The sequence below is a fragment of the Paenibacillus sp. J5 genome (assembly GCF_054955055.1).
In genome coordinates, this window is record NZ_JBUEDD010000002.1 from 461,149 (window position 1) to 576,491 (window position 115,343).

General features: G+C 54.3%; 100 protein-coding genes and 1 pseudogene (2 of these 101 only partly in view). 30 read left to right on the forward strand and 71 right to left on the reverse strand.

Annotation, left to right across the window (positions count from 1 at the left end; genetic code table 11):
• The 4 genes in view from ACY1JZ_RS04560 to rfbH are tightly spaced (at most 18 nt apart) and all read right to left on the reverse strand, a layout consistent with a single transcriptional unit that may run on beyond the window.
• Window positions 1-1,068, reverse strand: the 5' portion of a protein-coding gene (locus ACY1JZ_RS04560) for a thiamine pyrophosphate-binding protein (protein WP_462628248.1). It extends 711 nt beyond the left edge of the window; the window shows 1,068 of its 1,779 coding nt (coding positions 1-1,068); the start codon lies at window positions 1,066-1,068; its stop codon lies off the left edge, out of view.
• Window positions 1,069-1,082: 14 nt separating this feature from the next.
• A complete protein-coding gene (gene rfbG / locus ACY1JZ_RS04565; protein ID WP_462628249.1) occupies window positions 1,083-2,177 on the reverse strand; it encodes a CDP-glucose 4,6-dehydratase in 1,095 nt (364 codons plus the stop codon).
• A gap of 18 nt (window positions 2,178-2,195) precedes the next feature.
• Complete coding sequence (gene rfbF / locus ACY1JZ_RS04570) at window positions 2,196-2,963, reverse strand: glucose-1-phosphate cytidylyltransferase (protein ID WP_462628250.1); 768 nt, start codon at window positions 2,961-2,963, stop codon at window positions 2,196-2,198.
• Complete coding sequence (gene rfbH / locus ACY1JZ_RS04575) at window positions 2,960-4,285, reverse strand: lipopolysaccharide biosynthesis protein RfbH (protein WP_462628252.1); 1,326 nt, start codon at window positions 4,283-4,285, stop codon at window positions 2,960-2,962. The genes rfbF and rfbH overlap by 4 nt, the downstream gene beginning before the upstream one ends.
• A gap of 144 nt (window positions 4,286-4,429) precedes the next feature.
• Between rfbH and ACY1JZ_RS04580 the strand changes: the two genes are divergently transcribed.
• Complete coding sequence (locus ACY1JZ_RS04580; RefSeq protein ID WP_462628253.1) at window positions 4,430-5,908, forward strand: glycosyltransferase; 1,479 nt, start codon at window positions 4,430-4,432, stop codon at window positions 5,906-5,908.
• A 75-nt stretch (window positions 5,909-5,983) separates the two neighbouring features.
• Here the strand turns inward: ACY1JZ_RS04580 and ACY1JZ_RS04585 are convergent, their stop codons facing one another.
• From ACY1JZ_RS04585 to ACY1JZ_RS04610, 6 genes are all read right to left on the reverse strand, one after another.
• A complete protein-coding gene (locus tag ACY1JZ_RS04585) occupies window positions 5,984-6,523 on the reverse strand; it encodes a hypothetical protein (protein ID WP_462628254.1) in 540 nt (179 codons plus the stop codon).
• Window positions 6,524-6,563: 40 nt separating this feature from the next.
• A complete protein-coding gene (locus ACY1JZ_RS04590; RefSeq protein ID WP_462628255.1) occupies window positions 6,564-7,004 on the reverse strand; it encodes an alpha-helical endospore appendage domain-containing protein in 441 nt (146 codons plus the stop codon).
• 24 nt (window positions 7,005-7,028) lie between these two features.
• Window positions 7,029-7,340 (reverse strand): alpha-helical endospore appendage domain-containing protein, encoded by a 312-nt coding sequence (locus ACY1JZ_RS04595; RefSeq protein ID WP_462628256.1) that lies wholly within the window; start codon window positions 7,338-7,340, stop codon window positions 7,029-7,031.
• A gap of 198 nt (window positions 7,341-7,538) precedes the next feature.
• Complete coding sequence (locus ACY1JZ_RS04600; RefSeq protein ID WP_270170783.1) at window positions 7,539-7,853, reverse strand: alpha-helical endospore appendage domain-containing protein; 315 nt, start codon at window positions 7,851-7,853, stop codon at window positions 7,539-7,541.
• A gap of 509 nt (window positions 7,854-8,362) precedes the next feature.
• Window positions 8,363-11,092, reverse strand: a complete 2,730-nt coding sequence (locus ACY1JZ_RS04605) for a BclA C-terminal domain-containing protein (protein WP_462628257.1) — start codon at window positions 11,090-11,092, stop codon at window positions 8,363-8,365.
• Between the two features lie 191 nt (window positions 11,093-11,283).
• Window positions 11,284-12,465, reverse strand: coding sequence for a glycosyltransferase family 2 protein (locus ACY1JZ_RS04610; protein ID WP_462628258.1), 1,182 nt, complete (start codon window positions 12,463-12,465; stop codon window positions 11,284-11,286).
• 117 nt (window positions 12,466-12,582) lie between these two features.
• Here ACY1JZ_RS04610 and ACY1JZ_RS04615 point away from each other — a divergent pair, with 117 nt between their 5' ends.
• A complete protein-coding gene (locus ACY1JZ_RS04615) occupies window positions 12,583-13,419 on the forward strand; it encodes an aldo/keto reductase (RefSeq protein WP_462628259.1) in 837 nt (278 codons plus the stop codon).
• Window positions 13,420-13,550: 131 nt separating this feature from the next.
• Window positions 13,551-14,102 carry a GNAT family N-acetyltransferase gene (locus ACY1JZ_RS04620; RefSeq protein ID WP_462628260.1) on the forward strand — a complete coding sequence of 184 codons (552 nt, stop codon included), beginning with the start codon at window positions 13,551-13,553 and terminating at the stop codon, window positions 14,100-14,102.
• A gap of 153 nt (window positions 14,103-14,255) precedes the next feature.
• Here ACY1JZ_RS04620 and ACY1JZ_RS04625 read toward each other — a convergent pair whose 3' ends face one another.
• The gene (locus ACY1JZ_RS04625; protein ID WP_462628261.1) at window positions 14,256-14,813 is read right to left on the reverse strand and encodes a delta-aminolevulinic acid dehydratase; all 558 of its coding nucleotides are present in this window, start codon (window positions 14,811-14,813) and stop codon (window positions 14,256-14,258) included.
• A 59-nt stretch (window positions 14,814-14,872) separates the two neighbouring features.
• Complete coding sequence (locus ACY1JZ_RS04630; protein ID WP_462628262.1) at window positions 14,873-15,796, reverse strand: DMT family transporter; 924 nt, start codon at window positions 15,794-15,796, stop codon at window positions 14,873-14,875.
• Window positions 15,797-15,951: 155 nt separating this feature from the next.
• Here ACY1JZ_RS04630 and ACY1JZ_RS04635 point away from each other — a divergent pair, with 155 nt between their 5' ends.
• Window positions 15,952-17,292, forward strand: coding sequence for an aminotransferase-like domain-containing protein (locus ACY1JZ_RS04635; protein ID WP_462628263.1), 1,341 nt, complete (start codon window positions 15,952-15,954; stop codon window positions 17,290-17,292).
• Here ACY1JZ_RS04635 and ACY1JZ_RS04640 read toward each other — a convergent pair.
• The 9 genes from ACY1JZ_RS04640 to ACY1JZ_RS04680 all read right to left on the reverse strand — a co-directional run bounded on the left by ACY1JZ_RS04640 (window position 17,282) and on the right by ACY1JZ_RS04680 (window position 26,154).
• A complete protein-coding gene (locus tag ACY1JZ_RS04640; RefSeq protein ID WP_462628264.1) occupies window positions 17,282-18,157 on the reverse strand; it encodes an STM4011 family radical SAM protein in 876 nt (291 codons plus the stop codon). The genes ACY1JZ_RS04635 and ACY1JZ_RS04640 overlap by 11 nt on opposite strands.
• The gene (locus ACY1JZ_RS04645; RefSeq protein ID WP_462628265.1) at window positions 18,154-19,503 is read right to left on the reverse strand and encodes an STM4012 family radical SAM protein; all 1,350 of its coding nucleotides are present in this window, start codon (window positions 19,501-19,503) and stop codon (window positions 18,154-18,156) included. The genes ACY1JZ_RS04640 and ACY1JZ_RS04645 overlap by 4 nt, the downstream gene beginning before the upstream one ends.
• Before the next feature lie 27 nt (window positions 19,504-19,530).
• Window positions 19,531-20,316 (reverse strand): STM4013/SEN3800 family hydrolase, encoded by a 786-nt coding sequence (locus ACY1JZ_RS04650; RefSeq protein ID WP_462628266.1) that lies wholly within the window; start codon window positions 20,314-20,316, stop codon window positions 19,531-19,533.
• A gap of 13 nt (window positions 20,317-20,329) precedes the next feature.
• Window positions 20,330-21,637, reverse strand: coding sequence for an STM4014 family protein (locus ACY1JZ_RS04655; RefSeq protein WP_462628267.1), 1,308 nt, complete (start codon window positions 21,635-21,637; stop codon window positions 20,330-20,332).
• Window positions 21,637-22,482 carry an STM4015 family protein gene (locus ACY1JZ_RS04660; RefSeq protein ID WP_462628268.1) on the reverse strand — a complete coding sequence of 282 codons (846 nt, stop codon included), beginning with the start codon at window positions 22,480-22,482 and terminating at the stop codon, window positions 21,637-21,639. The genes ACY1JZ_RS04655 and ACY1JZ_RS04660 overlap by 1 nt, the downstream gene beginning before the upstream one ends.
• A gap of 274 nt (window positions 22,483-22,756) precedes the next feature.
• Window positions 22,757-23,395, reverse strand: a complete 639-nt coding sequence (locus ACY1JZ_RS04665; RefSeq protein WP_462628269.1) for a hypothetical protein — start codon at window positions 23,393-23,395, stop codon at window positions 22,757-22,759.
• 223 nt (window positions 23,396-23,618) lie between these two features.
• Window positions 23,619-24,749 (reverse strand): saccharopine dehydrogenase family protein, encoded by a 1,131-nt coding sequence (locus tag ACY1JZ_RS04670; RefSeq protein WP_462628270.1) that lies wholly within the window; start codon window positions 24,747-24,749, stop codon window positions 23,619-23,621.
• A 176-nt stretch (window positions 24,750-24,925) separates the two neighbouring features.
• On the reverse strand, window positions 24,926-25,420 hold the full coding sequence (locus ACY1JZ_RS04675) for a MarR family winged helix-turn-helix transcriptional regulator (protein WP_462628271.1): 495 nt from the start codon (window positions 25,418-25,420) through the stop codon (window positions 24,926-24,928).
• A 377-nt stretch (window positions 25,421-25,797) separates the two neighbouring features.
• Window positions 25,798-26,154, reverse strand: a complete 357-nt coding sequence (locus tag ACY1JZ_RS04680; RefSeq protein ID WP_270170764.1) for a c-type cytochrome — start codon at window positions 26,152-26,154, stop codon at window positions 25,798-25,800.
• A 322-nt stretch (window positions 26,155-26,476) separates the two neighbouring features.
• Here ACY1JZ_RS04680 and ACY1JZ_RS04685 point away from each other — a divergent pair, with 322 nt between their 5' ends.
• The gene (locus tag ACY1JZ_RS04685; RefSeq protein ID WP_270170763.1) at window positions 26,477-26,836 is read left to right on the forward strand and encodes a c-type cytochrome; all 360 of its coding nucleotides are present in this window, start codon (window positions 26,477-26,479) and stop codon (window positions 26,834-26,836) included.
• A gap of 73 nt (window positions 26,837-26,909) precedes the next feature.
• On the opposite strand, the gene ACY1JZ_RS04690 is transcribed toward ACY1JZ_RS04685, so the two are convergent.
• Window positions 26,910-27,251 carry an MGMT family protein gene (locus ACY1JZ_RS04690; protein WP_462628272.1) on the reverse strand — a complete coding sequence of 114 codons (342 nt, stop codon included), beginning with the start codon at window positions 27,249-27,251 and terminating at the stop codon, window positions 26,910-26,912.
• A gap of 239 nt (window positions 27,252-27,490) precedes the next feature.
• Between ACY1JZ_RS04690 and ACY1JZ_RS04695 the strand changes: the two genes are divergently transcribed.
• Window positions 27,491-28,543, forward strand: coding sequence for an LLM class flavin-dependent oxidoreductase (locus tag ACY1JZ_RS04695; RefSeq protein ID WP_462628273.1), 1,053 nt, complete (start codon window positions 27,491-27,493; stop codon window positions 28,541-28,543).
• Window positions 28,544-28,947: 404 nt separating this feature from the next.
• On the forward strand, window positions 28,948-30,381 hold the full coding sequence (locus tag ACY1JZ_RS04700) for a DHA2 family efflux MFS transporter permease subunit (protein ID WP_462628377.1): 1,434 nt from the start codon (window positions 28,948-28,950) through the stop codon (window positions 30,379-30,381).
• Between the two features lie 126 nt (window positions 30,382-30,507).
• Here ACY1JZ_RS04700 and ACY1JZ_RS04705 read toward each other — a convergent pair whose 3' ends face one another.
• The 4 genes from ACY1JZ_RS04705 to ACY1JZ_RS04720 form a co-directional block, all read right to left on the reverse strand.
• Complete coding sequence (locus ACY1JZ_RS04705; RefSeq protein WP_462628274.1) at window positions 30,508-31,290, reverse strand: putative bifunctional diguanylate cyclase/phosphodiesterase; 783 nt, start codon at window positions 31,288-31,290, stop codon at window positions 30,508-30,510.
• Window positions 31,291-31,343: 53 nt separating this feature from the next.
• Window positions 31,344-31,631 carry a sporulation histidine kinase inhibitor Sda gene (locus tag ACY1JZ_RS04710; RefSeq protein ID WP_462628275.1) on the reverse strand — a complete coding sequence of 96 codons (288 nt, stop codon included), beginning with the start codon at window positions 31,629-31,631 and terminating at the stop codon, window positions 31,344-31,346.
• Between the two features lie 19 nt (window positions 31,632-31,650).
• Window positions 31,651-31,854 (reverse strand): hypothetical protein, encoded by a 204-nt coding sequence (locus ACY1JZ_RS04715; RefSeq protein WP_462628276.1) that lies wholly within the window; start codon window positions 31,852-31,854, stop codon window positions 31,651-31,653.
• A 109-nt stretch (window positions 31,855-31,963) separates the two neighbouring features.
• Window positions 31,964-32,329, reverse strand: coding sequence for a response regulator (locus ACY1JZ_RS04720; protein WP_462628278.1), 366 nt, complete (start codon window positions 32,327-32,329; stop codon window positions 31,964-31,966).
• Between the two features lie 413 nt (window positions 32,330-32,742).
• Here ACY1JZ_RS04720 and ACY1JZ_RS04725 point away from each other — a divergent pair, with 413 nt between their 5' ends.
• On the forward strand, window positions 32,743-33,138 hold the full coding sequence (locus ACY1JZ_RS04725; RefSeq protein ID WP_270170756.1) for a helix-turn-helix domain-containing protein: 396 nt from the start codon (window positions 32,743-32,745) through the stop codon (window positions 33,136-33,138).
• Window positions 33,139-33,575: 437 nt separating this feature from the next.
• On the opposite strand, the gene ACY1JZ_RS04730 is transcribed toward ACY1JZ_RS04725, so the two are convergent.
• From ACY1JZ_RS04730 to ACY1JZ_RS04760, 7 genes are all read right to left on the reverse strand, one after another.
• Window positions 33,576-35,078, reverse strand: coding sequence for an alpha-glucosidase/alpha-galactosidase (locus ACY1JZ_RS04730; RefSeq protein ID WP_462628279.1), 1,503 nt, complete (start codon window positions 35,076-35,078; stop codon window positions 33,576-33,578).
• A gap of 95 nt (window positions 35,079-35,173) precedes the next feature.
• Window positions 35,174-36,079 (reverse strand): AraC family transcriptional regulator, encoded by a 906-nt coding sequence (locus tag ACY1JZ_RS04735; protein WP_462628280.1) that lies wholly within the window; start codon window positions 36,077-36,079, stop codon window positions 35,174-35,176.
• Between the two features lie 67 nt (window positions 36,080-36,146).
• Complete coding sequence (locus ACY1JZ_RS04740) at window positions 36,147-36,461, reverse strand: DMT family transporter (RefSeq protein WP_270170751.1); 315 nt, start codon at window positions 36,459-36,461, stop codon at window positions 36,147-36,149.
• Complete coding sequence (locus ACY1JZ_RS04745) at window positions 36,458-36,823, reverse strand: DMT family transporter (RefSeq protein ID WP_462628281.1); 366 nt, start codon at window positions 36,821-36,823, stop codon at window positions 36,458-36,460. Before ACY1JZ_RS04745 ends, ACY1JZ_RS04740 begins: the two co-directional genes overlap by 4 nt.
• Window positions 36,824-36,882: 59 nt before the next feature.
• On the reverse strand, window positions 36,883-37,476 hold the full coding sequence (locus tag ACY1JZ_RS04750; RefSeq protein ID WP_462628283.1) for a TetR/AcrR family transcriptional regulator: 594 nt from the start codon (window positions 37,474-37,476) through the stop codon (window positions 36,883-36,885).
• A 214-nt stretch (window positions 37,477-37,690) separates the two neighbouring features.
• On the reverse strand, window positions 37,691-38,620 hold the full coding sequence (locus tag ACY1JZ_RS04755; RefSeq protein ID WP_462628284.1) for a hypothetical protein: 930 nt from the start codon (window positions 38,618-38,620) through the stop codon (window positions 37,691-37,693).
• Window positions 38,621-38,820: 200 nt separating this feature from the next.
• On the reverse strand, window positions 38,821-41,091 hold the full coding sequence (locus ACY1JZ_RS04760) for a glycoside hydrolase family 3 C-terminal domain-containing protein (protein WP_462628285.1): 2,271 nt from the start codon (window positions 41,089-41,091) through the stop codon (window positions 38,821-38,823).
• 207 nt (window positions 41,092-41,298) lie between these two features.
• Between ACY1JZ_RS04760 and ACY1JZ_RS04765 the strand changes: the two genes are divergently transcribed.
• Together ACY1JZ_RS04765 and ACY1JZ_RS04770 are read left to right on the forward strand one after the other, a co-directional pair.
• A complete protein-coding gene (locus ACY1JZ_RS04765) occupies window positions 41,299-42,582 on the forward strand; it encodes a helix-turn-helix domain-containing protein (RefSeq protein ID WP_462628286.1) in 1,284 nt (427 codons plus the stop codon).
• A 302-nt stretch (window positions 42,583-42,884) separates the two neighbouring features.
• Complete coding sequence (locus ACY1JZ_RS04770; RefSeq protein ID WP_462628287.1) at window positions 42,885-44,144, forward strand: MFS transporter; 1,260 nt, start codon at window positions 42,885-42,887, stop codon at window positions 44,142-44,144.
• A 91-nt stretch (window positions 44,145-44,235) separates the two neighbouring features.
• Here the strand turns inward: ACY1JZ_RS04770 and ACY1JZ_RS04775 are convergent, their stop codons facing one another.
• From ACY1JZ_RS04775 to ACY1JZ_RS04820, 10 genes are all read right to left on the reverse strand, one after another.
• Window positions 44,236-45,999 (reverse strand): sensor histidine kinase, encoded by a 1,764-nt coding sequence (locus tag ACY1JZ_RS04775; protein ID WP_462628288.1) that lies wholly within the window; start codon window positions 45,997-45,999, stop codon window positions 44,236-44,238.
• Window positions 45,996-47,579 carry a response regulator gene (locus ACY1JZ_RS04780; protein WP_462628289.1) on the reverse strand — a complete coding sequence of 528 codons (1,584 nt, stop codon included), beginning with the start codon at window positions 47,577-47,579 and terminating at the stop codon, window positions 45,996-45,998. Before ACY1JZ_RS04780 ends, ACY1JZ_RS04775 begins: the two co-directional genes overlap by 4 nt.
• Before the next feature lie 47 nt (window positions 47,580-47,626).
• A complete protein-coding gene (locus ACY1JZ_RS04785) occupies window positions 47,627-48,430 on the reverse strand; it encodes a carbohydrate ABC transporter permease (RefSeq protein WP_462628290.1) in 804 nt (267 codons plus the stop codon).
• A complete protein-coding gene (locus tag ACY1JZ_RS04790; protein ID WP_462628291.1) occupies window positions 48,427-49,299 on the reverse strand; it encodes a carbohydrate ABC transporter permease in 873 nt (290 codons plus the stop codon). Before ACY1JZ_RS04790 ends, ACY1JZ_RS04785 begins: the two co-directional genes overlap by 4 nt.
• 85 nt (window positions 49,300-49,384) lie before the next feature.
• Entirely contained in the window at window positions 49,385-50,674 is a 1,290-nt protein-coding gene (locus tag ACY1JZ_RS04795) for an ABC transporter substrate-binding protein (protein ID WP_270170730.1), read from the reverse strand.
• Between the two features lie 115 nt (window positions 50,675-50,789).
• The gene (locus tag ACY1JZ_RS04800) at window positions 50,790-52,982 is read right to left on the reverse strand and encodes a hypothetical protein (RefSeq protein ID WP_462628292.1); all 2,193 of its coding nucleotides are present in this window, start codon (window positions 52,980-52,982) and stop codon (window positions 50,790-50,792) included.
• Window positions 52,983-53,307: 325 nt separating this feature from the next.
• Window positions 53,308-53,991, reverse strand: coding sequence for an HAD family hydrolase (locus ACY1JZ_RS04805; protein WP_462628293.1), 684 nt, complete (start codon window positions 53,989-53,991; stop codon window positions 53,308-53,310).
• 194 nt (window positions 53,992-54,185) lie between these two features.
• Window positions 54,186-55,022, reverse strand: a complete 837-nt coding sequence (locus tag ACY1JZ_RS04810; protein ID WP_270170725.1) for a YitT family protein — start codon at window positions 55,020-55,022, stop codon at window positions 54,186-54,188.
• Between the two features lie 232 nt (window positions 55,023-55,254).
• Window positions 55,255-56,739, reverse strand: coding sequence for a methyl-accepting chemotaxis protein (locus ACY1JZ_RS04815; RefSeq protein ID WP_462628294.1), 1,485 nt, complete (start codon window positions 56,737-56,739; stop codon window positions 55,255-55,257).
• A 69-nt stretch (window positions 56,740-56,808) separates the two neighbouring features.
• On the reverse strand, window positions 56,809-57,348 hold the full coding sequence (locus tag ACY1JZ_RS04820) for a GNAT family N-acetyltransferase (RefSeq protein WP_270170721.1): 540 nt from the start codon (window positions 57,346-57,348) through the stop codon (window positions 56,809-56,811).
• 475 nt (window positions 57,349-57,823) lie between these two features.
• Between ACY1JZ_RS04820 and ACY1JZ_RS04825 the strand changes: the two genes are divergently transcribed.
• The 4 genes from ACY1JZ_RS04825 to ACY1JZ_RS04840 all read left to right on the forward strand — a co-directional run bounded on the left by ACY1JZ_RS04825 (window position 57,824) and on the right by ACY1JZ_RS04840 (window position 62,139).
• Entirely contained in the window at window positions 57,824-58,813 is a 990-nt protein-coding gene (locus ACY1JZ_RS04825; protein WP_462628295.1) for a Gfo/Idh/MocA family protein, read from the forward strand.
• Between the two features lie 99 nt (window positions 58,814-58,912).
• Window positions 58,913-59,863 (forward strand): helix-turn-helix domain-containing protein, encoded by a 951-nt coding sequence (locus ACY1JZ_RS04830; RefSeq protein ID WP_462628296.1) that lies wholly within the window; start codon window positions 58,913-58,915, stop codon window positions 59,861-59,863.
• Entirely contained in the window at window positions 59,856-60,935 is a 1,080-nt protein-coding gene (locus ACY1JZ_RS04835) for a Gfo/Idh/MocA family protein (protein ID WP_462628297.1), read from the forward strand. The genes ACY1JZ_RS04830 and ACY1JZ_RS04835 overlap by 8 nt, the downstream gene beginning before the upstream one ends.
• Window positions 60,936-61,053: 118 nt before the next feature.
• Entirely contained in the window at window positions 61,054-62,139 is a 1,086-nt protein-coding gene (locus tag ACY1JZ_RS04840) for a Gfo/Idh/MocA family protein (RefSeq protein WP_270170713.1), read from the forward strand.
• A gap of 301 nt (window positions 62,140-62,440) precedes the next feature.
• Here ACY1JZ_RS04840 and thrS read toward each other — a convergent pair whose 3' ends face one another.
• The 3 genes from thrS to ACY1JZ_RS04855 form a co-directional block, all read right to left on the reverse strand.
• Entirely contained in the window at window positions 62,441-64,375 is a 1,935-nt protein-coding gene (gene thrS / locus ACY1JZ_RS04845) for a threonine--tRNA ligase (protein ID WP_462628298.1), read from the reverse strand.
• Window positions 64,376-64,826: 451 nt separating this feature from the next.
• The gene (locus ACY1JZ_RS04850) at window positions 64,827-66,245 is read right to left on the reverse strand and encodes an MFS transporter (protein WP_462628299.1); all 1,419 of its coding nucleotides are present in this window, start codon (window positions 66,243-66,245) and stop codon (window positions 64,827-64,829) included.
• Between the two features lie 481 nt (window positions 66,246-66,726).
• Window positions 66,727-67,506 carry an ABC transporter ATP-binding protein gene (locus ACY1JZ_RS04855; RefSeq protein ID WP_462628300.1) on the reverse strand — a complete coding sequence of 260 codons (780 nt, stop codon included), beginning with the start codon at window positions 67,504-67,506 and terminating at the stop codon, window positions 66,727-66,729.
• A gap of 295 nt (window positions 67,507-67,801) precedes the next feature.
• Here ACY1JZ_RS04855 and ACY1JZ_RS04860 point away from each other — a divergent pair, with 295 nt between their 5' ends.
• From ACY1JZ_RS04860 to hflX, 6 genes are all read left to right on the forward strand, one after another.
• Window positions 67,802-68,521: an AzlC family ABC transporter permease gene (locus ACY1JZ_RS04860; RefSeq protein WP_462628378.1), complete on the forward strand. Its 720-nt coding sequence runs from the start codon at window positions 67,802-67,804 to the stop codon at window positions 68,519-68,521.
• The gene (locus tag ACY1JZ_RS04865; RefSeq protein WP_270170705.1) at window positions 68,518-68,853 is read left to right on the forward strand and encodes an AzlD domain-containing protein; all 336 of its coding nucleotides are present in this window, start codon (window positions 68,518-68,520) and stop codon (window positions 68,851-68,853) included. Before ACY1JZ_RS04860 ends, ACY1JZ_RS04865 begins: the two co-directional genes overlap by 4 nt.
• Window positions 68,854-69,142: 289 nt before the next feature.
• A complete protein-coding gene (locus ACY1JZ_RS04870; RefSeq protein WP_462628301.1) occupies window positions 69,143-69,541 on the forward strand; it encodes a hypothetical protein in 399 nt (132 codons plus the stop codon).
• Window positions 69,541-70,533: an FAD:protein FMN transferase gene (locus ACY1JZ_RS04875; protein WP_462628302.1), complete on the forward strand. Its 993-nt coding sequence runs from the start codon at window positions 69,541-69,543 to the stop codon at window positions 70,531-70,533. The genes ACY1JZ_RS04870 and ACY1JZ_RS04875 overlap by 1 nt, the downstream gene beginning before the upstream one ends.
• A gap of 52 nt (window positions 70,534-70,585) precedes the next feature.
• Window positions 70,586-71,179: a ferric reductase-like transmembrane domain-containing protein gene (locus ACY1JZ_RS04880; RefSeq protein ID WP_270170700.1), complete on the forward strand. Its 594-nt coding sequence runs from the start codon at window positions 70,586-70,588 to the stop codon at window positions 71,177-71,179.
• 578 nt (window positions 71,180-71,757) lie between these two features.
• Window positions 71,758-73,023, forward strand: coding sequence for a GTPase HflX (gene hflX, locus ACY1JZ_RS04885; protein ID WP_270170698.1), 1,266 nt, complete (start codon window positions 71,758-71,760; stop codon window positions 73,021-73,023).
• 91 nt (window positions 73,024-73,114) lie between these two features.
• Here hflX and ACY1JZ_RS04890 read toward each other — a convergent pair.
• Window positions 73,115-74,551: pseudogene (locus tag ACY1JZ_RS04890) on the reverse strand (four-carbon acid sugar kinase family protein); the annotation flags it as partial.
• A 242-nt stretch (window positions 74,552-74,793) separates the two neighbouring features.
• Here ACY1JZ_RS04890 and ACY1JZ_RS04895 point away from each other — a divergent pair.
• The gene (locus tag ACY1JZ_RS04895) at window positions 74,794-75,429 is read left to right on the forward strand and encodes a GntR family transcriptional regulator (protein ID WP_270170696.1); all 636 of its coding nucleotides are present in this window, start codon (window positions 74,794-74,796) and stop codon (window positions 75,427-75,429) included.
• A gap of 240 nt (window positions 75,430-75,669) precedes the next feature.
• On the opposite strand, the gene ACY1JZ_RS04900 is transcribed toward ACY1JZ_RS04895, so the two are convergent.
• Together ACY1JZ_RS04900 and mobA are read right to left on the reverse strand one after the other, a co-directional pair.
• The gene (locus ACY1JZ_RS04900) at window positions 75,670-75,924 is read right to left on the reverse strand and encodes a DUF2164 domain-containing protein (protein WP_462628303.1); all 255 of its coding nucleotides are present in this window, start codon (window positions 75,922-75,924) and stop codon (window positions 75,670-75,672) included.
• Window positions 75,925-76,714: 790 nt separating this feature from the next.
• Window positions 76,715-77,314: a molybdenum cofactor guanylyltransferase gene (gene mobA, locus ACY1JZ_RS04905; RefSeq protein WP_462628304.1), complete on the reverse strand. Its 600-nt coding sequence runs from the start codon at window positions 77,312-77,314 to the stop codon at window positions 76,715-76,717.
• 166 nt (window positions 77,315-77,480) lie between these two features.
• Here mobA and ACY1JZ_RS04910 point away from each other — a divergent pair, with 166 nt between their 5' ends.
• Window positions 77,481-78,203, forward strand: a complete 723-nt coding sequence (locus ACY1JZ_RS04910) for a Crp/Fnr family transcriptional regulator (RefSeq protein WP_462628305.1) — start codon at window positions 77,481-77,483, stop codon at window positions 78,201-78,203.
• A 104-nt stretch (window positions 78,204-78,307) separates the two neighbouring features.
• Here ACY1JZ_RS04910 and ACY1JZ_RS04915 read toward each other — a convergent pair whose 3' ends face one another.
• Window positions 78,308-78,850, reverse strand: a complete 543-nt coding sequence (locus ACY1JZ_RS04915; RefSeq protein WP_462628306.1) for a DoxX family protein — start codon at window positions 78,848-78,850, stop codon at window positions 78,308-78,310.
• Between the two features lie 174 nt (window positions 78,851-79,024).
• Here ACY1JZ_RS04915 and ACY1JZ_RS04920 point away from each other — a divergent pair, with 174 nt between their 5' ends.
• Window positions 79,025-79,711 carry a hypothetical protein gene (locus tag ACY1JZ_RS04920; RefSeq protein WP_462628307.1) on the forward strand — a complete coding sequence of 229 codons (687 nt, stop codon included), beginning with the start codon at window positions 79,025-79,027 and terminating at the stop codon, window positions 79,709-79,711.
• Window positions 79,704-81,410: a GMC family oxidoreductase N-terminal domain-containing protein gene (locus ACY1JZ_RS04925; protein WP_270170687.1), complete on the forward strand. Its 1,707-nt coding sequence runs from the start codon at window positions 79,704-79,706 to the stop codon at window positions 81,408-81,410. Before ACY1JZ_RS04920 ends, ACY1JZ_RS04925 begins: the two co-directional genes overlap by 8 nt.
• A 136-nt stretch (window positions 81,411-81,546) precedes the next feature.
• Here the strand turns inward: ACY1JZ_RS04925 and ACY1JZ_RS04930 are convergent, their stop codons facing one another.
• The 8 genes from ACY1JZ_RS04930 to ACY1JZ_RS04965 form a co-directional block, all read right to left on the reverse strand.
• Entirely contained in the window at window positions 81,547-82,521 is a 975-nt protein-coding gene (locus ACY1JZ_RS04930; RefSeq protein ID WP_462628308.1) for a sigma-70 family RNA polymerase sigma factor, read from the reverse strand.
• 32 nt (window positions 82,522-82,553) lie between these two features.
• Window positions 82,554-83,000, reverse strand: coding sequence for a carboxymuconolactone decarboxylase family protein (locus ACY1JZ_RS04935; protein ID WP_462628309.1), 447 nt, complete (start codon window positions 82,998-83,000; stop codon window positions 82,554-82,556).
• 72 nt (window positions 83,001-83,072) lie between these two features.
• A complete protein-coding gene (locus ACY1JZ_RS04940; protein ID WP_462628310.1) occupies window positions 83,073-83,825 on the reverse strand; it encodes an SMI1/KNR4 family protein in 753 nt (250 codons plus the stop codon).
• Window positions 83,826-83,861: 36 nt separating this feature from the next.
• Window positions 83,862-85,313, reverse strand: a complete 1,452-nt coding sequence (locus ACY1JZ_RS04945; RefSeq protein WP_462628311.1) for a nicotinate phosphoribosyltransferase — start codon at window positions 85,311-85,313, stop codon at window positions 83,862-83,864.
• A gap of 138 nt (window positions 85,314-85,451) precedes the next feature.
• Entirely contained in the window at window positions 85,452-86,003 is a 552-nt protein-coding gene (locus ACY1JZ_RS04950) for a cysteine hydrolase family protein (protein ID WP_270170681.1), read from the reverse strand.
• A 135-nt stretch (window positions 86,004-86,138) separates the two neighbouring features.
• On the reverse strand, window positions 86,139-86,903 hold the full coding sequence (locus ACY1JZ_RS04955; protein ID WP_442954906.1) for an NUDIX hydrolase: 765 nt from the start codon (window positions 86,901-86,903) through the stop codon (window positions 86,139-86,141).
• 104 nt (window positions 86,904-87,007) lie between these two features.
• On the reverse strand, window positions 87,008-89,092 hold the full coding sequence (locus tag ACY1JZ_RS04960) for a class I SAM-dependent methyltransferase (RefSeq protein ID WP_462628312.1): 2,085 nt from the start codon (window positions 89,090-89,092) through the stop codon (window positions 87,008-87,010).
• Between the two features lie 271 nt (window positions 89,093-89,363).
• On the reverse strand, window positions 89,364-90,203 hold the full coding sequence (locus ACY1JZ_RS04965; RefSeq protein ID WP_462628313.1) for a GNAT family N-acetyltransferase: 840 nt from the start codon (window positions 90,201-90,203) through the stop codon (window positions 89,364-89,366).
• Window positions 90,204-90,558: 355 nt separating this feature from the next.
• Here ACY1JZ_RS04965 and ACY1JZ_RS04970 point away from each other — a divergent pair, with 355 nt between their 5' ends.
• The 3 genes from ACY1JZ_RS04970 (at window position 90,559) to ACY1JZ_RS04980 (ending at window position 92,611) form a co-directional block, all read left to right on the forward strand.
• The gene (locus tag ACY1JZ_RS04970; protein WP_270170674.1) at window positions 90,559-91,188 is read left to right on the forward strand and encodes a LysE family translocator; all 630 of its coding nucleotides are present in this window, start codon (window positions 90,559-90,561) and stop codon (window positions 91,186-91,188) included.
• A gap of 80 nt (window positions 91,189-91,268) precedes the next feature.
• The gene (locus ACY1JZ_RS04975) at window positions 91,269-92,255 is read left to right on the forward strand and encodes a Gfo/Idh/MocA family protein (RefSeq protein ID WP_462628314.1); all 987 of its coding nucleotides are present in this window, start codon (window positions 91,269-91,271) and stop codon (window positions 92,253-92,255) included.
• 53 nt (window positions 92,256-92,308) lie between these two features.
• Window positions 92,309-92,611, forward strand: coding sequence for a hypothetical protein (locus ACY1JZ_RS04980; RefSeq protein ID WP_270170671.1), 303 nt, complete (start codon window positions 92,309-92,311; stop codon window positions 92,609-92,611).
• A gap of 124 nt (window positions 92,612-92,735) precedes the next feature.
• Here the strand turns inward: ACY1JZ_RS04980 and ACY1JZ_RS04985 are convergent, their stop codons facing one another.
• The 7 genes from ACY1JZ_RS04985 to ACY1JZ_RS05015 all read right to left on the reverse strand — a co-directional run bounded on the left by ACY1JZ_RS04985 (window position 92,736) and on the right by ACY1JZ_RS05015 (window position 101,525).
• Window positions 92,736-93,344, reverse strand: coding sequence for an RNA polymerase sigma factor (locus tag ACY1JZ_RS04985; protein ID WP_270170669.1), 609 nt, complete (start codon window positions 93,342-93,344; stop codon window positions 92,736-92,738).
• 37 nt (window positions 93,345-93,381) lie between these two features.
• A complete protein-coding gene (locus ACY1JZ_RS04990; RefSeq protein ID WP_270170668.1) occupies window positions 93,382-94,581 on the reverse strand; it encodes an efflux RND transporter periplasmic adaptor subunit in 1,200 nt (399 codons plus the stop codon).
• Between the two features lie 76 nt (window positions 94,582-94,657).
• The gene (locus ACY1JZ_RS04995) at window positions 94,658-97,780 is read right to left on the reverse strand and encodes an efflux RND transporter permease subunit (RefSeq protein WP_462628315.1); all 3,123 of its coding nucleotides are present in this window, start codon (window positions 97,778-97,780) and stop codon (window positions 94,658-94,660) included.
• Between the two features lie 128 nt (window positions 97,781-97,908).
• Complete coding sequence (locus tag ACY1JZ_RS05000; protein WP_462628316.1) at window positions 97,909-99,264, reverse strand: sensor histidine kinase; 1,356 nt, start codon at window positions 99,262-99,264, stop codon at window positions 97,909-97,911.
• On the reverse strand, window positions 99,261-99,938 hold the full coding sequence (locus ACY1JZ_RS05005; protein ID WP_270170664.1) for a response regulator transcription factor: 678 nt from the start codon (window positions 99,936-99,938) through the stop codon (window positions 99,261-99,263). The genes ACY1JZ_RS05000 and ACY1JZ_RS05005 overlap by 4 nt, the downstream gene beginning before the upstream one ends.
• A 67-nt stretch (window positions 99,939-100,005) precedes the next feature.
• Window positions 100,006-100,422, reverse strand: a complete 417-nt coding sequence (locus ACY1JZ_RS05010) for an acyl-CoA thioesterase (protein ID WP_270170663.1) — start codon at window positions 100,420-100,422, stop codon at window positions 100,006-100,008.
• A gap of 221 nt (window positions 100,423-100,643) precedes the next feature.
• Window positions 100,644-101,525: a LysR family transcriptional regulator gene (locus ACY1JZ_RS05015; RefSeq protein ID WP_462628317.1), complete on the reverse strand. Its 882-nt coding sequence runs from the start codon at window positions 101,523-101,525 to the stop codon at window positions 100,644-100,646.
• 114 nt (window positions 101,526-101,639) lie between these two features.
• Here ACY1JZ_RS05015 and ACY1JZ_RS05020 point away from each other — a divergent pair, with 114 nt between their 5' ends.
• A complete protein-coding gene (locus ACY1JZ_RS05020) occupies window positions 101,640-102,029 on the forward strand; it encodes a tautomerase family protein (RefSeq protein ID WP_462628318.1) in 390 nt (129 codons plus the stop codon).
• A gap of 23 nt (window positions 102,030-102,052) precedes the next feature.
• Window positions 102,053-102,382 carry a carboxymuconolactone decarboxylase family protein gene (locus ACY1JZ_RS05025; RefSeq protein WP_462628319.1) on the forward strand — a complete coding sequence of 110 codons (330 nt, stop codon included), beginning with the start codon at window positions 102,053-102,055 and terminating at the stop codon, window positions 102,380-102,382.
• A 175-nt stretch (window positions 102,383-102,557) separates the two neighbouring features.
• Here ACY1JZ_RS05025 and glpK read toward each other — a convergent pair whose 3' ends face one another.
• The 6 genes from glpK to ACY1JZ_RS05055 all read right to left on the reverse strand — a co-directional run bounded on the left by glpK (window position 102,558) and on the right by ACY1JZ_RS05055 (window position 114,596).
• Window positions 102,558-104,048: a glycerol kinase GlpK gene (glpK, locus tag ACY1JZ_RS05030; RefSeq protein ID WP_462628320.1), complete on the reverse strand. Its 1,491-nt coding sequence runs from the start codon at window positions 104,046-104,048 to the stop codon at window positions 102,558-102,560.
• Between the two features lie 12 nt (window positions 104,049-104,060).
• Window positions 104,061-104,996, reverse strand: a complete 936-nt coding sequence (locus ACY1JZ_RS05035) for a transketolase family protein (RefSeq protein ID WP_270170654.1) — start codon at window positions 104,994-104,996, stop codon at window positions 104,061-104,063.
• Window positions 104,997-105,842, reverse strand: coding sequence for a transketolase (locus ACY1JZ_RS05040; RefSeq protein WP_462628321.1), 846 nt, complete (start codon window positions 105,840-105,842; stop codon window positions 104,997-104,999).
• A 32-nt stretch (window positions 105,843-105,874) separates the two neighbouring features.
• Window positions 105,875-107,308: an L-fucose/L-arabinose isomerase family protein gene (locus tag ACY1JZ_RS05045; protein WP_462628322.1), complete on the reverse strand. Its 1,434-nt coding sequence runs from the start codon at window positions 107,306-107,308 to the stop codon at window positions 105,875-105,877.
• A gap of 409 nt (window positions 107,309-107,717) precedes the next feature.
• A complete protein-coding gene (locus ACY1JZ_RS05050; protein WP_270170648.1) occupies window positions 107,718-107,915 on the reverse strand; it encodes a carbon storage regulator in 198 nt (65 codons plus the stop codon).
• A 234-nt stretch (window positions 107,916-108,149) separates the two neighbouring features.
• Window positions 108,150-114,596: an immunoglobulin-like domain-containing protein gene (locus ACY1JZ_RS05055; RefSeq protein ID WP_462628323.1), complete on the reverse strand. Its 6,447-nt coding sequence runs from the start codon at window positions 114,594-114,596 to the stop codon at window positions 108,150-108,152.
• Window positions 114,597-115,236: 640 nt separating this feature from the next.
• On the opposite strand from ACY1JZ_RS05055, the gene ACY1JZ_RS05060 reads away from it, so the two are divergent.
• On the forward strand, window positions 115,237-115,343 hold the 5' end (the start) of the coding sequence (locus tag ACY1JZ_RS05060) for an RICIN domain-containing protein (protein WP_462628324.1). Its footprint extends 1,594 nt past the window's final position; 107 of the gene's 1,701 nt are visible here — the first part of the coding sequence; its start codon is at window positions 115,237-115,239; its stop codon lies beyond the right edge, outside the window.

A 115,343-nucleotide genomic window follows, 5' to 3' on the forward strand; every position in this document is an offset into this window, starting at 1 on the left:
CATCGCCCGCCAGCCGCTGAAGTCTGGCAGTTGCGTCCTCTGCAGCGACTTGACCAGCCTGCACAGGAAGCTCTTTACATCCGCATGCAGCGCCTTATCGACCCGTACCTTCTCATTCAGCTCCGCCTTGTCAATATCGACATGCACCTTGAGCGCTCCGCGGGCAAAGGTAGACGGCCTTGTGCCCGTCTGACGGGTATCGAGGCGCGAGCCGAGCACCAACAGCAGATCGCAATTGGCCGCTGCCAGATTGCTATAGCGATTGCCGTAAGCGCCGATCAGCCCGGCGCTTGCCGGGTGGACGCCAGGCAGCGCATCCAGCCCGAGCAGCGAATGCACGACGGGAATTCCCGTCAGCTCAACCAGCTCCCGCAGTTCAGCAGATGCCCCAGAGGCGCGAACGCCGCCACCAGCCAGTATGAGCGGCCTTTGCGCCTTCTCCAGCATGGCCGTAACCGCCTGAATATCACGGCTGGTTACGGGCGGCGGCTCAGCCAGGAGCTGACGGTGCTCCTCACTGCCGAAGAAGGACGGCAATTGTTGCGGGTCAATGTCGGCACGCTGCACATTCATCGGCAGATCGAGCAGCACCGGACCGGGACGGCCATGCCGTGCGAGAAAGACGGCTTTTTCCAGACCATACCGGATACGCTCGGGCTCGCAGATCATTTCGGCATACTTGACGATCGGCCGCACGATGCTAACAATATCTGTCTCCTGAAATCCGATCTGTCGAACCGGACGATCTCCCTTGTACTCATACGTATTGACCTGACCGGTAACGAACAGGCAAGGCACGGAGTCGAAGTAGCAGCTTCCGATTCCCGTTATCAGATTGAGCGCCCCCGGTCCACTGGTGGCCATCGCTACGCCTAGACGTCCATTTACACGGGCATACCCTTCCGCCGCGAACGCAGCAGACTGCTCATGGTGAACCGAGACGCACTCGATGTCTTGTCGATCATAGGTTGAGTCCAGCAAGTGTGCGATGGCTCCGCCGATCATCTCGAACACATGAGCCACCCCTTGCTCCGCGATACAATCCATCACATAGTCAGACAGCTTCATCTCTCTCCCCCTAGCTAGCGCATGGCCGAGGCAGCCATATAGGTGCGAATCTGTTCCAGACAGAGCTCCTCGGCGGCCTCGCCCGCGATCTGTCTTTGGTACCAGCTTACGGCATGTGCCAAGGCCTGCTCCACGCTCCAGCGAGGCCGCCACCCTAATCTGCGCCGCGCCTTCGAGCTGTCCAGCTTCAGATCAGCCGCTTCATGCGGCTGCGCCTGTCTGTCCAGTTCATAATAAGAGCGATTCCCCCACAGCTCGCCCGCTCTCTGAGTCATCCATTCGACCGAGCGGACACTGTGCTCATCTGGCCCGAAGTTCCATGCTTCTGCCAGCGCGGCACCTTGCTCTGCCAGTTGCTGCGCCAGCAGCAGATAGCCGGACAACGGCTCCAGCACATGCTGCCACGGCCGGGTAGCCTGCGGGTGGCGAATCGCCAGCTTGCCATTGCCGCTCAATGCGCGAATACAGTCGGGCAGCAGACGATCCTCTGCGTAATCCCCGCCGCCGATTACATTGCCTGCGCGCGCTGTGGCGATTCCGACCCGATGGCGGTCATGCAGTGACGGATGAAAGTAACTGCTGCGATACGCTGCCGTTACCAGCTCCGCACATGCCTTGCTGCTCGAATACGGATCGTAGCCGCCGAGCGGCTCATTTTCCCGGTAGCCCCATTCCCATTCGCGGTTGTCGTAGCATTTGTCTGACGTCACATTCACTACAGCCCGAATCGGAGCCCCTGCCAAGCTCGCCTCGCGCACCGCCTCCAGCAGCCAGACCGTGCCCATCACATTCACCTCGTAAGTGGCTGTCGGCTCCTTATAGGAGCGCCTGACCAACGGCTGCGCCGCCATATGAATGACGACCTCTGGCGCACAATCAGCTACCAGCGCCTGTACTGCTTGGCGATCCCGAATGTCGCCGATGACAGAGCGCATCCACCCCTCCGGGCGGCACTGCCCATACAGGCTGGCCGCCCCTTCCGGCTCCAGGGCATAGCCCGTAATATCGGCGCCAAGCGTGCGCAGCCAGAGGCAGAGCCACATTCCCTTGAAGCCGGTGTGCCCGGTCACCAGCACGCGCCTGCCCTGCCAATATGATAGATGCTTCATCCCCTCACCTCTACTCTCCTACCTCCATGGTGCTGCGCCGCCAGACCATAGCTGCTCCAGATAGTTTTTATCCCGCAGCGTATCCATCGGCTGCCAAAATCCGGTATGCTTATAGGCAGACAACTGCCGTTCATCGGCTAGCCTTCGGAGCGGCTGCTCCTCCCATACGGTGCGGTCCCCCTCGATATAATCCAGCACCTTAGGCTCCAGCACGAAGAAGCCGCCATTCACCCAGCCCCCGTCCCCACGCGGCTTCTCGATAAATCCCTTGACCCCGGAATCTGCTCCCAGTTGCAGTGCCCCGAACCGACCGCCAGGCTGCACCGCCGTTACGGTCGCCAGCTTGCCCTGCTCCTGATGAAACTGAACCAGCTTCGCGATATTTACATCAGCCAATCCATCTCCGTAGGTCATCAAGAACGGCTCTTGTCCGATATAGCTCCCGATTCGCTTCAGTCGTCCGCCGGTTAACGTGTCCCGTCCTGTCTCGACGAGCGTCACCTTCCACGGCTCCAGATATTGATTATGAACAACCGTCTTGTTGCGGTTGCCAAAATCGAAGGTCACATCCGTCCCGTGAAGATAATAGTGCGCAAAATATTCCTTGATGACATGACCTTTGTACCCCAGACATACGATGAATTCTTGGAAGCCATGCTTCGAAAAAATATTCATAATATGCCAGAGGATCGGCTTATCCCCGATCTCAATCATCGGCTTCGGCTTCAGCACCGTCTCCTCGCTAATTCGTGTGCCGTAGCCTCCCGCCAGCAGGACAACCTTCATGATGCCCCACCCCCTCCAAGCAGCTTGTGAAGCACCTGAGCCACATAGTCTAGCATCGGCTCCGTTAAGCCGGGGTAGATGCCAACCCAGAATGTCCGGTTCATAATCGCATCCGTATGAGTCAGCGGGCCAGCGACGCGATGCTTCACCTGCGCGTAGGCTGGCTGACGCAGCAGATTGCCTGCGAACAGCAGCCGTGTCCCGATGCCGTGCGCCTCCAGCGCCTGTACCAGCTCGTTGCGACTATGCGGCGCATTCTCCCGCACCGTGATCGGGAAGCCGAACCAGCTCGGCTCACTGCCCGGTGTTGCTTCAGGGAGCACCAACAGATGCTGAAGCGGCTGGAGCGCCTCCTTCAAATATCGGAAGTTTTCCTGGCGGCGCTTCACGAATTGCGGGAGCTTCGCCAGTTGAGCCACTCCGATGGCTGCTTGCATGTCGGTGATCTTGAGATTATATCCGATATGGCTATACGTATATTTATGGTCGTAACCGCACGGAAGCGTGCCCAGCTCCCAATCAAATCGGCGACCGCATGTATTATCCTTGCCTGGCTTGCACCAGCAATCTCTGCCCCAGTCCCGGAACGATTCGGTAATCTTGCGCAGCTTGGCATTCGAGGTCAGCACTGCGCCTCCTTCCCCCATCGTGATATGATGAGCCGGATAGAAGCTGACCGTCGCCAGATCGCCGAAGGAGCCTACAGCCTGCCCATCATAACGCGCACCAACTGCATCGCATGTATCCTCGATGAGCCACAGCCCATACTGATCAGCAACCTGCTTCACCGCTCTCAGATCAAATGGATTGCCCAGCGTATGCGCGACCATAATCGCCTTGGTCTTGCTGCTGATTGCAGCCTCCAGCTTCGAAGCATCAATATTGTAAGTTGACATATTGACATCGACAAAGACCGGAACCATCCCATGCTGGATGATTGGATTGACCGTGGTCGGAAAGCCTGCCGCAGCGGTGATGACTTCATCACCCGGCTTGAGGCATCGTTCTCCAAGCTGTGGAGAGGTCAGTGCCGAGAAAGCCAGCAGATTGGCGCTGGAGCCTGAATTCGTCAACAGAGCATAGCGGGTATCCATGTAACGGGCAAACTCCCGCTCGAAGCGGCGGGCATATCGTCCCTCGGTTAGCCAGAAATCTAGCGAGGAATCAACGAGTGCAGTCAATTCCTCCTCGTCAAACACTTTGCCGCTTACCGGTATATAGTCCACTCCCGGCTCGAACTCCTTGTGTCTCCAGCGGCTCTTGTAATAGACTGCAGCAAGCTGCAATATCTGCTCCCGCAGTTCCTGCTCCTTCATCGTCATGTATGGCAGTGCCTCCCAGATGTCCGACATTGCTTCGTTGTATGCACAAGCAAATGCTTATACCAAAGCATGTTAAATCTGCTTCTCTCATACTATATGTAATCAAGAGAAAATAGTTTACTGTTATTGCTAAGGAGGGTGTAAATGTCATTTATCAGCGCAGAGCTGGCCGCCAGATTCCAGCATTTTGGGGAGAACACCTTCGTCCAGCAAGGCGGAGAATTCGTCTACCCGCCAGAGATCGCCATCGGCAGCCATGTCTTCATACGTGCACACTATTGGTTCAATATTGTAACGCCTGGCACTGGACGCGGACCCAAGATTATGATCGGGGATGGCTGTCAGTGTAATCTGGGACTTATCATCTCTGCTGTCAACCGGGTAGAACTAAAAGCCAATGTGCTCATCGGGCCGAATGTCTATATCTCCGACACAGATCATCACTATCAATCTGTCGGCATTCCGGTTCATTCCCAGGGCATCACCTCCCATAGCCAGAGCGTGGAGATTGGTGAAGGCGCCTGGATCGGCGCCAATGCCGTCATCGTCGGCGATGTTCGCATCGGCAGAGGCAGCGTCATATCCGCGAATAGCGTCGTCACACGCTCTGTGCCAGAATATTGTGTAGTCGGCGGCTCGCCAGCCAGCATATTGAAGGTCTATGACACCCACAGCGGGAAATGGGTGCGTACCCGCTCGCAGCGACAAGCACTGCTGCTACTGGAGAAACGCAAGGAGCAGCCGCTCATGTCCATCTGCATCCCCACCTATAACCGCGAGGGAGATCTACGCCGCTGCCTGAATGCCATCTATGACCAGATCGGGGATACGGAACTGATCGAGGTCGTCGTCAGCGATAATGCCTCTACGGATGGGACATCTGAGATTCTCAAGCACTTCGCTGCACGCTATAGCAATTTTCGTCATGTCCGCAATGAAGTGAACGTCGGTGCAGACGCCAATATTATGAGCGTGGTAGCCAAGGGACGCGGAACCTTCATCAAAATTCAAGGCGACGATGATTTCTTCTTGCCAGGAACCGTGCTGCCGCTCTTGAATGTGCTGTATCAGCATCGCGACTGTGCAGTCATTCATATCGACTTGATTCATCCTAACGGGGAGGTGGTGGTAGGAAATGGAATGGACGATTATCTTGCCCGCACCTCCATCTACTCCTCATTTATTTCCTCTACCATCTTGCGCCGCAAGGAGTGGGAGCAGCTCGAGGAGAAGAGCCTGTTCCTGTCCTCCTCCTTCAATCAAATCTATTGGCAATATGCGATACTGGAGCAGCACCCGCAATTTTGCATCGTTCATCGCCCCATCTTTGCTTACGCAGGGAATGACACCGCAAGCTACAACTTTGGTCAGGTATTCATCGATGGGTACCAGCGCATCCTGCACCATTTCGTCGGCAAGGGGCTTGCACCAGAATCTGTGCGGGAGGATAAGCGCATAGCCTTCTACAATTTCATCCTCCCCTGGTATAGCCGCTTTGCTGCAAACGGCTCGCCCAAGCTGGAGCAATTCGAGGAGTTCTTCACCCTGCACTACCAGGATGAAGCCTACTACGAGGAAGCCATGATGCAGCTCAGAGCTGCACGCCAGGACGGGGGGCAATAGCCCTGAAGACGGACGTACCCGGCCTATCAGACTGCTGGATGCAGCTTGATGGGCCGGGCACCTTACAAGATGAATTCAGTTAACAGGTCTATGCTCATTCCCCAATTTCTTATGTCCAATCCTCACATTCGCCCTTACAAAGAATATCGGTGCATGGATATTAGCCAGTTGCTGGGGAAGGCTGCCAGCATTGGGTTCTGCTGTGGGCTCCATTATCGTTCGGTTTCGCGCTCCCCTCTCCTCCTGAGCAGAGGCCAACTCTGCTTGCATGTAGTCGGCTTGCCGCATCAATGCACGCAAATGATGGACGAGCTGCTTCACACTTCGGCGCTGCGGCGGCTGAACTGTCAGTTGCGTCTCCAACTGACGAAGCAGCAGGTTCACCTCCTTGCTTAGTTCGGACGGGGGCTGTTCTCCTTGGCTTGCGCTCCCCACTTCGGACGATTGTACTAGCTCCTGCATCGCTTGTCTGGAGTTAGCTCGTCCATGCAGTTGCACCAGCGCGCCTACCATGCTGGCAATCTGCAGCTCAATTAGCATCGCCTCATGGCCTGACAAGTGCTCCAGCCGAATCATCATCCTGTGACATAACTGGAGCACAGATCGTGTAAGCATGTGGATTGAACGTCCCTTTACAGAACTTGTCTGATCCCTGCTACCCCCACTCATCTTCATTCCACTCCCAAGGCTCTGCGAAGGATTCCAACTCATTCATCTGCTCTGCATCCAGCACATCTGCATCTGGCCGTTCTTGCTGTTCCTCCGTCTCCTCTGCAATCATCCCGTTTTGCTGGGCGAGCGCTGTATGGAGCTGCATGTGAAGCATAGTGTCCAGTTTTTTCATCAGCATCCATTCTGCCATAACCACTGTATCCATAAATTGAATGACCGACTGGTTGAATTTGATAATCGCTGTAAGATTAAGCCCCTTCTCATGCTGGATGTTTTCTTGGGAAAAAGCCAGAATGTGCTCTGCCTCCGTGTTCAGCAGTCTGGAAAGTGCCTTATCTTCGGAAGCAATGGATTCGATCAGATGAGTTACTGCATCATGAATGGTAGGTGTGGTTTGAGAGGAAATACGTTCATTCGTCTTCATCGTGATCCTCCTTACTTCCAGTCTTTATTCGCAGTAATCTTCGAGGTATTCCAGCCGCTCCTCCAGCCGGATAACATCCTCTAGCTTAAAATGCAGCAGTATCTGGTTTTTAACTACATTTCGCAGCATGCGATCCACACTGTCATTAATCCTGAGCGCATCATCGAGACTGAACTCATGCTCCTGGATAAAGCGCTGCAGCTTCTCTGCCTCTGCATTGATAATATGAGATAATCCGATCTCCTCCAAAGCAATGGAAGTGAGCAGAAGATTGATAACCTCAGGGCGCTTCAGCACAATTTCAGGCGTAATATCCGGCACGTTCGGCATGCTCATCCTTCGCAACTTCCTCTCTTATCTGAAAATGAAGGCTGCACTCTTCTCTGAGAGCTTGGGCAAAACAACTTACAAACATATATATGTAATTTCTATTCATTACATGTCCCAAGAATAGCCGCTCACAAAAAAGAGTACGATCCAGGAACTGAATCAGAAAACTCAGATCGTGGAAGTACCCTTAGTGACTCGACCTAACTATGCTCTAGGAACAATAGGTATATGAGCCAGAACAGAATCCAGCTTCTGTTGAAGCAAAATTTCTTTGCGAACCACTTCCTGCAACGTTCGTCTGACACTCTCATCAACCGTTAGCAGGTTGGATAGTGTTGCTGGAGGAGTGAGGCCTCTTCCCAGAGTACCGACGACGTATTGTATCTTCTCTGCCTCTGCATTGATAATATGGGCGAGAGCCAGCTCCTCTAAGGCAATGGATGCCAGCAACAGCGCCATGCTTTGATTGACAGTTACCGATATGCTCGGCGTAATATTGGGAATAGATGCTTGGGACAAGCTCCTCACCTCTCTATCTCGTTATGCAACATGTATATGTATAACTGCTCATCCTTAACTCTGGCACATCAATAATTTCTAGCCCCATTTAATCGAACGGCTTGTCCGCTCGAAAAATCTGGAAGGATGAGCATTCGAGCCGCCTGGTGAACAGACAGCTCGCGGCTGAGCTTCTAGGGCGAGTCTGAAAAGTCTGAACGGATCAGACCTATCCGAATTTTCGTTTCAAGCAAGGCGTTTTTTTCGAAGGCGTACCGGGGGTACGTCAAGAAAAGGCAACGCAGCATGGGGCGAACAGGCGGTGAGAGATACCCTTGAACGAGTTTTCAAACACGACCTATTAATATTCCCCCCTGTACTAGCATATCCTGCAACGTCACACGTTGATTCACAGCCAAAAATGGCCCCTGATTCAGGATTCAGGAGGCCATTTTCTTTTTTGCAAGCTTATAATAGCTCTATGCAAAGTATCTATCCAGTCACTATTTCTTTTCGATTTCTTAGAATGGTTAGCTTAGTCGAATGACAGACATATTTGTTGGAGCAGTAGAAGCAAGCGTTGCCGCAGCTATCACTCCGAATAATTGAAGCTGAACTGTAGCATTTGCGGTGGGCACATTAACAATAAAATTACAATTAAAAGCTGTTAAACTTATAGCTGGTGAAATAACGGATTGCGGCACCACTGTACCATTCACTACTACTTGGGAACTGACTAATAGAGCAGCATTTAGATTAATGGAATAAGAAATAAAATAATTACCTGGATTGGTCAATGTAATAGTCGTTGATGCCCCATTGAATGCGGTCCCTGCACCCACAACCTGGTTATTAGGTAATGGGACATTCGTTCCACCGAGGACAACTGAAATTAAACTCCCACTCGTGTTACTTCCAAATATTGAGTTAGCTGTAAGACTCGTTCCTGTAGCGCCAGTCGATCCTGTGGCTCCTGTGGCCCCAGTTTCTCCGGTCGCTCCTGTTGCTCCTGTTGCTCCGGTGGCTCCAGCTGCTGCCAGTAAGCTATAATCTGTTGAACTGTCCGGTGTTCCCGCAGGCGGCGCTGTAATCACTACATACGTGCTTCCCTCATACGTTACTACTTGACCCACTGGATATGTTGGAGCTGCAACCGGATCGAAGGCTACGACACCTGTGAAGCTTCCTGTTGCCCCTGTGACTCCCGTGGCTCCCGTGGCTCCCGTGACTCCCGTGACTCCCGTGGCTCCCGTGACTCCCGTGGCTCCAGCTGCTGCCAGTAAGCTATAATCTGTTGAACTGTCCGGTGTTCCCGCAGGCGGCGCTGTAATCACTACATACGTGCTTCCCTCATACGTTACCACTTGACCCACCGGATATGTTGGAGCTGCAACCGGATCGAAGGCTACGACACCCGTGAAGCTTCCTGTTGCTCCTGTTGCTCCCGTCGCTCCAGTGGCTCCAGTTTCTCCTGTGGCTCCCGTGACTCCAGCTGCTGCCAGTAAGCTATAATCTGTTGAACTGTCCGGTGTTCCCGCAGGCGGCGCTGTAATCACTACATACGTGCTTCCCTCATACGTTACCACTTGACCTACTGGATATGTTGGAGCTGCAACCGGGTCGAAGGCTACGACACCTGTGAAGCTTCCTGTTGCCCCTGTTGCTCCCGTTGCCCCTGTTGCTCCCGTGGCTCCAGCTGCTGCCAGTAAGCTATAATCTGTTGAACTGTCCGGTGTTCCCGCAGGCGGCGCTGTAATCACTACATACGTGCTTCCCTCATACGTTACCACTTGACCCACCGGATATGTTGGAGCTGCAACCGGATCGAAGGCTACGACACCTGTGAAGCTTCCTGTTGCCCCTGTTGCTCCCGTTGCCCCTGTTGCTCCGGTCGCTCCGATGGCTCCAGTTTCTCCGGTGACTCCCGTGACTCCCGTAGCTCCCGTGGCTCCCGTGACTCCCGTGGCTCCCGTGGCTCCAGCTGTTGCCAGTAAGCTATAATCTGTTGAACTGTCCGGTGTTCCCGCAGGCGGCGCTGTAATCACTACATACGTGCTTCCCTCATACGTTACCACTTGACCCACTGGATATGTTGGAGCTGCAACCGGATCGAAGGCTACGACACCCGTGAAGCTTCCTGTTGCCCCTGTTGCTCCGGTCGCTCCGATGGCTCCAGTTTCTCCTGTTGCTCCCGTAACTCCCGTGGCTCCAGTTTCTCCCGTGGCTCCCGTGGCTCCAGCTGCTGCCAGTAAGCTATAATCTGTTGAACTGTCCGGTGTTCCCGCAGGCGGCGCTGTAATCACTACATACGTGCTTCCCTCATACGTTACCACTTGACCCACCGGATATGTTGGAGCTGCAACCGGATCGAAGGCTACGACACCTGTGAAGCTTCCTGTTGCCCCTGTGGCTCCAGTTTCTCCTGTTGCCCCTGTTGCTCCCGTTGCCCCTGTTGCCCCTGTGGCTCCGGTGGCTCCAGTTTCTCCGGTGGCTCCTGTTGCTCCTGTTGCTCCTGTGGCTCCGGTCGCTCCTGTTGCTCCTGTTGCCCCTGTGGCTCCTGTTGCTCCTGTTGCCCCTGTGGCTCCGGTCGCTCCTGTTGCCCCTGTGGCTCCCGTTGCTCCGGTCGCTCCAGTTTCCCCGGTCGCTCCTGTTGCCCCCGTTGCCCCTGTCGTGCCCGTCGCGGATTGCAGGTTTTCAATTCGCACGATGGCTGACCCTTGAGTGACATCAATAGATAACGTATCGGACACGAACAATATGTTGTCAGTATAACCGACAGTTGCCGAGCCCGAAGTTCCAATTACATTGAACAGTACTTCACCCGTTTCCAACGTACCCGTAGCTCCCGTAGATCCCGTAGCTCCCGTGGCTCCGGTCGCACCCGTAGCCCCGCTCCCTCCCGTTGGACCAGTCGGGCCGCCAAAGGGGCCTGTCGGTCCTGTTGCACCAGTAGGCCCAACCATGACCGTTGCACTTAATATACTGTCCATTTTGGATTGAAGAAACATTTGATTTCGTGTTGCGCTCTCAATTGTCGAACGAACGCTGGCATGCATGGCCATTACATCGCTAAGCGTTGCAGGAGGACTGCTCACACCTGGCAATGTACCTAATACATATTGAAGGTTTTCCCCGCCTGCATTTAAAATATGGCTTAATCCTAATTCTTCCATTGCAATCGAAGATAGCAGCATATTGATAGCATCTTCTCTGGTAATCGTGATATTAGGTGTAATATTGGGGAGGTTAGGTTGCGACATGAATCTGCCTCCTGACATAGGTAACGTAGTTTCAATACTCTATGGTTAATTGGCTAAATTGGAACCTGTCAAATGAACAAAAAAACTCAATTATAGAATTTTTATAAATTTATGCAACTGAACCACACAAACGCAACACCCCCTAGAGTACGCATAGCGCACAGATCTACGGGGTGTTGATTTCTCTAACCTTATAGTTGACTTGCTCCGTCTTCATCCTCTCTTCTCTCCTCATGGGCATAGCGCTCCATATGACTTCTCATACGCATCAGCCCCTCCTGTGCCTCCTTATGCTCCGGATTCAGAGCTAAAGCCTCCTCATACTTAGCGGCGGCGGTTCTCCAATCTCCCATCTCCTCCCGACAATGTCCGATTCCATACATCGCGTGAAAGCTGCCCACCCCCTTCAAGATGAGATATGGCAATCGCTGCTCGCCCAGCTCAAGGCAATGATAGAATAACCTCTCCGCCTCCTCATAATTCCCCTTCATCTGTTCGATCAGTGCCCGGTAATAATGAAGATCGGTATAGTCCGGGTATAGCTGTATCGCCCTAATAATCCCTTCGCCAGCACTCTCGATGCTGCCCAGCGCGAGCAAAATATCATACTTCATCTTATAGATCAGCGATGGAGGCAGCTTTCCAGCCTCAATAAACCTCCGAATCGAAGTGTTCAGCCATCCAAAAGCTTCAGCATAGCGCTGCACCCGATAATATTCGCTAGCCATATGATAGTCTATCCACGGATGATAACCAGGCTGCTCCTGCGCTTTGTTCAACAGGGATAGATTCCGCTGGTGCTTATCTTTGCGCTCGACGATAGCATCCATATAGCCGTAATGATGAATCACCGCAGGCAACCTCCGCAGGCTATGCCCTTCAAGCTGTTCTTTATTCGTACACACCAGTTGTTCATGGATCGCATGCTCAAAGTAAAAACCGCTACCGTTGCGAAATACACGATGTTGTGCAGCCAGATAGGCGCGATTGGGGTCAGGCGGCGCGCAGCCATAATAGTTAATGAGCGGGATAGCCCACAGAAGCTGGCCCGGATCTGATAACGCACGCTTCCATTCCTCCACGTCTGCGACCTCCAGCTCCTCATCTGCATCCAGCCACAGCACCCAAGTGCAGCTAGCCTGCTGCAGTCCATAGTTGCGCGCCTTGGCGAAGTTGTCCTCCCATGGAATACACCATACCTGCGCTCCATAGCGCTCGCATACCTCGACGGTTCGGTCTGTAGAGCCGGTATCGATGATAATGATCTCATCCACATAACGACTGGCCTTCTCCAGCGCGCGACCAATCTGATCCTCCTCATTTTTGACCACCATGCATAGCGACAACGTCGCCGCTCTAACCGGCTGATCCATAGACAGTCCTCCTATCCTTCATAACTGTACTATATGCTTATAGTCGCCCATATTGTATACATGAAGAGATGGCAGGCAGTCCCCACCTGGCGGCCATATGAGAGGAGGCGCAGCAGCGTGCCAACATCCATCGCGGATACAGTGGAATTGAATAACGGAGTACAGATGCCCTGGCTCGGGCTTGGCGTATGGAAGGTAAAGGAGAAGGCGGAGCTGCAACGAGCAGTAGCTGCAGCACTAAGCAGTGGTTACCGGAGCATAGATACCGCAGCGGTCTACGGCAATGAAGAAGGTGTCGGCCTAGCGCTTCGCAACTCGGGGCTGCCTCGTGAGGAGCTGTTCATTACAACGAAGCTATGGAATGCCGATCAGGGCTACGAATCGGCGCTTGCTGCCTTCGAGCAGAGCAGGCGCAGATTGAGCCTTGACTATATCGATCTGTACCTCATTCACTGGCCAGTGAAAAATATGTACAAGGATAGCTGGCGAGCCATGGTCAAGCTGTATGAGGAAGGCTATGTGAGAGCGATCGGGGTAAGCAACTTCCAGAGTCGGCATCTGGAAGCGCTACAGCAGCTTTGCCCAATCATCCCGGCAGTCAACCAGATCGAGCTGCATCCGCGGAACACGCAGAAGCCGCTGCTTGCCGACTGCAGGAGGCGCGGCATTCAGGTACAGGCATGGAGCCCGCTCATGAGAGGACAATTAATGGAGGAGCAGACACTGCAGCAGTTATCCACTCGGTATAACAAGAGTATCGCGCAGATCATCCTTCGCTGGAACATCCAGCAGCGCATTGTGACCATTCCTAAGTCAGTCACCCCTCAGCGTATTGCTGAGAACAGCCAGATCTTTGACTTTGAGCTAACTGCTGGAGAGATGGCAGCAATTGATCAATTGAATGAAGACCTACGCACAGGCAAGCATCCAGATGAATTCGACCCACCGGACTGAGCATCCCGTTATTCCAGATACGCTTAAAAAGCGATTGACTGTATAGTTACTATACAGATTATAATAGCATCAATTCCCGACTCGACTTCTTCGAAGGGAAGGGGAACCATCCATCAGGGAGGAACGAGCGTATGCAACCCATTGAAACCAGTCGATTGAGATTAAGAAATTTTGCTCCAGCAGATGTGCCAGGGTATTGGGAATATGCGGCTCATCCCCGTGTGAACTGCTTTAGGAAGGATAGCGTTGCGACGATGGAAGAAGCGGCTGCAGAGGTACAAAAAAGAAGCCGTGAGGACGATCATATTGCTGTCTGCCTGAAAGAAAGTGATCAGATTATTGGAGAGCTATTTTACATGAAGGAGGAACCAGACACCTACAGTGTGGGATGGAACTTTAATGCGAAGTATGAGGGAGTTGGATATGCGAGCGAGAGCGCGCAGGCCTTGTTCAACTATCTCTTTGTACACCAAGATGCGAGAAGACTGTACGCCTATGTTGAGGATGACAACCTCAGATCACAAAAGCTCTGCGAAAAATTGGGCATGCGAAGAGAAGGCTGCTTCGTGGAGTTCATCTCATTTGTTCAATACGAAGATGGCACTCCGAAATATGAGGACACATACCTATATGCATTGCTCAAAAAAGAGTGGCTCCAGCAACATGCTGCAGGCGAGCAGTGAGCGCATTCATCTGCGCTGTATTGTGTCCATGATTAGACAGCCGTATTGGCGCTCGTTTCCAGCTATTTCAAGGCAACAGAGCGCCAATACGGCATGATTCATGCCTGCAAACAATGAATATCCCTCTTCGCAGCCGTACAGGCCGCTCTTCAACTACCTCGACCGCTCATACAAGCGATACATCCCCATCTCTGCATCCGTGGATTGAGCCAGGCGATACGCTTCCCTAATATCCTTCTTGTTGTGAATGATCTCATAAAATAGACGCACGACAAACATGAGCGCTATATTTCCATCCGGGTAATCATCCGGGCCGATGTAAGACGCACAGCCACCATCCAAGAAAGCCTCGGCAGTCTCCGGCAAGCCAAGCGTACACCCGTTAGCGATAACGGACTTCCCGTCCAATTGAGCGAAGCGCCGAATTTCCATTGGACCGAAATCTCCACGCGGCTCACCTGGCTCGTAGATGTCCTCCCCTAATTCAGGCATAACGAACTCCCCGTCTGTTCCATGGAAGCTTAGAATCATATAATCCGTGTTGGCGTAGAGGTCTTCTCCTGTCAGAACCGAAATGAAATCATTCGGTCGACCCACCCAGTATGTAATCACTCTTGCACCGAAATACTCCAGCGAAGAGCGAATGGCTTGTGCTTCCATATCACAGTTTGGCCCACATACTAATGCGACTTGAATCTCAGGCTTGCTCACTCTATCTATCCTTTCTATACACATTTATATTCATTGTGTTCGGAAATTCCAACTAAAAGCTACGAAGCATTGCTTCGCCGCTTAGCAGGAAGAACATTGCGTCCGACCACTCCGATCAGAATCAGCACGCCCCCAACAATATGGAACCATTGCAACTGCTCGTTCAAGACGAAAACCCCTGCAACAATCGAGATCAGCGTGGCCAGGTTGGCGAACACACTCATCTGCGAAGCTTCGATCTTCGAGAGGACGTAATTCGAGAGATACGAAGTGACGAGTGACGACAGGATACCAAGGAATAGTATCGCTCCCCAATACGCGGGATGCAGGAACGGTGTGAAGTAGCTGGAGAACGTACCCTTCCACAGATGCTGCCCCAAGGACAGCGCGTTGAACAGCAGGAAGCCGATGACCGTCATGACATAGGTTAACGTCATGACATCCCATTTGCCCCCGAGCTTGCGAGCCATGACATTGTAAGCGGCTGAAGAGAACGCGCAGAGCAGGATCAGCACGCTGCCCAGCAGGCTGGAGTTGTTCAGATCCAATCCCTTCATGACGAATATGAACATGACGCCTAGCACAGAGACAAGCGTTGCTGCCAGTTGTACATAGGTTGAACGCTCCTTGAGGAAATACGCCGCAAGCACCATCGTGAAGATCGGGATGGCCGCCTGGATGATGCCCGCCTCAGACGACGTTGTATAGACAAGTCCGAACGCTTGAAACGTGAAGAACAGCACAGGATAGAACAAGGCCAGCGGCAGGATGCTCCGCAGTTCTCCGCGCCAGCGACTGTTCAGTTTCACCCAGCCACTGCCCACCAGTATCGATACGACGATGAAAGACAAGGTGAAGCGATGAGCCAATATGTCGAGTGGACTCGCATCGTTCAGTGCAATTTTAACAAATATAAAGGAGAAACCGATAATCAGCGTATAAATCAGTGCGGCTACATAAGCAGTGGATCGTTGTGTTTTCATCTCGTCATCCTCTTTCCTAGCAAATAAGCAATCATGAGGAGTGGTTGTCGCGCGCAACAGCTCCTGAATCCATCTTACCTACAACTGATCTATGTTACAATGATGGATATTGGCAACTGTACCGGTACAGTTCAATCTGCATAGGTGGTGATTGCATGAACAAATATGAGCAACTGCTCACAACTCTTGAAGACTGGATCGATGGGCCACATATCCAGCAGGGAGACAAGCTTCCCTCGATTCGCAAGCTTGCCAGCCGTTATGCATGCAGTCATAGTACAGTCATACGAGCGCTGCAGGAGCTAGAGCGGCGTCATCGGGTGTATGTGATGCCCAAGAGCGGCTTCTATGTCATCAAGCGCACGCCCGAGCAACAGACAGAGCAGGGCATAATGGATTTCACAGCGGCCGCACCCGATCCCGAGTTGTTCCCCTACCGCGATTTCCAGCATTGTCTTAATCAGGCTATCGATACGTACCGGAGCGAGCTGTTCGTGTACGGCACGCCAAGAGGTCTCCCTGCTTTGCTAGAGGTGATTAGACGGCAGCTTACGAATTACCAGGTATTTGCCCAGCCTGAGCAGATCGTCATCACCTCCGGTGTCCAGCAAGCGCTGTCCCTTCTGGCAGGACTAGACTTTCCTAATGGCAAGCAGGACATCTTGATCGAACAGCCAGGCTACCATCTGCTGATTGCTCTGCTGGTGGAGCACGGAATGACTGTACGGGGCATTGCGCGGACGGCTAATGGGATCGATATGCAGGAGCTGGAAAGAATATTTCGCACGGAGAGCATCAAGTTTTTCTATACGATGCCCCGGTTCCATAATCCGCTTGGCGTCTCCTATAGCGAACAGGAGAAGAAGCAGATCGCTGCCCTGGCAGAGCGTTACGATGTATATATTGTCGAGGATGACTATATGGCTGATTTTGAACGCAACTCCAGGGCTGATCCGATTTATGCCTATAATCGCTCAGCCCATGTCATCTATTTAAAGAGCTTTTCGAAGATCATCTTTCCCGGCCTGCGAGTCGGCGCCGCCGTACTCCCCGCTGTGCTGGCGGACAGCTTCACCCTGCGCAAGCGGCTGCAGGACATCGATAGCCCGATGCTGTCTCAGGCTGCATTGGAAATATATATCCAGAGCGGCATGTACAGCAGACATCTGGCACATCTGCGCGATGCGTACACGGAGCGAGCCTTCGCGCTCGATCAGATGCTACGCGGGCTAGCACAATGCCATCCTGACAAGCTCACTTATATCCCCACGGATCAGCCTGCCGTCATGAACCATCTAACGCTGGAAGATAGCAGGCTTGTGGACAAGCTGATTCCTGCCATGCAGCAGCGAGCGGTGCATCTCGAGCCGATTACCAAGCATTATCTGCCCGCCTTGAAGCCTTCAGCACTGCTGAAGCTGAATGTGACGATGCTCCATCCGAGCCAGATCCGTGAAGGATTGGAACGGCTGTCTGCTGTGCTGACTACCCTGTAGCGGACGGAGAGGCAACGAGTGGATTGCGTTCGAGCAGCCCCTCCCCGTACACTGCATCCATACCAAGCGACGGCATATGAATATAACCGATGTAGCAGCCGCATCGGCTCATGCCGCATGGCCGTGGCTGCGATAGCCCCTCCAGACCGTCACGGTACAGATTGCCGATCACCTTGCGATCTTGGTAGCAGCGCTTCACCTGACCGGTGCCGAGGACGTAGAAGACCTCCTCGCCTGCACGGCAGGCTAGCCCCTTGCTCGCATAGTCAGGCACATTGAGCCCAACATGCGGATCAATCTGCTCCAGCTCCGCAATCTCCTCCGGCGTATAGCGATTGCCGCGATCCTTGAAGGCATTGATCCATAGATAGACATCCTCCGGGAGCTTGCTGCGCAAGGAACGTATGGATTCGAACGACCCGCGGAGGCCGACGCTGCCCACACTAAAGCGCACGCCGCGCCGATAGAGCTGCATGCATTGTCCGAGGAAGCGCTCTTCACTCGTCTCTCCCGGATGGTAGGTCGCCCAGAAGGCAGCCTTATCGCGGTTCAATTCCGCGCACCAATCCAGCTTGACCGACAGATTGGTCTGCACTGCAACCTTGCGAATATGCGACATATGCGACAGCTCGATCATCGCCGTCTTGTACCAACGATGAACGAGCGCTTCGCCATACGGATTGAAGAAGATGGATAGCTCGTGCCCCGCCGTCCCTTGCTCTCTGATCCAGGCCATGAATCGGGAGAGCTGCTCGCGGTCGCGCTTCAGCGTCTCCTTGCTGTCGACATTTTTGCTGAACGGGCAGTAGGGGCAATCGTAGTTGCACGAGCTCAATGCACCGCGGTAGTAGATCGTTGCCCTCATACGACAACGCAGCCTTCCATGCGCCTACGCACCACATCCGAGATCAGCCAATCTCCGATTGCATCCGAATAGGCTAGACCTTCATCCGTGAGCGCCAGTGAACCGCCCTGCAATGCCGCCAGGCCGTTATCTGTCAGTCGGTTCAGCTCGGGCAGATCGTCTAGCAGATGTGATCCAAAACGTGCACTATATCCTGCCACATCCACCCCTTCCTTATGCAGCAACGCCTTCAACATGTAACGGCGACGCTGCTCTGCGGCGTTCAGGACGAACCCGTAGTCCGCCATAAGGTAGCTCGATGCACCCACATAATCGGCAATGATGCTCTGCGTCGCTGCACGACTTACCCCGTAGCGGGCAGCATAATGCACCTCACGGGTATAGGATCGCGCTCCGCAGCCCAGTCCAACCATCCCTTCCTCCTGACAGCTATAATCCAGGATGCGCTTGTCTGTGCCGGCTATCGGTCGAGCGAACCTTCGCATCGAATATTGCTCATAGCCGCGGGAGAGCAGCAGCTCGCGCGCCGCATTGTAGCAAGCTAACCGAATATCCTGCCCTTGGCTGCGCATCTGCTCGGGTTTGACAATCGTATGCTCCCGCGTATACAGCGGGTAGATGAACAGCTCCCCCGGCTCATACGCCAGCGCGCGCTCGACCGAGTAGAGCCAGCTATCCACCGTCTGACCCGGCAGTCCATAGATCAGATCCAGATTCAGCAGCGGGAAGGAATAAGCAGCAAGCTCCTCCAGCGCCGCCTCGACAAGCTGCGGCTTCTGCGGTCGGTAGATTGCCGCAGCCTCCTGCTCGATGAAGCTCTGGATGCCCATGCTGACCCGATCCACCCGATTGCGCTTCAAGACATCCAGCCGCTCGCGAGTGACGGTGTCTGGTGAGGTCTCAACCGAGATTGACGCCTGCTCCGGGTCAAGCCCCATAAACTCCTGCGCGATATAGAACAGCCGCTCCAACTGCTGGGTGGCAAGCAATGTTGGCGTGCCCCCGCCGATGGCGAAGCGGGCAAATGGCTTGCCGCCCAGCAGCTCTGCCCATTGCCGAGCCTGACGCTCCAGAGCGTCCACGTATTCCTCATGCACATCCGCCCGGCGATCCGGCAACGTGAACAGATTGCAAAATCCGCAGCGGGCTGCGCAAAATGGAATATGCATGTAAAGAAAATAGGTCTCCGCCTGCTCCTCCCGCCACAGCTCGGACAGCGGGATCGGTGGCTCCAGCGCCTGGTAAGCCGTCTTGTGCGGGTAGGAATATAAATAAGAGCGGTACGGTGATGACTTCAATTCCTGAAGCCACTGCGCCTCCCGCTGCTCTCGTGCAACATCAGCCATAGCTTTTGCTCCTTTCTTATCATGCGCTCACAGAAAAAATTCCCGATACGGAACATTCCACACTACATCATGGGCAAGCCGATGCCCGTGATAGCCATCCTCGCCATAAGCTGTTCCATGATCAGAGAACGCCATGCAGAACGTGGGCCCGCGCTGACGCAGCGCCTCGAACAATGGGCCGAGCTGCTCGTCCACATAGCGCAGTGCAGCCCGTTGCGTCTCCACAGAATCCTGCCGGGCACCCGGGATATAATAATGATTGGGTCCATGGATCGCCGATACATTCAGAAACAAAAACAGCCGCTGCTGCGGGTCTGCCGCCTGCAACAGCTTCAGCGCATGAGCCACCTGATGCTCTGTTGAGCGTGGGTTGGTCACGCCGAAGGTCATCCGCCAGTAGCTCTCCTGAAAGTAGCCGGGCAGCACACGAGCAAGCGGCACCTTCTTCGAGAAGAAGATGACACCGCCGATACAGATCGTTCGATAGCCCTCCTGCTGCAGCCCGGATACCAGATCAGGAGCGTCAAACAGCCAGGTGCGTGAATCCGTGCGCAGACCGGTATTCCTGGAATGGAACAACCGGACATGCGATGCCTTATCCGTATTGGCAGGAGTAGGAAGAAAACCGCCGAAGAAAGCATGGTGAGCCGCGTAGGTGAAGCTGCCCGGCGTATGCCGCTTCTCCCAGGAGCCCCCGCCGCATAGATTCGGACAGTTGGCCTCCTCCAGCACCGCCGCGTCATATCGCAGCGTATCGAGTGTAATCATTACAAGATCATGGCTGCCTACAACCTGATTCATATCTATTGTCATGCCGTTCATCCCTTTACATCATGTGCCTTATGAGCTTCATTTGCCATTCATACGGATTCATCCCTTGGTAGCGGACATGGTAGAGCAGATCCCCGAATGGGTTTACATCCACGACATAAGGGCTCAAGCTCTCCGCCTGCAGCAGCACATCCACCCCGGCGACCCATGAGCCGGGAAATGCCGCAAGCGTCGACTCCGCTGTGGCTGCGGCACACCGCAATTGCTCCTCACCCAGTCCCGTCTGCTCCGCCTCCATCCGTTCATTGCGCAGATGCAGGTTCGTAATAGGCGAACGACTGAGCCGAGCCACCAGGTGGCAAGCTTGCCCTGCCACTACGAGCTGCCGCAGATCATATGAGCAGCCATGTGCCTGCGCCTTGGGAATCCAGCTCTCGATCTGGGCTCCTTCACCGCACAGCCAATCAATCAGTGTGCAGATCGTGCTATGATCGGCGTAGCGCCGCAGCCGCTTGCTGTTGTACAGCATCAGCTTGCCCGCTCCACTGTCGCTACTCTGTTCCATCGCGATCGTCGTTACAGCCCGCTCCTCGCCATTGCGAGGGTTGAACTGATAGGCGATGACTCCGCTCGCGCCCGATCCAGAGGCCAGCTTGATGAACAGACGGTTCATGCGTGCCTCCACCATCGCCGCTCGCAGCTCCGCATAGCTGCCGATCTCGGCACCCAGGCTAAGCATGCGCGGAACCGGGACACCGCGGGCTGCCAGTATACGCTGGCACTGCCGCTTGTCGAACATCTGCGCGATGTCTGCGGGCGCATTAATCCAGCGCAGTGCGGCTTCTGTCGAATGAGCCGCTCCCGCCAGCTCGCCGGCCTGCTCGCACAGTGCCAGCAGTCGGCAGAAGCCGCGGAACCACTGAGCCGGATAGCGGATCAGTCCCTTATCTGGCCGCAGCCCGCGGACAGTCTCCGCACGAATTGCGGAGGCGCTGACGGGCCATGCGGGCGCGAAGCGGTCGTCGCCTGGCCGCTGCGGATCGCCAAGGCGAATCAGCGCCCGTTCTACCTCGTCGTCCTCGCCGGGCGCATCGAGTCGCAGGAGGGGCAGGCCGCTTCCGCCGACGCGGCGAAGCCGCTCTGATAGCAGCTCCGCCAGCGCTTCTGCTCCCTGCTCCGCAGTATGGATCAGCTCCACATAGCTGATCACCTCCGCAGGAGGCAGCCCCCAGCGCGCCCGAGCCGCCTGCAGCCCGGCCGTTCGGCGATTACCGGGATTGCCGATGAGCACCATGGACGACTCGCCTGTATCCCCAAGGCCGCCCGACTCTGCACCTGACGGCCACACTGTCTGCTGTCGCATTATTCCGTCAGAGCAGGATAACGCCAATCGTCGTCCTCGTCATACTCCTGCTGATCACTGACATCCACAGAAACGCCGCTGTCCTGCCAGCGCTTCATCATCTCGTCCGACATATAGTGATAGCTCAGATCGAGGAAGGACAAGCCGCGCACCAGCTCGCTATCCAGCAGCGCTGCTGCTCCTTCATCGGTGAGCGTACCTTGGGACAGATCCAGCGTGTGCAGTTGCTTGAGAATCGGGGCTTGTGCCGCGGCCTTGGCGATCTCATCCTGCAGCTCGCTGTTCTTCAGTCCGAGATAGGTCAGCTTGGGGAAGCGTTCTGCATCAAGCAACGGCAGCACATCCTCCAGCCCCCCGTCAAAGCCGTAGTCCTCGACCCCCAGATACAGCTCCAGCTTCGTCAGCTCCGGCAAGCGGGCTTCCCGAATCTGTTCAAGCACCAGCTTTGGCAGACCGCCGCATATAATAACGAGCTCCTGCAGTGCTTCATGACTGAGCTCTGGCAACGTCAGATTCGAGCTCCCCTTAATCGTGAACGACTGCAACTGCGGGAATGCCGCGAGCACTGGCGTCAGATCGGTCTGAACAATCCAGGATACCTCGCAATCCTCCGAGTCCATATCGCCAATGAACAGCTTGCGCAATTGCGGGAATGCATCCTTATGGCGAATCAAGTCGTCCAGGAAAATATCCGGGCTGTTCTGATAGGCTTCTCCCCATTCTCCAATAATCAGCTCGGTCACCTCTGAGCTGCCTGGATCATTTGCCAGAGCGACAATTTTCTCTGTGATGGTCTGTCCATTCTCATATTCCTCATAGCTTACGCTAATACGTACCTGTGTCATCTTGTATACCTCCCATCAGTATGACTGCCATTTTTAACTTATCATGGTCTATAGTCCGCGTCAATTCATTTAGGAGAACATACCTTCCCCTTCACGTTCTCTAGTATTCAGGCCTCATCCTGACCTATTACGACTGACCCAGTACCGCTGAGGCGCTCTGCGCCCTAAGGCATGACCTAGGCAAGCTGCAGTATGATGCCACTGATACAAAATGCGCTGCCTGCAGCAGCAAGGCTCAGAGCCCGGCTGCTGCAGGCAGCGCAGCATCTCATAATTAAAATAATATGGACATGACGATAGATAACGCAACATAGTATGCAGCAAAAACGGTCGGCACAAAGTAAAAAGAAGACTGCGAGGCAAGCAGACCAACCGAACGAATGACGACGCTCACGGAAAGAATGAAGCCCCCCATGAATACACTGATTGCCAAGCCGCTATGAACGAAGCTCAGCAGCAATGCACAAAGCCCGGCAGCAGCCAGATAGACCTTGGACACCCCTACCGCATTGAAGGCCTGCACGGGCAACAGTGTTGCCTTGAATAATCGCGCTCCTCCAAGCAACATAGCTGACAGCAGCGCCCACTGTACCATCACGAGCGCCAACACTTTTGCAAACACACTGACATAGTTGACACTCTGACTCATTAGGCTGAATATGTTCCCGGACAACATTCCAATCCATCCTGCCAACTGATTCGCATAAATAAGACTGATAAGAGCAAATATAACAGCCGCCAGCAGTGCGCTGAACAATCCAGGGATATAGGTGCGATAGCTTAACGCCTGTTGCACACTCGTATCGGGGGATACGAACAGATGCCGCACGAAGGAAACATACACATCCGCGCGCTTCGATGGTCTCTGGCTGTCGATAGTGGGTGAAGCTTCGGGTGGAGTACTAGAATTCATAAGAATACCGCCTTTCAGAAGTGGAATGCCTTGACCAGTATCTTATGTTTCCGAGAAAAAATCAACCCAAAATTGGAGATATATTCATGAAACTCCAAATCCACTACATGTTCACCCACTAGTCATCCGCTATATTGTCAGCTTTTCTCCTATATAGCATCCAATCGAAGTGATGAATCGTGTATCGTTGTTTTCGAGGGGGGGCGATGGTCTGAAACCTGCCTCACCTCTCGGACTGCACATGTCTCATCATAGAGACTGAGTCACTACCGCTCCCCCCTGAGCGCCATACGTGTGCACCACTGCCCACTCCCCGCCCGTACCAGGGCAGCACATCGCTTAACTGGAGGAGCTGCTCAATATGGTATATACCGGGAGCCGGCTCTTCCCGATACAAGGCAAGTGCGGCTGCGGCGGCTGCACTTGCTGTCACAGTTGCTTCCTTCCTGCCCTCCAGCCTCAGCTTTGACACCGCCCTTGAACCGCTGATATGCCCGCTCGCCTCAACCTGCAGCACATACGCATCGCTGCCACCCCGCCAGCGGGCAAAGCTCTTCACAGCAGCCGAGCGAACCTTGGACCATGAGAGCAGCCGTGTTAGCCCAAGCTTGCGCAGCAGACGGATGCCGCCCGTCACCCAGGCCGAATCGAGACAGAGCCGTGTAGCCACAGGCACACCGAGCGTTCGTGACAGCACATGCTGATCGGCAAAGTTGAACCGGTAAGCCCGCCTGCTTCCCCAGGACTCGCCTAGCTCGGTCGCCCGCCCGTCTGTAAAGGTTCGCACCTGCTGCTCCGTTCCATTCCAGGCAACGGTGAAATCTGTGCCCAACTGGTCAATCGTCCATTCAATGGCAGCCTGTCCATGCTCATCGCCAAGACCGAGCAGCAGCGTAATGTCAATCCGATCCGTGTGCTCAAGCAGTCCATAGGCCTCCTTAGCCATCAGATTGCTCAATCCCGGCACTAGTCCTACCGACAGCAGAGCAGCAGCCTGCCCCTGATGAGCCGCCTCTTGCAACTGCTCCACTCGGGTCAAAAAGGAATCGCTTGCCGAGATGTCCATATAGTGAATACCTGCACGCAAGCACGCATCAACAAAATGCGGCTCCTCCTGATCCAGACACATGATGAGCAGTCTCGCTCCCGCAAGCTTGTCGGCATCGAATGGCGCCCGAATGTCCAGCTCCATAGGGAGCACTTGGCCCCCGCTCTCCCTGCTGAACCGCTCCGCCTTCTCCATACTCCTCCCCGCCGCATATACCTGACCCGGATAGTGCTTGGCGAGCAGCAGACATAGCTGCTGACCAACATGACCATAACCGCCTGCTACAATAATTTTCCCCAGCTTCATGAGATCATCCCCTTATAATGTATAGATACTAAACCAAATGACGTCCAGAGCTTCTACGCTCCCATCCATAACTCTGCCTATCAGCCGCGAGCTGAACGGCTGATAGCGTCAAAGTCATGACAAGAGCCCACGTCCAGCAGTTGGAAAACAACGCACGATCAGCTCGCAGCCCCACTCTAGCCGTTGTTCGATTCTCTGTCGAGAAACTGGCTCAGCTTCTTCATGCTAATCTCAAACACGGCAATCTCATCTTCTGTCAGCACCTCAAGCAATTCCTGATAGAACTGGCGCTGCGTCTCTTCATGAGCGTCATACGCTATGACGCCCAGCTCTGTCAGGGCCAGCTCTGTCGCCCGTGAATCCACAGGATGCGGTGTGCGGTGCACCAGTCCCTTGCCCTCCAGACGGGCGATCAACTGCGTGACCGCTCCCTTCGTCACCTGCAAGCGGGCAGCCAGCTCGCTCATCAGCACACTTCTGCCGCAGCCGATCGCTTCTATAGTATGGATCTCGCTCGGCGTCAGCAGCCCGGCAGCTCCAAAGCTGCGCGGCTGCCGCTCCAGCTTGCGCAGCTTGAGAATAACCTGGCCCAAATAACGGGTGCCGCGAGTGCTGTCAGCGGGCGACGGAGCTGATAATGAAGCGTTGTCGCTTCCTGTCTTCTCCTTCATAGCACATCCACCCTTATTCTCGATTTTGCATTCATTTTCGGTCTACGTTTAGTTTAGTATCTAAATCATATGTTGTCAAGCGATGCACGAGGCTGCTTGCCCATGCCCAGCCGGGGTCATCCTGCCCTGCTCGACGCTTCTGCTCCAAGTATGCGAATGCAGCAGGTATAGGATGCCACGAGCTTCTAGCAAGCGGAATCTTGAGGCAGTAGACGAACGACCAGCCCGTCCCTCGCCAGAGGGCAGCTACAGCAGCCACTCCCTCTGCCTGGAGCCTGACTCCCCAAGGAGCAGGCTCCTCGCCTACACATGCAGGCGACGACAGATTCGCTCTTGTCGTGCCCCGCCTTATACCACTTAACCGCGGGCACCGCCCGTTACTTCTGCTGCGCGAGCCAGTCTGCCAGCGCATGAATCTCCTCGGTGCTCAGCGACTTCTTATACGAAGGCATCCCTCCCTTGCCCTCGCTGATCAGATTCGCCAGCTCATCGGCATTGAATTTGCTGCCTACCTGCTGCAGATTCGGTCCGACTCGTCCTTCCAGATCGGAGGCATGACAGGAGAGGCAGCTTTTTTTGTATAAGGCTACCGCTTCAGGGTATTCCGCTGCCTGCTTGTCCAGGCGCGTCTCCTCCTTCGGCGGTGTGCCGGAGCATCCGGCAGCCCCAATGACCGCAACCGCAGCCAACACGATCAATTGCATGCTTTTGTGCCTGTACTTCCACTTCATCATTTCATTTCCCTCCTGATTCCATTCGTTTGTACAATCTCGTTCTGAACGACAGTCTGTACCAAGCCGCGACACGATTGATGTATCCCATCCTATCCTATCTTAACCCATTTGAACGGACGATTTCGAGCCATGCTCCAGCAGGCATTATGACCATTTGATGACATTGCTTGCCTGTTCAGGATAGCCCTTTAGAGCCATGGAAGTTATCCCCTCATCAATGATAGAATATAGGCCAGCTTCGTATACTATAGTACGAAAGCCATGTCCTGCGATTTTTCAACAACAAAATGATGCCAATCAAGAAAAAGGAGGTAAGTAGCGTATGCAGAAGTGGGTCATGTTCGGGCTGTTCCTGGCCGCAAGTGCGCTTGGGGTTTATCTGATGATGTTCGGGCTGCCGGAGAAGACGGCACCAGAGCCGGAGGAAGCCTTCGTCATCCCGGATCAGCCATCCGACATTGCAGCAGCCGAAGGAATATACAAAAACAGTTGTCTTGGCTGCCATGGGACAGATATGCAGGGCGGAATGGGGCCTGCTCTGAACCAAATCGGGGGCACTCTAACCAAGGAAGAGATCTACAAGAAGATTATGGGCGGCGGCAACGGTATGCCCGCCTTCAAGGAGCAACTGTCGAGCGAGCAGATCGCCAATCTAAGCAGTTGGCTGGCTCAGATGAAATAATTCCAAAGACAGACTACCTTATAAAGGGATAAGAAAATGGGGCATTCGGAAGAATGCCTCATTTTCTTATCCGCTAGAGCGAATCGGTGTTTTCCACCGTATCCTTCTTCACTGGATGATGCAAGAACGTATCCAGATCGATTCGTCCTCCAAGCCCGAGCTCCACCCCTTCCCCCTCCAGAAGCATCGTCTGCATGAAGCGTCCCTCCTCATCCTGCAGGCTGATCTCTCCCTTAGCGTTAATTACCCGATGCCAGGGCAGCCTCTCCTTCTTGCTCAACGAGTGAAGGATGCGCACCACCTGCCTCGCCGCGCGGGGACTTCCGGCATGAGCAGCGATCTGCCCGTATGTCATCACTTTCCCTGAAGGGATGTCCCGAATAATCTCCACAACTTGCCTCGTAAACCATTGCATGATTTCCTCTCTCCTCTCCTTCACCCGAAGCTTCTATGTGCGTAGTATAGCCCCGTTCTGCCATTCACGCAATGATGAAGAGTGAAGGGGGCCGTCCATGAGTCAGCCTCCTATGCAACCTATAAATTGACAGCACCCAAGCCGATAAGTATGATAGGAACAATTAATTATTCTGGCTTGTAGCTGCTGTCCGATCAGCTTGCGGCTGGCAGGACACCATTACGCAAGGAGCTGACATTATGAACCATCCCCGCATGTGCACACAAGTTAGCGGTTCATTGAATTCCGTGCAGCTATCTATTCTTGATTTGGCGCCAGTCAGTGAGGGTGCAGAGCCGGCCGATGCGTTCCGCAACAGCCTGGAGCTGGCGCGATACGCGGAGCAGTGGGGCTTCCATCGCTACTGGCTGGCTGAGCATCACTCCAGCCCCGGCACAGCCAGCTCGGCAACGTCCGTCCTCATCAGTCATATTGCGGCGCTAACCCGCCACATCCGGGTAGGCTCTGGAGGCATCATGTTGCCGAACCATGCCCCCTTGGCCATCGCCGAGCAATTCGGGACGCTCGAGTCGCTCTATCCGGGGCGCATTGATCTGGGCATCGGACGCGCCCCTGGCTCCAACCAGGCAGCAGCTCGCGCATTGCGCCGGGATACGGATGCAGCTCAAGACTTCCCTGAACGGCTTGGCGAGCTGCGCAGCTACTTCAAGGCAGCAGACACGGCTGACGAGCGTCCACGTGCCCGCGCTGTTCCGGGAGAGGGACTGGAGGTGCCGATCTGGCTGCTCGGCTCCAGTGATTACAGCGCCCGGCTGGCTGGCACACTCGGATTGCCCTTTGCCTTTGCCGGGCAATTCTCTCCCGCCTATATGATGCCTGCCCTCTCCTTATACCGTCGCAGCTTTGTTCCCACTGCCAGGCTGCAGAAACCTCTGGTCATGGTTGGCGTTCATGTGATTGCGGCAGATACGGATGAACAGGCACAGCGACTGGCAACTTCGCTCTATCAGAAATTTCTAGCGCTTTCGCGGGGACGTCCCTCCAAGATTCAGCCGCCAGTCCACACGATGGATGGGCGTTGGACAGACCAGGAGCGCCACAATGTGCTCTCTCAGCTCCGTGATGCAATTATTGGCTCACCGAGCACTGTACAAGAGAAGCTGCACCAGCTTGTCGCGAAGACTCAGGCGGATGAACTGATCATTGCTACCGATGCCTACCGTGCTGAGGATCGGCTCCGATCGTATGAGATTGTTCGACAGCTCTGGGGGACATCATCTCTGCAGCAATGACTAGGTCGTGTATGAACACCCGTTCAAAGGCATCTCTCCCCGCCTTTCGCCCATGCTACGTTGCCTTTTCGCAGGCGTACCCCCGGTACGCCTGCGAAAAAGCGCCTTGCCTGGAACGAGCATTCGGCCAGATCGGATCCGTTCAGAGTGTTCAGACACGCCCTAACTTTTGATTGACATTCCAGAAACGTTCACGATATTATTTAGATTTAGACCAGTCGCTATAATGCTGTGGACCCTTTCCAGTAGCCCGTTGCTATGAACAAGTTTACCGATTGCTACAGACGAGCTGTCTGTAGCAGCCGATCATATAGAGATACTATACACATGGAGGACATACTGTGGAAGCTTCTTATCAGCAAGACAGCCCCCAACAACATGAGGAACAGCGGCAGTTTAAGGTAATGCCGATCGTGATTTCACTCATGCTGGGCGGCTTTATCGGCATGTTCAGCGAGACGGCCTTGAATATTGCACTGACCGACCTGATGAAGGAATTAAATGTGGGTCCAACAACGATACAGTGGCTGACTACCGCCTATTTGCTAGTACTTGGGATATTGGTGCCTGTGTCTGGCTTGCTTCTGCAATGGTTTACGACACGCCAATTGTTTATCGCATCGCTTAGCTTCTCGACACTCGGTTCGCTTATTGCAGGACTAGCACCCAATTTTGAGGTACTACTGGCTGCGCGCGTCTTCCAAGCGGTTGGAACAGCCTTGCTGCTGCCCCTGCTGTTCAATACCATTCTGGTTATTTTTCCGCCTGCCAAGCGCGGCGCCGCGATGGGCATGATGGGATTGGTTATTATGTTTGCACCTGCCATTGGTCCAACAATTGCCGGGCTGTTGATCGAGAAGCTGTCCTGGCACTGGATCTTCTGGATCTCCTCTGCTGTGCTGCTCATCTCCCTGCTGTTTGGCATTATATTTTTGCAAAATGTATCCAGGATTACCCGGCCTAAGATCGACTTTCTCTCCATCCTGTTGTCATCGATAGGCTTCGGCGGCATCGTATTCGGCTTCAGCAAGGCTGGCGAAGCTGCGGGATGGGGAAGCAATATGGTCATCGCTTCGCTGGTCATTGGCAGCCTGTCTCTGTTCTTGTTCTGTTGGCGCCAGCTAAAGATGGAGACGCCAGTCATGAACCTGCGCGCCTTCCGCTATCCGATGTTCACGCTTGCCGTCATCATGCTGTTTGTGGTGATGATGGTGTTGCTGTCCTCGATGCTCGTGCTGCCGATGTTCCTGCAGCAGGGTCTTGGCAAGAGCGCTCTGGCTGCTGGACTGCTGCTGCTGCCGGGCGGTATCATTAACGGCCTGTTGTCCCCGATTATGGGCAAGCTGTTTGACAAATACGGCCCGCGCTGGCTTGTCATTCCTGGGCTGATCGTGATTGCGGCGATTTTGTACCTGATGTCCGGCATCACCGTCGCATCGTCAGCAACGTTTATTATTGTCATGCACAGTCTGCTCATGATCGGAATTTCGATGGTCATGATGCCCGCACAGACGAATGGCCTTAACCAGCTACCGCCAGAATTTTATCCAGATGGCACGGCAATCATGAGTACGCTGCAACAGGTTGCCGGGGCGATCGGTACTGCACTTGCGGTTAGTATCCTGTCGGCCGGGCAAAAGGGCTATCTCATGGATCAGGGCTTTGATGTTAGCCAGGGACTGGAGCCGTATCTGTCGAACCCGTCGTTCTTGCAGCATCTCCCTCAATCCTTTGCGACGGGCGTCAGCCATGCCTTTATTTTTGCAGTTTCGATGGCTCTGCTCGCATTTCTATGCTCGCTATTTATTAAGCGCGTGAAGGTGTCGAAGCCACTCTAGGTTGACTTGTCACCAGCAAATAACAGCCTTCCCGACCACACGCACAGGTGGAACGGAAGGCTGTTGCTTTGTTCAAATGACTACTGGACAATCTGTTCTTTGAGGGCCAGCGTCCCTCCCTTGAGCCTATAGCCCCCTAATACGCTGCGGGTCGATGTACTCGACAACGAGATCCGGGATATACATCGCCTGTACTGGCGGGCTGATGTAATATCCTTGAATCTCATGGCATCCCATCTCTGCCAGGAGCTGAAGCTCCGCGCTGGACTCCACCCCTTCAGCGATGACCTGAAATTCCAGACTGCTGCTCAGTTCAATGATTGCCTGCACAATCGGACGAGAACGCTGATGCTCTAACAGATTACGGATAAAAAAACGGTCCAGCTTAACAAATTGTACGGGAATATCCATCAGATACTTCATGGATGAATACCCCGTACCGAAGTCATCGATGGCGATCGCGCAACCAAGCTCGCGAATTTGATACAAACGTCCGATAGCAGCCGGTGCTTCATACAACGGAGAGCCTTCGGTCAGCTCCAGCGTTAGCAGGCTGGGTTTTATACCGCTGGAGGCCAGAGCATCATCGATCAGCTCAATGAGCGCCTCTTCCTTCAGTTGCTCCGGCGACAGATTGACAGATAATCGGAGTGGTATTCCCGCCTCATGCCATTGTACCGCTTGACTCGTTGCTTCCTGGATAACCCATTGCCCAATTCGTCCGATAAGTCCAGCCTGTTCCGCAGCGGGAATAAACAAGTCGGGCCTGACCCAGCCCCACTGTGGATGCTTCCAACGAATGAGCGCTTCTACACCGATAATCTTACGCTGTTGTATGTTATATTGTGGCTGAAACACAAGAAGAAAATCCTTCATATGCGCCACAGCCTTGGTAAGCTCTCGAATCACTGGCAGTCATCCTTCCAGGTTGCTTGTCCCGATTCCCAGTACCATGCGCAACTCTAATCTTCCTTGTTTAGTAGGGATATAGAATGAGCATTCAGTTCGTGCTCACCGGCTGTATCCTGTACTTCTATATCAACAGTCAGATTGCGATAATGTAGGGAGTCTTTTAAAATTTGTATAAATCGCTCATCGCATTGAAGACGTATAGCCTGTCTGTAGCACTGAATGAGCAGATCATCAGACAATGATTCCGTATTAATAATGTAGGGCTGAATATTCATGTGCACATCCTTTTTCCATTCCACTTCATTAATCATGATCGTAGTGCGAAGCCAATGCTGCATATGACTGATTGGAATACGATTATGAATTGATACGCTCTATGCCTAATGCATCAGCGATCTGCTTTCTATACCGGTTGCCGGGACGAAGTCCGTACAAAATTTCTGTAAAGCGGTTAACTGGGATTCCTTCGCGTTCACAAAACTGCTTTTGTGTCATTTGCTTCTCAAGAAGGGCTCTTTTTACAGCTAATCCAAAGAGTGTAAGCCTCTTTATCTCTTGCACTCTCAACACCTCCTATGCGTAAATGCGGCTGCGTATGGGGAGCGCCGATAGCATCCCCTTGGAGGATGCAGCACACGATAGACGGTCGACTTCGACTGGTAAGTCAGATCTAGGCCTTATTCAGTACAACGGCAATCGCCTGGATGAGCCGATCATTGCGCAATGGCTTGCTCACTGCATGCTTCGCCCCCGCAGCGATCGCCTCCAGCACCTGCTTCTGCTCCCCATATGCGGAGCAAACGACGACTCTTGCTCTCATATCCATCTCGATAATTTTGCGAGTAGCTTCTACACCATCCATATCGGGCATCGTTAGATCCATAGTTACCAAGTCCGGTTTGTACGCTTCATACAGTTCTACAGCCTCCCTTCCTGTCCGCGCTTCAGCAACTACTTCATATCCGGCAGCGTGCAGCAGTGTACGAAGCGATAGGCGCACGACATCTGCATCATCCGCAATCAAAATCCGTTTCATCTACCTCATCCTTTTACCTATATTCAACAAAAAACGACAAACCAAGCCGATAATAAAGCCACTTCCTGGCAGGCCTTGCCTCCTCGTACTGATAACTTGGCCCGGTGCAAGTGGCACTAATGTGCGGCTAGCTGTCATGGAGATTTGGATACTTCGGCTCTGAATTCAAATTCATGGGCTGTTTGACTCATGATTACGAACTCACAATTCCGGTTACCTATAAATGAATAGTGCTGAAGGACTTAGGCTCATTTCTTTCTCCCAAGGAATGACATCATTTAAGGTGATATAATGAATGTGGTACAACTACCACTATATCCATCATATATCTGATAAGGAATAATTTCAATAAAAAACGGACATAAAAGAACAATATATCTGATAACGGATTTTTATTTTCTTGGAGGAGATATATGCAAACTTTTGCAGAAAGATTTCTGTACTTGCGTAAATTAGCAGGTATGAAGCAGTCGGAATTTGCTCGCTTGATTAATCTTTCACAGGGGCGATTGAGCGACATTGAGAAAGGAAAAAACAAGCCTTCTGCTGATACGTTAGTTGCCGTGGTTAACCAATTCTCTCCCAGTGCGGAATGGCTGCTCATGGGCAACGGCACTCCTCCAGAAACTGTATTCCTCACGCCAAAAAGCAAACATGACCCCCTATACTACGAGAAGGCGACAAGTGAAGAAATACAATTTTTGGCCGACTGCCGTTCATTAAATCCAGCGAATAGAGGCACCGTGCGCAAGTTCATGCAATTTTTATTGGCAGAGCAGCGGGCGAAGGCTACGATAAATGATCCATAGCTAGATCGATGCACCTTAGCAATATATTGATGGTCAGATGTGGTAATTTTACCGCAAAACATGTATTACCAACCCGAAGCACAAGCGCCCTGCTCTCTAATCTAGGCAGGTCAGCGGTTCGTCCCAAATTTCAGCAGGTCCTACAGTTATGGCATACCAAGATTCAGGGTTTTTAGACAACCGTCAGTTCCTCTGACGGTTTTCGAGCGTGGGATTCAGCGATCAAGCCTTACTCTGCCGCAAGCGGACAGTATCCGTCTCCTGGGTGCAGCTCACGGACTGTCGTTCGAATCACACGCTCTTGCCAACGAGTCGCCGCTAATTTTGAAATGCCCCCTGCCCCGTGACATTGCCATAAAAAAAGACATCCTCTCCCGTGTCCACAGGAAAAGAATGCCTTCACTTGTACGAAAATCTACTCTCGTTATCATTCTGATCTACTTCTGCACGGCCCGTTCCTTCCCTTTGTCAGCCTCCCCGGCATTCCGATTCGCGGCCTCCCGATCTAACTGCATCTCCTCGACGGTCTTCACCTTCAACCGGGCAGCACCTTCATACGCACGCACGGGGAGAAGCTTATCTGAACTCAATCTCGCCTTCGCAGCAGCAATCGCATCCGCATACTGCGGCAGCCATGCTTCCTGGGCCACCAGCATCTCATCCACCAGTTGCCAGATTTCCTTGGGGTTACATACAGCGCCTACTAGCGGGTCCATCATAAATGCCTGACGCAGCAACAGATCATCACCATGCACAGCCGCCTCGACAGCTAGCCTCTGGACCGAGATGCTTGTATTGCATACAGCCGCCGGCCCTAGCGGAAGATGACCTACGATTGGCATGGAGATGCCGTTACCATCCGCATAGCCAGGCGCTTCAATAATCGCATCGGCCGGCAGATTAGCAATGATACCCCGATTCACCATATTGAAATGACCACGGTACACTCGTCCCGTCTCTAATCCTTCTATTATATAGGAGCCGTGTTCCTGACTGCGGTGATTGGCAGCATACTCAAGTGCCGGCTCCTTCATCCAGTTCGGGAAGTCCGTCTCGAACCAGTTGCGTCCCTCTGTGCATACTCTGAGGTATCCCCCTGTCTCGCCATTAATCCAGGAACCGAGATCGATCCATTCATGAATTTCTTCCGGACGCTTGCGGTACCATGGCACATACTCGCTCAGATGCCCATTGGATTCGGTGCTGTAATAGCCGAATCGACGCAGCATATCGATGCGAACCTTCTCCGTGCGCGCATAGTCCGGGTGACTCTCGAACGCCTCCAGCAATCCCGCTGTCAGATCCTTGCCTTGATGCTTAATCTGGATATACCATGTCTGATGGTTGATGCCGGCGCAGACAATATCCACCTCCTCCTGCTTCAGGCCGTAGACATTCGCAATCTGCTCATGCCCGTGCTGGACGCCATGGCATAGTCCGACCGTGCGTACACCGCCATATTGGTTGCATGCCCAGGTCAGCATAGCCATCGGATTGGCATAATTAAGCAACAGCGCGTCCTTCTCAGCCACCTCTCGAATATCCCGGCAGATGTCCAGCATGACGGCAATGCCGCGTTGCCCGTACATGATGCCTCCCGCACATAGCGTATCGCCTACACATTGATCAATACCATACTTGAGTGGAATGTCCACGTCGGTCTCAAAGGCCTCCAAGCCTCCAACACGAATCGTACAAATAACGTACCTCGCATTTTGCAGCGCTTCTCGACGGTCAACGGTAGATTGAATACGGATCTTCAATCCATTCTCCTCTATATCCCGTTGGCAAAGCTCAGTGACCATCTGGAGATGGTGCTCGTTAATATCCGTGAACGCAATCTCCACTTGATGAAATTCAGGCACTGCCAGCAAATCCCGCAGCAGACCGCGCGTAAATCCGATACTCCCTGCACCTATAAACGTAACTTTGAATGACATCGTCTGTCCCTCCTGCAGCTCTATTTTTTCTTTTATTGTAGCAGCAGCTTGACAGGAAGCGTTATCACGTTTATGACTTGTTGGACTGCAAAGTGTTAAAAATCGTCACCTTGCTGCGAATCAGCAAAGCGCACCGCCTCCGCCGAATTGCGATATTCCGATGGCGTCATGCCGGTCTCGCTCTTGAACAGCTTATGCAGATAGGGGCGGCTGTGAACCCCCACATAATCGGCAATCTCAGCAATCGGAATATCAGTCTCACGCAGCAGCATCTTCGCTTTATCCATACGAAATCGGGTCAGATAAGCCATGATGGACTGCCCGGTCTTCTGCTTGAAGATGCGCTGCACATAGCCGGGGTGAAGATTCACAGATTCCGCCACCTGCTTGATCTGGATCGATCGGTCATAGTTCTGATGCAGAAAGTCCAGGCATTGCCGGACATAGTGCTGCTGTATATCTCCCTCCTGCTGCTCCTTCTGCTCGTACAGTCTGGCGATATGCAGCAGCAGCCCCGCCAGTTGAACCTGAACCAGCATTTCAGAGCGATCCTCGCGATCCAGCTCCAGCACCAGACTCTTCAATCCATGGTATACCTCATGCGGCTCGCGCAGCACCAGATACGGCTCTGGGCAACTGAGCAATCGCCCAAGCCTTGTGTCAGTTGCTGCCAGCTCATCCACAGAGAGGGAGGCCCCCTCTCGCTCAGCAAAGCGAAACTCCACATTCAGCATCCGGCAGGACTGCTCGACGTAGAGCCGATGCGGCATACAAGCATCGAGCAGGATAAACTCCCCTTTTTTCAACTGTGCGCTATATGAGGCTCCCTCACGTATAAGCTCCACCGTGCAGCTACCGGAGATGACGTACATAATCTCAGTGGACGGATGCGTATGCAGCGCCATCTCGTACTGACTCCACTCCTTGAAATAGTAAGCCGTCACGATCGGGCGGATTCCACTTGCCTTATCGTCCAGCCGGAATAATCCATATGATACCATCCGTTCTCCCTCCTATATTCGTCATGTCCGGACTGGGCGCAGCATGCATTCGTATATGGAGACAGAGCTAGGCTGTTAGCTTCAATCCGATAGCTGAGGCCAGAATCATACCGATAAACAGTACCCGCTTCCATTCCTTCGACTCGCCAAAGACAGCCATTCCTACTATAGCAGCTCCCACAGTACCGATTCCTGTCCAGACGGCATACGCCGTTCCCATCGGAATCGATTCCATCGCATAGGTCAGCAGCCCAAAGCTGCATCCGAAGGAAATAACCAGCAGGAGAACTGCGCTCCAGCCCTGCTTCATGGCTACACGCTTCAATTGAAGCACACCCAGCACCTCGAAGCAGCCCGCCACGCATAAGGCAAGCCAGCTCATTGCACTCCCTCCTTGCCGATCCGTTGTTCACTGGACGGCTGTGCTTCCTCACTGCTTGTGAGCTTCAATCCAACGACGCCACCTAGCAAGATCGTGATGAGCGCCACCTTCCCCCATGCAAACGGCTCTCCGAAAAAGAGCATCTCCACCACGACTGTTCCCCCCGTTCCCAGTCCGGCAAACACCGCGTATATAGTACCGACAGGCAAATGCTTCGTAGCTATAATTAATATATAGAAGCTGAAGAAGATCGACAGCCCCGTTCCCATCCACTCCAGCGTAGAGGTGGAGTGCTTGAGCCCGGTCACCCATACCACCTCCATCATTCCCGCTATAATCACATACATCCAGATTCGATTCATGCTCATGCCTGCTTTCTCTAGTATTCATATGGCAAATTGCCCGCAGCTCGTCCTTGTGCCTACTGCTTCTGCTGCATACTCAAGCCTACTCCACGGCAATATACCGCCCAGCTTGCCGCTGCCCGCGCTTGATAGCTGGTCTTACGGCCGCTTACCAGCTCGATTACCGCCCCTTCCGCCATGGTTACGTAGGCCACTGCGGCTTCCTCCGCGTCGTTCATACTCATTGGCCCCGAGCGGTTTTCCCTTTGTAGTAGCCGAACGAGATGACGCTGCAAGCTGTCCAGAAACGGATAGACGATGTCAATTATCTGATCATACAGCTCAGAGGGCGGATAGTAGGTCATTCGAATAAGAAATTTGGCTCGATCACTCCGATCATACTCCATCAGCATCCAGTCAAAAAACTGCTTGAGCCGCTGTTCAACCGGCTTATCACGGTTACGGGCGAAATATTCCACAATATGCATTCGCTCTGTATCGAATACGTGACGGGTAACATGCAGAAACAGATCCTCCTTGCCCTTATAATGCGCATAGATAGAGGGCTTCTTAATGCCGACCTCATCAGCGATCTTCTGCAGCGAGGCCCCTTCATACCCATCACGGGCAAAGCTGGACAAGGCCGCCTGCATAATTTCTTTGGCGCTCACATCATCACCTACCTAACGTTCGTTAGTTTAGATTCTCTCAGGTGTTGACCCCTTTGTCAAGAGATAATGAAGTCAAATCCCGTGCGGAGTCTGCTTGCCCACCCTTGACAGGGCAGTGGATTATACGAATAAATTGCCCTTTTTGGTGCAGGAAAAATAAGGAAGACCCGACCTGCTGGTCAGTGCCTTCCTTAGCTCATTGCTTGCTAAATGCCTATTCAACATGCTTCTTCAAGAATGCGTCCACCTCAGTTGTTCGCTTGCCCCCATTGCTCTTCACTACATCCAGAAATTGCTCCAGCAGCGCCAGCAGCTTGCCGTCGCCCGTTCCTTGCTTCAGCGCCGCTTGATAAGCGGCAAGCGCATCTGGATGGATCTGTCCCGACTCGTAATCAAAGAGCGGCGTATTATTCAGGCCATAAAATAATTGCATTCTGGAAATCTCCAATAGCTCCTGCACTGCTTCCCGCCTGTTGGAGACAGGATAGGCATCCAGGAACTGCTCTCGCTCCAGCGCACGCTTCACTACATCGCCCCAACTAATGAGCAACGCGGCGTCCCCTGACGACGGCTTCAACGTCTCCTGTGTCCGAATTCGAATATAAGCCGCGATATCCGGCTTAACATATCTCGCATACCTATCATATTCAGTATAGTTAACCACAGGATAATACATACCTTCCATCGTCTCCAGCTTATAACCCCGATCTCTTGCCATTTCCAGCAGTCGAATCGTCCCTTTGTCCGTTACCTGTTGCAGCAGACTGGTGAACGTTAGCTTTCCTTTACGTGCTGCGCGGTCCAATGCTTGCTGTACGGTGGTTGTATCGAATTTCGCTGCGAACGCGGCGATGTCCTTATGCTGGGCATTCTCTAGCTGCAACACCATAAGCGTCGCATGATGAGGCGTCGTCTCATGAATATGGTTCAGCAGATATTTGCGTGCCTGGCTCAGCCTGGCTGGATCCTTCAGATATGCGGCGAACTGGTTATAGACGCTCTGGGACGAGGCCGAGCTGATTGCGGCAGTAGCTAACGGAAGCGCTCCTTGTGGCAGCGTAGCGCTCAGACCGGCGCTCAAGGCGACACCCAGAGCAAAGGATCGAATCAGCAAGCTATGTGTACGGCTCCTCTTCGTATTCATCATGAATTCCTCCGTTCATTTCAGGATGCTCTCTATTACCCTGGTTGGGCGGCAGTGACTCATCCACTGCTTCTAGCTCCCTGTCATCCTATTGGACGAGGAAGAAGGCAGATGGGTTGCAGGCTGGACATCTCCTCTCAAACCAAATAGCCGCAGAGCTTCCTCTGCGGCCATACAACGTGCAAATGCTGATCCCGAAATTATAACGTGTTCAGACTCTCCAGCACCGCCTCAATATCTGCCTCTGTTACTCTGCCGCCACTGAACGCGATGAGTGAACGGAGCGGCATGTATTTGAAGATCGCCTCCATCATTCCCTTATGGGATTCATCCTCTGACTCTGCGCTGAACGCCCCCTCCTGCTGGAATGTGGTCATCAGCGGCTGCACCAGAGATGCCGTCTTAGGATTTCCTAGCAGATCACCCAATGTAGAATTGCGAGTATAGCTCTGAGGAAGCTCCACTGTCGACTCAACATAGATCGATTCCTCGCAGTCGATGCGATCTGATGCTCCGCCGACACGAATGAGGAACTCTCCACTTTCCACATGCCAATCGCCAAGCACAGTATTGTAATAGGCGAAGGCGCGCTTGCCAAGCTTGAAGACAACGGTCTTCTCCTCCCCAGGCTGAAGCTCCACCTTGGCGAACTCCTTCAGTTCCTTCTGCGGACGGATGACCTGGCTGTGTACATCTGCCACATAGAGCTGCACGATTTCTTTGCCGGCGCGATCACCGATATTTTTCACCTGAACCTCGATCTCTACCGTCTCTGTATCTTGAATGCGCGGCTGACTGATGCGTAATCCGGTGTACTCAAAGCGAGTATAGCTAAGCCCGAAGCCGAACGGGAACAAGACAGGCAGTTGCTTGGCTTCATAATATCGATAGCCGACGAAGATGCCTTCTCTATACTCTACCCGGTCACCTTCTCCAGGAAAGTTCAGATGCGAAGGATTATGAGCGAGCGCCAGCGGGAAGGTCTCCGCCAGCTTGCCTGATGGATTCGCATCGCCATACAGCAGATCGGCAACAGCGCTGCCGAAGGCTTGCCCGCCCAGATAACCCTCCAGCACGGCCTGCACCTTACCTAGCCATGGCATCTCGATTGGAGCCCCATTGCTCAGCACGACCACAGTACGCGGCTGCACTTTGGCTATTTCCTCGATCAGCTTGAGATGATTATCCGGCAACTGAAGATGCTGACGATCGAATCCCTCCGATTCGTAGCGATCCGGCAAGCCGACGAACAACACCGCAGTCTCGGCATTGCGCGCTGCCTCTACAGCCTCCGCCAGCAATGCCTCGTCAATCTGATCATGTTCCATCGGATACCCTTGAGCATAGACGAGCTGGCCGCTGGACAGCTTCGCCATCTCTTCGTAAGCCTGGTCGAGGCGTGTCGGGACGATATGGGAGCTGCCGCTGCCCTGATAGCGTGATTTCGTCGCAAAGCCACCGATGACCGCCACATTCGCAGTCTTGCTCAACGGGAGAAGTTCGCCTTCATTTTTCAGCAGCACCATGCTCTCCTGCGCGGTCTGTCGGGCTAGCTGGTGATGAGCAGCCTTGTCGTAAGTTGCATCGGGACGACGGTTGTCTGCCGCACGCTGAATGATGCCCAGGATGCGCAGCACCGCCTGATCCAGCTCCGCCTCTGACAGCCGCCCTTCCCGTACCGCAGCTACAATCTTGTGCTCGCCGATGCCGTTGCTTGACGGCATCTCCAGATCCATGCCTGCAGCCAGCGAGTCCACCTGTTCGTTCACGGCTCCCCAGTCGGATACCACGAAGCCCTCGAAGCCCCACTCGTTACGCAAAATATCCGTCAGCAGCCGCTCGTTCTCGGAGACATACGTTCCGTTCACCCGGTTGTAGGACGACATGATCGTCCATGGCTGTGCCTGCTTGACTGCTCCTTCGAATGCTGCCAGATAGATTTCCCGCAGAGTACGCTCATCAACCACCGCATCTACGGACATACGCCGGTGCTCCTGGTTATTGACGGCAAAATGCTTCAGCGAAGTGCCAACCCCTTGACTTTGCACCCCCGAGATATGGTTCGCCGCCATCTCCGACGCCAGATAAGGGTCCTCAGAGAAATATTCAAAGTTCCGTCCGTTGAGCGGCGAGCGCTTAATGTTAGCGCCTGGTCCGAGCAGCACCGCGACATTCTCAGCCTGACATTCCTCGCCCAGCGCCACCCCGACCTGGCGAATCAACTCACGGTTCCAACTGCTTGCAAGCCCGACAGCGGAGGGGAAGCATGTAGCCGGCACACTGTTCGTCAGACCAAGATGATCGGCCGAAGTGTCCTGCTTGCGCAGTCCATGCGGACCGTCTGTAACCATGATCGATGGTATGCCCAACCGCTCTACGCCCTTCAAATGCCAAAAATCAAGCCCAGAGCATAGCCCTGCCTTCTCCTCCAATGTCATCTGTGCTACCAGTTGTTTCAAGTCCCTCTCCATCCGTCATTGCCTCCTTCTACAGAATAGAATGTCCATTTGATTACATATTAAATGCAGTAAGCGCTTCATTATTGTAGAATTCAAACTTTTTTTGTATGATTATAACTATAATACAAGCTGACTTCTATCTTGGAGCAGCCCCTTACTCATCACCTATTAGAACTGCTGCAACAATTAGCCGAGCATGGCTTCAAGGAGGAGTGAAGGATGAGCCGTACCGAACAGAAGGATGATCGTCATGAACCGCCGTTCCCTACACGGGCAGAGCTGAGTGCGGCCTGCCGATTACTTCATGAGGCTACAGGGCTGCCTCTGCTCTATATGGATGGAACAGGCACCCCTGGCGCGGTCTGGACAGGGAAGGGCGGCTCCAACCCGCTTGGCGCGGTACAGACTGGACTTCCCGCCCCATCACAGCTCGGCTTGCAGCGCACACCATTTCTGCATGTTACAGCTTTCTTTGAGACGGTGCTGCTCCTGCCGCTTATTGATCGCTCTCTCTGTCATGGACTGATCGCGATCGGCCCGGTATGCTTCGCACCGATTCAGGAAGGTCGAATTGACGGACTGCTGCGGGATGCGAATGCATCCTTCAAGCTGAGGGAAGCGCTCATTCACTACTATGATCAGCTTCCCGTCATGGATGCCCGTCAACTGTTCCGGTACGGGCTGCTGCTCTATCACATGATCTATAAGGAAGAGCTCGACTTGAACGAGCTGCTGCGAAGCAGAGAATGGACCGCCTCCGCTGTCGAGGAGGCTACAGCTCGTCGGGAACGGGAGCTTGCCATTGCACAGCGCAAGCATAATGCCGTCTATCATCATCATCCCGGATGGGAGAGAAAGATGATTCAGCTTGTGCGCGAGGGCAAGCGAGCGGAATTGGCGGAATGGCTCAATACATTCCCCTATGAGCAGACCGGCATCCTGTCCAAAAATAGTCACCTGCGCAGCCAGAAAAATCTGTCCATTAGTGGCATCGCCCTTGTTACCCGAGCAGCGATAGATGGGGGCTTGCACTATGAACTGGCCTATTCGCTCAGTGACGATTATATCCAGCGCATCGAGGAATGCGCTACACCCAAGGAGGTAGCGCGGCTGATGGATCGTGCTTACTTCGATTTTGCTGACCGGGTGGCCGAAGCCGCAGACGCCGATTGCTCGCATGCAATTCGGCTGTGCAAGCAATATATTGTGGCTCATATCTACGAGGAGATCACCCTCCCGCAGTTAGCTGCGATAGTGCGTCTGCATCCTAATTATTTGTCGCGTCTGTTCAAGCAGGAGACGGGCTCTACCCCCTCCCTGTTCATCCAGCAGGAACGAATGGAGGAGGCCAAGCGGTTGCTTCGTTATACCTCTCTCTCCTTGGCTGATATAGGAACACGGCTCGGATTTCATGATCAAAGCCACTTCACGAAGACCTTCAAAAAGTACACCGGAATAACCCCCCGCCAATTCCGCGGACAGCAGCCGGATAACGGCTGCTAAGCGCGTCTTCAATCGCTGTAGTGTCCCTCCACTCCATGTTCAACACATTCTGATTCTTCTGAATTCCTGTGAAGCTATAGGACAGATCAAGGGAAATGATAATGAAGCATAGGTTGGTCGGGACAAGGGAGCAATGGGGGGCTTTGTATTTAAACGTGCAAACACGTATGATTATATCACGTGTTATGTGCAACGCTATCGTTCCCGTCGCGGCAATTATCCTTGACACATCAGGCCCTTAGCACTATAATTCTTTTAGACCGACTGTCGGTCTAATTCATTCATACGGAAGGTGAGTTCTGATGACGATGTCCCCTGTCCCCCCTGCTCCCCGAAACTTCATCCTGCTGGTGCTGGGGCAGCTTGTCTCGGTATTTGGCTCTGCGCTGCTGCGCTTCGCTTTATCCTTATATGTGCTTGATCTGACGGGAAGGGCTGATATTTTTGCTACGCTGGTCGCCCTCTCCAACCTGCCGCTGCTGCTGGCGCCGCTTGGCGGGGCCGTCGCTGACCGTTTCAATCGCCGCAATCTGCTGGTCATCTATGATATCGCCTGCGGCCTGTCCATTCTGCTCTTTATATTACTGCTCCACCTCGGCATTTCTCCCGTTCCTCTCATAGCTGTGGTAATGGTGCTGCTCGCTATCGTTAGCGCCATGTATTCGCCTGTCGTGATGGCGAGCATCCCGCTGCTGGTGCCCAAGGAGAAGCTGGAGCAAGCCAACGGGATCGTGAGCGGAGTCCAGGCGCTGTCTGGCATCGCCGCGCCAGTCGTTGGCGGGATTGTGTATGGCTTGACGGGAATCGATCTGTTGATTCTGTTCAGCGGCATCGCCTTTTTGGTTACCGGACTTGTAGAGTTATTCATTTCACTGCCTTCTACTAGAGTGGAGCCCAGCAGCCACAGCTCTGTTGCCCGGGCGATCGCCGCAGACCTCAAGGCCGGCTTTACTTACGCGGTCAGTCAACCGTATATGTTCAAGACGATGATTTTGGCTGCGCTGCTGAACCTGATTCTGACTCCCTTCTTCATTATTGGCGGACCGATGATCCTGCGCATCACGATGCAGGCTGGAGATATGCTATATGGCTTGGGAATGGGACTGATCGAGTTCGCCATTATTCTTGGCGCACTGCTGGTGGGATGGTTCGCCAAGTGGCTGCATTTTAACAAGCTTCATTACTGGCTGTTGCTAATTGCCATCCTGATGGTGCCGCTGGCGGCCTCTGTTACTCCGATCGCACTGTCCTGGGGGCTATACCCTGCCTTCTCCATCTTCCTGCTCTGCGCCATGCCTGTCGCAATGCTGCTGACCATTCTCTCGGTCTACGTCATTACGATCGTGCAGAAGCGCACGCCTGATGCCCATCTGGGCAAGGTGATGGCGATCATCATGGCCGTATCACAATGCGCCGCTCCAGCAGGCCAGATGCTATTCGGGCTGCTGTTCGAGCAGTTCAGTCTGACCGTCTACGTTCCAGTGCTGGTTATCAGTCTGCTCATGGGCGGCACAGCGTTAGCTGCCAAGATGATGCTCAAGAACGAAAAGGCTGTCTATTAGACGCAACCTAAGAACAGCCGGCGCAAGCAGCGCCGGCTGTAGAGAAGAATATATGCGTGGGAGGTTCGCCTTGGCATACCCTGGATACAGGCTATGCCTCCCCTGCAGCCGCCTCAGCCGCAGCTTCGCTCAGCGGCAGGCGGATGACCGCAGTCGTACCGCCGCCTGCCTGGCTATAGAGCTCCACGCCATATTTGAAGCCATAATGCAGGCGGATGCGCTGATGCACATTACGCAGGCCGAAGCCCCCCGTATGCATCGTCGCGGCTGTCCACGAATCCTCGATTTCCTCACGCTCAAGCGAGCGACGAACCTCGACGAGCCGGTCTCCGCTCATTCCCGCTCCATCATCCGATACCTCCAGCCGGATATTACTCTCTTCCACGGTCGCACGCACCGTGACCGTGCCGGGACGATCCTGCTTGCGCACGCCATGGATAATACTGTTCTCCACAAGCGGCTGCAGCAGAAATTTGATGATCGTATATTTCTCGGCTTCAGGGTCTATATCAATGCTCCAGCTTAGCTGCTCGCCGAAGCGAATGCCCTGTATTTTCAAGTAATAGCCGACATGCCTGACCTCATCGCCGACGGAGATAATCTCTCGCCCCTGGTTGAGTCCGATTCGGAATAGCCTTGACAGCGAGGTGACAATGTCGCTTATTCGGGAATCCTCATACTTGCGAGCCAGCATATAGACGGAATCCAGCGCATTGTAGAGAAAATGCGGGTTGATCTGGTACTCCAGCGTCTGCAACTGCAGCTTGCGCCGCTTCTCCTCTTCCTCGCGGTTCTTGGCGATCAGATGGGTAATTTCATCTGACATCATATTGAGCTTGTTCGCCACCTGGCCGATCTCATCATTACGCAGCACCGGCACCTTCACCGTGTTCCCGCTGCCCCATTCCTTAATAGCCGATTGCAGTTGAAGCAGTGGGCGGGTAATCCGGTGAGAGACGAAGATGACCATCACAATCGTGAATACCAGAAGCGCCGCCACGATCAGCATGAAGGCGATCAGTACCTTGCGCACGGGCTCATTGATCCTCGACTCCAGTATCCATGTGGCGACATGCCAATCTTTTTGCGACATTGCAAAATACGCATACTGATCCTGTCCAGCCTGCATGACCGCATAGCCATTATCACTCGCTTGAACCCGCTGCGCCAGCTCAGGCCTCCAATCGTCCGAGGTAGAAATCATGAAGCGGTGCTCCTCATCGTACAGCGCGAATTGTTGGCCTTCATCGAGCGTGAACTGCTTGAATTTGTCCAGCAGCTCCTTCGCATCGAGCACCACGAACAGATAGCCGATCTTGCGATTGAGATCCATCTTGTTATCGATCACCCGGGAGGCGATGACGATCATCTCCTCCTCGAATCCGTGGAACCAGATCGGCTTGCCCTCCGCCTCATCGATCCGGCTGATCAGACTCGTCAGGTTCGCAATCATGCGCGGCGCAATAGCTGTGCTGCCGTCAATACGGAATTCCTTGTTCATGATATACACATTGCGTGTATACTCACTTGAATCGCCATAGGAGACGAGCCTGTTGCGCAGCTCGCTGCGCAAGCTGAAATGCTCCGCCGTCTGCTCCCATTCCTCCACCATCAGGTAGCGCTGCACCAGCGCATCACCGAAGATCCGCATTGCAAAGCCCTCATACTCCTCCCGCCATTTGCCAATCTCGATGGTCAACGCTTCCGCTACCTGATTATAGTGGCGAGAATACGATTGCATCAGATTGGATTGCACCGTCGAATACACATATAGCGCGAAGATCAGCAATGGCAGAAGCAACAGAATCGAAAAGAAGATGACCATCTGGGAGCGAATCGATCGCAGTCGGCTCATCGCTCCCTGGCTCCATGGCGCTCCCGAAACTCGCTAGGTGTAAGACCCGTATTTTTCTTGAACAAACTGCTGAAATAATGGGCGCTCGCATAGCCGATCTTCTCTGCAATATCATAATTTTTCAGCGAGGTATGAATGAGCAGCTTCTTCGCTTCGTCCAGACGGATGCCAGTCAAGTATTCCACACAGGTCATGCCCGTCTTCTGATGGAAGATGCGGGACAGGTAATTCGGTGTAATGCACAGCAGACGCGCGACCGTACTGACAGACAAGTTGCTGTCGGCATACCCCTCAACCATCGCCAGCTTGGCTCGCTCCACCAGAATATCCACATAGCCCGCATGCGTGCGCGCCTTGATCGCCAGTAGTTGATTGAAGCATGTCTCGAAAAACTGCTGAATGTCGCTCACCGAATCCATATCACTAAGCCGGGCATAATTCTCGATATAGGGCGGCAATGAATCTCCTGCCTTATATTCGTCGGCCAGTCTGTAGATCGTCCCCAGCAGATGGACAAACATCAGCTTCATCATCTGCGGCGCGGCCCGCTGCGCCTCAAGCGCCCTCACGAACGGGGCTAGCGGCTGCTCGTCGAGCTGGTCGCGAAAGCGTATCGCCTCGATCAGCTCCTTCTCCTCCACATACGGATAATCGATATGGCTGTTGCGCCAGCTCGGGATGCTCTCATAGCTCATCACCCCGCCACTCTCCATGAGCGACAGCAGATGCACCGCTTCCTCGGCCTCATTAATTGACTTGAAGATGCTGGTCAACTCCGGGTAAGTGCCTCCGATTCCGATGCAAGCGCTCAGCCCCAGCTCCCGCTCACATTCGCCCAGCAGTTGCTCATACGCCTTGGGCTCCACCTCGCATTGCAGCACAATCCGCAGCAGTCCGGGGCCCGCATCCGCGATATGCAGCCATCTGCCACGCAGTCGTTCCGCAGCAATCCGGCGCACCTCCCCGTTCACCTGAGTCATATCACTATAAGGGTCGCGCAGAAGCGAATTCATATTCAGCTTGATCGAGACGCCCAGATAGCAGCCCGGGAGAGCCTGGAGCCCTGCTGCCTCCATTCGCTCATTCATCTCATCCGTCCCTGCGAATGCCCCAGAGAGCAGATCTGCCCACAGCTTCTCGATGACGATCGGCTTATAAATATCCAGCTTGCGCCGCGCATCGGCATTGATCAGCGAGGTTCGCTGCTCCTGGCCAATCTCCTGGACGACGCTCTGCACCGATTCCTTCAGCTCATCGGGCAGGACCGGCTTCACCAGATAACTGGAGATGCCGATGGCCACAGCCTCTCTTGCATATTCAAACTTCTCATAGCCTGTCAGGATAATGAATCGAATCGACGGAAACTCCGTTTTGGCCTGACGAGCAAAATCAATACCGGACATCTCCGGCATAAAAATATCGGTAATGACCAGATCGGGTGGACTGGCCTTCATCAGCTCCATCGCCGCTATTGCATTGGGCGCCTCCAGACATTCATCGAACCCGGCGTCCCGCCAGTCAATCAAGGAATGAAGTCCCTCCCGAATAATCGGCTCATCATCTACAAACATCACGCGCATGCATTGCTCCTCCACTCCACAGCAGGGGCCGGGCAAGAGCAGGCTCTTTATTTCACCGCTCCAGCAGTCAAGCCCCCGATTATTTTCTCACTTAACAAAGCATAGGCTGCAATCGTCGGCAGGATAGCGATGACCATCGCGGCAAAGGCTTGAGGATAATTCGCTTGAAAGGTCGTTAAGAAGAAGCGAATCGCCACCTGCAACGTGCGTGTTCCTTCGCTCTGTGTCAGCAGGTTGGCAAACAACAGCTCATTCCATGCTGTAATGACCAGGAAGATCGCGGCAGTCACGAGCCCCGGGGTGCTTACAGGGAGCACCACCTGAACAAAGATACGATGCACGCTTGCCCCGTCCATGCTCGCCGCCTCTGACAACTCCGATGGAATGGCTGCCATATAGTTTGTTATTATTAATACGCTAAGCGGGAGGGAAATCCCTGCATAGACGAGCGATAACCCGACTAGCGAATCATAGAAGCCGAGCCATTGCACCAGATAATAATACGGCACCATGAAAGCATTGGTCGGCACCAGAATCCCGGCCACCAGCAACAGCAGCCAGCCTGAACGGCCCCGGAACGTATAGGTCAATATGTAGGATGCCAGCGAAGCCAGCATGAGCGCAATGAATGTCGACAGCGCGGCTACGATCACGGAATGTAGAAAATAGGCAGGAATCGGGTGCTTCGACAGCACTGTGGCGTAATTATCCCATGTCCATCGGACAGGCAAGCCAAATGGACGATGCAGCAGCTCCCGATTCGTCTTCAATGAAGCTAACACCAGCCATAGGAAGGGAGCAAGCATGACGAAGCTGCTGACGGCCAATAGGATGCGCGACAGCCACTTCATACGCTTCCCCTCCTAAGGGCAAGCCTGGACATCCACAGTAACAGCCCCATCACTACCGCTCCGAAGCCAACCGACACTATCCCTGTTGCCATCGATACACCATAGCGATTGGCGGTCACCATCTCTCTGTACATATAGAGCGATAAGTTGACCGTCTCATTCGCCGGCCCCCCTCCTGTCATCAGCAGCGGGTATTCGAACATGCGCAGGCAAAAGGCAACATTAAATAATATATTCAACCATACAGCACCACGCAGCAGTGGTATCGTAATCAGCCAGTCCTTCTGAACCACCGTTGCCCCGTCGATCTCGGCCGCCTCATACAGCTCAGACGGGATGGTCGTCATCTGTGCCAGGAAGATGACCATAGTTAGTCCTACGTACAAGATGAAGGGCAACTGGTGAGCCACAAGCGCTGTCTGGATGTCGCTCAGCCAGGCACGTTTCCAGCCGGGCAGTCCTACTGCCTCCAGCAGATGGTTCAGCAGTCCCAAATTTACATGCAGCACAAAATACCATAGAAAGGCGATCGCTGTCGTCGAGATGACGTTCGGCAGCACAAGCAGCACTCGTAGAAGGCGCCAGCCGCGCGGTCGTCTGGCAAGCAGCAAGGCAAGCAGCAAGCCGAACGGTATGTGCAGCAATACGGCTGAGGCGATCCAGATCAGCGTGTTGCGCAAGGCCTTCGCGAACACCGGGTCACCAGCAAGCAAGCGATAGTTGTCCATGCCGACATACACCATCTCGTTGAGGCCATTCCAGCTCTGCAGACTGGTATAGCCGGCAAAGACTAGCGGGAATAGATAAAACAGGAGAGTAAATATAACTGCCGGTGCCAAGTAAAGTATGATCTGTCTTCTGGCAATCATGGGGATGGTTCTCCTTTGCGATAAAAGCTCTGCCGCTAGGGATCGGGGACACCGTTCCTTAGCGGCAGGTATGTGTAGTATGCAATTATTGATTCGCCTCATTCAACTGACGAACGATGTCGGCCGGTTCGCCTTGATCGAACATCATCGACTCAATCAGGGAAGGCAGCTTCGCAATGGCTGCCGGCTGAAGCACACGGGAGATCTGGATGATGCTCTCAGGCGCCTGATTCGATACGTTAATAAAGGGGCCAAGGATCGGACCGGCTGTCGCCAGCTCCTCCTCTGTCAAGCTCAGTCCTGCCGATAGCAGCACACGCCCCTCCAGCGTCATATGGCGCGTACTCTCCTCTGAGGTGAGGTATTTCATAAAATCAACGATAGCTCTTTCCTTCTCCTTCGACTTCTGCTTGCCGGCTGACCAAGGCGTGTACGTATCTGTTATGATGAACCCTTCCTTGGCCTGGCCACCAGCAAGCAACGGGCCTGGCGCTACGCCGATCGATTTTTGCAGCTCCTCATCCAGCGATCCGATCAGCCACGGGCCATCGATAATCATCGCCGTATTGCCGAGTGCAAAATGATTGGAGCTGATCGAATAATTGGCGCCGATCGCATCATCCGTGGAATAACGGAACAGCTCCTTCAGCAGCTCATACGCCTTGACCATCTCCGGCGTATCCAGCGATTTCCCCGTATCAAATACATGCATGCCGCCACCCGCGGCAGCGGCGTAGGTAAGCACATTCGTCGCATGCCAGGCATCATCCGAGGTCATGAGCGAGATTGGCGTAATGCCCGCCGCCTTCAGCTTCTCGCAGACAGCCAGCAGCTCATCCCAGGTTTCAGGGAACGCATCGATATCTGCCTTAGCGAACAAATCCTTATTGTAGTAGAACAGCACCCCTGCTTTTTCAAAAGGTATAGAAGTCAATTCGCCGTCAATCGTCAGCGTATCTATATCTCCTTGCTTGAAGCGGGCTTTCCATTCCTCGTCCATGTACGGCGTAAAATCAAGCAGCTTGCCGGATTGCTGCCGCGACAGATCATTAGGATTAAAATTATAATTGAACAAATCCGGCGGCTGGTTCGCCGCGATCATCGTCTTGACCTTCTCTTGGTAGGACGGCCAATCCGGGTTGATGTCGATGGCGACTTCCACTTTCCCCTTATTCGCTTCATTATATTTATCGACTAGCTCATGCAGCGCTCGACCTCGCTCCGTGTCCGTGCTCCAGCTACTGAGCATCTTGATGCTGATCACCTCGGAGCTAATCTGTCCGCCATTCCCCCCCTCGCTGTTGCCCTGTGATGAGCACCCGGCAAGCAGCAGCACGGCAGCCAGCATCGGCAGCCATATTCTGTTAAGACGCATCATGCTACCTCCCTTGTTATTATAGTGCCGCAGTTGGCCTCCTTAACACTGTAACGCGAATAGGACTAGGGATAAATTAACAAAAATATCGTTTTCCTTAGAAATATCTATCTTTTTACCTAGCTCTATCGATATAACGACCCAGACCCAAAAGTCCTGCAGAGTAAATCCAGCCCAGTGTGCCCCATACATCCCCCTTGGCAATCATCCCTTCATCGATCCCCTGGCTGCACACGCCAAAGCCTTCCGGCTGCATCCCAATGTCGGCAAAGCCCATCTGATCACCCGGATGGGAGAGCACCTGCTGGCCGCCCACCGCAATCCATTGCGCCATCTGGCAGAGGAATGGCTCATCTGCCGCCTCGCCCAGCTCGTGCAGCTCGCGGATAAAAAACATCGAATAGATATCGACGACGCCCCCGCCCCAGATCGAGTTGATTCCGCCGCAGCCGACGGTATTGAAGCCATAATGATGCAATGCTGTGCCCGGCATCGTCGGCGCCGTCCAGATGTAGTTCCAGGTTACGAACAAGCGGGCTGCACGCAATGCGCCACGCAAATACCGCTCCTCCCGCGTATGATAATAGAGGGTATAGAGAGCCGCTGTCACATACTGAGCAGCTTCCTTGTCAATCACATTCGGGTTATCCAGTGTGCCGCCCTGGTAATGGCTGCGCTGGACAAAATGCGACAGCACATATTCCGCGGCATTGATCGCTGCACGCAAATATTGCATCCCTTCGCCCGGCTCCTCACGCCACAGTGCAATCAGGAACATAATCGGAATGGCTGTGCCGGATTTGGACGAGAACTCATCGTCTCCGAAGCCAGGCGCATTCTTGAGGGAATGACCGTTCGGCTCGAACGCTCTATACCAGGAGCCGTCGCCGTTTTGATGGCGCACGAGAAAATCGCCAAATCGCTTCACCGCATCATACCAGCGCGGCTCCTCCCGGCCTGCATCCCGATAGAGCTGATACGCTGTCAGCAGATCAAAGGCCGGTTCGACCATAAGCCGCAGATAGTTGCCCTGCACCGTGCCGTGCGATACGTAATGGAGCCGAGGAGCCGTCGCATCTCCGAAGGAGGCGAAGGGCCTGTCCTGCTCCACCTCGTACAACGTATACATCCAGCCATTAGGCGTCGTGCATCGGTCAACAAAAAAGTCGATCACCCTCTTGCCCTTCTCCCACCATTCCCCTCCTTCCCGTCTTGCAACCTCATAGGCTGCATGAATCTGCCGTCCTGTGAATCCGTACTCCAGCACAGTCTGATAGCTCTCATGCGGGATATTGACGAAGGAGGCGCCGAAGCCCGAGGGAGCGCTCCTGTATCCCTGGCGCGGGTCAAAATGAAAGAAAAAGCCTGCCGCTCCTCCCGGCAGCTCGCGGTATGAGGCCTTGAGCGAAGCAAGCCGATAGCCCATCGACTGCTCCAGTGAGAAGGAGAGCTGTACAGGCTGCGGCTCGCTCTGCTCCGCGCGATATTTGAATTCATCGAATACCGCTTCATCAAATCCCCACTGGTTGACGACCCGCAGCTCATACGCCGTCTGCAGCTCAATGGCTTGTTCGTCCAGCGGATAGTACGCTGATACCGGCTGCTGCTCTGCCGACAGCGCTACACTCCGCTCGCCTTCATAATAGGGAAGATGCGCCTGATACACAATCCTGCCCCCGCTGCGCGCATAGCCGATCGAGCCGATATTGGTCCGCTGCAGGTAGCGGGACTGTCCTGCCTCTCTCTGCGGCGGCAGCGCCTGCGTGGCAAGCCGGGTGCGGGCGAGCGCAACGGTCGTTCCTGTCGACGAATCATAACCAAGCACCAGCGGGTAGCTGAGCCGATCATCCATGAACAGCCGCACCGCATTTTCCCGATGCTGGTCGATGGAGCCATACCAGGTCGCTGGCGCGTGGAAGCGAAAGGGCGTATTCTCATGAATGTTCTGTTCAAATTTCAACTGTAGCTGAAAGCCCTCCGCCTCCTGTTCACCTGCCTGTCCGCAATCCGCCTTGCCACCCTCACCTAACCGGATCGCTCGAATCAAGCGTTCGATGCGAATCGTCATTCCATCCATCCATGTATCGATAATGTGAAAGCGGTAGCCCGAATGCTCAAGCTCCGCCTCGCCTCTCCAGCTCTCACCTGCTGCCGAAGCCGCAGCTACCTTGCTATATCGTGCCTTAACAGATGCTCCCAGCAGAAACTGCATCTCAATTGGATAGAGCACCTCCAGTTCCGGCCCTTCCTGTGCTGTAAACCTTGGGTAATGACCATCCTCTGCTTGCCGAAACTCGATAGAAATCATAGCTTGCCTCCCAGATTAGATTTGAGCAGTTGGTTAACAGCCCTCCCGCTCTTTTACATGCCCATCATCTTGGGTTCAGTAAATAACTGGATTTTATGGTACCATCATATCGAATTGTGGAGCAGATTTCGATTCACTAATGTTACTAATACCTTGCATTTATTTGACATTTATTCAAGCATTCCTCATTACTACATACTTTCAGCAGCTTACATCGTCTATGACGGATATAAATAAACCTTCATATCCACTCAAGCAGAGCGAACATGAAGGTGAGGGTACAGCTTCATCGGAGCAGCAGAGATCCATCCTGCTTCTTGCCTAGCTAGGATGTGTGCGGCAGCAGCAGCCGCTCAATCTCCAATATGTGATCTACCGTGTAATCGGGAGCCAGTCTGCCAGATGGCGGTTGTTGCACCTTGGCAAAGCCCTGCCTGACCCAGATCGCATGCATCCCGAGCTGCCGGGCAGGAATAATATCGTTATCAATCCGGTCGCCGATCATAACAGCCTGATCCGGTCTGCAGCCCGACTCGCGAAAAGCCCATTCAAAGAAACGCGAATCCGGCTTCGTCATGCCCAGCTCGGCTGAAGAGCCGATGACCTGGAAGTAAGCGCTTAGCCCATAGCCGTCCAGACGCTGCTGTGTGCCTTCGCTCTGATTCGCGATCACTCCAAGGCAATAGCGCTCGGAGAGGCGATGCAGGAGAGAGCTGACACCGGGGAAGGGCTGCTCCAATTGCTTCTTGTAGGCCACACCCTCGCGAATCGCATGCCAGTGCTCTCTGCTCGTAATCAAATCTTCAAGCACCGGCTTGATCGGAATCTCCGCCTGCTGCTCGAAATAATAGGACAGGCGCTCACACATCTCTTCATAGGAGACAGAATAGCCAAGACGGTTGGCATTGCGCACATATTGGCCGATGATGTCCTTAGCGGCTGCAGATTCATCCAGCAGCGTATCGCCAAGGTCAAAAAAAATCCACGTAATGCGGTTCAGATCCAGCATGGCGGTCGCTCCTTTATGTTATAGACTGAGCCGGAAGCTTCTAGGTCGTGTCTGACAACCCGTTCAAGGGCATCTCTCACCGCCCTTTCGCCCCATGCTGCGTTGCCTTTTCTTGACCTAATCTTTCCCTGATTATACGCATTTCCCTAGCGGCGGGCAAGTATCCCCCTCCTGTGTCGCTTGCAGCATTGCAGTTATTTGGATAGCTCCACGAAGCCTTCACCGAACACATCGCGCACATCATGAATGGTCAGGAAGGCATCCTTGTCGGCGGCCTTGACGATCTTCTTGAGCGTTGCAACCTCTTGCTTGCTAATCACGATGTACAGCACCTCCTTGGTCTCCTTCGTGTAGTAGCCGCGCCCCTGCAGCACGGTGACCCCGCGGTTCATCACCAGATTGACCTGCTCGGCAATCCGATCCTGCTCCCTGGAGATGATCGTCACCGCCTTCTTCGGATTCAGCCCTTCAATGATGAAGTCCATGACCTTCGTTGCAATATAGAGCAGCACAATCGTCAGCATAAGCCGCTCCGCCCCGATGATGAAGTAGGATGAGAAGGCGACGAGCAGATCAAAGAACAGCAACGCATAGCTGACATTCCAATCCAGAACCTTGTTGGCAATGCGCGCCAATATCGTCGTACCCGCCGTACTGCCGCCTACGCGAATGATCAGCCCGATCCCTGCCCCGCCGAACACGCCGGCGAATATGGCGTTGACCATCAGCTCATGGGATTCGATGCTCCAGTCTTTGGTCAGATGGAGGAAGAGCGAATTCAGCACGACGGCGATGATCGTATAGAGGATGGTGCGCTTGTCAAGAAACTTGTAGCCGATCACCAGCAGCACCGAATTGAGAATAAGACTAACCAGACCCGGAGACCATTGAAACAGATAATACAATATAATGGTGACTCCCGTTACGCCGCCCTCGCCAAAATCATTGGGGATGACGAACAGATTGACCGCCAGTGCGAATAGGAATGCACCGATTGCCAAAAACAGCATGTCTTTCCCGATTCTTCTCATGGTACCCAACCATCCTTATTGTTACTGATCACCTTATCATAAGGCAGAGCGGGAGCTGCTGCAACCATTCATTACCACCGTTTCGTGCAAAACCAGCTAAGCCAACATCCCGCATCCTCCTCTGGGCGAGGCGGGATGCGGGATGTTGGCTAGAGGAAGGACATCTTCATATGTATCATCGCGGTGCTGCCAGAGGAGCGGCGGACCGCCGTTTTGCCAGGGCATATCCCGTTTATTGCTTGGCGGTCATAGACCTCAGCTCTGCTAGCAGGTTGTCGAGCTTGGCATAGTCCTGCACCATCTCCCCGATCTTGCCATCCTGTGTCTCCATGCTCGCCGACATCTCCTGAACGGAAGCCATATTCTGCTGGGTGGATGCAGCCATATGCACCATGTCATCCGCAAGCGATGTATACTGCCCCTGAAGCTGGCCTGTCCACGAGCCGACCTCGTCTGTCTGCTCCTTCACCCGCTCCGCATTGCCGACCGCATCGCCGATCAGCCGCATGACGAGCGCTGAGGCCTCTGCGCTCGACGTGACGATCCCGGTGCCTTGCTCGGCCTCCTCATAAGCGGCGTTAATCTGCGAATGTATCCCGCTTAGTATCTGCTCGATCTCGACAGCAGCACTGCGCGAATGATCCGCAAGCTTGCGTACCTCGGCCGAGACAACCGCGAAGCCCCTCCCATGCTCACCCGCCCGCGCCGCCTCGATCGCCGCATTGAGCGCCAGCAGATTCGTTTGCTCTGCAATATCGCCAATCGTTCCCGCGATTGAACGGACGCGCTCATTGTGCTCGCTCAGCTCGCCCATCATGGCAGCCAGCTTATTCATCAGACGCCTTACCTGCTCGATCTCGCCCGCAAGCATCCCCATCTGCGAGCCGCCGCTCTCCATGATGGCGGCATTGTCGACCGCCAGTTGGTGTAAACGCGCCATGCCGCTGCTAAGCTGCTGCACCGCATCGAATATCGCCTGCGCCGACTGGTTGATGGTTACGATCTTGCCGGACTGCGCCTCGAAGGAGGCAGACATATCCGTGAAGGCCATCGTCACCTCCTTGGAAATCTCTCCTGTAGAACGGACGGATTGCTGCTGGCTGCTGCTCACTTCGTTCAGCACGATGATGGAGGACTGGAGTTTGCTAAGCAGCGATTCGGCCAGCTCCTTGGAGGCAAGCGCCTCCTGCTGCTCGCGCTGGACCTGCTGTTGCAGCCGCTGGCTGAAGCGCGCGGAAAAGGCCAGTCCCGCTGTGGCAAAGCCCATATACAAATAGAGGTACACGAGCGATTCTCCTGGGAACAGCTTCTCCTGCAGCTCAGGGTCCAGATACAGATAAGTGCTGACCGCAGCTCCCAGGACACCTGTAAAAATAATCGGCTTATGATCCGAATACAGCGTCATAATCGCCAGATTGACATAAATAAGGAAATACGTGCTAATGACCGGATTGGGGTCGGAGACGATAAGCACATGCACAATAGCCATCAAAATGACGGGCACAACATATTTGACATACTGTGAAAAAATCCGCTTGTAGGTCATCAACGTCGCCAACGCACACATGGCGGAGCCTACTCCTGCCAGCGTTCCTATGATAGACCATCCAAGACCAAGAGCCATATCGGTCAAAATGCCGAGGGCGAGCAGAGTCCACAAAATATTGACCAACAAACGATTGCGTTTATCCAGCTCGGACAATGCAGCTTTCATCATTTCACTCCACCTTCATCTCGTATATACTCCGTTGTCATTACTCAAGGGCCGGGCACTCTGCCCTTCCCCTCAGGAGGCCGACCGGGGATCAATCAGCCATGGATAATGCTGTTTGTTCTTATAGATTTCCTCCACCATCAGCAAGACCGGAATGACATCATCTCCCTTATAGAAGCGCTTCGATCCAAGCTTCTCATAAGGAACACCGTATGTAATGCGCAGAGCTCTCAAGAAAACAGGCTCCATCAGCGCGACATAATAGCGAATCTCCCGCTTCTCCGCACAGGCAATCGTTGAGGAGAGCAACTCACGAATATATCGGCCGCGATATGGCTTCAAGACAGCAATTTTATCAATCTCCGCAACTCGCTTGGGGTTTTGTCTGATTGCAGGATGCTCTTGAAACGGCGCCACTTCATTAATCCTCCCCTGCATGCTGTATGGCTTGATCTCTGCAGCTCCGACATAATGCCCCTCCTCTGTCACAATTACGAACCTGTCAAGCACTTCCTTTGATACATCCAGTTCAAAGCCCTTCTCCATCCATACGGTTGTCCAAACACCATTAAACATGGCCAGTTCCAACTCATTTTCGACTCGTTTGATCATGTCTCTGCTCCTTTGCCTTGTCTCTCTGTGAACAGGGTAGCGCCACAGCAAGCCCTCCCGCAGCTAGCTGCTGGACGCCGCCTGACCTAAAGCCGCATGATTTGACGCTTGTACTGCCAGCCGTGCCTGGCAGATAACGCTGGTCTGCTATGTACTTATCGGTAAAAATCCATCAAAACTATAGAGCAGAGATGGATGATTTGTTTCATTTTTTCAAATTTTTCGAACACTGCCTGCTGCTTGGCAAAAATTCCGCCGCCCTCTCCCCTTCTCCGCAGCAGCCATTGCCTGAAGCAGAGCATGGGAGGTCTCCTGACGTCTTCCCTTCTCAATGTGTGGGGACGATGATCTAAGCAAATATATGTCGTAATATCAAATAATATTGTCGCCATTTTAGACTAAAAATAAAGGGATAGATGTGTTAAAGTAATCTCGAAATGTCATAATATTTAATAAAAGCCGAGGAGCGAATACGATGACGCTAAAAATTGGGAAAATCAGCTATTGGCATGTCCATGCCTGGGACTATACAAAGCAAGTGCAAGCGCTGCCGGGGGCGGAGATCGTCGGTGTATGGGATGAAGATGCCGCACGCGGTCAGGAGGCTGCAGAGCGCCAGAACGTGCCGTTCTATCCGTCGCTGGACGCCCTGCTCGCCAGTGACATCGACGCCGTCATTGTTGACGCGCCGACCCGCATGCACCATGAGGTGATGCTGAAGGCTGCACGCGCTGGCAAGCATATCTTTACGGAGAAGGTCATCGCCCCGACGGTCGCTGAGGCGGAGGACATTATGGCAGCCGTTCGCGAGCATGGTGTGAAGCTGACCGTCTCCCTTCCCCGACTGAATGACAGCTACACCTTGGCTATCCGCGAGGCGATAGAGCAACAATGGCTAGGCCGCATTACTCAGGTTCGTGTGCGTCTGTCGCATAACGGTGCAACAGCCGGCTGGCTGCCCGGCCATTTCTTCAGCCTGGAGGACTGTCTGGGCGGGGCACTCATCGATCTCGGCTGCCATCCGATGTATCTGACCCGGCTGTTCCTCGGCGAAGCGCCTAGCGCAGTCAGCGCCCAATACGGCTATCTCACCGGCCGCGAGGTGGAGGATAATGCCGTCGCGTTGCTGTCCACGCCTTCCGGGGCGCTTGGCATCGTAGAGGCCGGCTTCGTCAACAGCTTCTCGCCGTTTACTGTTGAGGTGCACGGCACAGACGGGACGCTGCTGTATGGTACGCCAGAGGAGAAGCTGCTGCTGCGGACGAATGCCAAGGGCGAGAGCTATGCCGCTGCCTGGTATGAGCTGCCTCTGCCGCCTGCAAGCCCTAGCGCGATGGAGCAATGGCTAAGCCATATCGCCAACGATACGACGGCGACAGAAAACATCGAGCTGGCACTGGAGCTGACCCGACTGATGGAAGCCGCTAATCTGTCGGTGAAGGAACAACGCGCTATACAATTGTAGATATTCTTGGGCGGCGCCGCCTGTCAGATCAGACGAGCCATACAATGGGCTTCCAGAGTGCGGCTCTTGCGCCACCAGCATAACGGAGGTGCTCCGACAATGAATAGTTTCCCTTATGCGATAATGGCTGAGCGGCCTGATGCGCTGGAGCGGCTGGACCTGCGCATCGGCTGGGGACGTTACGAGATTCGCGTGCTGCGCTTTCACCTCACCACCTTTGCGCCAGGGAGAATTATCAGCTTTCACAAGCATGAGGAATACGAGTTTCACTTTATCCCGCGGGGTAAGGGGCGCGTCATTCTCGGCGAGCAGCCCTTCCAGCTTGAGGATGGCCTGTTCTATCTGACCGGCCCCGGCATCATGCACTATCAGGAGGCGGACACGCTGGAGGCCATGCATGAGCTGTGCCTGTATGTAGATATTCGCGAGCGTGCGGGCGACGAGCACACAGCCGACCCCTGGGAGGCTGCCGAGGCCGAGCAATGCATGGCTCGGCTGCGCGAGCTGCCGCTCGTCCCGGCCGAGGATGTGTACGATGCCATGTCCTGCTTCCTGGAGGCGTATCAGGCCAGTGTGGATAATTACGCCGGCTCCTATACAACCATCAAGCAGGCCGTGCTGCAAATATTGCTGCGCGCGGTGCGCGCCTTTGACACCGGCAAGACGCAGCCTGCTCTCCCCTCGCGCGACATGAGCGCGATTCGGTATCGACTGGCGATGAAATATATTCATGCCAATTATGCCGGACCGCTGACGCTGGAGGATGTCGCCGAGAAGCTGCATATCAGCTCGCGGCAGCTACAGCGAATTTTCAAGACGAGCCATGACCGCCGCTCCTTCAGCACGATTGTGGAGGATATACGGCTGGAGGCGGTATGCCGCAGACTGGCAGACAGCACGCTGCCGATTGAGACGATCGCCGTAATGGAGGGCTTTACAGGGGGGAGCTACTTGCATACTGTATTTCGCAAGCGGATGGGCATGACCCCATCTGAATACCGCAAGACGATCTTACACCGGAATGGAGAGGAGCATCTAAAGGATGAGTAAAATGCTACGAATCGGAATTATCGGCAGCGGCGGCATCGCCGGCGCTCATGTGGACGCATATCATCAACTGGACAATCTGGAGATCGCAGCGGTCGCCGATATTGTCCCCGGCAAGGCGGCCCAGTTCATCGCCAGCCACGGACTAAGCGACGCCCTGCCATTCGACGACCATCGACGACTGCTGGAGCTGGAGCTGGATGCAGTCAGCATCTGTACACCGAACGCCGCCCATTATCAGACAGCCGTCGATGCGCTTCGCGCAGGCAAGCATGTTATGCTGGAGAAGCCGATGTCGGTCACGTTGGAGGAAGCGCTAGATATGGTGCAGGTGGCCGAGGAGACCGGCTTCATGCTTAATATTGGCTACCAGCCACGCTATGACCCGAATACCGAGGTCATTCGCAGCCTCGTCCAATCCGGCCAGCTCGGCAAGGTATACTATGCCGAGACAGGCGGAGGGCGCAGACGCGGCATGCCTGGCGGCACCTTTATCCGCCAGGAGCTGGCGGGCGCCGGCGCAGTCGTCGATATTGGCACTTATTCGCTCGATCTCGCACTGAATGCGCTCGGATTTCCGAAGCCGCTCACCGTATCGGCCTATTCATCCCGTCATTTTGGATCTAGCCCGCTCTATCATCCGCAATCCTCCTCCTTCGATGTAGAGGATTTCGGGGTAGCGATGGTTCGGTTCGAGGATGATCTGGTGCTCAATTTCAAAATATCGTGGGCGATGCATATGGATACGCTCGGAGCGACGATGTTCCTGGGCACGGATGCCGGACTGAAGATTACACCTGCGGGCAGCGGTCCTTGGAGCGGCGTATTCGACGGCAGCGTCGGCTCCATTCAGTTGTACCATGACATTCAGGGCCATCATACACACAGCGACATCCCGTTGGTGCAGCACAAGCTGAACCTGTTCCACGAGAAGGTGCGGGACTTCGTGCGTGCAGTCCGCGAGGGCGCTCCCGCCCCCATCCCCGGCTCGCAGATCGTGCGCAGCCAGGCGATATTGGATGGCTTCCTGCGCTCGACCAAGCTCAAGCGTGAGGTTGAGATCACGCTGCCGTAACAGCTCTTCCTTGCAACCCGCTTAAACGTTGTGTACGATCATTATGACACCCCTAAGAGGACAGAACACTCGTTGCTTGAATACTGAAGACGAACTATCTATTAATGGAGGAATCGCTATGAGCCATGTATACAAGATTGGAATTATCGGCTGCGGAGGCATCGCCAACGGCAAGCATATGCCAAGCCTCAAAAAGCAAAAAAACGCCATCATGACCGCATTTTGCGACATTGAAATCGACCGCGCCGAGCGGGCAGCCGCGCAATACGGCGGTGAAGGCGCCCAGGTGTACAGCGACTACCGCGAGCTGCTGCAGGACGCATCCATCGATGTGATTCATGTCTGCACACCGAACGATTCCCATGCGGAGATTACCATTGCCGCACTGGAAGCGGGCAAGCATGTCATGTGCGAGAAGCCGATTGCCAAGACCGCTGCCGAGGCCAGACTGATGGTCGAGGCTGCCAGACGGACAGGCAAGAAGCTGACGATTGGCTACAACAACCGCTTCCGTACTGACAGCCAGCATCTGAAGCAGGTATGCGAGAGTGGCGAGCTGGGCGAGATCTACTATGCGAAGGCTCATGCCATTCGTCGCCGCGCCGTGCCGACCTGGGGCGTGTTTCTGGATGAAGAGAAGCAAGGCGGCGGGCCGCTGATCGACATCGGCACCCATGCGCTGGATCTGACACTATGGATGATGAATAATTACAAGCCGAAGGTTGTGCTAGGAACGGCCTACCACAAGCTGTCGCAAAACGAGAATGCCGCCAATGCCTGGGGGCCATGGGACCCGGCGAAGTTCACCGTAGAGGACTCTGCCTTCGGCATGATCGTCATGGAGAACGGAGCGACCATCATGCTCGAATCGAGCTGGGCGCTCAACTCCCTGGAGGTTGACGAGGCCAAATGTACACTATGCGGCACCGAGGGTGGCGCGGATATGAAGGATGGGCTGCGTCTGAACGGCGAGAAGCACAGCCGTCTGTTCACGACCGAGGTGGAGCTGCAATCTGGCGGCGTGGCATTCTATGACGGCGCGTCTGAGGAAGGGCCGGATCTGGAGATGAAGCTGTGGCTGAAATCGATCGAAGAGAACACCGAGCCGGTCGTGACGCCGGAGCAGGCCTATGTGGTGTCACAGATTCTGGAGGCGATCTATGAATCGTCCCGCACGGGCAAGGCGGTCTACTTGAACGAATAGGCGTCTTGAAGAAATTCATATCTTGGATTAGTTTGCATCCAGGGCGTGTCTGAACACTCTGAACGGATCAGATGATCTGGCCGCATAAGCTCGTTCCAGGCAAGGCGCATTTTCGCAGGCGCACCGGGGGGTACGTCAAGAAAAGGCAACGCAGCATGGGGCGAAAAGGCGGGGAAAGATCCCCTTGAACGGGTGTTCAGACAGACCCAAATAGGCCGAGCGGGAAACGTAACGTTGCCCGCCCGGCCTTCTATTCTTCTTGGATATCCGTTCGTTATATCCGCCACGTGCTCAAACTTCGTTATTCTAACTCCTGCAACTGCAGCTCAGCCTTGCGGCCGATAGCCTCCGCGAGTCGCCCTGCGAATGCTTCTACGCCGCAGATTCCCTGCTCTCCATCGCCCCGCTGGCGCACCGATACTAGCCGCTCCTGCTGCTCCTTCGCTCCGAGCACAACCACCCAGGGCGCCTTCAGCAGTTGCGCTTCACGCATCCGATAGCCCAGCTTCTCCTCGCGGGCGTCTACCTCCGCGCGAATACCATAGCTGCGCAGCACAGACTCCACCTCCGCCGCATACCCGCTGAATGCCCTGGATACGGGCAGCAGCTTCACTTGCACCGGTGCGAGCCACAGCGGGAAGTGACCCCCGTAATGCTCTGTCAGCATGCCGATGAATCGGTCCAGCGAGCCATAGACGGCACGGTGTATAACGACCGGCACTGCTCGCTGATTATCCTCTCCAATGTACGACAGCCCGAATTTCTCTGGCATCTGGAAATCCAGTTGAATAGTGGCGCATTGCCAGCTACGCCCGAGCGCATCCGAGATATGAAAGTCGATCTTGGGGCCATAAAATGCTCCATCGCCTTCATTGATACGGTACGCGAGCCCACGGCTCTCCAGCACATGACGCAGCGCCTGCTCCGCCTGCTCCCAGAGCGCTTCCTCCCCCATAGAGTCCGCTGGTCGCGTAGACAGCTCCAATGTATAGTCAAAGCCGAATACGGCGTAAATGTCGTCAATCTGAGCGATGACCTGATGAATCTCCTGCTCGATCTGATCTGGACGTACAAACAGATGGGCATCATCCTGGCAGAAGGTGCGGACGCGCATCATCCCATTCAATGCACCGGAATACTCATGTCGGTGCACCTGTCCGAACTCTGAGAGCCGAAGCGGCAGATCCCGGTAAGAGCGTAGCCGATGCTTGTAGATGAGCATATGACCCGGACAATTCATCGGCTTCAGCGCATGACGGCCATTGTCCACCTCTGTGAAATACATATTGTCCTTGTAATGCTCCCAATGCCCGGATGTCTCCCATAGCCGCTCATTCATCATGTAGGGCGTGCGCACCTCTTCATATCCATACCGCTGCTGAACCTGGCGCGAGAAGCTCTCCAGCTCATTGCGGATCGCCATGCCGCGAGGCAGATAGAATGGCATGCCTGGCGCCTCCTCCGAGAACATGAACAGCTCCAGCTCCTTGCCAAGCTTGCGGTGGTCGCGTTTCTTCGCCTCCTCGAGCAGCCGCAGATGCTCCTCCAGTTGCGCCTTCTTCGGAAAGGCTGTGCCATAGATGCGCTGCAGCATCTCGTTGTTCGCATCACCACGCCAATAAGCGCCTGCCACACTCAGCAGCTTGAACGATTGCAGCCGCCCTGTGGACGGCACATGCGGGCCGCGGCACAGATCGACGAACTCGCCCTGCTCGTACAGCGTAATGACGGCCTCCTCCGGCAGCTCGTGAATCAGCTCGACCTTCAATGCCTCGCCAGCAGCCGCGAACAGCTCCAGCGCCTGCCCGCGGCTCACCTCAAGGCGACGAATCGGCCAATCCTCTGCTGCAATCTGAGCCATCTCCTGCTCGATGCGCGGCAGCTCCTCTGGCGTAAGCGGAGGCTCCAGCTTCATGTCATAGTAAAATCCGTCTTGAATCACCGGCCCGATGCCGAGCTGCACCGCAGCTCCCCGCACCCGCTTCACAGCTTGCGCCAGCAGATGGGCTGTGCTGTGACGGTATACCTCCAGCCCTTCCGACTCCTCAGCAGTGACGAGCTTCAGCACGCAGCTCTCCTGAAGCGGCGTTGTCAGATCGACCGTCTTCCCGTTAAGAACGGCTGCCACAGCCTGCTTGCCAAGGCGATGCGACAGCTCCGAAGCGAGCTCACCTGCTGTCATTCCGGCTTCAATCTCTCGGATTGCCCCATTGGGCAGTGTAACTTGAATAGCCATTTCTCTGTCCTCCTGATCCTGTAATATGCCAAGATTCAAGCGAAATGCGCACAAAAAAAGCACGCATCCCGCAAAGGGACGAGTGCTTGATACCCGTGGTTCCACCCTTGATTCAACCCGCAGCCTAGGGCCTGGGTCCTCATTATGGCATCCGTTAACGGGGATGAACCGGCAGCCCATACTACCGCCATGAAATAGTCAGCGGGTTCCAGGCCACGGCTGCAAAGGGGTAATCTCTTCGCCATCACGGAGGGAGCTTTCAGCATTCGCCCCCCTCTCTGGGCAGGATGAACAAGGAGATCATGTCTTTGGTCTTCGCCATGTTGTATTGGATTATAAATCTCCCCAACTGCGGTTGTCAACACCTCTTATTCGCACGATTTCGCACGATGGCTAGGAACTTCTGAAAGAGACAGGTCATCGGATTGCCCTGTCCGTGCGTCAGGCCGTCCTACTCCGATCGCTGCGCCGGCGCAGTGAACCCCCACAGCTTCAGCAGCAGGAGCAGCAAGATCGACAGAACGACGCCTGCAGCCAGCAGCCACTGCAACGCCGGCATATGCGAGGTAGCCGTAGTCCCCACGTCCACCCTTGAGGCCCCGAGGCCTAACGCTGCGCCAAGCACCATGCCCGCATTGCGGGTCAGAGCGACCAGACTGCCGGTCGTACCCGCTTCGCTGCGCGGCACATGCCCCATGATGAAGCCGTTATTAGGCGAGGTGACCAGCCCCATCCCCGCCCCAAGCACACCGAGCAGCGCTGCCACTCCATAGGGTGGAACCGTCTGCCATAGCAGCGCCATGGCTGCAAAGGACAGTCCCATTACCACCAGGCCCAGCAGCAGCGCGCTGCGCGTTCGGCCGCGATCCGCCATACGACCAGCAACAGGTGCTGCTATGGCCAGCAGCAGCGGATAAGCCGCCATGACCGTCCCGATCGCCAGAGAGGACAACCCGCCCGCAACCGCCAGGTCGAACGGCAGCGCGACCAGCACCATATTGGACAGCATGAAGACGCCAGTGCTAAGTATGAGCCCTGCCGCTACCCCCCGGATACGCAGCAGCCTGACAGGCAGGAACGGAGTGGAGGCTCTACGCTCATTCAACAACAGCGCCAGCCAAGTGACTGCAGCGCCGCCAAGCAGGAGCAGCGGCAGGTGAAGCTGCTCGCCTCCTGAGCCCAGAGCGGACAACCCGGCTACTGTAAGCCCGATCGCCACTGTAAAGAGCAGCGCGCCTCTCCAGCCAAGCGGGGACTGCTCCCGCTTCAGCCGGTCTTGCGGTATATGCCGCATGGCCAGCAGCACCGCAACCGCAGCAGCCGGAACATGGCTAAGAAACAGCCACTGCCAGCTCAGCCACTGTGCAATGACACCGCCAGCGACCGGGCCGCTCAAGCCGCCCAGCGCCACCGCAGTGCTCATCACCCCCAGCGCTCTCCCCCTTCTGTCTGGCGGGGTATGCAGGACGATCAGCGCCATGTTGGACGCCTGGAACATGGCCGCGCCGACAGCCTGAATGACGCGAAGCGCCACCAGTACGGCAAGTCCCGGCGCCAGAGCCGTCAGCAGCGAGCTGATGCCGAACAGGATGTAGCCCGCATTGTGCAATCGGCGATGTCCAATTCGGTCCGCCAGCTTGCCCATCAGCGGCAGCAATGCCGCGATCGTAAGCAGATAACCGGTCGTTACCCATTGCGCCAGCCTGGCATCAGCAGCAAATTCACGAGCAATCGCCGGGAGCGATACGTTCACCACTCCAGCCGTGTAGTGAGACATAAAGGCGCCGATACAGATGGCGATGAGCATGAGACGGGACTGCGCCGTGCTCCTGCCGAGTTGCCGGGGAGACGCTGTAGCTTCTAGTTTCAACTTGCCACCACCTTAAAGTTTAGTACATAAACTATCATGCCGCCAATTATTCCAGAAGATGTGAGGATGAGTTCCGGCAAGGGGTCCATGATGGTTGTCGATAACGGCTTGTGCACGGCGGCTTGTACATGATGACTAGCCACTTTTAGTTTAGTATCTATACTTTTATTTGTCAACCTTCATCTGACGCAAGCATGCATTTACATCCCTAAGCAGCACCTTCAGCCGGACTCTCATAACAGCTATTCAGGCAACTGCGGGCAATGATAGTGCATGGCCAGCAGCTATTCGGGTCATCGTCCGAGAGCACGCAGCATGCCAGTGGTGTATGGTTCAAAGCGCTGTTCTATGGCTCACCGCGCCGTCCCACTGGCAATCGTGCTGTTCTCTGGTTGCCCCGCTGTCCCACTAATACCTATCTGCGCCCATATTGCTGCCGTTCCCGTCCCCAGGCCAGTACGCACTATGCCCCGATGGAAGGTTACTTGACAGACAGCCAGGCTCGTTCCTTCTGCCACAGTACATCGACCTGCATTTCAAAAAACGCCGACAGCGTCTGGCTGGTGAACATCTCCCGCGTCAAGCCGCTGGCGAACACTGTACCGCGCCGAACAAGCAGGGTGTGAGTAAATATCGGGGGAATCTCCTCCGTATGGTGGGTCACGAACAGCAATGTCGGCGCATCCGGCTTCGCGGCCAGCTCGCTGATGCTTGCCAGCAGCGCCTCGCGCGAGATAAAATCCAGTCCATTGCAAGCCTCGTCCAAGATCAGTAGCTTGGGAGAAGCCATCAGCGCCCGTGCAATCAGCAGCTTCTGCTTCTCGCCCTGAGAACAGGTACGATACCTCCCCCCGATCAAATGCCCGCAGCCTAGCTCCCTCATCAACTGATGCGCCCGCTCAATATCCTCCTCCAGCGGCTTCTCGTACAGGCCGATCGAGGCGTGCTTCCCGCTAATGACGACATAATCGGTGAGATCGTTATAATGCATTCTCTCTTGAAAGGACGAGCTTACCCAGCCGATCGACTTGCGCAGCTCACGCAAATCAACGGTACCAAAGGGATGCCCCAGAACGGATACACTCCCCTTGCTTGGCCAGATGTAGCCGTTGATGATATTTAATATCGTCGTTTTGCCTGACCCGTTAAGGCCGAGCACCGCCCAATGCTCCCCGCGCTTCACTTGCCAGCTAACATGATGGAGAATCGTCTTCTGATCCTGTTGCCAACTGATCCCGTTCAGATCAATTATATGTTCCATCGCCCGTGCCTCCTCTTCTTGGCTTCATCTCGGCTCTTCCTTGCGTACAGGCTCGCAGCCTCTCACTATGACCTACCATTCACTTCATCTAGCATACCATGCGCGAATGCAGTCAACAATTGCCATCCTTGTTCCAGAACGATCCTTCGACACATGCTGCTCCCGCCCGAAGGTGCAGGACGTACCCTAGCGGAATACTCAAGTCGGAGGTATACTAAGGGGTGCCAAGGATGCCATCGTTTTTATGGCTAATATTTGAACAAGTGAGGTTACTGCTTTGGAAAGATTCACTGTTATGCCCTCCTCTCGGAAGACGGCCCCCCTTCAACTTACAACCTTCATGCAAGGTGTGCGGGATTGTCTGCCAACCTTGCTCGGCTATGTATGTATCGGCTTCGCCGCAGGCATGATCGGGGTCGCTTCCGGGCTGACCGCGCTCGAGATCGCCCTTATGTCCGGGCTGGTCTATGCAGGCGCTGCCCAGTTCATTATGTGCTCGCTGCTAGCCGCCGGGAGCGCTTCGTCTGTCATCATCATGACCATATTTATTGTGAATGCACGGCATTTCCTGCTCTGTGCAACACTAGCTCCCTCGTTTAAGGGCAATTCGCTGCTGCATAATATCGGCATCGGCGCACTGGTGACGGATGAGACGTTCGGCGTTGCCTCCAGCCAGCTAGCCAAGGGGGCTACACTCGGCAGAGCATGGATGAACGGACTCAACCTGACAGCTTATCTGACATGGATCATCTCTTGTGTTGCCGGCGGACTTGTCGGTTATCGCATCGCTGATCCACAAGCATTCGGCTTCGATTTTGCCTTGCCGGCCATGTTCATTGCGCTGCTGGTCGACCAGCTCCGCTCCACAGAGCGTTCCCGACTGAAGCATCGGCTGATGCTGGTGCTGTGTATGGCTATGAGCATGTATATACTGTCCTATGTTGTACCGTCGCATTTGGCGGTGCTGCTCTCTACCCTTATCGTCGCAACGATCGGAGTGATGACGGAGCAATGACTGTTCACCCGCAAGTACTGATGGTTATTATCGGCTGCATGGTTGTCACAGCGCTTCCCCGCATCTTGCCGTTTATTATCATGCAGCGCCTACAGATGCCTCAACTTGTGCTCCGCTGGCTGTCTTATATACCCATCTGCATCCTGACGGCGCTCGTCATCGAGAGTACGCTCATCCAACATGATGGGCGGGTCGATCTGGACTATGAGACACTTACCGCTATCGTGCCGACCCTTGCTACGGCCGTTCTGAGCAAGAGCCTGTTAGCCACTGTAGCTGTAGGCATCCTAACGATGGCCGCTTTGCGCCTGTTGTCCATCTTCGCCGCCTAATCAGGCGGAGCCCCATAGAATTCGCCATCTGCTGATGCGCCATTGCAATCGGTACTGTTGCCTTGTCTTCCTCTTGAAGCGCACACAGGGTGCCCTTGGATATATCCAGGGCGCCCTGTTTCATTTCCCCCCTAATCCTTCTGCCAACGCTTTCAGTTAATTATTTTATTTGGTTCTCAACTCCGTTTAAGCCTGATTTCAGCTTACCGTGCTATCCTCATCACATCAGCACTTGACGTTCACATTGCACATCGTTTAGACCATCCAAGCATGAAAAGAGGCGGTAGCGTTGAAGAAGATAAACAAATGGAAAAAATGGAAAATTGGCGCCGGAAGCGCTGCAGCCGTTATGGTACTATTCAGCATCGTTCAGCACAGCGATGCTTTTCGCGAGCAGGTGCTCGTGAGCGGAAGCCCAACGACCACGGATACGCAAGGCAATCTACAACAGCAGGACGACCGGATGCAGCAGTGGGCCGATAGCGGAGATGACAGGGAAGGCGATAGATGGAATGAACGCCCAGGACATGGCAGCGGACGCTGGCATGGCAGTAGAGGAGATGACAGCAGTTGGACCAATCGCAGCGGGGACTCATCAGATAGCGGTACCTCATCTGGCGGGGGCAACTGGACCTCACGGGAATATAGCAGTGGCAGCGGCATGCAGTCACGCACAGGGCGTTCCTGATGGAGCGGCTCTCCGAAATCGTGTTCCGCAGCATGAACACAGCCATCGAGGTGCAGTTGATCTTTGATCGCAATGGCGACCACAACACCGAGGAAATCGCCAACCTGTGCCGTCGTTGGTTCGACGACTGCGAACATCGGTTCAGCCGCTTTCTCCCGCAGAGCGAGCTGAACCGGCTGAACAGAGGCTCAGGCTCCTGGATGATGGTGTCGGACAACCTGCTTGACCTGCTGGCGGCTGCGGAACGCTACCGCAAGCTTACCGGCAGCCTGTTCCATCCCGGAATTCGCAACGCGCTCGAGGCGTCTGGCTACAGCCGCTCCTTCGAGCATGCCGCCGAATTCTGGCGGCAGCCTCTTACAGCACAGGCCCAGCGTCCCGCGGCACTTGACCTCAGCATGTCTCCATATGAGCTCGATACGGCCATGAAGGCGGTGCGTCTTAAGAAGGGGATGAGCCTTGATTTGGGCGGAATCGCCAAGAGCTGGACAGCTTGGCAGCTTGGCCGATGGCTGCAGCGGTCACGCAATATACCCGTTGTACTCATCAATGCGGGAGGAGATGCCGCCCTCTGGCAATCGCCAGCAAGCCAGGAGTTGGCGCACTTTGCTATCCGCTCGCCCTGGGCAGAAGACGAGAGCATCGGCGAGGTGGCGATGACGCATGGCGCGGTCGCGACCTCCTCAACAAGGGGACGGCGATGGAGGATGGGGATGGAAGAAAAGCATCATCTCATCGACCCCCGCTCTGGCAAGTCTTCGCACAGCGCCATCGTACAGGCCACTGTCGCCGGAGCCGATCTGACTGCATGCGAAATCTGGGCCAAGGTGCTCTGCATCGCCGGAGCAGAGCAAGGCCTGGAGTTAATGCAGCGGCACGCGCCAGGCTATGAAGCGATGTTGGTTGCAGCGGATGGGACGAATCAATTCCACGGGCGGGCAGAGTTCACCAACTTTCGTTGGCACGGCTGTGCTGACGGCGCTTCATCATAGCTGCTGGCCAATCACGATAAGATCATTTTACACGCAGAAGGGAAGATGACGAATGATAGACTGGATTCTAACATGGCCGACCTGGCAAATTACCCGCACGCTCGGCATCGCTGCCTACTTGCTGTTGTTTGCCGGGATGTCACTCGGCTTGCTGTACGGCTACCCCTTTGCCAAGGGCTCACTCAAAACGACGCTATACGCTTGGCATTCACGCCTGACCGGGCTGGGCACCATACTGGCTCTTCTGCATGCTGCCGTGCTGGTCGTCGATACGTACACTCCCTTCACATGGACAGAGCTTCTGATTCCGTTCATGGCTCATGACAAGCCGCTCTGGTACGGCCTCGGCACGATGGCGCTGTATGGCATGCTGGCACTGTTGCTAACTTCGGATCTCAGACCCACTATCAAACGGTCGGTATGGCTCGCCATTCACATGCTTGCTTACCCGATATATGTCGCCGCACTCATCCATGGTGTCATGGCGGGCACCGACTCCGAGCATCCGCTTATGCAATGGGTCTATATAACAACCTTGCTCGCAACTCTCGTGCTGGCTGCAGGGCGGGCCTTCATCCGCAGCCGTGCCACTAAGGGAAGCTCCGCTGCCCCGACTGCCCGAACCGCTCCGGCTAGGAAATTCTGATGCTGCCTTGCAGCCGGAAGGGATGCTTCAGAGCTCGCCTATGGAGCCTACGGTTGACAGGTGTCGTGACTGCATGATACACTTGGAACACTTTTACATGAACGGAGGGTTTGGTGTGATAGATTATATCCGGATTCGCACTTTGCGTGGCTAATTGCATGAATGCCCCAAGGCTCTGCCTGTAGGCAGAGGAATCAGGATAGGTCTGTCCACCTTCCCATACTCGCAGCAGCACTATTAATTGGCGACGTCTGGCTTAATTTCGCTACGTCTGTCTGCTGTTGCAGCTTCAGGATGGATGAGGACAGCCGCAGCTTATGCTGCGGCTCTTCTCATCTCATGCGCCATACGTCCCGCATGTTCTCATGTAGGTGCGCCTGCGCATGCTGCGAGTATTCAGATCGACCGACTTATCGGTATGCTTGCTGCCGCTTCTGGCGCTTCACTACCCATCTGATTCCTCTTCACCTGCGGACACAGGCAGCCTTGCCTGTGTTTTTTGCGCATCTAATGCGCATCTGTCCTGGGGCTTGTCGTTACTCCCCCCTATACCCAGATACAGAGAGGAAGATGAATCGATGAGAACAGAATGGACGAAAGTGCTGCTTGCCGGTGTACAGACGGGCAACCAGCAGCAATTTGACTATGCGATGGAGGAGCTTGCTCAGCTCGCATACGCTTGTGAGCTGGAGACTTCGGGTCAATTCTCCCAAAAGACGGCTCGCCCGCATCCCTCCACCTATTTTGGCAGCGGAAAGCTGGAGGAGCTCAGAGCGCTGCTGGCGGCTCACGATTATCCTGATGTCGTATTTAACGATGAGCTGTCCCCTTCGCAGATTCGCAATCTTGAGTCGGCGCTGCAATGCCGAATTATTGACCGGACGATGCTCATTCTTGAAATATTCTCGCGGCGGGCGAAGACGCGGGAAGCGCAGCTCCAGGTGGAGGTTGCGCGACTGCAATATATGCTACCGCGTCTGGTTGGCAGCCGCCAGTCACTGGGTCGCCAGGGCGGCGGCTCAGGACTCAAGAACCGCGGTGCTGGCGAGACTAAGCTGGAGCTGGATCGTCGCCGCGCCCTGGAGCGCATCGCTACGCTAAGTGCTGAACTTGAGAAGCTGGCAGAACGACGTCATCTCCTGCGCAAGCAGCGGCGCCATAATGAGGTGCCTGTTGTATGTCTGGTCGGTTATACGAATGCTGGCAAATCCTCGATGATGAATGCACTGCTGAAGCTGTGCGACCAGGCGGATTCCAAGCAGGTATTTGCTCATGATATGCTGTTCGCTACATTGGAGACGAGGTCGCGCGGCATTCAATTGCCCGGCAATCGTTCGCTGGTGGTCACCGATACGGTCGGATTCGTCGACAGGCTGCCGCATCATCTGGTGAAGGCGTTCCGCTCCACACTGGAGGAGGTCGCCGAGGCGGATCTCCTGCTGCATGTTGTCGATGTTGCCAACCCGGATCACGAGCGTCACATACAGGTGACCCGGGACACGCTGCGCGAGCTTGGGGCCGATCACATTCAGGAATTGCTCCTCTGTAACAAGGCTGACCTGACCAATGAGCCCTATCCGCGTGTTGAAGAAGAAGCCATCTACCTGTCCGCAGGCAAGGCAGCAGGGCTGGAGGAGTTGACGGCAGCGCTGGATACGCGCCTGTTCAACCATTATGCCCGTCACGAGCTGCTCGTGCCCTATCGTAGCAGCCACATCGTCGCTTATCTCCAGAGGCGCACCGAGGTAGCCGAGCTGTCCTATGAGGAGGAGGGCACTCGCATGGTTGTTCTGTGCGACAGCGCGGAGCTGGAGCGCTACAAGCATGAGGTGCAGATTCTGTAGCAGCGGCTCCCAGTACGGTTCGCGATTTCCTTTCCGTGCCGGGAGAGGCTGCTCGCCATTGTCCCTGCAGCACTCTCAGGAAGAAATCCTCCTGACCAACCTGTCCGCCCTTGAGTACAAGCTGCAAGCCGTCGAACTGCGGACTCTCCGCATAGCAGACGCACAGTGGTCCGCCAGGGGCGAGCGGCTGCAGCGCCTCCAGCGCGTAGATGCCTAATTCGCGCATCACATAGCCTGAGGTGTCTCCTCCTGCCACCAGCAGCCGCGGCAATGAATGGCGCTCAGCAAATTCTCGTGCCAGCCGTCCAAGCTGCTGGCCGATCAGCCGTCCAGTGTCTGAGGCAGACAGACCTGCTTGCTCCAGTTGCTGCCGTGCCAGGCCGATCTGCTCATCGGCAGAGCCGAGCGCCGTGTAGACGAGCGGTATCCCGCCCTCTGCGGCGACCGACTCCGCCCGAGCCAGCAGCGCTCCCCGCTCGGCTGCTGCTGTATCTGGATGAAGCAGCCGCGGCACATTAGCCTGGATGCCAGTAAAGCCATGATCGAGCGCATAGCGGATCTGCGCCTCCGTCACAGGTGAGCAGCTACCAGACACAGCCAGCATCGCTGACGCTCGACCGCCCCCGCTGGCCTGGCGTTGTGGCTGCTTGCCATGCTTGACAATTCCCTGCTGCTGCCAATGCGCAGCCAGTGCATACTCGATGCCGGAGGAGCCGACGACGAAGCGATTGCCCTGCTCGGCAAGCTCCCAGATGAGCTGCCCCGCAGCCTGCAGGCGCGGCTGATCCAGCACATCAAACAGCAGCACACCGGGCTGTTCGGCGAGTCGTAGCTGCAGCCTCTCCCGCAGCCGCTTGCTGTCGCCCTCCAGATCGAGAATATTAAGCAGCGCCGAGCTGCGGTTCGTCTGGCGAGCCAGATGGCGCAGCAGATCGGCCTCGTCCATCGGTGTCATCGGATGGCTCGACATCGTTGGATGGCGGTCAAGACGATAGGCCATTCCGCCAACCGCCGCAAAGTGCTGCCCGAATACGGTATAGCGCTGCAATGAAGGAGCGCCGACAAGCAGCGGTACAACCGACTGATCATCGAACGCGGCCGCCCCAATCTCCATTGCCCGCCCGATGCTGCCAATCGTCGGAGACGAATCAAAGGTGGAGCATACCTTGTAATGTACGATCTTCGAGTTAAAGCGCGCCAACGCCGCAAATACTGGCACAAGCTCGCGTTCCATCTCATCCGGCGGCAAGGAACGGCTAATGCCTGCTATACCTAAGGCCTGAATGCCGGCAAATCGACTCGCCAGCAGCTCCTCCGTCGGTGGCTCCAGAAACAACACGGTACGTACACCATTCCATGTCAACGCTTCCATAACATCCGTCGAGCCTGTGAAATCATCGCCGTAATAGGCCAGCAACAACCCGTCTGCTCGCGATCCGCTGTCCATCTCCTGACTCCCGCAGCTTCCATCCTGTCCATGCTCATGATGTCCGTTATGTTCCATATCTTCCGCATCTCCCTCATCCATATCTGCCCTTGCATCTTCCGCTTCCGCTATCCTTGCCCGTTTCCCCCTGCTCACGACTTCAATCCTGCCGCTCTTCCAGCTATAATGCCCAGCACACGCTTTCGTCGAGTATAGCACATCACTCTATTGTATTCAACATGTATACAATTGATATACAATGAGAGTTGACGGGCGATGTCTCGCCTGATAGTCTGAATGAAATCGTTTATTTGGCATTTGGATAAAGGAAGGGAAATGAGAGTATGGCGAAGCTGACATTAAAAGAACAAGCCTACCAGCAACTGCGAACGCTTATTTTGAGCGGCGAGATTCAATCGGGGGCGCAATTGACGGAGAACTATCTGGTGGAGCTGCTGCAGATGAGCCGTACCCCGATTCGCTCCGCGCTGGAGCGGCTTACGGCCGAAGGACTGCTCAACTACGCGCCTAATAAGGGGCTCAGCCTGAATGAGCCGTCGCTGCAACGGGTCGTAGATTTTTTTGATGTGCGGATAGCGTTGGAAGGACATATCGTGAAGAAGCTTGCTGCCCGCGCTTGGCAGGAGCAAGATATAGCATGGTTCCGCAGCAACCTTGCCGAGCAGGAGGCGGCGATGCGTGTCCATGATTATGCCGCATTCTCGCTGAAGGATTCCGAATTCCACCGGCAACTGGCTATCCTCTATGACAACCATGAAATTATTCTATGGATGGACAATCTGCAGGACAAGCTATTCCAGATTCCGCTCAAAATATTGCGCAAGGATCATCAACGCATCCAGCAGGCGTACCAGGAGCATGTCCAGCTTGTGGAAGCCATGCTCTCAGGAGCGAGCGACAAGGCACTCGCCCTGATGGTTGAGCATCTGGAGCATGGCGCGCGCATACTTGTTCTGTAGCACCGCGTGTTCGGCCTGTGTCGCGCAGCTCTCCGTTTGTGATCGGCCGACCGCTGTCATACAGCGAAGCATCACTGGGAGCTGCGCGCAGTGACATACTTTCTGGTGCGCTCACAAGCTGATCTCCTGCCCGCAAGTATCATCCGGTCATGCTTCCTTTAGATGATGAGAGCTTTAACCCCGCGTTAGCCTTCATGTCAGGACAAGGACATGAAGTGGCCGTCCGTGGCCTTCACATGGCTATCGGGACGGACGATAGTGCTGCTCCAGGCTGTAGAGCTCGTCCTCTATTTGTGCAGCCTTCTCGAGCACGAGCGCCCTGGCATCCGCTAGCGCATGATTGTAGATGGCTGGGCCCAGCTCCTCCAGCACAAACTCAACCAGTTGGTCGGCCCCTAGTTCTCCCAGTTGCTCGCCCCGCTCCTCCTCAAAATAACGCTGCACACGCCGCATCAATTCCTGCTTCACCTCACGGGACAGCTTTACACCATGCATCATTACCCTCCTATCTCAGGGCGTTATGCCAACACGCATAAGAGCCTCTATCCCCGCCTTTTCGCCCCCTCGCTTTTTCGCAGGCGTACCCGGGGGGAACGCCTGCGAAAAAGCTTCCGGCCATCATACGAAAGCTCGGTAGCATCTACTCCATGCGAAGCTGACATACACACCCTAGTCGTTGTCGACTTGGCAGATCGCGTAAACCGCTCACCGCCGATTACTCCCAGTATATCATATCGACCGCACCACGGCTGTACGCTCTCATGATGGATTGTCCATCATATAGAAATTCCAGCCATTCCAGCCATTTCAGGCATGCAGAAGAAACCGGAGGCCGCCTCGGACCTCCGGTCTTTCCCCTTGAGCAACACTACTCCGAACGGACAGCCAACCCGATGATCATTACAATCAGCACAAGCAGTTGAATGAGCAGCTCTGTACTCATTGCATTCCCTCCCTGCTATTGTAATGCTCCTTCGTGCCAGCTTCTCCTCTCCCGCAGCAGAAGTAGGCTTCCCATTAGTATACCTATGTCCGCAAGCGGACAGATATGATTAGGCCTGGAGGATGCCTGCTCGAATGGACTCCTCCACAAGAGTTCACCTCCACCTATTAGACAACAGATAGCAGGTTTCGGTTCCGTTAAGGCTTCCATTATTTTGTTCCTTCTGATCGGCGCTGGGCACAGACAAAAGCGCTGCCCTCTCCGCTATAGGCTGTGGCGGATGGAGCAGCGCGTAACGGTGCTGTGGACTTCCGGTACTGGCATCGCCCGGCAAGCACAGCTTCAGCTCTGGGACTGCTTCGTCTTGAGCAGATCATGAGGATGACTCATCCGGTACAGGAAGCTGGGATCGATGCCATGGCTTACGAATTCACTGACATGAATCGGCTTATAATGAATAAAGGACAGGAATACCAGAGGAGAGGCCATCCCGTTATGCAGCAGCTCCGAAGCCACCTTGGCACAGCGTTTCGTATAGATGCTGCACCATGGCTGCAGCCGATTATTCAACACGGGCACGACAGCGTCATACCCGCTAATCCGCTCCGCCATGAATACAGCAGCGTCCTTGGTCACCAGCGGCATATCACAGGCCAGCGCCCACACGAGCGGATGGGTGGACAGATGCAAGGCTGCATGAAGTCCCCCGAGCGCTCCGCTTCCCGAGGCGTAATCCGTAATCAGCCTAACCTTTGAATCCAGCACATCCAAAAAAGGCTTGGGAGCATCTGTCACCACAATTCGCTCCCCGCAGAGCTCACTAAGCACCGCAAGCTGACGGTCCAGCAGCATCTCTCCATTGTAGGTGCCAAAGGCGCCGCTTCGCGATGAGGGCGCATTGTCAGACGAGCCTCCCGCCAATATCGCTCCAGTAATATTCATCCCCTTCTCCTCCCTCCATTTTACATTTATTAAAACATTAATATTGCGGCCGCGCTGTGAGAAATCTCACGTTATTCCTGTATGTTCTCTGGGCTGTGACAAATATCACACTCCAAACAGCCAAATTTCGTATATAATAACGATAACAATAACGGGAGGGATTCATATGACTACCTTTGAATCGCAGGTTCATGATACAGGAGTACGGAATACATCCTGTTTTTCTCCAGAAAGTCTGGTGAAGCTGACAGAGATTATGTATGACAAGAAATGGCCTGCCAACACCTCCCTATATGAGGACGGAGATCTTGCAGATAAGCTGTATTATTTGAAATCCGGCAGTGTGAAAATTACAAAATCATCCCCGGACGGCAAGCAGATCATTATGTGCATCCATCAGGAAGGCGATCTGTTCGGCCAGGTCGATCCCTTCCAGCAGTCGACCCATTCGTTCCGTGCCGATACACTGGAGGATACGGTGATCGGTGTCATTCAGCAGCGGGATCTGGAAATTTTGCTCTGGCGGCATGGAGAGCTTGCTGTTGAGTTCATGAAATGGATGGGGCTGATGCATCGCGTCACCCAGACGAAATTTCGCGATCTGATGATGTTCGGCAAGCCGGGTGCGCTCTGCTCCACCCTGATTCGCCTGACCAACACTTACGGCGAGCAGAAGAAGGACGGCATCTGGATTTCCAAAAAACAGACGCACACCGATCTGGCCGAGATGATCGGCGCTACGCGTGAAAGTGTGAACCGGATGCTTAGCGACTTGAAGACACGTGGCGTGCTGTCGTATGATCAGCAGCATCTGGTCATTCATGATCTGGATTACCTGCGCGATATTTGCCATTGTGAGAACTGCCCCAAGGATATATGCCGCATGTAGTCTACATTATATATTTTGCATCCGACTACATGAATACCCCCTTCTCCCTCGCTGCGCTTCACGGGGATGAAGGGGGTATACTTTTGGCTATGAACCAGGCGGGCTTAGCCAGCTTGCACCGGTCGGTTGGTTCCAGTCGGCGTACCGCGGTGTTTCAGCTTGTTCCAGCCTTTGCGCAGCAGCGGTCTGACATAGTAATCGAGTCCGAAGCGTCCGGCATTGGCGCCACCTGCGATGACGAGGAATCCGAGGAGCATCAGCCAAGGGTTGGTCGATACGGTTCCCGCAAACATGAACATGATGTTCATCAACAATCCGAAGAAGGTAGCAGCGATGGTCAGGCAGCCGAGCATCAGGCCGAGACCTACCAGAAACTCTCCAAGCGGGATCAGGAAGTTAATCAGCTTCACATTAGGCAAGGCGAAATTGTTAATAAATGCAGTAAAGGTAGGGTAAACTAAAGCTCCACTTCCCTTCTCGACAACCGGATTGTTAATCGCATTATTCAAAAATCCACTCGCATCAAACGGCGTGTCCCCTGTAAGCTTATGCCAACCAGGCACTAGCCATTGCCAGCCCAGATAAATTCTTAGCAGTGCAAGCAGTGCCGAAGCACCTACATTTTCCGTCCACCATTTTCTAATCATGTGTGTTCTCTCCCCTCATGTGTTGGGCTTGTATTGTTGTTCCTTGTTGCATCTTTAGTATGGCGCATTTCAAAAGATATGTATGTGAAAAAAATCACAATCTTATATTCTTTTTGATGATTCTCAAGAACAGAATAATTTGCCGTACCTATCAATAAATTTATTCTAAGCGAAATGAATGGCTATGAGGAGGGGATTGCCCTGCAAGCAGCAAGCATCTACGCGGCACAGTTAAATCCAGGCATTCGCGAGACGTTCTGTGGACTAGCCGCACTGATTGTGCCAAATACGGCTGCCCTACCTCAGCTTGGCGGCGAGCAGGCCATTGGAGCGGTCGAATTGCATGTGCAGCAATATATCATCTGGGAGCTTGACCATTCGCTAGCACTTATGAGCGGCCTGAGCCTTACTGTCTTCCCGCTTGCTGCCCCAACGGCGCAGATGTTGAATAGCGCCGCGATGCAGTTGGTCGCCAGAGGCTGGGAGACCTGTCCTCCGAATCCGGCATTGTGGGCCATCAGCCCCTTCGCCGCGCTCGTTCCCTGTGACCGGATGCGTGTCCTTGCGCTGCTGGAGCAGTTGCAATTTGACCTGGAGCTGCTACCGCCTCCGTATCAACATGACGGCGGATATGTGAAGTTCGTTGTCGATTATTTGAATCGGGCCGTCATGTTCGGCAATTATTCCGAATGGCCCGCCTACGGCCCGACCAGACTCGACACCCCGGTCTGCAGACGGCTCTATGGATTCCCGATCGGTTGGCGTCAAGCAGGGTATCCCGGCATCGCTGACGGCTATCGCGCATTTCTCGGCTTTGTACTCTATATTGAACGCGACCAAGGAGGCTACCAAATTGTATGATGCAGATGTGATCGTCATCGGATCGGGCGGCGGGGGTGCCGTAGCCGCCAAGGAGCTGGCGGAGAAAGGGTTGAAGGTGCTCGTTCTGGAGGCCGGCCCCTTCTATGGCAACAAGAAATGGCCGCAGCCCAATAGCGAGCGCGGCGGAGAATGGAGCTCCAGTTATCATGATCTGGACGTCAATATTTACAAACGAATCTATAACCGCTATGAAAATAATATGAATGATGTGGTCTCTGGCGTATTCCGCTTCGGGCCCGCCGACCGGCGCCGCTCCCCCTGGCATCGCATCCAGCGCCAGCGAGGAGAAATATGGCAGTTGTCCGGTGTCGGCGGAACGACACAGCATTACTGGTCGCAGTCTCCACGCGCCTTCCCGTCCGCTATCGACGGTGTATGGCCGATCAGCTACGCTGAGCTGGTTCCATATTATGAGAAGGTTGAGGCTACACTGCCGGTTAACTTCTCCCCTACTACGCCGAAGGAGGAGCTGTTCTACTATGGTGTAAAAAAAGCCGGCTGGAAGCTGAATCCGACGCTCGATGTCGTGACTCCCGGCTATCGTCCTAATCCGAATGCCATCTTGCCGCCGAATGAAAACCTGATGAACCCAAGCTATTCGATGGAGCAGCTAAATGAGATGGAGGGCTGCAATCTGCAGGGACATTGCATGAACGGCTGTACCGCCGGTCCGTCCGTTGATCGAATCGCCAAGCGCGGCACCCTCGTCAGCTATGTGCCGCTTGCGCTCAAGACGGGCAATGTCTCCATCCGCCCCAATTCCTTCACAATCAAAATATTGACCGAACGCGGCCCTGCCGGAGCACTGCACGCCGTAGGAGTGCGATTCCGGGATACTTGGACTGGAGAGATTGGCGAGTTGACCGCACAGACCATCGTCATGGCCGCGGGCTGTGTCGAGTCTCCACGCCTGTGGATCAACTCCGGCCTGCCTGATAATGGCTGGGTGGGTCGCGGCTTGACGAATCATTGCTTTGACTGGGTGGGAGGCGTATTCGATGAGAGGGATCTGCTGAATACGATCGGCTTTCCCGCTGTCTATCCCTATATCGGACATACATCGGGAGCCCGAGTCGATATTCCTGGAACCGGTATCTTCCAGGTGTCCTGCCTTAGTCCGGGGCTAATGTCTTACCTTACCTACGGATTTAGCGAGGCTGGCTATGCCGCCTTCAGCCACCCGGAGCCGGATGCTCCCTGGGATCTGCGGGGGCGCGTCATCGGCCCGCAGCTCAAGGCGCTTATGGAAAACTACAGCCGCACGATGACCTATCTGCTGCTGACCGACGATGAGACACGCTATATCAATCGAGTTGAGGTTGATCCGCTGCTGAAGGATGAGAACGGCCCTATTCCTGTTGTGCATTATACGCCCAGTGCCAAGACACTGCAGCGGCGCGACCGCCTGGCTCGTTATGCATGTGAATCACTCCAGGCTGCCGGAGCACGTACTATCATCCGCTCCGATACCCCATTTGCCTTCCAGCTTCATCTTGAGAGCACGATGCGGATGGGCTATGTTGTCGATACGAACTGCGAGGCCTACGATGTGAAGCGACTATTTATCGCGGATAACAGCGTGCACTTCAATGGCATCGGCGGGCCGAACCCGACACTCACCACACAGGCGCTGGCTACCCGCACCGCAGATAAGATAGCGGAGATTTATTTTAGCTGATATGCTTCCTTGGCGTTCATTGGCGCATCCCCTATGCGCCTTTGCCTCGGCAGATAAGCTCTCTGCCGGATGAGTCTGGACAAGCAATTCTGCCTCGTCCTTCCTGTCTACTTTCTACTTCTACTTCTACTCCGCCTTAACCCTGTCGAGATCGAGACGATCCTTTGCGTTTGCTCATGACCCTGCCCAGCTTATTTGGGTTCACCTGCAGATAGACACCCTCAATCCGTGTACCGGTTGCATCAGCCTGCACGCAGAGGACGCCCATCAGCCTGCCCTCCTGCAGCAGTGCAATGTGCAGCTCCCCATTGAGGGAGATGGGTCTCCACTCCAACTGGCGCAGGGTGGTCAGCGTGCGAGGAGATGTCAACAGTGCAAGAACGCCCTTGCGAACCTTCATCGTTCTCATGACGGTGCGCACCTCGCCGCCACCGTCCGCAGTGAACACCGGTTCTTGAGCCAATAGCTCCATCATGGCAGGCACATCATAATTCATAAATGCGGTGGTAAACTGCGTCAGCAGTTGTTCCTTGGCAGCGAAATCAGGGTGTGCATCGTTCAAAGCAGACATGCTCCTCGACAAGCTCCGCTTCGCCCGGCTAAATAGCTGGCGGCAATTGCTCTCGGTTTTCCCTATCCACGCCGCAATGTCGCGATACTCATGTCCGAAGGCCTCTCTGAGCACGAAGACCGCGCGCTCCACAGGCGAGAGCCGCTCCAGCATGACGAGATAGGCATAGGATACCATTTCCTTGTGCTCCATCTCCTCCTCGGGCGAGTGGCTCCCCTCTGCCATGGGCTCCGGGAGCCACTCGCCCACATAGCTTTCCCGCTGATTGCGCGCAGAGTGGAGCACATTGAGACTGCGATGAACAACCAGCTTCGCAATATAACCCTTCGGGTTGACAATCTCCGGCGTTGCCGAGCATTCATCACCTGGCGTGATGCTCTGCAGGGCCACAAAACAATCCTGCACAATATCCTCCGCCTCCACCACGCTTCCCATCATGCGATAGGCAATCGAAAAAGCATAGGCTTTGTATTGCCTGTATAGTTGACCAACGTCCAGAGAAGAACCTCGAGCTGGATCGGCAGATGAATCGCTTGTCATTATATCGTCCTCCTCTGGAGCGTCGCCCGCTCTTAATCCAAGCAGCCAGGGAACATGCCCGTTGTAATGGCAATCCGGTTCCAGTTGTTGATCGTATTGATGACCATCACCAGATCGATCACACCAATCTCGCCGAACTGCTCGCGCACCCGCTCAAACACATCATCCGATACGCCATTCTCAGAGATCAAGGTGACGGCCTCGGCCAATTCCAACGCAGCTCTCTGCTCTTGTGTGAACAGAGGCGCCTCCCTCCACACACTGAGCAGCACGATATGGTTCCAATAGTCACCCATCTTCATCAAATCTTTGGCGTGCATATCTACACAAAACGCACAGCCATTGATCTGCGAGACGCGGATTTTGATCAGCTCCACGAGTACTTTATCCTCGATTCTCCCCGAGGTATGCTGCTCCAGCGTCATCATCGCTTGCAGCGTTGCCGGACTTGCCTTGCGATAGTTCATTCTCATGTTCATTAGATTCGCCTCCAGTAAGTAATAGGTCTCATACTGAAGACAAAACAACGTCGTGATTTGTGACAACAACCATCACTTTTCTGCTCCCGTCTGTTGCATCCGCATGCAATGATGAGCTAGCAACAGACGTTGAATCTCCATTACCAACGCATGATCCGCTTCATCTGCAACCTCATAAAAGATCGCAACCTCGGTGTTATAAGCATAATTGAACCTGACATACCCACCGATGGCGGACTTAAACAAGATGCAGGTATGCTCATTTTCCAGCATCGCATCCCATGACAGCTCCTGCTTGAGCTTCTGTGCCAACTGCTGCATCGAGAGGCCATGCTCCGCCCCTTTAAATAGATAAAATACGTGCTGGCGCTCTTCCTTCCATGGTTCATAATACAATAGCTCAGGAGGAGATTCACTGCTGTACCACTCGCGGTAGATGAGATCAAGCGTCGCGCCAAATGCCGAGGACAGGCAGGGAAATAGACGAATATGTTCATCATGCCGCGGCAGCCATAACAGTCCTTCCACCTCAGGATGTACGGCAAGAATGTCCCCATCCACCGAACTGCCGATGCTGATGCATTCCGCAATCTGCTGCTCACTGATGGGGGCGTCAGCATTATGCACCCAGAAATCATATTCAGCAAACGGCTTTAGCACCTCAGCGTCGGGTAGCTGCACATTCATCCAGCCCGCATAGGTGCCTTCGCCATACGCCTTCAACCATTCGCGATAAGCATGAGGCAGCCTGACGGCATGCTGCTGCTCATAGAGCGTCAGCTCCTGATCAGGCACCGGCTTCAGTCTGTGAGTGACGATATACATATTGTATCTAATCCTCCTTAAACTGGTATATCCGGGTTAAGGCTGCCGTTCCTGATGCTCCTGTACGAGCCGCATCTTCAGATCCCATGTGGCATCGCTCAGATGGACGCGATACACCTCAGGGTTCAGCTTGCGCATATATTCCGGCCAGAACAGGTGCTTCTGCTGCTCATGGTAATGGCGGATCTGCTCCAGCGACGGCAGCTCGCATACAAGCTTACCCCCGTCAAATATCGGCTGCAGCAGCGGAATCGCCTCATATTCGTCGATATACTTGTGTCGATAGACATGCAGTGGATCTGTCAGCTTGAGCCGTCTGCCCGGAGCAGGCTGTTCCTCCTCGCGAAGCGCGATATAATCCGCCTCCGCCTTGCCTGTCGCCTTGCTCACCAGCCGGTACACCTCCTTGACGCCAGGGTTGGAGATTTTCTCGGGATTGCCCGATATTTTGATCACTGGCTCCCATGCCCCGTCCTTCTCCCGCGCCACCAGCTTGTAGACCCCGCCTAGTGCCGGCTGATCTGCCGCCGTAATAAGCTGCGTGCCTACCCCCCATGTATCGATGCGCGCTCCTTCCGCCTTCAGATTCAGCATAATGTTCTCATCCAGATCGTTGGAGGCCACAATCTTCACCTCGGGAAAGCCCGCCTCATCCAGCATCCTCCGCGCCTGCTTCGACAGATAGGCAAGGTCGCCGCTATCCAGCCGAATCGCCTGCATCTGCTTCGAGCGCTCCCGCAGCATCTTCGCAATCCGTATAGCTGCCGGCACTCCACTACGAAGCGTATCATAGGTATCCACCAGCAGCGTCACCTGATCGGGCAACGCCTCGGCATAGCGCCGAAACGCCTCCTCCTCACTGTCATGGCTCTGTACCCAGGCATGAGCATGCGTGCCCTTCGCAGGAATGCCGAACATCATACCGGCTCGCATATTCGAGGTGGCATGGAAGCCCGCGATATAGGCTGCACGCGCTCCCCATACGGCCGCCTCCGTCTCCTGTGCCCGTCTCGTTCCGAATTCCAGCAGGATGTCCTGCGGCGCTACCTGCTTGATCCGCGATGCCTTGGTCGCTATCAGCGTCTGATAGTTCAGCATATTGAGCATGGCTGTCTCGATCAAGTGCGCTTCGAACAGCCGTGCCTCGATTCGCAGGAGCGGCTCGCCAGGAAAGACGAGCGTGCCCTCCGCTACCGCATCCATTCGTCCCGTGAAGCGAAAGCTGCGCAGCTCCTCCAGAAAGGCCTCAGGATAGCCCTCCTCCTGAGTACGCAGGTAGTTCAGCTCTTCCTCGCCAAAATGCAGATTTTGAATGTAGTGCACAATCCGCTCCAATCCGGCGAAGACTGCGTAGCCATTGCCGAAGGGCAGCTTGCGGAAATACACCTCAAAGACGGCCTTATCATTATGGGTGCCATGTACCCAATGGGCGTACATCATGTTCAGTTGATATTTATCAGTATGCAGTGTCAGATTGCTATTAAGCATGTTCTGTTCCTCCAAGTCTCTCATCGCAGTATACCCGCGGCGCGATTATGACCGCCAGCCGTTGAACAGGCCGGCTGCTGCCCGCTTCCATCGCGCCAACACATCCCAACGTTTACTGTGTCACTGGGGCATGCCCCTTCATTCAGGCTGGCGCTTGCCCTCCACCCGCGCGCCCAATGTGTGTTCGAAATGCTCCAGCGCCCACTCATGTCCTGCAGGGTTGAAGCTCGCGGTGGCATCTGCATGCACGGTAATGTCAAAGCCCTGATTGTACGCATCCACCGCCGTATGCAGCACACAAATATCGGTGCACACACCGACAAGATGCAGCTCCGTGATGCCTCGCGCACGCAGTTGCAGCGCTAGCTCCGTCCCGCAGAAGGCGCTATATCTGGTTTTGTCCATCCAGACCATGCTCTCCTTATGCGACTGATAGACGGTATTCAGCTTGCCATATAGCTCCCGTCCCTGCGTGCCACGAATATTATGCGGTGGAAACAAGCGATGCTCCGGGTGGTAGCGATCTCCCTCATCATGCAGATCCACAGCCATCACCACATAATCTCCCGCCTGTGCAAATTGCTCGGCCAGTGCAGCAATCCGCTCCTCGATCTCGATTGCCGGCTCCCCGCACGGCAGCTTGCCTGTCACAAAATCCACGGTATAGTCAATCACAATCAATGCTTTCATCGCTTGCATCCTCCTTGTCGTTGGCGCGAGTGACATTGAGCTCCCTACAAGACGGCGCCTAATGGCTCGCATTCTCCAAAATAGAATTGACATAATAGTATTAAACCGACAATATGAAATGATAAAAGGAGAAGCCTAGCTGTATAACGATAGCTGAGGCTCATGCCCGGTAAAGCGGTATAGCTGCGCAGCACGCTGCGAATAGCGGTTGGACATTTTGCGATTGCCGGAAGCATCCACGACCTCCTCAATGATGCCCTTGCGGCTCTGTGTCGACGTGATTTTACGCAGGAAATTGCGATCCTCGAATGCGGGCACGACCGTCTGGATGACTTGATACAGCTCGCTGATCGTGAACTCCTCCGGCAAGAACTCCTTGGCGATTGTGGTGGTCAGCATCTTGCGGCGAATATGGGCAAGCGCATCTTCAAGCACCTGCCGATGGTCAAACGCCAGCTCCATCCCGAGCGCCTCACTGACCGGAAACAGCCGGACATCCGCCGCATCATCCGCCGCCCGCCTGCTGTGCAACTCCCTCTCCTTCACGAGCGCCACGAACGCATGCGAGATGATCCAGCCCCGGGGATCACGCCCCGGCTCGCTGTATACGTTGCAATACTCCATGTGGACATCGCGCACGCCGGTCTCCTCCTCCAGCTCCCTGCGGGCACACTCTGGCAACGACTCCTGCTCGCCGCAGAATCCTCCCGGCAGCGCCCATTGCCCGGCAAAGGGCCAGCTCTTGCGCTCAATAAGCATCACCTGCAGCTCCCGCAGCGGCAATGACTTCTTGCTCCCGCTGCGCTCCCTGGAGACGATCGTGAAGATGACGATGTCAGCCGGTGCGCCATCAGGGGTACGGTACTTGCGTGCATTGTAATTGGTCTCATTCTCGGTTATATCTGTCACCTTCTCACCTGCTTGCCTGATTCAACTGATATTCCATCGAGTCATTACATATTATCGATTCGATATTATCATTATGACTATATTAATTATTTTTGTCAAGACCTCGGTTTCACTTTCTCGATGACAATCAAGCAGGTGCTATCCGGCAGCGATACCGGCTCTCCCTGTTCGTCCATGATCTGCACCTTGGCTGCCAGCGCCTCGGTGTACCCCTCCTGCAAATAATGTCGCAGCTCCATGATACGCTTTTCCTCGCCGAACAGACCGTCGATGCATTCCCGATATTCAGATGGCGTGAAATAGCCGAACTGCTCTTGCACCTCATGCACATACGACTCCTCGCCCCATGTATACGTGTAGAGAAATTCCATCGCATCATTAACTGGCATGAGCACCTCATCTTCCGCCAGCCGCTCGAACGTTATTTCGCGCCCCTCGAAATCCTCCGCATAGCGCTCCAGCCAGTCCATCCCCTCGCTATCCAAGAACCGGATGCGTCTTAGCTGTGACACTGGCTCGGTCATGATGCCATCGCGAATAATAAGCCGGCCGCCCGGCTCCAGCACCTCGAATGCGCTGACGAGCGCCGCTGAGATGGTATCGCGATTGAAGCGACGTCCCTCATAAGGAATGTAGGAATACAGCTCATGAATGATGGAGGAAAAGATAACTGTGCCGACACTGCCCGGCTCGATATATTCCTTGAGGCGCATAGCATCGCCCTGCAGCACAGTCCAGCGATGTCCTTCAAGCTGCCGCTTCCTGTCTAGCGCTTCGATTACATTGTGCGAGATGTCGATGCCGATCGGCTCCACATCAGGCAGCTCACGCTCCATCAGATCAAGCAGCACGCCTCCGCCCGGCCCGATGTCAAGCACCTTGCGTCCAATAATATAGTCAAGCAGCACCCGCTTGTAATCTACGGTGCCATTCATCGTCGCCAGGTACGTCTCCTCATTATGGAAGCGGTCATAGGCATCTCGCCGCAGCCCGAACAGATCAAATAACAGCAGCACCGCCTTCTCATAAAGCGGCGACTTCTCTGCCTCAATGCAAAATTCAATCAGCTTCTCAGCAGCCGCAGAGAAGGCCAGATTGAAGAAGACCGTGTCCGGCAGCGCGTCCTTCCGCTCAAGCTGCGCCTGCAGATGGACGCCGCCATGCGACACATCACCTTGGGACAGTTGCTCCCATGTCAGTTGCTTCAGGTAATGCTCCATCATCCGCTGCTTGTACACATTAATCTTCTTCACACCTTTGTAATCATAATACATCGTGTTCATGAGCGGCTCGAAGCTGATATGGCGCACCTCTCCACTGCCCGGCCCGTGCAGGGCCAGAGCCATCACCTTGAGAAACTGCTCCAGCGAGAAGCTCCCCAGTGCCGACTCCACATACCAGAAGGTTTTGTCCTCCATGCCGGACAATAGCCCGTGCAGATCGGTCTGCTTCGCCGCGGCTGCAAGCTGACCCTCATAATCCTCTCCCGCAGCAATCGGCACCGCCCGCAGCAAGCGAAGCCGCTCAGACCAGGACATCTTGCGCGCCTGCTGCTCATAAGCCAGCTCCTCAATCAGCCGCTTCGCATCCGCCTTAACCTCTCCCCATAGCTCCTCGGAGACGGCACCGATGACACAATAGTTCAGAGCCGTCAGCAAGTGATACAGCTCCTCGGGAGCAAGCAGGCGCTCCTTCACCAGCGCGGACAGCGGCAGATTGTCCTCGGCTGGCACCTCTCCGCGCAGCTGCTGGCCGATCAGGCCATGCGTCCGAATCAGTGTATGGATAACGCGAGTCCGCTCGCTTCCCGGCTGCCCGGCATGGCGCAGATAGATCTGGGCAGAGCCGATGTTATGTACAAAGCAATTAATGCCCTGCTCCTGCAGGCCGATACGCTCCTTCACAGAGCCGCCCTTGGCGGTCTCCGACCAGATCAGCACCTCCTCCAATATATCCTTCATCCAAAAGGACAATCTTAGCGGCTGCAGCAGCTCCAGACTCCGCTGCACATAGTCCAGCACCGGATTGGCATCCGCCAGCTCCTGCAATGAGCTGATCCGCTCGTAATTGACAATCCGCTCCTCCGCAGAGGCGAGATAATGAAGCCACAGTTGCTCTCGCGGCATATCCTGGTTGCCGCCGCGATAAGCGTAGATGGCCTGAAGTGATTTTAACGTCATAAGCATGTCCCTCCCGTTCCTCTATTGTCCTCTATCTTCCAGTAGATATTCAAGCCTGATCTTCGCCAGCTTGCCTGCCGAGCCATTCGCGACCCTCTACTCCAGGTCGGCCAAACGTTCCTCACATCGCAGGCAACACCGAAGACCGCTCCGGGAACACGAGCTCCGTAGAACGGTCTTACGCTTAATCTATGTACCAGCAGCCTCCGTGGTTCTTCGTGCTGGTTCGCCTGCACCTGCCGGCTTGTCCTTCAATCACGGCTGTCTGGCGCTATGGCAGCGCGCTCCACGTCGCGCGCGTATAGGCTAGCCGCAGACCGCAGCGCTCCATATTGCGAGCGCTCGCTGAAGCGTAAGCTGCCTGGGATACCGCAAGCGTGCAGCCGCTGGCGCGTGCCTGCTCCAGACGACGCAGAATCAGCGCCTGATGAAGACCGCGCCCCCGGTACTGCGGCAGCACAGCCGCAAAGGTCAGCGAGGCCACACCGTCCGCACAATGCATGACCGCTGCGCCTGCTGGCTCGCCATCCTCAGCCTCGGCTAGATAAAAGCTCCAGCCGGCTCTCCCCAGCAGCACCTCGTTATTGGCGGCAACCGCCTCCGCACCGGAGAGCGGCAGCCCCGTAGCAAGGCAATGGACGCGAGCGTATTGCTCCAGCCCATCTGCCGGGCTCAGCTCGGCCAGCCTCCATTCGCCGCTTGAAGTCTCGCGTCCTGTCTCGGCAGCGGGATCGCTCTGCCTGCTCTCCAGCACCAGCGGCATGAACCATGAGCTATGAAAGCCTGATTGATAGTAGCCTCGCTGCGCCAGCCGCTGCTGCAACGCCTGCCCTCCTCTCGACGGGATAATCTCCCACTGCGGAGCACGGTCGCCATACCAAGCGATTACCTCGTCAACCCGCTCTGCCTCCGCCTCGCTTAATCCCTTGACGGTGTTGAATTGCGGCCAAGGCATCTCACGGGCATACAGCGCCACCGCATTGCCGAACCCGGCAATCTCGACTCCCATCGGATTGCCAGGCCGCTCCTGCATCGCCCGCATCCGATCCACCATGTACCTCATCTCCGATTGCTCTACCCGCTCGGCAAGCTTCGCATCGATAACCTGCATCTTCATTCCCCCATTTTTCTGCACAGCCCTCGCCTGTAGTGCGACCTATCCACTTCACCGATCTCCACCGCTGCTTAAAATACCGATACATAACGTTGATCTGGATGTCTCCCTACATTATAGGATGAATTTCCTTTGTTTGTAATCCCATTTTGATATTGCTGTCTAATGGACATGACTCTGCCATGGTTGCATTGTGAGAATATATTGCTAAAATCCTCGAAATATGTTTCGATAGAAATTACGGCTTTTCTGTTTTCAACGATGCGCCTCGCAACAACGGCAAATGGCCGCCGCAAGCGCATCTCGCCAGCAGGGATCGCTGTCTATATTGAATTGCAAGGGAGACTGTCAATTGAACACTTTTTTTACGAGCGCACTGTTAGGACTATCCATCTCCATTCCTGTCGGGACGGTCACCATCCAGATGATGAAGCAGGGACTGCGCAATGGCTTTATGTATGGATGGATGGTTGGGCTAGGGGGCATGACCTTTGATCTGGGAATGATCATTCTGATCTATCTCGGCTTCTCAACCTACCTGAATATGCCTATCGTACAGCACATCATGTGGCTGGCAGGCTGTCTGTTTCTGCTCTACTTGAGCATCGATTCGTTCAAGGAAAGCCGCAAGACAAGAGTCATTGAGGGCGAAGCAGAGGGCAAGTCGCTGCGCAAATCCTATCTGTCCGGGCTGCTCGTTGCCGTATCGCCTTCTAATATCGTCTTCTGGATCGGCGTCTTCGGCACCGTACTCGCCGCTTCCTTCGATGCCTCCTCTACCTCGGCAACCTTCATCGCCTCGGCAGCAGGTATTCTGGCGGGCATACTATTGCATGATGTCGCCTTAATGGGCTTTGTGCACTATACCCGACGTTTTGTCAGCGAAACCTTTCTGCGCTGGTTCTCCATCGTCGCCGGCTGTCTGCTGCTTGGGTTCAGCCTCTATTTCGGCTATCAGTTCGCGACCTCGGTCTGGGGCTAGGCTCTTAAGCTGCGGTTGCCACTCTTGGAGGCTTGCGGTAGAATCATTCATAGCTAAACCCGAAAGGAGCAACATCAAGCATGCTGCGATTTGGAGTTATCGGCACGAACTGGATTACAGAATCGTTCCTCAAGGCGGCTCAGCACCTGGATGCCTTCAAGCTGACGGCCGTCTATTCGCGAACAATGGAGAAGGGGGCGGAATTTGCCGCCCGTTATGGAGCCGAGCATATCTATACGGATCTGCTTGAGCTGGCAAAGAGCGATAAGCTGGATGCTGTCTATATTGCCAGCCCCAATTCCATGCATGCGGAGCAGGCCATCACCCTGCTGCAGCATGGCAAGCATGTGCTGTGCGAGAAGCCGCTGGCTTCAAATGAACGGGAGGTACGCGCGATGATCGCGGCTGCCGAGGCGAGCGGTGCGATGCTGATGGAGGCGATGAAGCCGACATTGCTGCCGAATTTTCTGGCTGTGCAGCGCAACCTGCACAAGATCGGCCCGATCCGGCGCTATACCGCCAGCTTCTGCCAGTACTCGTCTCGCTATGATGCTTACAAGCAGGGCACGGTGCTCAATGCCTTTAAGCCCGAATTGTCGAACGGCTCGCTGATGGATCTGGGCGTCTACTGCCTGTATCCGATGATCGTGTTGCTGGGCGAGCCTGATCGCGTACAGGCTTCTGCCCATATGCTGGCATCCGGCGTGGATGGCGGCGGCAGCGTGATTGCCTCCTATCCGGGCATTGAAGCGGTCATTACACACTCCAAAATATCCGCCTCCTCCCTCCCCTCAGAAATTCAGGGCGAGCTCGGCAGCATCATCATCGACAAGATCAGCTCCATGGAGCGGGTGCGGATTGCATACAGGGATGGAACCATGGAGGAGCTGAGCGAGGTACAGCGTGAGGATTCGATGTTCTATGAAGCCGAGGAGTTCATCCGACTCATCGAGCGCGGCGAACGGCAATCGAGGAATAACAGCCATCAGCATTCGCTGCTGACGATGAAATGGATGGATGAGATTCGGCGCCAGATCGGGCTTGTCTATCCCGCAGATCAGCGCTAGGGTGTGTCTTACGCCCTGGGGAATGTCCAATATTAGAAACGGGAGGCAAGCACATGAACCAGCGTTTTCGCATTACCCGCTCCATGCAGCAAGAGGAGCTCACCATTTCCTTGGAGGAGTGCAAGGGCTACTTCTTGACCCAGCCCGACTTTGTCTACATGCCAACACTGACCGTCAAAGGCCCGGAGAGCACCATGTCTATTGACGGCGACTTCTTCATGTGGCAGCATGAAGGCGCACAAATTCCATTTCGCCACTATATGGGCGACCTGTACGTTGCCGTTGCCCATGAAGCGGTCGTGCCTAAAATGATCGAGATCGCAACCGTGCTGCACGCCGATGTGGTAGAGGGCTAAAGATTGCCGAGGCAGCGCCAGGTTGTGTATGTAAACTCCACATGGCATTCATATCGAACGAATTGCGAGAAAGGGACTTGCCCGGTGAAGCCGAGCAAGTCCCTTCTATATTGGATAAATGCAGCTACATCATGCCAGCATCGAACTGAACCAGACGCTTGGTCCAATATTCGACCTGATAGGTACGGTGGAGCGATGGCGGCTTCGCCTTGCCGGCTGTGCGCCCTGCTTCCTTCGTCTCGTTCAGCGATGACGCCTGAGGCTTGCCCTCCACTGCCGTCTTGAGCCGTCTCTTGGCGTGATACAGCACCATCTTCACCGTGGACACGGTGCAGTTGTTCGCCTGTGCAATCTCGCGGTATGTGTAGCGGTAAACCTCATACAAGATCAGCATTCGAATCTCCCGGTCGGACAAATAATCGCTCATCCATTCCATCGTGGTTCGAATCGAAATATAATCGGCGGACTGAACGACAAAGGTCATGCTTTCAATCGGCACCGTGCTGGCCCGACTTTTATTTTTGCGATGCTGATCAATCCAGATGTTGCGGGCTACAGTAAACATCCAGTTTTTGGAGCCAATTACCTTGCCGGTCTTTCGATAATGTCCCAGCATCCTCAACATCGTCTCCTGCACCAGATCCTCTGCATCCCATGACGATGACGCAAGATAAGAGCAATAGCCGTGCAACTCTTTCATATATGGGGTTACTGCCGTTTGGAATGTATCCATATGCCGCCCCTCCTTATCACTGGCTATAGAACCAGATTCAGCTCTCAATCTCAATCTGTGCCTGATCGGCAAGCTGATGCTGTCCGCTGACGACGAGTTGATCCGATACAGCCAGGCCAGAGAGTACCTCCTGATACGATCCTTTCATTCGACCCAGCTCGATTTTGCGCTTCTCTGCCACCGATCCTTTGGCGACAAAGACGAAGGTCTCATCGCCCTCGCGAACGACGCTCAGAGATGGAATCGCCACAACATTCTCCTCATCCTCTGTCGTCAACTGGACATGCACTCTGCTGCCCGGCTTGATCACACCGCCTGGGTTATCCGCCTCCAGCTCCATAGCGAACAGTCGTGTGCTAGGGTTGGCGAACAGGTCCACAGAATTGATACGAGCCTTGAGCTTGCCGGAGGCGCCATCCGCACTGTAGAAGACCAATTCCTTTTTGCCGCGCACAAGCTCAGCCGCTTTCTCGGTCAGCTTGACCTCGATCACGATCCGCTCTGTCTTCTGCACAACACCAATGACTGAACCCGCCTGCAGATAGCTTCCTTCACGCACCGTCAGATTCGTCAGCACGCCATCCGACGGCGCCTTAATCACATAGTCCCCGAGCGATAGCTGAACGTCCTTCAGTCCCGCCTCCGCAGAGGCAACAGAAGCCTCCAACTGCGCCACATTGTTGGAAGAATCCATCACGGACAACTGCCGCTGAAGCAGCTCTACTGCATCCTTGGCCTTCTCCGCCGCGGTATCGTCCTGAGTCATGCGTATCTCCTTGTACGCATTTTCCGCATCCTTAATATCCTTGAGCAGCTTCTCACGCTGCAATTGCACAGACTTGCTGCTGGCTGCCAGCGCTTCGCGGGCAATTCGCACCTGGGTTTGCGCATTTTCCAGTTGGGCATCTGCCCGTTCCGAGCTGATACGAGCGATGACGTCATTCTTTTTGACGGTATCGCCATTTTGCTTGACCCGCTCGACGACCTCGCCGCCGGTCTTGGCGATCATATCGAATTTGATCGCCGCCGTCACTTCACCAATCTGCTCGCGCGGCTCCCCCATACTGTGTCTGCCGACTTGCTCGATTTTCACCTTGGGCAGCCCTTTCGACTCCGCAGTCCCGTTCTCCGGCTCCGCTCCTTGTGTATTCGTGCAGCCAGCAGCCATGATGGAGGCTCCCAGCAGCAGCAGAGCCGCCTTCATGCGATAGCGGGATAGAATTCCTTTTCGGTTCATGTTGGATGGTTCCCCTTTCTCAAATTATAGCCTGTGCCTTGCTATTCCGCTTGCTTGTCTGTGATCTGAATGTCCACTACATGCCGGTCTCTGTCTTTGGTTGACTGCCACCCTTGGCGCGATCACGGCGTCCGGCGCGCGACAGCTTCGCCTTCCATACCTCCAGCGTCTCATAGACCACCGGCACAACAACAAGCGTCAGCAGCGTAGACGAGGTTAACCCGCCAATAACGACGATCGCGAGCCCTTTGGAGACGAGCGATACGTTCGCACCGGAATGGAACATCCCGATCGCGAGCGGCAGCATCGCTGCAATCGTCGCTCCTGCTGTCATGATGATCGGCCGCAGCCTGACCATACCGGCTTCGACGATGGCGCTGCGCACGGTCATGCCTTCCGCCAGCAATTGCTGGGCGCGGTCAAGCAGTACGATCGCGTTCGTAATAACGATACCGATCAGCATCATGAAGCCGATCAAGGTCGTCACATTCAGCGATTCACCGGTCACTAGCAAGCCGATCAACCCGCCGATAACTGCCATCGGCAAGGAGAATAGAATAGCAAATGGCGTGCTTGCATTGCCGAAGGCCAGAACCATAATGAGATACACGATACCAATCGCCACAATCATAGCGACGAACATTTCCGTAAAGCTCTTGGCAATATCGTCGGTCACCCCGCTTACCTGAGTCGATACGCCCTCTGGAAGCTGCAGCTTGTCGAGCTCCTCACTGACCATGATGCTGACTACTGCTTTGTTCTCTGATTTAATGGAAGCCTCAATCTTGACGAGCTGCTTCAGGCGCTCCCGGTGAAGCGATACTGGAGCCGGAGCCTCCTTGAGCGTAGCAACCTCATTCAGGTAGACCGTCTGTCCAGTCGGCGCCTGCAGAGGAATCTTGCCAAGCTGCTCCAGCGAGTTTTTATGATGCTCAGCGAGTTGGAGCGTCGTCTTATACAGCACATTGTCAAACCGGAGATCCCCAAGCTCCTCCTTCCAGATCCATGCGCGCACCGCGCTTTGAATCTGTGCGGAAGTAAGGCCGAATTGCTGTGCCATCGCATGATTCACCGCAATGTTAACCTCTGTCTTGGCGTCGCTGATCGTCGTCTTGACATTCGCAATTTCAGGGAAATCCTTCAGCTTCTCCAGCACTAGCTGTGCACCTTGCTCCAGCATCGTCTGGTCATCTCCTTGCAGAGCATAAGAGAAATCCGGCCCTGAGAAGCCGTCGCCACCTGTGAGGGCTGCATCCTCCGTCTTGGAGCCCTTCGGCAGCAGAGCCGAAATGCGCTCGTTGAATTCCTTACGCACCTTCACCGGGTCGGCGTTCTCGTTAACCTCAGCCAATATCTGCGCATAATAAGGCGCCTGTGTCTCCGAGCCGTCATAGCCTACCTGAGACTCATAGAAGGTAAAGAGCGAAGCGCCCTGCTCATCCTTCGCCTCCTGCAGCATCGCCTCAATCTGCTGCACTTGCAGATCGGTACTCTCCAGCGAGGTTTCATACGGCAGCTTAACGGTGAAGGATACCTGCTTGGAGCCTTCCGACTCTGGCATAAACGTGAGCGGAATGAACGGCAATGTACCTATAACACTGACAATCAGGAACCCGATCGCCAGCAGCATCGTCTTCACTCGATGCGTCAAGCTCCACAGCAGCACCTTCTTATAGAAGGTAGTGACCTTCCCGTCGGAATGCTCTGTATGACCGGAGCCAGCCTTGGTGCTGCGAAGCACCATCATCTTGGTCAGCATCGGAATGACAGTAAGCGCTACGAGCAAGGAAGCCATCAGCGCACAGGATACCGTAATCGCAAACGGGCGGAACAATTGCCCTATCTGGCCGGATACGAGACCGATTGGCAGAAACACCGCAGCGGTAACAAGCGTTGAGGACGTAATGGCCATCGCCACCTGCCGGGTCGCCATCAGGATGACCGATTCATTGCGCTCCTGTGCCTTCTCCAGATTGGTATAGACGTTCTCGATAACGACGATACTGTCATCCACAATCCGACCGACCGCGATGAACATACCGCCTAGCGTCATAATGTTCAGGGTAATATTCATCCCGTGCATCAGGATCAAGGTCAACAGAATCGAGAGCGGGATGGAGACGAGCACGATCAGCGTCATGCGCACATTGCGCAAAAAGACGAGAATCATGACCGACGCCAGAATCATCCCAATCAGACCCTCGCGCAGCAGGCCGCTGATCGAGCTTTTCACATCGTCTGCCGCATCATAGATCTTCTTGAAGGAGATGCCCGGATAGTCCTGTTCCCACTGGGCAATCATTTTGTTTGCCGCACTTGAGAAATCGACAGCATTCGCATCGCTGGTCTTATACAGGTTAATGCCGATCGCAGCATTCCCGTCCATGCGGGCAATGAACTTCGATTCCGTGACGGCCTTGATCTCCGCCACCTCGCCGAGCAGCATCGTCTGGCCGGCACTGTTCATAATCTCCATATTTTTGAAGTCATACAGACTCTTGATCTCGCCTGTCAGGCGAGCCATCTGCGACTTGCCATCGAACTTGACCGTTCCGAGCGCTCCTTCAGTCAGCCCGGCCCGGATCGACTGGGAAACCTGATTCGGATCAAGGCCGTAGGCGTTAAGTACATCCACATCAAGACGAATGTCAAGCGTGGTCTCGCGCTGGCCGATCGAATCCAGATGGTCGAAGCCGCTAATCGATTCAAATCCCGGCTTGATCGTATCTTTATACAGCTTATTCAGCTCCAACTGGCTCATCGTATCTCCAGCATCTAGCGCCAGATAATAAGCCGGGAACGAGGAGAAGCCGAAGGTCATCGCCCTGGGCTTGGCCGCCCCTTCTGGAAGCACAAGGTCGGAGAGCAGACTTTCAATCTCCCGCTTCTTCTCTTCGGGGTCCTCGCTATCTTTGAGCTTGACTGTAATATTGGATACATTGTCACTGGATACGGATGAGATCAGATCGACGCCCCGCAGATTGGCGATCTTCTCTTCAATGGGCTTCGTAATGTCGGTCATGACATCCTGCGGCGCTGCGCCGTAAGAGGTGACGATGACCACATATGGAATGGAGATGTTCGGCATCGTCTCCATCTTGAGCGATGATGCCGAGAACATCCCGACCCCGAGCAGCAGCGCCATCATAATCATCATGGCTGCTACTCTCTTCATGGAAAAACGGATTAATCCATTCAACCGGTTTACCCTCCTCTAGTCTATTTTTGCCAAGTATAATCAAGCAATATGAACGGAGTGTGAACCGGCATGGACTTTTACTCATTTTTTTATACAAATGTACGAAAATGTGACGTCTTGCCAAGACATCACCCTGGATCGTTCAAATAATTTGGAATAATAACGGTGAAGGTCGCCCCTCGACCCTCCTTGCTTTTGACGAATATGCGGCCTTTGTGAAGCAGTATGATCTTGCGCACGATGGCCAGCCCCAGTCCATTGCCAGTCTTAATCTTGCTGCGCGCACGATCGGATTTGAAGAAACGCTCGAAGATCAGGTTTAAATCCTCCTCGGGGATGCCGATCCCTGTATCCTGGATATGGATCTCGACCTGGTCGATGCCTTTGTTTCCCGTAATGACAATCGAGCCTCGTGGCGGAGTGAATTTGATGCTGTTGGCGATCAGATTGGTCCACACCTGGCTGAGCTGATCGCGATCTGCTTGCAGCCGGATGCTCGGAAGCTGGATGTCGATGTCGATTTCCTTCTCACTCCATTGCGGCTCCAGGAGCAGCACGCTTTCACGAATCTGTTCATCCAGATCATACGTCGAAAGTTGAAGGGGCATGCTGCGATTGTCCAGAGAAGCGAGCCTGAGCAAGTTGTCGCATAGCCGTGACAAGCGTTCGCTCTCCGACTGGATAATGGACAGGTAGCGCTGCTGGTCCTGTTCGGATACCCGCTGCTGCTGCAGTGCCTTGGAAAAACCGGAGATGGAGGTAAGCGGGGATTGGATCTCATGCGAGACGTTGGACACAAACGCCTGACGCATATTTTCCAGTTGCTTGATCTCATGGGTCATATAATGAAAGCTTAGCGCCAGCTCGCCCAGCTCGTCCTTGCGCCCATCGAGCTTGAGCGAGATGTCAAAGTCCCCTTTGGCGATCGCCTCCGCCGCCTTCTTCATCGCCCGCAGCGGCTTGATCAGATGTCTTGCGCCAATGCCCATGAGCAAGGTTCCGATAACGAGCGCCAGCAGTTGCATGCTAAGCAGCACATACTCGTAATATTCGATCTGACCGCGAGGGCGGTACTGTAAAATAAGCGCATGGGGCTCGCCCTCCATATCAAATGGCAAGCCCACAACAAACTCCTTGGAGCTGCGATAGACATCCCCTTGGTAGATGGAAGCGAGTACCTCCTGGGCAATCATCTTCTCCCCCTTCCAGGGGCTCGAGTAAAATATTCTGCTGCTATGATCGTAGATTTGAAGGTGGAAGGTCTCCAGATCGCTCAGGCTGGTCAAGATGGCATTCACATTGCCCACACCCTGCTGCTTATATAAACGAATGATTTCTTCCCCATACTGAATCAACTGGGTATTTTCGGTTCGAATAATATGCTTGGTATAAAGGACGGAGGTGACGATCGAAGCGAGCAGCAGTGCCAGCGCCGTCACCGCCAAGTAGGTGAGAATGACTTTGACATAGAGTGTTTTGATCATGACTTCATCTCCAGCTTGTAGCCAAGGCCGCGCTTGGTCGTAATGACGAACGGGACTTCCTGCTCAGGGAATCTCTCTCTCAGACGTTTGATATGTACATCAACGGTTCGGTCATTGCCATCAAAATCCGCGCCCCATAGCTGATCAATTAATTGATTGCGCGTAAAGATCTGTCCGGGCGAGCCGGCCAGCTTGAAGAGAAGGTCGAATTCCTTGAGCGGAATGGTCAGCCTGCGCTCTCCCCACATCACCTCATAGCTCTGCTTATCCAGCACGATATCGCCGAGCTGCACCTTCAACGACGACTGGATGCGATAGCGCTTCAGCAGCGCCTTAACGCGTACAACCAGCTCGAGCGGGTCGAAGGGCTTCACCATATAATCATCGGTTCCAAGCCGAAACCCCCGCACCTTCTGGCTCGTCTCTCCGCGAGCGGTAACCATCAGCAACGGCAGCTCCGGGTAATCGCTGCGCAACTGCTCGCACAACTGCCAGCCATCCATATGCGGCATCATAATATCAAGAATCACCATATCAGGCGCCTCCCGCGAGACCAGCTCCAGCGCCTCTATACCATCATTGGCCTCCATGATGCGAAAGGCTTCCCCCTCCAGATAGATTCGGATCAGTTCCCGTATATCTGGATCATCATCCACGACCATAATTTTTGCCATCTTGTCATCTTCCCCCTCATCCTTATTCTCATCCCATTCATTGTGCTTGCATTCATAGCGCCTGTCATTAAGACTGCCCGTGTTCTGATTGCTCAAACATTGCGCGCAGTCGTTGCGGCACTGCGGTGCTGTGACGGGTGACCGTGTCTATTGTAACCAGGGTAATCAGCGCATCCGCACAGACGTCCCCACTTTGGCTCATAATCTGTTGGGAGAGTACGAAGCTCTTCGTCCCGATCCGCTCTGGCGATGTCCGCACAACAAGACGTTCTCCCTGTACACATTCCTTGCGATAATTGATATTGATATTGGCGGTCACGGTTAAGACGCCCAGCTCCTTCAGCACCTCGTAGTGCAAGCCGGACGACTCGTACCACTCCTCGCGCCCCCATTCCAGATACTCCAAATATTTCGCATTATTCACATGCCCGTTCACATCAATTTCTGTCGAACGTACTACAATCTCCAGCTCCACAGCCGCCATCCTCGTTCCTTCCTTTCCCGTCGCGATTAGCCGCCTGCAGCGGCATGTTCTGGAATTCCCTAGTATTTTAACGCACTTGCAGGAGGCTGGCAACCGACCAGGGACGGGGAACAGCCGTCTGTACGAGCAACCGAAGAGGATGCCCTTGGCAGTATATTTGGGACGCCCCCGGCCAGAAAGTGAAGCAGGGCCACAAGCACCGTCTCCATGTGAATCTTCCCTTATGGGAAACGTTCAATCTCCTTCTTCACAATTTGCATGAGTAATTGCTTAGAAGATGCAGGCGAGTATTCGCGTCCGCGAAGCTGCAAGAAACCGACGGGTATTAGGGATGCACCCCAAATCACATCGATGGTTCGTATCCCCGGGGGTAACGGCGTGGAGTCTAGCACGACACCAATCATTGACGTTTGTTGAATAAAATAAGGAATGGAAGAGATCTGGGTTATTGTATGAAGCTGAGGCGATATCTCATCCCTTGATAAGTGCTTGGCTAGCTGCAAATGGTACAGGCACTGTCGACCACCGGCAATAAGCGTAAAGGGAAGGATCTCCCTGAATGGAACGTCGCTGACTCCGCATAAAGGGTGAAGATCATCTGCAATAAAGACAATCTTCTCTTGATACAGCGGTTCAAAATGGAAATTGGATGGGTCAGAGGGCTCGCCACATAAGGCAAAGTCGAGTTCGTCACGGAGGATCGCATGGGCTAATGATTCAGTATGGCCCATATCAATCTGATACGTCATCTTGGGCTTGCTCTGTTGAAAGGAACGCATAGCGCCCGGAAGTATCGTTTGCATGAGCGGTTCAATGGCTCCTATTCGCAATCTTCCGATCTCGTCTTGCTGCAGTCCTTTGGCTAGCTCAGCCACTTCACTCCAATGCCGAATGAGCTTATCCACCTCTGCCGAGAAAATCCGTCCGGCGCTTGTTAATTCCGCCTCCCATCCCCTCTTGAAAAGTTGTACGCCGAGCTCCTTCTCCAACCGTTGAATCTGATTCGTAATGGTCGATTGCGCATAGTTTAGTTTCTCGGCTGCCCGTGAAAAGGTGCCTTCCTGAACAATCGCTTGAAACGCATTTAGTTCTCTTAAGTCCATTGGCTACCACCCTTTATCGATATAATCGATGAAGATTATTATTATATTTCATTATATAAATAAAGAGAGAGCATATACAATGTTCTTAAATCGCATTAGAAAGGATGTTCGAACATGCCATTTATAAGAGTAAGCTACCTCAAGCTGAAATACGATGCCGATCAACTGAAAAGAATCAGCCACACGATTATGAATGCACTAATTCAACACTTCAATGTGCCCCAGGACGATCTATTCCAAGCTTTCCATGCACATGATTCACAAGAATTCATTTACAGTAACAACTATCTGGGCATTGAACGAAGCGACGGCTTGCTGTTCATTCAGATCACGCTTAAATCAGGAAGAACTACGAATCAAAAGACGCGATTCTATGAGACGTTAGCACAACAATTGTCGATGACGATCCCGATGAGAAAGGAAGACGTGTTCATTGTGCTTGTCGGCAATGAGCTGGAGGATTGGTCGTTCGGTAATGGAAGGGCTCAAATGCTGCACCGATAGGTTAAAGGAGGAGGAGACATCCTATGGCACATCAGAAGATCCAGTCCAGTGCCCGAGAATCGTTCGGTGAATTTGCTCCTGCATTCGTCAGCTACTCGGAAGACGTAGTATTCGGAGATATGTGGAGAAGAGAGGGGTTATCGCTAAGAGATCGCAGTCTAATCACGATTGCAGTCCTAGTCGCGGGAGGGATGACAGAGCAGCTCACCTATCACTTGCATTTAGCTGCTCAGAATGGACTGACTCAAGCAGAGATCGTTGAAGAAATGACTCATTTGGCCTTCTATGCGGGCTGGCCTCGTGCCGCCTCCGCCCTTCAAGTGGCAAAGCAAGCGCTAGATCAGATACCTTGATGAAGATACCCAACCTACCAGGTCTGTCCGCACCGTCCGCACTGTCCTTACTGTCGTACCGGCAAAATTTTAAAGAGGGTGTCCCAACAGTCATCGTTGACTGAGGGGCACCCTCCTGCTCGCATTGCCGCGATCGGATACGCAAACGCCGCAATCCGCCCGCCATGTAATCCTGCTATTCCTGCACAATACGCCCAACCGCTTGCTTCCACCCCGCGTACAGCTCAGCTCGAGCGATCTCTTCCATCTGCGGCTCATAGCGCATATAAGCAGTGGGAAGCTTCGCTAGTGCCTCGCTGCCAGGCCAGAATCCGGTGCCGAGCCCTCCCATATAGACAGCGCCCATCGCTGACAGCTCGGCAACCTTCGACTTCACCACCGTCTGACGCAGCAGATCGGCCTGGAACTGCATCAGCAATGGATTGTCCGACGCCCCGCCATCGGTGCGCAGCTCCCGCAGGGCGATGCCGGATTCCTGGAGCATGAGCTCCGCTGCATCGCATACCTGGTAGGCGATGCTCTCTATCGCTGCACGCACGATATGGGCCTTGCCTGTGCCGCGCGACATGCCGATGATGGCCGCTCGCGCGTAAGGGTTCCAATAAGGTGCGCCCATCCCGACGAATGCGGGCACCAGATAGACGCCCTCATTGTTCGGAGCCTGATGAAGCAGCTCGTTCAGCTCTTCGAACGTATCGAACAGCCCCAGATTGTCGCGCACCCATTTGATGCTGTCGCCAGAGGTGCGAATGACCGCCTCCAGTGCATAGGTCACGCGACCGTTCATCCCCCAGGCAATAGCGCTGACCAAGCCGTTGCCGGAGGCCACGGGCTGCTCCCCCACATTCATCAGCACGGAGGTGCCGGTGCCGTAGGTCGCCTTCGCCATGCCCGGCTGCAAGCAGAGATGCCCGAACAACGCCGCTTGCGAGTCGCCGATGATGCCGCTGATCGGCACCTTTGCCGCGAACAGCTCCTCATCCGCAGTATAGCCGAACAGCTCATCGGAATAGCGAACCTCCGGCAGCAGCTGTTGAGGCACGCCGAACAAGGCGCACATCTCCTCATCCCATTGGAGGGTGTGAATGTTGAACAGGGAGGTGCGGCTTGCATTGGTATAATCGGTCGCATGCACTGCGCCCCCGGTCAGCCTCCATAGCAGATAGCTGTCAACTGTACCAGCCAGCAGCACCCCTTGGTCGAGCTTCTCCCGCACTTCCTCCGATTCCTCCAGCATCCAGCCCCACTTAGCAGCAGAGAAATACGGGTCCAGCATCAGGCCAGTCTTGGCCTGTACAGCAGCTTCATGCCCCGCTGCCTTGTAGGCGGCGCAGCGGTCTGCAGTACGCTGGCACTGCCAGACAATCGCCCGGTGCACAGGCAAGCCGGTCGTCCGATCCCATAGCACTGCTGTCTCGCGCTGATTCGTCAGCGTGAGTGCCGCGAGCTGCTCCGGCCGAATACCGGCAGCAGCCAACGCCTGCTGTGCCGTCCGCTTCACATTATCATAGATTTCGAGCATGTCATGCTCCACCCAGCCCGGCTTTGGATAGTACTGCTTATGCTCCGCCGCGCTTTTGCCGACTATGGCTCCAGAACGATCGACAACCAGCGCCTTGGTTCCCGATGTACTCTGATCCACTACGAGAATATAGCTTGCCATCATCTGTCCCCCGCTCTAACGCTTCAGCAGCTCTAGCGCAACCTGCTTGACATGCTCTGCGCTGAGGCCATAGTGGCGGAACACCTCCGCTGTCTTGCCGGCAATCGCCGGCTCATCGGGAATACCCAGGATGCGCACGGGCACCGGATGATGCTGTACGACCGTCTCGGCTACCGCCGCGCCCAGTCCGCCATGGATACTATGCTCCTCCAGCGTGATGATGTGACCCGTCTGGCGAGCAGCAAGAAGGATTGCCTCCACATCGAGCGGCTTGATCGTATGGAAGTTCAGTACACGCACCGATACGCCTGCTTCCCGCAGCGCCGCCTCGGCGTCCAGCGCTATGCGCACAGTCTCGCCGGTTGCGATGATCGTCAGATCAGAGCCTGCGCGCATCTGAACCGCCTTGCCGATCTGGAAGTCATAATCCGCCGACTCATATACATCCTCGACCGGATTGCGGCCGATACGGATATACGCCCCTCCTTCATAGCCAACCAGCGCCTCAGTCATTTTGCGCGTCTCATGGCGGTCCGCCGGCAACAGCACCGCCAGGCCGGGAATCGCACGGGCTACCGCAATATCCTGTACGGAATGATGCGACATTCCAAGCGCGCCGTAGCTGACACCTCCACTGATGCCAACCAGCTTCACGTTCGTCCCGGAGTAGGCGACATCCACCTTGATTTGTTCGATGCTGCGCATGCTCAAGAAGCAAGCCGGGGAGGTGACAAATGGCTTCTTGCCGCTGTGAGCCAGTCCTGCCGCCATCCCGACGATGTTCTGCTCGGCAATGCCGACCTCGACGAACTGCTCGGGAAATGCCTTCGCGAACGGGCCCATGGCAGCAGAGCCGCGGGAATCGCTTGCCAGCACCATAATATCCTTGTCAGTCCCGGATAGCTCCATCAGCGTCTCGCAGATCACCTGACGATTCGGAATCGTATTCATCTACTTCACCTCTCCTTCCTGCTGCAGCAGCTCTCTGGCCGCCGCCAGCTCCGCAAGCGCAAGCTCCAGCTCCTCATTGCTTGGCACATGATGATGCCAGTGCGGGACATTCTCCGCGAAGGAGACGCCCTTGCCCTTGACGGTGTTCGCCATAATGAGCGTCGGCTTGCCCTGCGCCTGAGGAGCGCTCTCCAGCGCGGCTACGACCGCAGCCATATCATTCCCGTCAATCGAGACGACATGCCAGCCAAAAGCAGCCCATTTCTCCTCCAGCGGCTCCAGCCCCATCACTTCCTCGGTCGTGCCGCTGATCTGCAGCCGATTGCGGTCAATGATGCCGACCAGATTATCCAGCTTGTAGTGCGCGCCCGCCATGGCGCCTTCCCACACACTTCCCTCTGCCTGCTCGCCATCGCCCATCAGGCAAAATACCCGATAATCCCGGCCATCGCGCTTGGCAGCCAGCGCCATGCCGACCGCAATCGGCAAGCCGTGTCCTAGCGCTCCTGTATTCATCTCAATGCCCGGCACCTTGTTGTTCGGATGTCCAATCAGACGTGTGCCGAACTGACTGAACGTCTTCAGCTCCTCCTTGTCGAAGAAGCCAAGGTCAGCCAGAATGCACCAGAGCGATTCCACAGCATGCCCCTTGCTGGCAATGAAGCGATCACGCTGCTCCCACTTCGGCTGCCGCGGATCGATCCGCATAATCCGATAATAGAGCGCCGTCAACACATCGGTATTGCTAAGTGAGCCGCCAGTATGGCCAGCCTTGGCATGATGAATCATCTGCAACAGATCCATACGGATCTGAATCGCCTTATCTTGAAGCTGTACGTTATTCATATAATCCTCCTTATGCCGCTTGAAGTTATCGGTTACAAGCTGCCGCCTCGAAGCCACGATTGAATCTGCTGCTCAGTAGGATCTACCGGGTCTGCGGTCAAGCCAGGAATATAATTGCATGCCTCATACAGAGCCGGGATCGCGTTGGCATGAATGCCAATCGCATGGTGGACGTATGGACCCTTCACGAGCCTCTCCTCCCACAGCGGCCAGTCATTCACCTCGACCCATACATACGAGCCGCGGGTATAGGGGCCTTCGATCCCCTTCGCCCGACCCAGGAACAACTGGTACTCGCCGTTGTCGCCATCGAAGCGAGTGATGGTCATATCGCCGCCACGAATCTGTCCTTCATGTGTTCCCGGCGCATGATCATCGAACAGGAAATGCTTGCGCAGTTTCGGCTTGTCCTCGACCGACAGTGATACCGGGAAGTTGCCGCAATGGAACAACAGCTCGCCATTGGGATTCTCGGGATGACGGATCGTCAGATCAGCAAAGAATGTTGGTGCTGTATTCATCGTCGCCGCTTGTGCCATAATCGAAGAGATTGCACCGTGAATGTCAGTCTCGCAGGTGACCGGAATCTGCTCATCCGTCAAGATCGCATTCGCCAGACACGGCATGATGCCCATCGCGTCCTGCAGGGAAGACCAGCACTGGATTGCAATCGCCGAGCTGCCCGTCTGCAGCGCGAACTGCTTCATCGCTACCTTGAGGGCAGCGATCCGTCTCACGTCACCCTCCGTCACTTCAGAGTAATCCAGCTTCTCCTTAATGTAATCGATAGCCGCGCTTAGCTCGGCGCTCGTGCCGCTCTCGATCTTCTTCGTCCGCAACTGGATGTCCACGAGGGTGATCGGATGAATCTCGATTCCGAACCTCTCCAGCAGCTCGCCTTCACTGCAGATCATCGTCCAGAAGGACGAAGGACGCGGTCCAATCTGCAGAATGCGCAGCTTGCTGAAGTGACGCACGACGTTGGCTGCGGCGACGAAGTTGGTGAAGCCGCGCTCGAATACCGGATCATCTACCCGGCTGTTCGTTACGTAAGTGAAGGGAACCTTGAAGCGGCGCAGCACCTTGCCTGTTGCGAACAGCCCGCACTGGGTATCGCGCAGCCGCATGCCATCCTCAAGCGGCGCCTCGTCACGCGGTCCCCACAGCAGCACCGGCTTGCCCAGCGCCTTGCCCACCCGCGCTACGGTATCCTCCGTACCAAAATTGCAATGCGGGAAAAATACGGCGTCTACATCCTCGCGCTTGAAGCGCTCAATAATGAGATCTGCGTTAATGTGGTCGTCGTAGAGCAACCCCTCCTCGTTAATTCCTTCCAGGTCAACAATGTCGATGTCCATACCGAAGCTTTCAATCTTCTGACGAATCATCACCTTGTACTTGAATGCATCCTCTGCGCTGAATACGAAACGCCGTGTTGGCGCGTACCCTAATTTCAACTTTTTCATCCATGTAGCCCCCCTTGGCATGATTGCGTTAAACTAAACTAAATGAACTAAACTAAAATAAATATTTAACTAAATTAACGGTTTGTTAATTTCATATTACCACCTTTTTTCGGATAAGGTCAATGGATTATTTCTGTTTTCAGATAAAAAATAACTAAACTAATTGATTAAAACTAAATTTAACCGATTTCATTTTATATAAAATGATAACAATTCTCATTTGTTTAGTTTTTCAGGAATTTGTTCAGTAACATTTGCGAGGAGGAGTTCTTATGTCGCATCACCGGAGAATGATTCATGTGGGATCAGGGGCTCTTAAGATCATGAAAAAAAGGCTCCATCCCCCAAAACTCCAGGCGGATCGAGCCTTCATCTATATGCAACCTGCGCTATCCTAGTCTGCCATCACCTATAGTGTCGGCCTCGTGCAAGCGTTCTCTTCATTGTCCTGCAATTGCTTCTCCAATACTTCACCACGAATGACCTGGACACCCTGCGGAGCATCGATAGCCAGTCTTAGCTGTCCTGTCTCACTGCGTATGACCTTCACCTTAATCGTGTCATTAATAACTACATATTCCCCAAGCTTTCTTCCCAATACAAGCATCGCAGTTAGCTCCTTTATGTGTGTACTTAATGACAGGATAGCATACACAGCTAAACAAACACTTAAAGATAAATAACATCTCATGGCATTCTAATAAACATCTGATTAGCAGCTTTCTAGCGTAAGTGTAGAACAGCCTGTAAGGTTATCCGCGCTTCTTTATATTGATGCATAAATATCGAAAAAAGAGAGGCGCCCCATAAGCGCCTCTCTCCAAGCTATAGAATCCGTTGCCTATTCCCAAGACATGATCCGTTTTGCCATGATAACCAGGTCTAAGATATTGACCTCGCCATCGTTGTTCAGGTCATACTGCTTGAGCTGTTCCCAATTCGAATCGGATTTCTTCGCCCCATAAGAACTAGCAACAATGCCCAGATCACCGACCGACAGGCTGTTATCCTGATTGTAATCGCTGGTCACAGCACGATTGACAGACGACTTGAATGTGTTGAACGCGCTATTCAGGTTCGTCAGTGCTGCTGCGATCTGATCGGAGGTAGATGCGTTATTGTTGGCTACCACCTTGGCTGCATTAATCGCTGTCTGCAGCTTCGCCTTGGAGCCTTCGGCATATTGTCCGATACGCAAGCCCTCTACCGCTTTGTCATGCATAGCTTGAGCGTCTGTAATCAATGAGCGCAGTGCCTCCAGGTTGCCCGCGCGAACCTCTACGCTGTACGTCGCTCCATTGATTGGATGTTCCGCCCCTAGTTTAGTTGATACGATGATCGGTTCGACTTTAATTAAAGTCGTGCCTGGAGTCGCACTGGACTTCGCCTTGAAGGTCAGCTCCAGATTCGTGCCGTTCGGACTGTTCTCCTTCACACTGAAGGTCAACAAGCGAAGCGCACCCGTGGTGGACTTGTCGCCTGCAACCTCGAAGGAGCCTTTGCGCAGCGATTGCACGGAGACGAATTCCAGCACATTCGGATCATACTGGAACGTAATATCATGTGCGACGAACGATTCATCCAGGCCATCAAAGCCAAAGGTAATGCGGAATGGCAAACCTGAAATCGCTGCTGTATCACCCTTCAGCACTACCGGCGTATTCGGAGTCGCTACAGTAACCTCTGCTACGGCCAAATACGAGCCATCCACTGTTGTGACGCTAATAACCGCACTGCCCGGCTGCTCAGCCGTAATTTTGCCCGTTGCATCAACTGTAGCCACAGCAGTGTTGCTGCTCGTCCACAGGACCGCCTTGTTTGTTGCGTTAGCTGGAGCTACAGTAGCCGTCAATTGAAGCTGCTGTCCAGTCTTCAGCTCAACGGTCGATTCATTCAGCGTTACCCCCGTCGCTGCCACGCCAGTCGGCGTCGCGATCTTCGGCAACGTACTCGTCAATGCATTGTGCTCCGTCGCTGTCACCGGAATCACCGTGCCGTGGCGCGGCCTGCTTGGCAAGCTGTACGTAGCCGGAATCGACCAGTTGCCGCTGTTCAGATCGGTCGTCTCGAACGGCACATAACCTCTGCCGCCAAATTCATCGATGAACAGATACCATTTCTCCTCCGTATTGGACTTGAAGATGGTCGGGCCTTCACCCGCAGAAATCTGGCCTTGGCCGATTCCCTCCTTGATCATCTTGAAGTTCGCATCCAGGATCGAGCTGCCTACCTCCTGGAACACAAACTTCCCGTGAGGAGAGTTGGTAGCATTGTAGTCGCGCTCATCCTTGGTGAAGCGATAGACCTTATCGTTGTGATTGATCATCGTCGTATCGATCAACGAGTAGCCCCGGTCAATATAAACCTCTGGCTCGCTGAACGTATAGAAGTCTCTCGTCTTGGCGTACATCATTACATTATGCGTGCCGCCGCTATGCTCTTCATTATCATAGAGCTTCGATGCCCAGAACACGACATACTCGCCGGTTGCCGGATCATAATGCGCCTCCGGCGCCCATGTATTGCCCGCAGCATCTGGAGACACCTTCACCATCCGCTGGTTTGACCAGTTGATCAGGTCGGTGGACTCCCATACCATAAGGCTCAGGCTTCCATACCGTTGTGCCCGATCCCAATTCCCATTACCGTAAATTTTCAGGTCAGTGGCAATCAGGTAGAAGCGGTCGCCCTCGGGAGAGCGGATAATGAACGGATCACGCAAGCCCTTCTCACCCAGATTGGAGGTGATGAGCGGCAATTGCTTCTTATCCTGATTAACATTCATTTCGTTCCATTTAAGAGCATTATTCCCTTCACTCAGTGCGAAGTAGATTTGCTCGCCATCTGCGGTTCCCTCACCTGTAAAATAAGTGAACAGGTAACCACCGTATGCTTCTTGCTTCGGCAGCTCGCGGACGGTCGCCTGGAATGCCTTCGTCAGCTTCTCGCTGCCGGATTGGATCGTAGCCGTCAATTGAACCTGCACATCGCCGCTGCCATTGGCAGGACGAGCAACCTCGCCAGTTGAGGTAATGATCGCCGGATTCGAGGAGGTCCAGGTAATGACGGAACCGTTCGCTCCCTTGGTCGGCAATGTCAGATTGCCGCGAACATCGTTCACATTGTATACCTTGAGCAAGCCTGCATCCAGCGTTGCTGTTGCTTTGCTAGTCAGGTTCTTCAGTACGGTTACTGTGAAGCTCTTCGTTACCGAGCGTGTACCATCGGATACCGTCGCTGTCAGCGTCACGGTGCTGTTACCCGCTTCAGCAGTTGGACGCAGCACGACGCCTTTATCACTGATCACACCAGGATCAGAGGACTCCCACTTAATGGAGGTTCCATACTTACCTGCTGCCGGGAACGACAGATTTACCGTCACCGCATCCTTGCTCGTATTTTTACCCAGGAAATCCGCTTCGGTGAGCAGATCGGCAGAGTAATCCAGCACGAGGCTCTTCACATTTTTACTTTGCGCTTCCTGCTGCAATACAGCAACCGCATTCGCATCAAGCGCTCCCTTGAACAGTTGGAAGTCGGCAATCAGGCCTCCAAAGTAAGGGTCATTATAGAACGATTTGCCGATATAGCCGCTGATGCCGCTCGTATTGCGAATGTCGGCCAGCGTGTAGGCTACATTTCCTGAAGAGACCAGCTTACCGTCTACATAATACGTCAGCTTCCCTTCCGTGCCGGACATGACCACAGTGACCAGCTTCCAGTCATTAGCGGTCAGCTTGGAGCCTTTGGCCGAAACCTCATTTCTCCAGGCATCAGTAGCCATCCCGAAGCGCGCAGTTGTATCTGCATTATAGGAAGGCGTATAGTACAGATATTTCTTATCGTTCTGTCCCAGTCCGAACAGCCATTCTGCGCCTTGTGTTCCCTTCCAGTTAATCAAGGCAGACACCGTAACGTCCGTCACGCCATTTAGTATGCCTGCTGGCAGTTCGATATACGAGTCTGTTGTTCCTCCCGCAAAGCTGATCGCGCCAATATTGCCGCTCTTCAGCCAGTCGGCTTTGCCAGGGTTCACCCATTTACCGTCGAATTTGCCCTGCAGATCCTTGACTGTGTTGCCGCCCTCTATATTCGTGAAATCATAATGAAGCAGCTTCTCTGGCCCTGTAACAGGCACTTCCGGCCCATTCGAAACCTCTTCATCTGCGAGCGTTGCTACCTCCGTCTGCGCTAATGCACGGTTGTAGATGCGGAAATCATCGATTTTACCGCCAAACAGCGCATGCGATGCGTTTCTGGATTTGCCGATATAGTTCATCGTCGTCTCCAGCAGCATTCTTGGCTCCACATTGAATGTGCTGCTGCGCACCTTCTCCACGCCATCTACGTACACGACAGCGTCAAAGCCATCCAGCGTCACTGCTACATGGTGCCAAGCCGCGGCGGGAAGCTTAGAAGAACGCAGCGCATATTTGTAGTTTGAACCCAGCTTGGTCGAATCGTCCGAGAACTTCTCGGTGAACGGCGTAACCAGTGCAAACTCCAGGCTGCCCGTATCGCCAGATGTGCTCAGATACATCGTATTGCGGTTGACTGACCGTGTAGGAGAAGAGAAATCAAAGATGCGTTGATTGGATGCACCCTGCTCATCCTTCACCCATGCAGCAACAGTCATCTTCTGCAAGTTGAGCGTTTGAATCAGATTCTGCGGCAGCTCGACATAGCCGGATGTTCCATCCAGCGCAAGCGCTCCTGAGCCTGCTCCCACCTTATCCGTTGTCGAGATGGTTGCGCCCCCGACCAGCTTCGCATCATGTCCATTTCCCGATTTGTCCTTCACTGTCTTATCTGTCACATCTGCCGAGTCAAATGTGTAATGTACGACAGGCTGCGCAGATGCAGTTGGCCCTGGAAGAGCATACTTGGCTTGCAGCGCATTATATTCTGCGCGTGTGATCGGAATGACGGTGCCGTGGCGCGGCCCTGGCGGCAGCGCGTAGGAGGAGTCAGGAAGCAGATTGTCCTTGAACTGCGATCCATCATCCAGATTGTTCGATACACGCACATGGTACGGCCACGAGTCGAGGAACATGTACCATTTATCTTGCTTGATGTCCTTGAACACAGTTGGCCCTTCATTGTTGCCTGCATGGCCGATCGTGCCCTGGTTGCCATTCCTGGTGCCAGCGATCGGATCGAACTGATACCCGTTGGCGGCAATGCCGTCCTTGTCATAGAAGACATTGTTCGCCTTCTCATAGTATACCTTGAAGCCGACCTCCGACTTCGTGAAGCGATAGATAGAGCCGTTATGCTCGAGCATCGTCGTATCGATCGTCGGGAACCCTTCGTCGATATACACCTTCGGTTCAGAGAATGTGTAGAAATCACGAGTCGTTGCGTAGTACATCACATTGTACTGGCCTGCCGGACTTCCGTTCGGGAATTTGCCATAGGTGTCCTCTACCTTCATTGAGGAAGCCCAGAAGACGACATAATCTCCGGTATTCTTATCGTAGAACGCTTCAGGCGCCCATGTGTTGCCGCCCTTCTTCGGCGCGACCTCCACCATGCGCTGCTCGCTCCAGTTGACCAGATCGTCAGATTCCCAGATCATCATATAATGGCTGCCGTTAATTTGCGCATCATCAAAGTTGGTGCTCTCGCCCATCTTCAGATCTGTCGCCAGCAGGTAGAACTTGTCGCCCTCTGGAGAACGGATAATGAACGGGTCGCGCAGTCCTTTCTCACCCAGTGTAGACTTGATGATGGATTGGCCATTGTTCAGCGCATTCCATTTCAATGGGTCCTCGGCTGTTGCGAAGGAGATTTCCTCGCCGCCATTATATTCCCCGGTGAAATAGGCAAAGAAATATGCATCATAATCCAATGCTGCCGCCGCCTTCTTCACGGTCAATGTAAATGGCTTGGTCACCTGCTGATCGCCGCTCTTCACCGTCGCGGTCAGCGTCACTTGCGTATCCGCTTGTGGACGGACAACTCTGCCGAGCTGGGTCGTATCGGCTACCGCCTCCGCCGTTCCCTTCACAATAGACGGATGGCTGGAAGCCCATGTAATGTCCGAGCCTTCAAGACCTGTAGTCTCCAGGTGTATATTCCCCTTAATATTATCCACATTCGGAATGGACAACCGGGTAGCATCTGCCTGGACTACCTGTAAATGGGAAAACGTTTTCAAAACTGTCACTGTGAATGTCTTGGTCTTGGTCAAGCCCTGGTACGTCAGCGTAGCCGTTAGCGTGACCTCCTCATTGGTACCGGTTACATCCGGCCGAGTTACTGTGCCTGTGTTGCTGATGACAGCAGGCTTGCTGCTGGACCAGGCAATCCCGACATTGTTTTTGCCGGTAGCCGGCAATGCCAGATTGTTCGTGACTGCCGAAGTGCTCGTGTCTGTTCCAGTTAAGTACTGGTCAACATCCAACGAATTATAGGCATCGTCAAGTGAAATCTGATGAATCTTCGCAATGGTTGCCGCCGCCTCTGTCTGCAGCTCTGTCACCTCCGCTTGGGAGAGCGCTCCCTTATAGATGCGGAAATCGCCAACCCGTCCCTTATAATAAGGGTCTCCGGTGAAGATGGATTTGCCAATGAAGCCAGAGAAGCTAGCAGACGGGTTGATCAGATTGGCAAGCTTCTTGCCTCCTGCAGATCCCGAAGCAATCTGGGTGCCATCCACATAGTAGCTAATCGTATTGGTTATATCCGAGAAAACGATCGTAACCAGCTTCCACGCTCCGGCATCCAGTCTGCCGCTGCCCCTTACAAGCGACTCTGCCGGCCAGCCCTTCTCAGAAATTCCTGTAGTCGCTACCCCGCCGTTGCTATGATTGGGCGTAGCGAAGAAATATTTGTTCGTCTCCGGCGTTGCTACGGTGCCGAGGCCGAAAATCCAGCGATTCGTTCCATCATTCTCCCAGTTGACCAGTGCAGATACGGTAACTTCGGAGAGGCCGTTCAGCAGGTCTTTACCGTCGCTGCCTTTCGGAATCTCTATGTATCCGCTGTTGGAATTCGAGTTGCCGCCATTGAAGGAAACATAACCAACCTCCGAATTCTTGACCAGCAATCCGTTGTTCTCATTCTTGAACACGCCGTCGTAGGTTACGCTTCCGCCCGCCACATCCTTGATGATGAGCTGTTCGTTAACCTTCTCTGTCGTCTTCATATCATAATGAAGCAACAGATCCTTGCCTGCAAATGCAAGCGGCTGCGCTTCCGCCCGCGAAATTCCGGTCAGACCGGACAGCGGAGCTACCGCCAGCACTAGTGCCAGCAGCAATGGTAATACCTTCTTACGCCTCATACTGCAGCCTCCTTCGTCTTATGGGCCTGGTCCCGGCTTCCCTCATAGAGTGAAGCTGTACGATGGTGATAGCTGCCGCAAGTCGTCTGCTGAGGGGTCACCTTCTTTCTGTCACTAATTGAAAGACTATCCTTCTTGTGAATGCGCTTACTGTTCTTGTATAGACAGCCATCTTGAGAAGCCAGACCCTGTGAACTCCTCGTACATTACTCTATCCTGCTTTGACGTTTTGCTCAATAGAAAAAATTGCTTGGGAAGTGGAATATTTTATTTCTATATGCCAAAAGACCTACCTAGATAAACACTGTTATATAGATGTACCTAAAATTATTATATAAATATAAAATAATGTTATTTTTTATAACTATTAACGATTAAATTTTCGTTGCACAAGATTCAGAATAATGCATTATAGCTAATAATTCAACTTCCGCTTGCGCTTCCACGCCACAACAAAAGGTAATAGATGGGTAAAGAAATGGAAACAAAACAAAGAAATGGCCATTGTTGCACAAAGTAAGCGCTGTCATAATGGAGATGCATATGAGCCAGTCTAGGGCGTGTCTGAATGAAACAGATGTGACCTAAGGGAAACAGGCTTATATGCAGAATCATACTTATTAGAGGAGTTGATCAATTAATGAACATCAGAAAGAAACTCATCAAAACCCTCGCAATGCTCACACTGATCCTCGCAATAGCCGTGCCCGCTAACGGGTCGGTCTTTGCATGGCAGGGCATGCCCAT

What these genes read in the sequence shown, in the direction of transcription:
- ACY1JZ_RS04735 (WP_462628280.1), bottom strand. Translation starts at nt 36,079, where the DNA reads ATGGTATCATATGGATTATTCCGGCTGGACGATAAGGCAAGTGGAATC.
- ACY1JZ_RS05025 (WP_462628319.1), top strand. Translation starts at nt 102,053, where the DNA reads ATGGCACATCAGAAGATCCAGTCCAGTGCCCGAGAATCGTTCGGTGAA.
- ACY1JZ_RS04785 (WP_462628290.1), bottom strand. Translation starts at nt 48,430, where the DNA reads ATGAAGTGGCTGTCGCGCATCCTATTGGCCGTCAGCAGCTTCGTCATG.
- glpK (WP_462628320.1), bottom strand. Translation starts at nt 104,048, where the DNA reads ATGATGGCAAGCTATATTCTCGTAGTGGATCAGAGTACATCGGGAACC.
- ACY1JZ_RS05050 (WP_270170648.1), bottom strand. Translation starts at nt 107,915, where the DNA reads ATGCTTGTATTGGGAAGAAAGCTTGGGGAATATGTAGTTATTAATGAC.
- ACY1JZ_RS04665 (WP_462628269.1), bottom strand. Translation starts at nt 23,395, where the DNA reads ATGAATTCTAGTACTCCACCCGAAGCTTCACCCACTATCGACAGCCAG.
- ACY1JZ_RS04980 (WP_270170671.1), top strand. Translation starts at nt 92,309, where the DNA reads ATGAACCAGCGTTTTCGCATTACCCGCTCCATGCAGCAAGAGGAGCTC.
- ACY1JZ_RS04840 (WP_270170713.1), top strand. Translation starts at nt 61,054, where the DNA reads ATGAGCCATGTATACAAGATTGGAATTATCGGCTGCGGAGGCATCGCC.
- rfbF (WP_462628250.1), bottom strand. Translation starts at nt 2,963, where the DNA reads ATGAAGGTTGTCCTGCTGGCGGGAGGCTACGGCACACGAATTAGCGAG.
- ACY1JZ_RS05000 (WP_462628316.1), bottom strand. Translation starts at nt 99,264, where the DNA reads ATGATCAAAACACTCTATGTCAAAGTCATTCTCACCTACTTGGCGGTG.
- ACY1JZ_RS04745 (WP_462628281.1), bottom strand. Translation starts at nt 36,823, where the DNA reads ATGAATCGAATCTGGATGTATGTGATTATAGCGGGAATGATGGAGGTG.
- ACY1JZ_RS04960 (WP_462628312.1), bottom strand. Translation starts at nt 89,092, where the DNA reads ATGACGTTAAAATCACTTCAGGCCATCTACGCTTATCGCGGCGGCAAC.
- ACY1JZ_RS05020 (WP_462628318.1), top strand. Translation starts at nt 101,640, where the DNA reads ATGCCATTTATAAGAGTAAGCTACCTCAAGCTGAAATACGATGCCGAT.
- ACY1JZ_RS04685 (WP_270170763.1), top strand. Translation starts at nt 26,477, where the DNA reads ATGCAGAAGTGGGTCATGTTCGGGCTGTTCCTGGCCGCAAGTGCGCTT.
- ACY1JZ_RS05010 (WP_270170663.1), bottom strand. Translation starts at nt 100,422, where the DNA reads ATGGCGGCTGTGGAGCTGGAGATTGTAGTACGTTCGACAGAAATTGAT.
- ACY1JZ_RS04585 (WP_462628254.1), bottom strand. Translation starts at nt 6,523, where the DNA reads ATGCTTACACGATCTGTGCTCCAGTTATGTCACAGGATGATGATTCGG.
- ACY1JZ_RS04915 (WP_462628306.1), bottom strand. Translation starts at nt 78,850, where the DNA reads ATGATTAGAAAATGGTGGACGGAAAATGTAGGTGCTTCGGCACTGCTT.
- ACY1JZ_RS04645 (WP_462628265.1), bottom strand. Translation starts at nt 19,503, where the DNA reads ATGGCTGATGTTGCACGAGAGCAGCGGGAGGCGCAGTGGCTTCAGGAA.
- ACY1JZ_RS04590 (WP_462628255.1), bottom strand. Translation starts at nt 7,004, where the DNA reads ATGAAGACGAATGAACGTATTTCCTCTCAAACCACACCTACCATTCAT.
- ACY1JZ_RS04720 (WP_462628278.1), bottom strand. Translation starts at nt 32,329, where the DNA reads ATGAAACGGATTTTGATTGCGGATGATGCAGATGTCGTGCGCCTATCG.
- ACY1JZ_RS04795 (WP_270170730.1), bottom strand. Translation starts at nt 50,674, where the DNA reads ATGCGTCTTAACAGAATATGGCTGCCGATGCTGGCTGCCGTGCTGCTG.
- ACY1JZ_RS04660 (WP_462628268.1), bottom strand. Translation starts at nt 22,482, where the DNA reads ATGACACAGGTACGTATTAGCGTAAGCTATGAGGAATATGAGAATGGA.
- ACY1JZ_RS05035 (WP_270170654.1), bottom strand. Translation starts at nt 104,996, where the DNA reads ATGAATACGATTCCGAATCGTCAGGTGATCTGCGAGACGCTGATGGAG.
- ACY1JZ_RS04855 (WP_462628300.1), bottom strand. Translation starts at nt 67,506, where the DNA reads ATGGAACATATAATTGATCTGAACGGGATCAGTTGGCAACAGGATCAG.
- ACY1JZ_RS05040 (WP_462628321.1), bottom strand. Translation starts at nt 105,842, where the DNA reads ATGAATAACGTACAGCTTCAAGATAAGGCGATTCAGATCCGTATGGAT.
- ACY1JZ_RS04830 (WP_462628296.1), top strand. Translation starts at nt 58,913, where the DNA reads ATGAATAGTTTCCCTTATGCGATAATGGCTGAGCGGCCTGATGCGCTG.
- ACY1JZ_RS04975 (WP_462628314.1), top strand. Translation starts at nt 91,269, where the DNA reads ATGCTGCGATTTGGAGTTATCGGCACGAACTGGATTACAGAATCGTTC.
- ACY1JZ_RS04640 (WP_462628264.1), bottom strand. Translation starts at nt 18,157, where the DNA reads ATGAGGGCAACGATCTACTACCGCGGTGCATTGAGCTCGTGCAACTAC.
- ACY1JZ_RS04725 (WP_270170756.1), top strand. Translation starts at nt 32,743, where the DNA reads ATGCAAACTTTTGCAGAAAGATTTCTGTACTTGCGTAAATTAGCAGGT.
- ACY1JZ_RS04815 (WP_462628294.1), bottom strand. Translation starts at nt 56,739, where the DNA reads ATGATGAAAGCTGCATTGTCCGAGCTGGATAAACGCAATCGTTTGTTG.
- ACY1JZ_RS04835 (WP_462628297.1), top strand. Translation starts at nt 59,856, where the DNA reads ATGAGTAAAATGCTACGAATCGGAATTATCGGCAGCGGCGGCATCGCC.
- ACY1JZ_RS04910 (WP_462628305.1), top strand. Translation starts at nt 77,481, where the DNA reads ATGACTACCTTTGAATCGCAGGTTCATGATACAGGAGTACGGAATACA.
- ACY1JZ_RS04820 (WP_270170721.1), bottom strand. Translation starts at nt 57,348, where the DNA reads ATGATCAAACGAGTCGAAAATGAGTTGGAACTGGCCATGTTTAATGGT.
- ACY1JZ_RS04805 (WP_462628293.1), bottom strand. Translation starts at nt 53,991, where the DNA reads ATGCTGGATCTGAACCGCATTACGTGGATTTTTTTTGACCTTGGCGAT.
- ACY1JZ_RS04900 (WP_462628303.1), bottom strand. Translation starts at nt 75,924, where the DNA reads ATGCATGGTGTAAAGCTGTCCCGTGAGGTGAAGCAGGAATTGATGCGG.
- ACY1JZ_RS04595 (WP_462628256.1), bottom strand. Translation starts at nt 7,340, where the DNA reads ATGAGCATGCCGAACGTGCCGGATATTACGCCTGAAATTGTGCTGAAG.
- ACY1JZ_RS04635 (WP_462628263.1), top strand. Translation starts at nt 15,952, where the DNA reads ATGAACAAATATGAGCAACTGCTCACAACTCTTGAAGACTGGATCGAT.
- ACY1JZ_RS04810 (WP_270170725.1), bottom strand. Translation starts at nt 55,022, where the DNA reads ATGAGAAGAATCGGGAAAGACATGCTGTTTTTGGCAATCGGTGCATTC.
- ACY1JZ_RS04770 (WP_462628287.1), top strand. Translation starts at nt 42,885, where the DNA reads ATGACGATGTCCCCTGTCCCCCCTGCTCCCCGAAACTTCATCCTGCTG.
- ACY1JZ_RS04605 (WP_462628257.1), bottom strand. Translation starts at nt 11,092, where the DNA reads ATGTCGCAACCTAACCTCCCCAATATTACACCTAATATCACGATTACC.
- mobA (WP_462628304.1), bottom strand. Translation starts at nt 77,314, where the DNA reads ATGAATATTACTGGAGCGATATTGGCGGGAGGCTCGTCTGACAATGCG.
- ACY1JZ_RS04755 (WP_462628284.1), bottom strand. Translation starts at nt 38,620, where the DNA reads ATGAATACGAAGAGGAGCCGTACACATAGCTTGCTGATTCGATCCTTT.
- ACY1JZ_RS04775 (WP_462628288.1), bottom strand. Translation starts at nt 45,999, where the DNA reads ATGAGCCGACTGCGATCGATTCGCTCCCAGATGGTCATCTTCTTTTCG.
- ACY1JZ_RS04675 (WP_462628271.1), bottom strand. Translation starts at nt 25,420, where the DNA reads ATGAAGGAGAAGACAGGAAGCGACAACGCTTCATTATCAGCTCCGTCG.
- ACY1JZ_RS04580 (WP_462628253.1), top strand. Translation starts at nt 4,430, where the DNA reads ATGTCATTTATCAGCGCAGAGCTGGCCGCCAGATTCCAGCATTTTGGG.
- ACY1JZ_RS04765 (WP_462628286.1), top strand. Translation starts at nt 41,299, where the DNA reads ATGAGCCGTACCGAACAGAAGGATGATCGTCATGAACCGCCGTTCCCT.
- ACY1JZ_RS04865 (WP_270170705.1), top strand. Translation starts at nt 68,518, where the DNA reads ATGACTGTTCACCCGCAAGTACTGATGGTTATTATCGGCTGCATGGTT.
- rfbG (WP_462628249.1), bottom strand. Translation starts at nt 2,177, where the DNA reads ATGAAGCATCTATCATATTGGCAGGGCAGGCGCGTGCTGGTGACCGGG.
- rfbH (WP_462628252.1), bottom strand. Translation starts at nt 4,285, where the DNA reads ATGACGATGAAGGAGCAGGAACTGCGGGAGCAGATATTGCAGCTTGCT.
- ACY1JZ_RS04985 (WP_270170669.1), bottom strand. Translation starts at nt 93,344, where the DNA reads ATGGATACATTCCAAACGGCAGTAACCCCATATATGAAAGAGTTGCAC.
- ACY1JZ_RS04940 (WP_462628310.1), bottom strand. Translation starts at nt 83,825, where the DNA reads ATGTATATCGTCACTCACAGACTGAAGCCGGTGCCTGATCAGGAGCTG.
- ACY1JZ_RS04700 (WP_462628377.1), top strand. Translation starts at nt 28,948, where the DNA reads ATGCCGATCGTGATTTCACTCATGCTGGGCGGCTTTATCGGCATGTTC.
- ACY1JZ_RS04760 (WP_462628285.1), bottom strand. Translation starts at nt 41,091, where the DNA reads ATGGAGAGGGACTTGAAACAACTGGTAGCACAGATGACATTGGAGGAG.
- ACY1JZ_RS04710 (WP_462628275.1), bottom strand. Translation starts at nt 31,631, where the DNA reads ATGCAGCATTGGCTTCGCACTACGATCATGATTAATGAAGTGGAATGG.
- ACY1JZ_RS04920 (WP_462628307.1), top strand. Translation starts at nt 79,025, where the DNA reads ATGAATGGCTATGAGGAGGGGATTGCCCTGCAAGCAGCAAGCATCTAC.
- ACY1JZ_RS04695 (WP_462628273.1), top strand. Translation starts at nt 27,491, where the DNA reads ATGAACCATCCCCGCATGTGCACACAAGTTAGCGGTTCATTGAATTCC.
- ACY1JZ_RS04965 (WP_462628313.1), bottom strand. Translation starts at nt 90,203, where the DNA reads ATGCAGGTTATCGATGCGAAGCTTGCCGAGCGGGTAGAGCAATCGGAG.
- ACY1JZ_RS04690 (WP_462628272.1), bottom strand. Translation starts at nt 27,251, where the DNA reads ATGCAATGGTTTACGAGGCAAGTTGTGGAGATTATTCGGGACATCCCT.
- ACY1JZ_RS04680 (WP_270170764.1), bottom strand. Translation starts at nt 26,154, where the DNA reads ATGATGAAGTGGAAGTACAGGCACAAAAGCATGCAATTGATCGTGTTG.
- ACY1JZ_RS04800 (WP_462628292.1), bottom strand. Translation starts at nt 52,982, where the DNA reads ATGATTTCTATCGAGTTTCGGCAAGCAGAGGATGGTCATTACCCAAGG.
- ACY1JZ_RS04990 (WP_270170668.1), bottom strand. Translation starts at nt 94,581, where the DNA reads ATGAACCGAAAAGGAATTCTATCCCGCTATCGCATGAAGGCGGCTCTG.
- thrS (WP_462628298.1), bottom strand. Translation starts at nt 64,375, where the DNA reads ATGGCTATTCAAGTTACACTGCCCAATGGGGCAATCCGAGAGATTGAA.
- ACY1JZ_RS04880 (WP_270170700.1), top strand. Translation starts at nt 70,586, where the DNA reads ATGATAGACTGGATTCTAACATGGCCGACCTGGCAAATTACCCGCACG.
- ACY1JZ_RS04875 (WP_462628302.1), top strand. Translation starts at nt 69,541, where the DNA reads ATGGAGCGGCTCTCCGAAATCGTGTTCCGCAGCATGAACACAGCCATC.
- ACY1JZ_RS04670 (WP_462628270.1), bottom strand. Translation starts at nt 24,749, where the DNA reads ATGAAGCTGGGGAAAATTATTGTAGCAGGCGGTTATGGTCATGTTGGT.
- ACY1JZ_RS04790 (WP_462628291.1), bottom strand. Translation starts at nt 49,299, where the DNA reads ATGATTGCCAGAAGACAGATCATACTTTACTTGGCACCGGCAGTTATA.
- ACY1JZ_RS05045 (WP_462628322.1), bottom strand. Translation starts at nt 107,308, where the DNA reads ATGAAAAAGTTGAAATTAGGGTACGCGCCAACACGGCGTTTCGTATTC.
- ACY1JZ_RS04780 (WP_462628289.1), bottom strand. Translation starts at nt 47,579, where the DNA reads ATGCGCGTGATGTTTGTAGATGATGAGCCGATTATTCGGGAGGGACTT.
- ACY1JZ_RS04895 (WP_270170696.1), top strand. Translation starts at nt 74,794, where the DNA reads ATGGCGAAGCTGACATTAAAAGAACAAGCCTACCAGCAACTGCGAACG.
- ACY1JZ_RS04650 (WP_462628266.1), bottom strand. Translation starts at nt 20,316, where the DNA reads ATGACAATAGATATGAATCAGGTTGTAGGCAGCCATGATCTTGTAATG.
- ACY1JZ_RS04860 (WP_462628378.1), top strand. Translation starts at nt 67,802, where the DNA reads ATGCCCTCCTCTCGGAAGACGGCCCCCCTTCAACTTACAACCTTCATG.
- hflX (WP_270170698.1), top strand. Translation starts at nt 71,758, where the DNA reads ATGAGAACAGAATGGACGAAAGTGCTGCTTGCCGGTGTACAGACGGGC.
- ACY1JZ_RS05055 (WP_462628323.1), bottom strand. Translation starts at nt 114,596, where the DNA reads ATGAGGCGTAAGAAGGTATTACCATTGCTGCTGGCACTAGTGCTGGCG.
- ACY1JZ_RS04825 (WP_462628295.1), top strand. Translation starts at nt 57,824, where the DNA reads ATGACGCTAAAAATTGGGAAAATCAGCTATTGGCATGTCCATGCCTGG.
- ACY1JZ_RS05015 (WP_462628317.1), bottom strand. Translation starts at nt 101,525, where the DNA reads ATGGACTTAAGAGAACTAAATGCGTTTCAAGCGATTGTTCAGGAAGGC.
- ACY1JZ_RS04655 (WP_462628267.1), bottom strand. Translation starts at nt 21,637, where the DNA reads ATGCGACAGCAGACAGTGTGGCCGTCAGGTGCAGAGTCGGGCGGCCTT.
- ACY1JZ_RS04620 (WP_462628260.1), top strand. Translation starts at nt 13,551, where the DNA reads ATGCAACCCATTGAAACCAGTCGATTGAGATTAAGAAATTTTGCTCCA.
- ACY1JZ_RS04630 (WP_462628262.1), bottom strand. Translation starts at nt 15,796, where the DNA reads ATGAAAACACAACGATCCACTGCTTATGTAGCCGCACTGATTTATACG.
- ACY1JZ_RS04950 (WP_270170681.1), bottom strand. Translation starts at nt 86,003, where the DNA reads ATGAAAGCATTGATTGTGATTGACTATACCGTGGATTTTGTGACAGGC.
- ACY1JZ_RS05005 (WP_270170664.1), bottom strand. Translation starts at nt 99,938, where the DNA reads ATGGCAAAAATTATGGTCGTGGATGATGATCCAGATATACGGGAACTG.
- ACY1JZ_RS04945 (WP_462628311.1), bottom strand. Translation starts at nt 85,313, where the DNA reads ATGCTTAATAGCAATCTGACACTGCATACTGATAAATATCAACTGAAC.
- ACY1JZ_RS04730 (WP_462628279.1), bottom strand. Translation starts at nt 35,078, where the DNA reads ATGTCATTCAAAGTTACGTTTATAGGTGCAGGGAGTATCGGATTTACG.
- ACY1JZ_RS04935 (WP_462628309.1), bottom strand. Translation starts at nt 83,000, where the DNA reads ATGAACATGAGAATGAACTATCGCAAGGCAAGTCCGGCAACGCTGCAA.
- ACY1JZ_RS04610 (WP_462628258.1), bottom strand. Translation starts at nt 12,465, where the DNA reads ATGGATCAGCCGGTTAGAGCGGCGACGTTGTCGCTATGCATGGTGGTC.
- ACY1JZ_RS04740 (WP_270170751.1), bottom strand. Translation starts at nt 36,461, where the DNA reads ATGAGCTGGCTTGCCTTATGCGTGGCGGGCTGCTTCGAGGTGCTGGGT.
- ACY1JZ_RS04930 (WP_462628308.1), bottom strand. Translation starts at nt 82,521, where the DNA reads ATGACAAGCGATTCATCTGCCGATCCAGCTCGAGGTTCTTCTCTGGAC.